This is a genomic window from Paenochrobactrum pullorum (assembly GCF_041929845.1).
In the GTDB taxonomy this organism is placed as follows: Bacteria; Pseudomonadota; Alphaproteobacteria; order Rhizobiales; family Rhizobiaceae; genus Paenochrobactrum; species Paenochrobactrum pullorum.
Genome location: NZ_JBHEEH010000006.1, coordinates 57,182 through 153,805, shown reverse-complemented (window position 1 = coordinate 153,805; position 96,624 = coordinate 57,182). Strand labels below are relative to the sequence as shown.

Annotated in this window: 96 protein-coding genes, 1 tRNA gene, 1 other RNA gene, 1 pseudogene and 1 riboswitch (1 of these 100 running past the window's edge); of the genes and pseudogenes, 59 read left to right on the top strand and 40 right to left on the bottom strand. The window is 49.6% G+C overall.

The window, feature by feature from the left end; translation table 11 throughout:
* Window positions 1-78: 78 nt before the first annotated feature.
* From JNC77_RS11175 to JNC77_RS11160, 4 genes are read right to left on the bottom strand one after another with little or no spacing between them, the layout of a single operon-like run.
* Entirely contained in the window at window positions 79-573 is a 495-nt protein-coding gene (locus JNC77_RS11175) for a hypothetical protein (protein ID WP_374832452.1), read from the bottom strand.
* 15 nt (window positions 574-588) lie between these two features.
* The gene (locus JNC77_RS11170; RefSeq protein WP_374832450.1) at window positions 589-1,398 is read right to left on the bottom strand and encodes an SH3 domain-containing protein; all 810 of its coding nucleotides are present in this window, start codon (window positions 1,396-1,398) and stop codon (window positions 589-591) included.
* A 2-nt stretch (window positions 1,399-1,400) separates the two neighbouring features.
* A complete protein-coding gene (locus JNC77_RS11165; RefSeq protein ID WP_374832448.1) occupies window positions 1,401-3,452 on the bottom strand; it encodes a vWA domain-containing protein in 2,052 nt (683 codons plus the stop codon).
* Window positions 3,449-4,435, bottom strand: coding sequence for a hypothetical protein (locus JNC77_RS11160; RefSeq protein WP_374832446.1), 987 nt, complete (start codon window positions 4,433-4,435; stop codon window positions 3,449-3,451). The genes JNC77_RS11165 and JNC77_RS11160 overlap by 4 nt, the downstream gene beginning before the upstream one ends.
* Window positions 4,436-4,639: 204 nt before the next feature.
* On the opposite strand from JNC77_RS11160, the gene JNC77_RS11155 reads away from it, so the two are divergent.
* The 5 genes from JNC77_RS11155 (at window position 4,640) to JNC77_RS11135 (ending at window position 12,827) form a co-directional block, all read left to right on the top strand.
* Complete coding sequence (locus JNC77_RS11155) at window positions 4,640-5,143, top strand: putative pterin-binding protein (RefSeq protein WP_374832444.1); 504 nt, start codon at window positions 4,640-4,642, stop codon at window positions 5,141-5,143.
* Entirely contained in the window at window positions 5,140-6,945 is a 1,806-nt protein-coding gene (locus JNC77_RS11150) for a sensor histidine kinase (protein ID WP_374832442.1), read from the top strand. Before JNC77_RS11155 ends, JNC77_RS11150 begins: the two co-directional genes overlap by 4 nt.
* The gene (locus JNC77_RS11145; protein WP_374832440.1) at window positions 6,942-7,571 is read left to right on the top strand and encodes a response regulator; all 630 of its coding nucleotides are present in this window, start codon (window positions 6,942-6,944) and stop codon (window positions 7,569-7,571) included. The genes JNC77_RS11150 and JNC77_RS11145 overlap by 4 nt, the downstream gene beginning before the upstream one ends.
* A gap of 364 nt (window positions 7,572-7,935) precedes the next feature.
* Complete coding sequence (locus JNC77_RS11140; protein ID WP_374832438.1) at window positions 7,936-9,192, top strand: FkbM family methyltransferase; 1,257 nt, start codon at window positions 7,936-7,938, stop codon at window positions 9,190-9,192.
* Window positions 9,192-12,827 (top strand): glycosyltransferase, encoded by a 3,636-nt coding sequence (locus tag JNC77_RS11135; RefSeq protein WP_374832436.1) that lies wholly within the window; start codon window positions 9,192-9,194, stop codon window positions 12,825-12,827. Before JNC77_RS11140 ends, JNC77_RS11135 begins: the two co-directional genes overlap by 1 nt.
* Before the next feature lie 38 nt (window positions 12,828-12,865).
* Here the strand turns inward: JNC77_RS11135 and JNC77_RS11130 are convergent, their stop codons facing one another.
* Genes JNC77_RS11130 through JNC77_RS11120 form a run of 3 tightly spaced genes read right to left on the bottom strand, consistent with a single transcriptional unit; the run spans window position 12,866 to window position 14,043 of the window.
* Complete coding sequence (locus tag JNC77_RS11130) at window positions 12,866-13,288, bottom strand: DUF6691 family protein (protein ID WP_374832434.1); 423 nt, start codon at window positions 13,286-13,288, stop codon at window positions 12,866-12,868.
* Window positions 13,289-13,717 (bottom strand): YeeE/YedE family protein, encoded by a 429-nt coding sequence (locus JNC77_RS11125; protein WP_374832432.1) that lies wholly within the window; start codon window positions 13,715-13,717, stop codon window positions 13,289-13,291.
* The gene (locus JNC77_RS11120) at window positions 13,714-14,043 is read right to left on the bottom strand and encodes an ArsR/SmtB family transcription factor (protein ID WP_374832430.1); all 330 of its coding nucleotides are present in this window, start codon (window positions 14,041-14,043) and stop codon (window positions 13,714-13,716) included. The genes JNC77_RS11125 and JNC77_RS11120 overlap by 4 nt, the downstream gene beginning before the upstream one ends.
* Window positions 14,044-14,398: 355 nt before the next feature.
* On the opposite strand from JNC77_RS11120, the gene JNC77_RS11115 reads away from it, so the two are divergent.
* Together JNC77_RS11115 and JNC77_RS11110 are read left to right on the top strand one after the other, a co-directional pair.
* Window positions 14,399-14,869 carry a thioesterase family protein gene (locus JNC77_RS11115; protein ID WP_374832428.1) on the top strand — a complete coding sequence of 157 codons (471 nt, stop codon included), beginning with the start codon at window positions 14,399-14,401 and terminating at the stop codon, window positions 14,867-14,869.
* A 64-nt stretch (window positions 14,870-14,933) separates the two neighbouring features.
* Window positions 14,934-16,112, top strand: coding sequence for a BaiN/RdsA family NAD(P)/FAD-dependent oxidoreductase (locus JNC77_RS11110; RefSeq protein ID WP_374832426.1), 1,179 nt, complete (start codon window positions 14,934-14,936; stop codon window positions 16,110-16,112).
* Window positions 16,113-16,127: 15 nt separating this feature from the next.
* Here JNC77_RS11110 and JNC77_RS11105 read toward each other — a convergent pair whose 3' ends face one another.
* From JNC77_RS11105 to JNC77_RS11095, 3 genes are read right to left on the bottom strand one after another with little or no spacing between them, the layout of a single operon-like run.
* Window positions 16,128-16,622, bottom strand: a complete 495-nt coding sequence (locus JNC77_RS11105; RefSeq protein ID WP_374832424.1) for a peptide deformylase — start codon at window positions 16,620-16,622, stop codon at window positions 16,128-16,130.
* Between the two features lie 4 nt (window positions 16,623-16,626).
* Window positions 16,627-17,268, bottom strand: a complete 642-nt coding sequence (locus JNC77_RS11100; RefSeq protein ID WP_374832422.1) for a class I SAM-dependent methyltransferase — start codon at window positions 17,266-17,268, stop codon at window positions 16,627-16,629.
* An 11-nt stretch (window positions 17,269-17,279) separates the two neighbouring features.
* Entirely contained in the window at window positions 17,280-17,948 is a 669-nt protein-coding gene (locus JNC77_RS11095) for a pseudouridine synthase (RefSeq protein ID WP_374832420.1), read from the bottom strand.
* 224 nt (window positions 17,949-18,172) lie between these two features.
* Between JNC77_RS11095 and JNC77_RS11090 the strand changes: the two genes are divergently transcribed.
* Both JNC77_RS11090 and JNC77_RS11085 read left to right on the top strand, forming a co-directional pair.
* Complete coding sequence (locus JNC77_RS11090; RefSeq protein WP_374832418.1) at window positions 18,173-18,763, top strand: ankyrin repeat domain-containing protein; 591 nt, start codon at window positions 18,173-18,175, stop codon at window positions 18,761-18,763.
* Window positions 18,764-18,866: 103 nt separating this feature from the next.
* The gene (locus tag JNC77_RS11085) at window positions 18,867-19,418 is read left to right on the top strand and encodes an NADPH-dependent FMN reductase (RefSeq protein ID WP_374832416.1); all 552 of its coding nucleotides are present in this window, start codon (window positions 18,867-18,869) and stop codon (window positions 19,416-19,418) included.
* Window positions 19,419-19,485: 67 nt separating this feature from the next.
* On the opposite strand, the gene JNC77_RS11080 is transcribed toward JNC77_RS11085, so the two are convergent.
* The 5 genes from JNC77_RS11080 to JNC77_RS11060 form a co-directional block, all read right to left on the bottom strand.
* Window positions 19,486-20,922, bottom strand: coding sequence for an aspartate aminotransferase family protein (locus tag JNC77_RS11080; protein WP_374832414.1), 1,437 nt, complete (start codon window positions 20,920-20,922; stop codon window positions 19,486-19,488).
* A gap of 11 nt (window positions 20,923-20,933) precedes the next feature.
* Complete coding sequence (locus JNC77_RS11075; protein WP_374832412.1) at window positions 20,934-21,944, bottom strand: NAD-dependent epimerase/dehydratase family protein; 1,011 nt, start codon at window positions 21,942-21,944, stop codon at window positions 20,934-20,936.
* Window position 21,945: 1 nt separating this feature from the next.
* Entirely contained in the window at window positions 21,946-22,377 is a 432-nt protein-coding gene (locus tag JNC77_RS11070) for an EamA family transporter (protein WP_374832410.1), read from the bottom strand.
* A gap of 69 nt (window positions 22,378-22,446) precedes the next feature.
* Window positions 22,447-23,757: an FAD-binding oxidoreductase gene (locus JNC77_RS11065; RefSeq protein ID WP_374832408.1), complete on the bottom strand. Its 1,311-nt coding sequence runs from the start codon at window positions 23,755-23,757 to the stop codon at window positions 22,447-22,449.
* A complete protein-coding gene (locus JNC77_RS11060; protein ID WP_374832406.1) occupies window positions 23,757-25,223 on the bottom strand; it encodes a UbiA family prenyltransferase in 1,467 nt (488 codons plus the stop codon). Before JNC77_RS11060 ends, JNC77_RS11065 begins: the two co-directional genes overlap by 1 nt.
* Window positions 25,224-25,422: 199 nt before the next feature.
* On the opposite strand from JNC77_RS11060, the gene JNC77_RS11055 reads away from it, so the two are divergent.
* A complete protein-coding gene (locus JNC77_RS11055; protein ID WP_374832404.1) occupies window positions 25,423-26,607 on the top strand; it encodes a hypothetical protein in 1,185 nt (394 codons plus the stop codon).
* A gap of 24 nt (window positions 26,608-26,631) precedes the next feature.
* On the opposite strand, the gene JNC77_RS11050 is transcribed toward JNC77_RS11055, so the two are convergent.
* Window positions 26,632-26,721: transfer RNA gene (locus tag JNC77_RS11050), tRNA-Ser, on the bottom strand.
* 331 nt (window positions 26,722-27,052) lie between these two features.
* Here JNC77_RS11050 and rplU point away from each other — a divergent pair.
* The 8 genes from rplU (at window position 27,053) to JNC77_RS11010 (ending at window position 33,431) form a co-directional block, all read left to right on the top strand.
* Entirely contained in the window at window positions 27,053-27,421 is a 369-nt protein-coding gene (gene rplU / locus JNC77_RS11045; RefSeq protein WP_374832402.1) for a 50S ribosomal protein L21, read from the top strand.
* Between the two features lie 24 nt (window positions 27,422-27,445).
* Entirely contained in the window at window positions 27,446-27,715 is a 270-nt protein-coding gene (gene rpmA / locus JNC77_RS11040; RefSeq protein WP_374832400.1) for a 50S ribosomal protein L27, read from the top strand.
* A gap of 123 nt (window positions 27,716-27,838) precedes the next feature.
* Window positions 27,839-28,474, top strand: coding sequence for a GNAT family N-acetyltransferase (locus JNC77_RS11035; RefSeq protein WP_374832398.1), 636 nt, complete (start codon window positions 27,839-27,841; stop codon window positions 28,472-28,474).
* An 83-nt stretch (window positions 28,475-28,557) separates the two neighbouring features.
* On the top strand, window positions 28,558-29,139 hold the full coding sequence (locus JNC77_RS11030) for a GNAT family N-acetyltransferase (protein WP_374832396.1): 582 nt from the start codon (window positions 28,558-28,560) through the stop codon (window positions 29,137-29,139).
* Window positions 29,140-29,229: 90 nt separating this feature from the next.
* Window positions 29,230-30,258, top strand: coding sequence for a GTPase ObgE (gene obgE / locus JNC77_RS11025; RefSeq protein ID WP_374832394.1), 1,029 nt, complete (start codon window positions 29,230-29,232; stop codon window positions 30,256-30,258).
* Between the two features lie 42 nt (window positions 30,259-30,300).
* On the top strand, window positions 30,301-31,449 hold the full coding sequence (gene proB / locus JNC77_RS11020) for a glutamate 5-kinase (protein ID WP_374832392.1): 1,149 nt from the start codon (window positions 30,301-30,303) through the stop codon (window positions 31,447-31,449).
* A gap of 36 nt (window positions 31,450-31,485) precedes the next feature.
* Window positions 31,486-32,769 carry a glutamate-5-semialdehyde dehydrogenase gene (locus JNC77_RS11015; RefSeq protein ID WP_374832390.1) on the top strand — a complete coding sequence of 428 codons (1,284 nt, stop codon included), beginning with the start codon at window positions 31,486-31,488 and terminating at the stop codon, window positions 32,767-32,769.
* Between the two features lie 14 nt (window positions 32,770-32,783).
* Entirely contained in the window at window positions 32,784-33,431 is a 648-nt protein-coding gene (locus tag JNC77_RS11010; RefSeq protein WP_374832388.1) for a nicotinate-nucleotide adenylyltransferase, read from the top strand.
* Window positions 33,432-33,510: 79 nt separating this feature from the next.
* Here JNC77_RS11010 and fsa read toward each other — a convergent pair whose 3' ends face one another.
* Window positions 33,511-34,164 (bottom strand): fructose-6-phosphate aldolase, encoded by a 654-nt coding sequence (gene fsa, locus JNC77_RS11005; protein ID WP_374832386.1) that lies wholly within the window; start codon window positions 34,162-34,164, stop codon window positions 33,511-33,513.
* A gap of 95 nt (window positions 34,165-34,259) precedes the next feature.
* Here fsa and JNC77_RS11000 point away from each other — a divergent pair, with 95 nt between their 5' ends.
* From JNC77_RS11000 to JNC77_RS10970, 7 genes are all read left to right on the top strand, one after another.
* Window positions 34,260-36,443 (top strand): primosomal protein N', encoded by a 2,184-nt coding sequence (locus JNC77_RS11000; protein ID WP_374832478.1) that lies wholly within the window; start codon window positions 34,260-34,262, stop codon window positions 36,441-36,443.
* Between the two features lie 75 nt (window positions 36,444-36,518).
* Window positions 36,519-36,908, top strand: a complete 390-nt coding sequence (locus JNC77_RS10995; RefSeq protein ID WP_374832382.1) for an AGROH133_08824 family phage infection protein — start codon at window positions 36,519-36,521, stop codon at window positions 36,906-36,908.
* Between the two features lie 229 nt (window positions 36,909-37,137).
* Window positions 37,138-37,698, top strand: coding sequence for a F0F1 ATP synthase subunit delta (locus tag JNC77_RS10990; RefSeq protein ID WP_374832380.1), 561 nt, complete (start codon window positions 37,138-37,140; stop codon window positions 37,696-37,698).
* Window positions 37,698-39,227, top strand: a complete 1,530-nt coding sequence (gene atpA, locus JNC77_RS10985; RefSeq protein ID WP_374832378.1) for a F0F1 ATP synthase subunit alpha — start codon at window positions 37,698-37,700, stop codon at window positions 39,225-39,227. The genes JNC77_RS10990 and atpA overlap by 1 nt, the downstream gene beginning before the upstream one ends.
* A 21-nt stretch (window positions 39,228-39,248) precedes the next feature.
* A complete protein-coding gene (locus JNC77_RS10980) occupies window positions 39,249-40,127 on the top strand; it encodes a F0F1 ATP synthase subunit gamma (protein ID WP_374832376.1) in 879 nt (292 codons plus the stop codon).
* A gap of 17 nt (window positions 40,128-40,144) precedes the next feature.
* Complete coding sequence (atpD, locus tag JNC77_RS10975) at window positions 40,145-41,683, top strand: F0F1 ATP synthase subunit beta (protein WP_374832374.1); 1,539 nt, start codon at window positions 40,145-40,147, stop codon at window positions 41,681-41,683.
* 70 nt (window positions 41,684-41,753) lie between these two features.
* Complete coding sequence (locus JNC77_RS10970) at window positions 41,754-42,161, top strand: F0F1 ATP synthase subunit epsilon (protein WP_374832372.1); 408 nt, start codon at window positions 41,754-41,756, stop codon at window positions 42,159-42,161.
* 93 nt (window positions 42,162-42,254) lie between these two features.
* Here JNC77_RS10970 and JNC77_RS10965 read toward each other — a convergent pair whose 3' ends face one another.
* Together JNC77_RS10965 and JNC77_RS10960 are read right to left on the bottom strand one after the other, a co-directional pair.
* Window positions 42,255-42,401, bottom strand: coding sequence for a hypothetical protein (locus JNC77_RS10965; RefSeq protein WP_374832370.1), 147 nt, complete (start codon window positions 42,399-42,401; stop codon window positions 42,255-42,257).
* A gap of 267 nt (window positions 42,402-42,668) precedes the next feature.
* Window positions 42,669-42,977, bottom strand: coding sequence for a hypothetical protein (locus tag JNC77_RS10960; protein WP_374832368.1), 309 nt, complete (start codon window positions 42,975-42,977; stop codon window positions 42,669-42,671).
* 416 nt (window positions 42,978-43,393) lie between these two features.
* Here JNC77_RS10960 and JNC77_RS10955 point away from each other — a divergent pair, with 416 nt between their 5' ends.
* The 8 genes from JNC77_RS10955 (at window position 43,394) to ispG (ending at window position 52,122) form a co-directional block, all read left to right on the top strand.
* Complete coding sequence (locus tag JNC77_RS10955) at window positions 43,394-44,302, top strand: branched-chain amino acid ABC transporter permease (protein WP_374832366.1); 909 nt, start codon at window positions 43,394-43,396, stop codon at window positions 44,300-44,302.
* Between the two features lie 2 nt (window positions 44,303-44,304).
* On the top strand, window positions 44,305-45,681 hold the full coding sequence (gene livM, locus JNC77_RS10950) for a high-affinity branched-chain amino acid ABC transporter permease LivM (RefSeq protein WP_374832364.1): 1,377 nt from the start codon (window positions 44,305-44,307) through the stop codon (window positions 45,679-45,681).
* A 17-nt stretch (window positions 45,682-45,698) separates the two neighbouring features.
* Window positions 45,699-46,958, top strand: coding sequence for an ATP-binding cassette domain-containing protein (locus JNC77_RS10945; RefSeq protein WP_374832476.1), 1,260 nt, complete (start codon window positions 45,699-45,701; stop codon window positions 46,956-46,958).
* Window positions 46,958-47,689, top strand: coding sequence for an ABC transporter ATP-binding protein (locus tag JNC77_RS10940; RefSeq protein WP_374832362.1), 732 nt, complete (start codon window positions 46,958-46,960; stop codon window positions 47,687-47,689). Before JNC77_RS10945 ends, JNC77_RS10940 begins: the two co-directional genes overlap by 1 nt.
* Window positions 47,690-47,701: 12 nt before the next feature.
* A complete protein-coding gene (locus tag JNC77_RS10935) occupies window positions 47,702-48,046 on the top strand; it encodes a DUF6867 family protein (RefSeq protein ID WP_374832360.1) in 345 nt (114 codons plus the stop codon).
* Between the two features lie 111 nt (window positions 48,047-48,157).
* The gene (locus tag JNC77_RS10930) at window positions 48,158-49,285 is read left to right on the top strand and encodes a branched-chain amino acid ABC transporter substrate-binding protein (RefSeq protein WP_374832358.1); all 1,128 of its coding nucleotides are present in this window, start codon (window positions 48,158-48,160) and stop codon (window positions 49,283-49,285) included.
* Window positions 49,286-49,512: 227 nt separating this feature from the next.
* Complete coding sequence (locus JNC77_RS10925; protein WP_374832474.1) at window positions 49,513-50,691, top strand: MFS transporter; 1,179 nt, start codon at window positions 49,513-49,515, stop codon at window positions 50,689-50,691.
* Window positions 50,692-50,847: 156 nt separating this feature from the next.
* Window positions 50,848-52,122: a flavodoxin-dependent (E)-4-hydroxy-3-methylbut-2-enyl-diphosphate synthase gene (gene ispG / locus JNC77_RS10920; RefSeq protein ID WP_374832356.1), complete on the top strand. Its 1,275-nt coding sequence runs from the start codon at window positions 50,848-50,850 to the stop codon at window positions 52,120-52,122.
* A 67-nt stretch (window positions 52,123-52,189) separates the two neighbouring features.
* Here the strand turns inward: ispG and JNC77_RS10915 are convergent, their stop codons facing one another.
* Window positions 52,190-53,110: a polyprenyl synthetase family protein gene (locus JNC77_RS10915; protein WP_374832354.1), complete on the bottom strand. Its 921-nt coding sequence runs from the start codon at window positions 53,108-53,110 to the stop codon at window positions 52,190-52,192.
* A gap of 185 nt (window positions 53,111-53,295) precedes the next feature.
* Here JNC77_RS10915 and mtgA point away from each other — a divergent pair, with 185 nt between their 5' ends.
* Window positions 53,296-54,024: a monofunctional biosynthetic peptidoglycan transglycosylase gene (gene mtgA / locus JNC77_RS10910; protein ID WP_374832352.1), complete on the top strand. Its 729-nt coding sequence runs from the start codon at window positions 53,296-53,298 to the stop codon at window positions 54,022-54,024.
* Between the two features lie 242 nt (window positions 54,025-54,266).
* Entirely contained in the window at window positions 54,267-54,449 is a 183-nt protein-coding gene (gene rpmF, locus JNC77_RS10905) for a 50S ribosomal protein L32 (RefSeq protein WP_374832350.1), read from the top strand.
* A gap of 167 nt (window positions 54,450-54,616) precedes the next feature.
* On the opposite strand, the gene JNC77_RS10900 is transcribed toward rpmF, so the two are convergent.
* Window positions 54,617-55,048, bottom strand: a complete 432-nt coding sequence (locus JNC77_RS10900; protein WP_184222579.1) for a GlcG/HbpS family heme-binding protein — start codon at window positions 55,046-55,048, stop codon at window positions 54,617-54,619.
* A gap of 256 nt (window positions 55,049-55,304) precedes the next feature.
* Between JNC77_RS10900 and JNC77_RS10895 the strand changes: the two genes are divergently transcribed.
* From JNC77_RS10895 to JNC77_RS10875, 5 genes and pseudogenes are all read left to right on the top strand, one after another.
* Entirely contained in the window at window positions 55,305-56,483 is a 1,179-nt protein-coding gene (locus JNC77_RS10895; protein WP_374832472.1) for an acetyl-CoA C-acetyltransferase, read from the top strand.
* 637 nt (window positions 56,484-57,120) lie between these two features.
* Window positions 57,121-59,818: pseudogene (locus JNC77_RS10890) on the top strand (helicase-related protein); the annotation flags it as partial.
* 358 nt (window positions 59,819-60,176) lie between these two features.
* A complete protein-coding gene (locus tag JNC77_RS10885; protein WP_374832348.1) occupies window positions 60,177-60,569 on the top strand; it encodes an Hsp15 family ribosome-associated heat shock protein in 393 nt (130 codons plus the stop codon).
* Window positions 60,570-60,783: 214 nt separating this feature from the next.
* On the top strand, window positions 60,784-61,119 hold the full coding sequence (fdxA, locus tag JNC77_RS10880) for a ferredoxin FdxA (protein WP_374832346.1): 336 nt from the start codon (window positions 60,784-60,786) through the stop codon (window positions 61,117-61,119).
* A gap of 383 nt (window positions 61,120-61,502) precedes the next feature.
* Complete coding sequence (locus tag JNC77_RS10875) at window positions 61,503-62,072, top strand: CarD family transcriptional regulator (protein ID WP_374832344.1); 570 nt, start codon at window positions 61,503-61,505, stop codon at window positions 62,070-62,072.
* A gap of 94 nt (window positions 62,073-62,166) precedes the next feature.
* Here JNC77_RS10875 and cdlP read toward each other — a convergent pair whose 3' ends face one another.
* The 4 genes from cdlP to thiB all read right to left on the bottom strand — a co-directional run bounded on the left by cdlP (window position 62,167) and on the right by thiB (window position 67,374).
* Window positions 62,167-63,639, bottom strand: coding sequence for a cell division protease CdlP (gene cdlP / locus JNC77_RS10870; RefSeq protein WP_374832470.1), 1,473 nt, complete (start codon window positions 63,637-63,639; stop codon window positions 62,167-62,169).
* A gap of 363 nt (window positions 63,640-64,002) precedes the next feature.
* A complete protein-coding gene (locus JNC77_RS10865; RefSeq protein WP_374832342.1) occupies window positions 64,003-64,713 on the bottom strand; it encodes a thiamine ABC transporter ATP-binding protein in 711 nt (236 codons plus the stop codon).
* Window positions 64,713-66,353, bottom strand: a complete 1,641-nt coding sequence (gene thiP / locus JNC77_RS10860; RefSeq protein WP_374832340.1) for a thiamine/thiamine pyrophosphate ABC transporter permease — start codon at window positions 66,351-66,353, stop codon at window positions 64,713-64,715. Before thiP ends, JNC77_RS10865 begins: the two co-directional genes overlap by 1 nt.
* 16 nt (window positions 66,354-66,369) lie before the next feature.
* Window positions 66,370-67,374 carry a thiamine ABC transporter substrate binding subunit gene (gene thiB, locus JNC77_RS10855; RefSeq protein WP_374832338.1) on the bottom strand — a complete coding sequence of 335 codons (1,005 nt, stop codon included), beginning with the start codon at window positions 67,372-67,374 and terminating at the stop codon, window positions 66,370-66,372.
* A gap of 45 nt (window positions 67,375-67,419) precedes the next feature.
* A riboswitch (TPP riboswitch) is annotated at window positions 67,420-67,534 on the bottom strand.
* Between the two features lie 85 nt (window positions 67,535-67,619).
* On the opposite strand from thiB, the gene JNC77_RS10850 reads away from it, so the two are divergent.
* The 3 genes from JNC77_RS10850 to JNC77_RS10840 all read left to right on the top strand — a co-directional run bounded on the left by JNC77_RS10850 (window position 67,620) and on the right by JNC77_RS10840 (window position 70,663).
* Window positions 67,620-68,249, top strand: coding sequence for a thiamine diphosphokinase (locus JNC77_RS10850; protein ID WP_374832336.1), 630 nt, complete (start codon window positions 67,620-67,622; stop codon window positions 68,247-68,249).
* Between the two features lie 118 nt (window positions 68,250-68,367).
* Window positions 68,368-68,652 (top strand): YMGG-like glycine zipper-containing protein, encoded by a 285-nt coding sequence (locus JNC77_RS10845; RefSeq protein ID WP_374832334.1) that lies wholly within the window; start codon window positions 68,368-68,370, stop codon window positions 68,650-68,652.
* A 190-nt stretch (window positions 68,653-68,842) separates the two neighbouring features.
* A complete protein-coding gene (locus tag JNC77_RS10840) occupies window positions 68,843-70,663 on the top strand; it encodes an ABC-F family ATP-binding cassette domain-containing protein (protein WP_374832332.1) in 1,821 nt (606 codons plus the stop codon).
* Between the two features lie 63 nt (window positions 70,664-70,726).
* Here JNC77_RS10840 and JNC77_RS10835 read toward each other — a convergent pair whose 3' ends face one another.
* From JNC77_RS10835 to JNC77_RS10810, 6 genes are all read right to left on the bottom strand, one after another.
* A complete protein-coding gene (locus JNC77_RS10835) occupies window positions 70,727-71,479 on the bottom strand; it encodes a TerC family protein (protein WP_374832330.1) in 753 nt (250 codons plus the stop codon).
* A gap of 178 nt (window positions 71,480-71,657) precedes the next feature.
* Window positions 71,658-72,482, bottom strand: a complete 825-nt coding sequence (locus JNC77_RS10830) for a TIGR00282 family metallophosphoesterase (protein WP_374832328.1) — start codon at window positions 72,480-72,482, stop codon at window positions 71,658-71,660.
* 9 nt (window positions 72,483-72,491) lie between these two features.
* On the bottom strand, window positions 72,492-73,079 hold the full coding sequence (locus tag JNC77_RS10825) for a 5-formyltetrahydrofolate cyclo-ligase (protein WP_374832326.1): 588 nt from the start codon (window positions 73,077-73,079) through the stop codon (window positions 72,492-72,494).
* A 41-nt stretch (window positions 73,080-73,120) separates the two neighbouring features.
* Window positions 73,121-73,279, bottom strand: a non-coding RNA gene (gene ssrS / locus JNC77_RS10820) — 6S RNA.
* Between the two features lie 109 nt (window positions 73,280-73,388).
* Window positions 73,389-73,724, bottom strand: a complete 336-nt coding sequence (locus JNC77_RS10815) for a cell division protein ZapA (protein WP_374832324.1) — start codon at window positions 73,722-73,724, stop codon at window positions 73,389-73,391.
* An 11-nt stretch (window positions 73,725-73,735) separates the two neighbouring features.
* Entirely contained in the window at window positions 73,736-74,008 is a 273-nt protein-coding gene (locus JNC77_RS10810; protein WP_374832322.1) for a DUF4164 domain-containing protein, read from the bottom strand.
* 489 nt (window positions 74,009-74,497) lie between these two features.
* Here JNC77_RS10810 and tkt point away from each other — a divergent pair, with 489 nt between their 5' ends.
* The 4 genes from tkt (at window position 74,498) to JNC77_RS10790 (ending at window position 80,135) form a co-directional block, all read left to right on the top strand.
* A complete protein-coding gene (gene tkt / locus JNC77_RS10805; RefSeq protein WP_374832320.1) occupies window positions 74,498-76,492 on the top strand; it encodes a transketolase in 1,995 nt (664 codons plus the stop codon).
* Between the two features lie 92 nt (window positions 76,493-76,584).
* Window positions 76,585-77,592: a type I glyceraldehyde-3-phosphate dehydrogenase gene (gap, locus tag JNC77_RS10800; RefSeq protein WP_374832318.1), complete on the top strand. Its 1,008-nt coding sequence runs from the start codon at window positions 76,585-76,587 to the stop codon at window positions 77,590-77,592.
* Window positions 77,593-77,661: 69 nt separating this feature from the next.
* Window positions 77,662-78,852, top strand: coding sequence for a phosphoglycerate kinase (locus tag JNC77_RS10795; protein WP_374832316.1), 1,191 nt, complete (start codon window positions 77,662-77,664; stop codon window positions 78,850-78,852).
* Between the two features lie 257 nt (window positions 78,853-79,109).
* A complete protein-coding gene (locus JNC77_RS10790; RefSeq protein WP_374832314.1) occupies window positions 79,110-80,135 on the top strand; it encodes a class I fructose-bisphosphate aldolase in 1,026 nt (341 codons plus the stop codon).
* Between the two features lie 124 nt (window positions 80,136-80,259).
* On the opposite strand, the gene JNC77_RS10785 is transcribed toward JNC77_RS10790, so the two are convergent.
* Together JNC77_RS10785 and JNC77_RS10780 are read right to left on the bottom strand one after the other, a co-directional pair.
* Window positions 80,260-80,952 carry a DUF1013 domain-containing protein gene (locus tag JNC77_RS10785; RefSeq protein WP_374832312.1) on the bottom strand — a complete coding sequence of 231 codons (693 nt, stop codon included), beginning with the start codon at window positions 80,950-80,952 and terminating at the stop codon, window positions 80,260-80,262.
* A gap of 223 nt (window positions 80,953-81,175) precedes the next feature.
* Window positions 81,176-82,180, bottom strand: coding sequence for an NAD(P)H-quinone oxidoreductase (locus JNC77_RS10780; protein WP_374832310.1), 1,005 nt, complete (start codon window positions 82,178-82,180; stop codon window positions 81,176-81,178).
* Window positions 82,181-82,337: 157 nt separating this feature from the next.
* Here JNC77_RS10780 and JNC77_RS10775 point away from each other — a divergent pair, with 157 nt between their 5' ends.
* Window positions 82,338-82,529: a DUF1192 domain-containing protein gene (locus JNC77_RS10775; RefSeq protein WP_374832308.1), complete on the top strand. Its 192-nt coding sequence runs from the start codon at window positions 82,338-82,340 to the stop codon at window positions 82,527-82,529.
* 140 nt (window positions 82,530-82,669) lie between these two features.
* Entirely contained in the window at window positions 82,670-83,905 is a 1,236-nt protein-coding gene (locus tag JNC77_RS10770; RefSeq protein ID WP_374832306.1) for an MFS transporter, read from the top strand.
* A 332-nt stretch (window positions 83,906-84,237) separates the two neighbouring features.
* On the opposite strand, the gene JNC77_RS10765 is transcribed toward JNC77_RS10770, so the two are convergent.
* Entirely contained in the window at window positions 84,238-84,420 is a 183-nt protein-coding gene (locus tag JNC77_RS10765; protein WP_374832304.1) for a DUF465 domain-containing protein, read from the bottom strand.
* 241 nt (window positions 84,421-84,661) lie between these two features.
* Between JNC77_RS10765 and JNC77_RS10760 the strand changes: the two genes are divergently transcribed.
* The 5 genes from JNC77_RS10760 to JNC77_RS10740 all read left to right on the top strand — a co-directional run bounded on the left by JNC77_RS10760 (window position 84,662) and on the right by JNC77_RS10740 (window position 87,819).
* On the top strand, window positions 84,662-84,865 hold the full coding sequence (locus JNC77_RS10760; RefSeq protein WP_374832302.1) for a YdcH family protein: 204 nt from the start codon (window positions 84,662-84,664) through the stop codon (window positions 84,863-84,865).
* Between the two features lie 77 nt (window positions 84,866-84,942).
* Window positions 84,943-85,443, top strand: coding sequence for a 5-(carboxyamino)imidazole ribonucleotide mutase (gene purE, locus JNC77_RS10755; RefSeq protein WP_374832300.1), 501 nt, complete (start codon window positions 84,943-84,945; stop codon window positions 85,441-85,443).
* The gene (locus JNC77_RS10750; RefSeq protein ID WP_374832298.1) at window positions 85,433-86,530 is read left to right on the top strand and encodes a 5-(carboxyamino)imidazole ribonucleotide synthase; all 1,098 of its coding nucleotides are present in this window, start codon (window positions 85,433-85,435) and stop codon (window positions 86,528-86,530) included. The genes purE and JNC77_RS10750 overlap by 11 nt, the downstream gene beginning before the upstream one ends.
* 201 nt (window positions 86,531-86,731) lie before the next feature.
* The gene (gene ykgO, locus JNC77_RS10745) at window positions 86,732-86,857 is read left to right on the top strand and encodes a type B 50S ribosomal protein L36 (RefSeq protein WP_184222528.1); all 126 of its coding nucleotides are present in this window, start codon (window positions 86,732-86,734) and stop codon (window positions 86,855-86,857) included.
* A 248-nt stretch (window positions 86,858-87,105) separates the two neighbouring features.
* The gene (locus JNC77_RS10740) at window positions 87,106-87,819 is read left to right on the top strand and encodes a tetratricopeptide repeat protein (protein WP_374832296.1); all 714 of its coding nucleotides are present in this window, start codon (window positions 87,106-87,108) and stop codon (window positions 87,817-87,819) included.
* Window positions 87,820-87,887: 68 nt separating this feature from the next.
* Here JNC77_RS10740 and pyk read toward each other — a convergent pair whose 3' ends face one another.
* Both pyk and JNC77_RS10730 read right to left on the bottom strand, forming a co-directional pair.
* Window positions 87,888-89,324 (bottom strand): pyruvate kinase, encoded by a 1,437-nt coding sequence (pyk, locus tag JNC77_RS10735; protein WP_374832294.1) that lies wholly within the window; start codon window positions 89,322-89,324, stop codon window positions 87,888-87,890.
* Window positions 89,321-89,782, bottom strand: a complete 462-nt coding sequence (locus JNC77_RS10730) for a DUF1036 domain-containing protein (protein WP_374832292.1) — start codon at window positions 89,780-89,782, stop codon at window positions 89,321-89,323. Before JNC77_RS10730 ends, pyk begins: the two co-directional genes overlap by 4 nt.
* Window positions 89,783-90,059: 277 nt before the next feature.
* Between JNC77_RS10730 and JNC77_RS10725 the strand changes: the two genes are divergently transcribed.
* Window positions 90,060-90,845 (top strand): N-formylglutamate amidohydrolase, encoded by a 786-nt coding sequence (locus JNC77_RS10725; RefSeq protein WP_374832290.1) that lies wholly within the window; start codon window positions 90,060-90,062, stop codon window positions 90,843-90,845.
* Between the two features lie 12 nt (window positions 90,846-90,857).
* Window positions 90,858-91,163: a DUF1244 domain-containing protein gene (locus JNC77_RS10720; RefSeq protein ID WP_374832288.1), complete on the top strand. Its 306-nt coding sequence runs from the start codon at window positions 90,858-90,860 to the stop codon at window positions 91,161-91,163.
* A 69-nt stretch (window positions 91,164-91,232) separates the two neighbouring features.
* Here the strand turns inward: JNC77_RS10720 and JNC77_RS10715 are convergent, their stop codons facing one another.
* Window positions 91,233-93,149 carry a propionyl-CoA synthetase gene (locus JNC77_RS10715; protein ID WP_374832286.1) on the bottom strand — a complete coding sequence of 639 codons (1,917 nt, stop codon included), beginning with the start codon at window positions 93,147-93,149 and terminating at the stop codon, window positions 91,233-91,235.
* Window positions 93,150-93,313: 164 nt separating this feature from the next.
* Between JNC77_RS10715 and JNC77_RS10710 the strand changes: the two genes are divergently transcribed.
* Together JNC77_RS10710 and JNC77_RS10705 are read left to right on the top strand one after the other, a co-directional pair.
* On the top strand, window positions 93,314-93,481 hold the full coding sequence (locus JNC77_RS10710) for a hypothetical protein (RefSeq protein ID WP_374832284.1): 168 nt from the start codon (window positions 93,314-93,316) through the stop codon (window positions 93,479-93,481).
* A 90-nt stretch (window positions 93,482-93,571) separates the two neighbouring features.
* Window positions 93,572-93,832 carry a GapR family DNA-binding domain-containing protein gene (locus tag JNC77_RS10705; RefSeq protein ID WP_184222512.1) on the top strand — a complete coding sequence of 87 codons (261 nt, stop codon included), beginning with the start codon at window positions 93,572-93,574 and terminating at the stop codon, window positions 93,830-93,832.
* 86 nt (window positions 93,833-93,918) lie between these two features.
* On the opposite strand, the gene JNC77_RS10700 is transcribed toward JNC77_RS10705, so the two are convergent.
* The 3 genes from JNC77_RS10700 to JNC77_RS10690 form a co-directional block, all read right to left on the bottom strand.
* The gene (locus JNC77_RS10700) at window positions 93,919-94,356 is read right to left on the bottom strand and encodes a DUF1284 domain-containing protein (protein WP_374832282.1); all 438 of its coding nucleotides are present in this window, start codon (window positions 94,354-94,356) and stop codon (window positions 93,919-93,921) included.
* A 71-nt stretch (window positions 94,357-94,427) separates the two neighbouring features.
* A complete protein-coding gene (locus tag JNC77_RS10695) occupies window positions 94,428-94,979 on the bottom strand; it encodes a biotin transporter BioY (protein ID WP_374832468.1) in 552 nt (183 codons plus the stop codon).
* 380 nt (window positions 94,980-95,359) lie between these two features.
* Complete coding sequence (locus tag JNC77_RS10690) at window positions 95,360-96,028, bottom strand: GntR family transcriptional regulator (RefSeq protein ID WP_374832280.1); 669 nt, start codon at window positions 96,026-96,028, stop codon at window positions 95,360-95,362.
* A 272-nt stretch (window positions 96,029-96,300) separates the two neighbouring features.
* Between JNC77_RS10690 and JNC77_RS10685 the strand changes: the two genes are divergently transcribed.
* Window positions 96,301-96,624, top strand: partial view of a YebC/PmpR family DNA-binding transcriptional regulator gene (locus JNC77_RS10685; RefSeq protein WP_374832278.1) — the beginning only. It continues 426 nt past the right edge of the window; 324 of the gene's 750 nt are visible here — the first part of the coding sequence; the start codon lies at window positions 96,301-96,303; the stop codon falls past the right edge of the window.

Sequence of the window (96,624 nt, the reverse complement as noted above, 5' to 3'; positions counted from 1 at the left end):
TCCTTGGTGGCTTTTAAAAACAACCACACTATCGCACAAAAGCGGATCAGGAGGCCGTCCACCACATCAAGTCCATTCTTACTGTGCGCTGCAATTGATGCTGAGGGTGGCGCCATTCACGACGGGTGCGCCATCCTCGTTGACCAGAACCAGATCGTTGATCGACAGCATTTCGCCGGCGACGACGATGTCAAGCTCTTGTGAATAGATGCGTCCGGCCTTGAGCTGTCGCTCAGGGCTGGCGTAGGGACGATCGACGCCGAGGCCAATGGTCAGTGCATTCGCCGTTGACGACAGTTCGAAGAAGAGCTTCTCGCCGTCTGGCGTCGTTCCGGGACCCCGGAGCTCAATATCGTAGGCTCCATCCTGCTCATAAAAGGCGCATGTTGTCGGCGTCAACTCGTAGCGACCAGCTGTAGTTTCCAGAATACCTGATCCAGCCCCAGTAACGCTCTCTACTGGCGGTGCTTCCGCCTCTGCACTGCACCCTGTAAGCATAAGGCTGCCGCACGAAGCGATCAGGAGAGCGATGCGCGTACGGCGCTTCTTCGTTTTGGGGTTTTGCGTGAACATTTCGCTCTCCAGTGCTTATGGATATGACCAGCCATCGTGCTCGACGCGGAAAATCCGCAACGGAGCGCCGGCTTTGGTGGTGTCGGCGCGCAGGTAGAAAACCGCGCGCTGCTTCTTGCCGAAATTGGTGAAATCGACGTTGATGGTGATCATACCACGCAGCATCGGCTGGTGAGGATCAGGCGTCGGATCTTCTAAGACGACATCGAAGTCCTGAGCGCCGTATAGAGGATGTGCACCAACTTTGCCTGAGGCCAGCCAGGTCACAATCTCGTCGGTAAAGTAGTTTTTGGACACCTTCGGATCGAACGCGCTCGGTAAATTGCCGTTTTCGGACTGGAACTGGCGTTCATAAATCTCACGAACCAGATCCTGCGCCTGAGCAACAGGATCGATGTCTGGTTCGGGTAAGTATGGCTCGGTCGGGTGCTCGACAGACTTTCGCGCCGGAGAGACAAGTAGCGGCTCATTATCGGGCGTGATGTAGCGTTGTGCTACCCAACCAGCCTTGCTCATTTCTTTGTTGCGCATCAGGCACCAACGTGGCGGCAGCGCCTTGATCTGCGCTTGCGTCATCTTCGTATAGTGTGCCGCGGTGTAAAATGGCACGCAGGTGATCTGCTGTAGCCCGCGCTCATAGTCGCTGAAAGCCTCGATCACCGGATAATTGGTGCCCGGTCCCATGCGCGCATTGAGCACGTCCCCGACAGTCACATTGGTGACGCGCCAGGCATCCGGTCCGTGGCCATCGATTTCGGCATGGGCGTGAGATGCGGCCAGACCGAGTGTCATGACAAGCAGTGCGGCCTTAAATGTGTGTGTCATGGTCATTTCACCTCTACGATCGCGCGACCCAGAACCTTGCGGTCGCCGACATTAAGAAACCGGATTTCATAGGTTCCGGCCTGTGCCGGCATTTGCAGTTCCAACGACTTTTCGTCTCCGACCTTGTGCGCCGCAATCCAGCTGAAATCGGCCTGATCGGTGCGGGCAATAGCGATGCGCTGATCTGCGCTTCCGCCTTCCGAGCTCCACGACACGGTGATCGTTTCGCCTATACCCGCCTGCGCCGGTACCTTGAGCCCAGCTCCGTCATCCAGCGGGGCGTTTTCCGCCACCACTTCCAACCGGTGGCTGGCAAGGGTGCGAGCGCCTTCGCGCAGCACATAGCGGATTTCGTAAAGTCCGGTTTCGGCCGGAGTTTTCATATCGGCTGCACTTGCGTCCCGAACCCGGATATAGTCGGCATATTTGCCTTCAGCGGTTCCGGCAGGGACAATGGTGAGATAGTCTTCCGGGTGGACTGAAGTCGACCAGGTGACTTTAATTTTGCTTCCCGCACGGGCGACTTCCGGACCGCTGACTGTCACTTCGGCGGCCACCACTTCCACGGGGGTGGAAGCCATTGTGCGTCCACCTTCTCGCAATACATAACGCACCTCGTAAAAACCGGGCTCGGCAGGTGCCGTCAATTTGTTTTCGGTGACATCGCGCACGCGCTGATAGTTGGTGTATTTTCCTTCTTCAGCTCCGGCAGGGACGATGGTGACATAGTCTTCCAGATGGATCGAAGCTGACCACGTCACCTTGAAGCTTGCACCGGTGGCCACCTCGCTGGACGCGCTGATGCCCATTTCGGCCTCAATGACTTCCACAGGAGCGGAAGCCAATGTGCGCCCACCTTCTCGCAACACATAACGCACCTCGTAAAAGCCGGGATCGGCGGGCGCGATCAATCTGTTTTCAGTGACATTGCGCACGCGCTGATAATTGGTGTATTTTCCTTCTTCAGCTCCGGCAGGGACGATGGTGACATAATCTTCCGGATGGATGGAAGCTGACCACGTCACCTTGAAGCTTGCGCCGGTGATCACCTCTTCGGGGGCAGTGATAGCCATTTCGGCCTCAATGACTTCCACAGGAGCGGAAGCCATTGTGCGCCCACCTTCTCGCAGCACATAACGCACCTCGTAAAAGCCGGGCTCGGCGGGCGCGATCAAACTGTTTTCGGTGACATAGCGCACGCGCTGATAATTGGTATATCTGCCTTCTTCAGCTCCGGCAGGAACGATAGTGACATAGTCTTCCGGATGGATCGAGTCTGACCATGTCACCTTGAAGCTTGAGCCGGTGGTCACCTGTCCTGGAGCTTGGATATCAATTTCCGCTTCCTGCATGGGTTCGTGCGTTGAGTTGGGCTGTTGCTCCACCATTGGCTGCAAATCCATGACCGACTGCACATGCGCCAGCGCTTCTTTCAGCTCAGCAGCATTTTGGGCCGGAACGAAGACGCCACCGGTGTTTTCGGCAATGCAGGCGAGGCTGGCATGAGCCTTGTCCTCAAGATCGAAACCAACGACATGGGTCGTGAACTTCACGCCCTGCCGTGCCAGCTGCTCGGCGACCGCGCAAGGATCGGCCTGACAGGTTTCCAGACCATCAGAAATGAGCACGACCGTGGCGGGGTTGTCACGATAAGATAAGAGTTCTGCGGCGTGCTGGACGGCTGCGGAAATCGGCGTCTTTCCTTTCGGGCGGATGCCGTTCACCGTGCTGATGAAGTTTGCCTTGTCGAGCGCGCCCGGTTTGATCAATGTTTCGATGTCGCGGCAGTCGCCTTCTGAACGATGTCCATAGGCGACCAGACCTAGATTGATGTCGTCGGACCAGCCGGTCACGAGATCGACCATCACGTCGCGTGCGATTTCTATCTTGCTGGTGCCGTTGATCTGGCCCCACATCGAGCCGGAGGCGTCATAAACGATGACCACATCTTCTGCCGCTACGGCGACCGACAGAGGGGGGATGATAGCGGTAGCCGCGATCAGTGCCGTTTTCAAAGCTTTCATCATGGTGTTTCGTTCCGTAAATTGTTTCATGCAGGCTGCACATCACTGTCGCTACGCGGACCGGAAGAACCTGACGCTCCCATGGCGCGCGCCTTCAGCTTGCGGAATTTGCCCGACATCTGCTCCAGCCTTGCGTCCCATTGGGGGTCGGGTTGCTGACCTTCGATGGTTTTGAAAAACACCTGCATCAGGCAGGCGATGGCAAACGGCTCCAGCAATGCCGCCTTAACGCTCCAGGCAAACAAAAGCGCGAACACGAAGCCACCGGCTGCCCACGCGCCAGGCATCACGTAGACTACTAGAGCTGCTGGCGCGAGCATCACCAGAAACACCAGAAAGCTCAGAAGGTAGACAATGATTGCTAGCCAGGCAGCGTTCTTGAGCATGACACGGTAGTTCTGGCCGTAAAGCACGAGCGCTTCTCTGGCCGATCCCCAAGGGTTTGTCGCGCCTGTGCGGATTGCATAGGCGAGAATGATTTCGTCGATGAAACCAACAGCAACCCGCAGGAAGGCGTGCAGGATACCCGAAAGCTGCTGCGCTCCCGGTATGGGCAGGATGGTCAGGATGCCGCGCACCAGCCCGGTGATTGCTCCGATCACACCCTTCACCAGCTGATCGATAGCAAACAGGACACTGGCCTGAGCAAAGCGTTCCTTCACCACGGTTGTCGCATGGCTGATCTGTGACTTGCCATCCGGCATTGGCTTGCCGTCGATTAGTTCCACCAATACCGCGATATGGCCCGCCTTGACGATATAAAGTATATATTCGCGCGCCCAGTACATGATGGCGCCAAACAGGCCAAAGCCTATAACGCCGCCCCATAGCGTTGTGTTTGCCTGAAACCCTTCATCGCCGAAGCCGCCCACGCCATAGCCGATACCGGCGCCGGTCCCCGTCAGCAAAACATAGCCAACCGCAATACCGAAGTAGACTGCTATCCGCAGCACGATGAACGGCATGGTCCGCGCCATCATTGCTAGCGCGCCACCGACTCTAAAATCCCACATGCCTTATCTCGCCTTCTATATAACCTTGCCTTTTACATCCGTTCAGGAAACTTTAGCAGAAGCAAAGCAGGCATGCCCCATCCATTTGGATAGGGACATGTCGGAAAAACTGAGTATAATTAGTCAAAATGTGCCAAAGTGGATAAATATATAAAATAAGTGAGCACAAAAAATTAGGGGCAGCCTGGAGGGAAGCGCGTAGTTTTGCAAGTATTTTTCTTTTCTATTTTGACAGCCGTGTTGTTTTACTTTTCTTCTGAAGTCAGTGGTCAGGATCAGTCAATATTGCCTTCCTCCATACTTGAGGTGAGCGGCGCTATTTCGAAAGGCAATGCGGAAGGGGTCGCACATTTCGACATCGTGGAGCTGCGGACACTTCCTCAAGCGCGGCTCGAAACAACCACCGCTGTCACAGATGGTGTGCACCGCTTTGACGGCGTTTTAATGAGAGATATTTTGGCGCATGTCGGCTCTCACGGCACAGTCGTGACTGCGAGAGCCCTGAATGATTACGCGATTGAATTCGCAGTCGAGGAATTTGACCAGTTCGACATTCTTGTTGCCTATGAGATGGACGGAAAACCGCTGCTGCCGAGCGAGAAGGGGCCGCTATGGATTGTCTACCCACGTGACCAGCATGCCGAGCTGCAGGATATCCGCTTTGATTATCGTTGGGTTTGGCAATTAAAATCGCTGGATATTCGATGAGCAGGCGAGCACGTGCATTGCTGGGCGTCGCGCTGCCTGTCTCGGCCATCGCTATCTTTGTCGTTCTGCTCGCATTCTCTTTGATGCGCCTGTCTGATATCGAGCGCAACATGCGCATTGAGGCCACCCAGAATATGCTTTGGGTGATCTCGCAGGCGCATATTTCAAGCCTGCAGCTGAGCGAGGCCATCGCGGACAACGCTGCCGGAGAGGCTGATCACGCGCAAACAGAGTTGCGCCTGAACATATTCCTCAGCCGGCTAGCCTTACTTGATGATGGCCCGCAACGTCGGCGGATGGAAGCGCTTGGTGCGTTGGCTCCTTTGGATGAGTTGCGGGAAAACCTCGACGAGCTTGGCTCGTTGCTGAAAAGCCCCAGCTCGGCGACAATGCCGCGCATCAGAGCTCTGCTGGATCCTTACAATGCGACGCTCACTGAAGCTGCCAACAAGGCAATGGTGGCCGAATGGGACGATCTTGGCGCGACGCTTGATGTCACGCGCAAGCAGCTGTGGCAAATCATTATCTCCATGATCGGCATATCATTGGCAGGCTCGATGCTTTGCGTTCATTTTCTGCTGGCGATCCGTGATGCAAGGCAACGGACTCGCTTGCTCAACAAGGAAAAGGCGTTTTCCGAACTGCTGATCGGATCCAGCGATGAAGGTATTATCGCTGTCGATATGGATCGACGCTGCACGGTCTGGAACGAGGCTGCCGAACGGCTGTTCCGTGTTGGTGCTGATCGGGCAACAGGTGGTGCGCTGGGAGAATTATCAGGCTTTTTCGCGGTAGACCGGGTCGAGATGGCCATCGGCGAGGCTCTGCAGGGCCAGGCTGTCGCATTGCTCGATCAGCCGTTTTTTCCAGATGATCAGTCTGAGCCGCTCTATGTCGATCTGCGCTGTTTTTCGCTGCGCGATGGTGGCCGCATCATAGGCACGATCCTTCTGATCTCGGACGTCACAGAACGACGAGCAGTCCAGCGTAAAATCGCGGATCATCGCGACTATCTTGAGCAATTGGTGCAAGCGCGTACGCAGGAGCTTGAGGCGGCGCTGGTCAGGGAACGTGCCACCGCTGACCTATACCGCAACTTCGGCACGATGATCTCGCACCAGTTCCGCACTCCACTTGCGCTCGTCGATTCTGCGCTTCAGCGGTTGATCCGCCGGCGCGAACAATTAACGCCGGCAGAGATCACTGAGCGGGGTAGCCAAGCCCGTAGTGCCATCGCACGCCTGGTCAGGCTGGTAGAGAGCACCCTCGACGCGGCGCGGCTTGATGCCGGCCAGATTGAGGTCCGCAGCCAGGCCTGCGATCTCGGCCTTCTTGTTGCGGACATCTGCGCACGGCAGGCTGAGGACATGGGTGGACGCAGGATCACGGTCATGCCGCCGGTTGATGGGTCGCCGATTGCCTATTGCGATCCGGTTCATGCGGAGCACATTTTGACAAACCTTTTGTCCAATGCGGTGAAATATTCTCCGAAGGAGACGTTGATCGGTATCAGTTTTACCGTCGATCAGTCGCTTATTACCTGCATCGTAACGAATACCGGCTCATTGGGCGGAATGTTCGAGCGGGACGTGCTGTTTGATCGCTATTATCGTGGCAGCAATACTGAAGGCTGCCCCGGTATTGGCGTTGGTCTTTACATGGCGAAAGCGCTTGCGCGCTTGCAGGGCGGCGACGTGTGTTTACAGGATTCGGAGACAGGCGTTGTTCGAATGGCGATGTCGCTGCCACGTTCTGCATCCGGTGCTGGTGCGCCCATGATCTTTCGAAAGGTGAGGGTATGATCGCGGAGCCTTTTGTGATCCTTTGCATTGAGGACGAAGTGCAATTGCGGCGTGACATCGTAGACGAACTGGTCGAGGCGGGGTATGATGTCGTCGAAGCCAGTAATGGTAGGCAAGCGCTTGGCGAGCTGGCACGTGTCTGCCCCGATCTGGTTCTTTGCGACATCTCCATGCCCGAACTTGATGGTTATGGCGTGCTTGATGCGCTGCAAGAACGAGGGCCTGACTATGCCGAAATTCCTTTTGTCTTCCTCTCCGCCCTTGCCGATCCAAGGCATATCGTTGATGGCAAGCGTCTTGGTGCAGATGATTACCTCGTGAAGCCAATCGATTATGATCTCTTACTGGCGACCATCGAAGCGCGTCTGCGACAGATCAGACGCATCCGTTCGGCGCGCCCATTACGGTCAGCTGCTCCTAATTTTACAAAATTTTCGGAAGTCTATGGCCTTACACCCGCAGAACTACGGATCACGCAAGCGCTCGCTCAAGGTAGTAAATTGACGCAGATCGCGACTGACCTCGGCGTCTCGCGTTCTACTGTTGCTTTTCACATGCGCAATATATTCCAGAAAACGGAGACCGGCCGGCAGACGGAACTGGTAGCTTTGGTACTCAAGAGATAAGATGATCAATCATATAAATGAGCTCTGGTGTAGTGATCTGCATGAGTTAGTTGAAACGACTTAGTGATATATCTTACTGATGCGCTGCTATATGGTTACCTCTAATGAATGTCGGTATCGGTAGTTGCGTGCCCCCGCAACCAAATCAAAACGGCTCAAGCAATTATGCTTGAGCCGTTTTTGCATTTAACAATACTATTTGAATTCCAGTAAATAACCAAGCGCTTGCTGTTCTCTCGTTAAATCCGTAATCTTGTAAATTGGTTGCTTTGATGAAGTTATTTCAAGCTTCATATAATTCATAAATTCATATGCTACTTTTAACTATAAATTATTTTACGCCTTTTTTTCCGGGTGATTGTATATGCTGATCTCATACGCGCAAAATTTTGAAGATATTATGTTGTGGCGCGCATTTAAAAATATCAAAAAAGGTTTTTACATCGATATCGGTGCGTGGTCACCCACTAAGGATAGCGTAACGCGCTGTTTTTATGATGCAGGATGGCATGGCATCAATATTGAACCTAATCCTTACTACTATCGCGAGCTAAAACTACAACGAAAACGGGATCGCAACCTGAAAATTGCTGTAAGTGATTATGAAGGAACCGCCACGATGTTTTTCGTTGCAGGCAGTGGTCTTTCAACACTCGATCCTGATTTCGTTACAAAATATGAAGCACAGGGTTTTAACATCAAACCACAAAAGGTTGATGTGCTCACATTACCGGCTATTTGGATTGAATATGTTCCAGATCATCAAGAGGTTCATTTTTTAAAGGTTGATGTTGAAGGTTTGGAAAAAGCGATTATTGCTTCGCATGACTGGCAGAAATATCGCCCTTGGATTGTGGTTGTGGAGGCGACTTTGCCACTATCGCAAATTGCTTCCCATCGTGATTGGGAACATGTTCTGCTCTCTAATCAGTATAATTTAGTTTATCAGGATGGACTCAACCGTTTTTATCTGGCGCATGAGCATAGTGATTTAGAGAGGTTTTTTGATTATCCACCAAACGTATTTGATAATTTTATGTTGGCGAGTGAAGCGGCCTACATAAAAAAGAATAATAAGCTGCTGACTGAACAGAAAACTTTAAAAAAGAATTTAAATGCGGTGAATGCAAAGCTGAATGATTTGATACAGACGTTGCAGTTAGAAACAACAAAGAGTGCTAAGCAACAAGACGATTTTGAATCAGCGAAACAACACTATGAAACATTGATTTCAGCAAAAGATGATCAGATTACAGCACTTTATCGCAGCACATCGTGGCGCGTGACCTCTCCAATTCGATGGATACGGTTAAGCATTGATAAGCTGAGTTGGCAGGAATGGAAGCATAATGGGCGTTTTGCTTTACAAAAATGCAGTTTTTTTATTATGCAGCGACCCCAAATTATGCGTATTTTTCGAACATTTTTTGTGCGATTTCCAAAAGTTAAAGACTATCTGTATCGGCTGATCATAGGGCGACCAATGAGCTCGCAATCGACTTTTCGAGCTGAGGATATGCCTGTTGAAAAGCATGAATTGGCATTGGGTGCATTGAATTATCGCGCAAAGTCTATCTATCATGATCTCGTGCGGAGCTCTGGACATAAAGGAGAGCTCTGATGCGTATTGTTTTTGATATGCAGGGATTGCAGACAGAAAGCCGATTTCGCGGTATTGGTCGCTATACGCAATCATTGGTGAAGGCTGTTATACGTCAGAATAAGAGCCATGAGATTATTCTTGTGTTGAATGGCATGTTGATTGACTCAGTTGCGGCTATTCGTGATGCGTTTGAACATTTGTTGCCAGCTGAGAATATTGTCATTTGGCAAGCGCCAGTTCCTGTATCAGCAGGCTTGGCAGAAAATAAAGCCCGCCACGACATAGCCGAATTGTTGCGTGAACGTTTTCTGAAAGATCTTCGGCCGGATATTATTCATATAACCAGTTTGTTTGAAGGCTATATGGATGATGCAGTGTCAACCATTCATGTCTTTGATCAAGATATTCCAGTGAGTGTAATGGTCTATGATCTTATACCGCTTAGTAATCCGGAAGAATATTTAAAAAATAATGCGGCTTATAATCATTATTATTCAAAAAAAATCGAGAATTTAAAACGAGCTGATTTATTGCTGGCAATCTCGGATTTTTCCAAAATTGAAGCAGAGGATTTATTAAAAATTCCAGCTGATAAAATTATCAATATATCTTCTGCCGTTGATCCATGTTTTAAAAAACTGACTTTATCGCAAAGAAAGATCGATGCGCTGCTACAACGCTTGCAGCTCACTAGGCCCTTTATTTTATATGCAGGCGGAACTGATCCGCGCAAAAATCTTCCGCGTTTGATTAAGGCTTATGCTGCACTGCCTGAAGCTTTGAGACAAAAATATATGTTGCTCTTGGCTGGCAAGATGAGTGCGCATGAACGTGTATTGTTGCAAGGACTGGCCAAATCGGCTGGCCTTGAGGCGGGTGAGTTATGTTTTGCCGGCTACGTAAATGATGAAGATTTAATCGCACTTTATAATTTATGCGAATTGTTTGTTTTTCCAAGCTGGCAGGAAGGGTTTGGCTTACCTGCACTGGAAGCAATGCACTGCGGAGCCGCTGTCATTGGTTCTAACACGTCCAGTCTACCGGAAGTGGTTGGTTGGGAAGATGCGTTGTTTGACCCTTTCGATGAGCAGGCGATCTCGAACAAACTTCTACAAGCTTTGACGGATGATGTTTTTCGCACATGTCTGAAGGAAAATGCAGCAAAACGCGCTCAATTATTCTCATGGGATGAGACGGCAAAGCGTTTGATAAAGGCATGGGAAGCGCTCTATGAGTCTCAGGCAGCCCGACAGCGTCATTTTCTTGCTTGGAGCGATCAATATTGTGCGAATAATGAAACCTATCAGAAGCTTATTCACAGATTGAGTGATTATCTGCCGCAGATCAAACAGGATCGCCAGCAAGAGCTGATCAATATAGCGCAGGCGATTGAACTAAACGAAAAACAGGCACAGTATTTTAATCGTGGCGCTGTGCTGGAAGAGACAATTCGCTGGCGATTGGAGGGGCCTTTTGACAGTTCCTATAGTCTTGCGCTGCTCAACCGTGAATTAGCCCGTGCATTAGCAAAATTAGGTCATCAAGTTGCTTTGCACTCAACCGAAGGGGCAGGGGATTTCGCTGCTGATCAAGCATTTTTGCAAGCAAATCCAGATTTGGCACATATGCAAAAACAGGCAGAAAATCTGGATGAATTGTCGGCGGATATAACCAGCCGCAATCTTTATCCGCCGCGTGTCGAGGATATGAAAGGCCGCATTAATCTGCTGCATTCTTATGGTTGGGAGGAGAGCAGTTTTCCTTATCGCTGGACAGAAAAACTAAATGTCAGCTTGCAGGGCATCACGGTCATGTCTGAGCATGTGCGAAAAGTCCTGATCGACAATGGTGTGTCTGTTCCTATTAAAGTTGCAGGGGTTGGTGTCGATCATTGGGAGCGTGTGGTGGCTGATGATCATTATCAGGTGCAAGGCAAGAGGTTTCGCTTTTTGCACGTTTCATCATGCTTTCCGCGCAAAGGTGTTGATGTGATGCTGGAGGCTTATGGAAGGCAGTTTACGCGATCAGATGACGTTACGCTGATCATCAAAACATTTGCCAACCCTCACAATCAGATACATGTTTGGCTTGAACAAATACGTTCGAAATATCCCAATTATCCCGATGTTGTTATTATTGAGGAGGATTTGAGCGACAGTCAGCTGAAAAAACTTTATCAGGATTGTCATGCTCTGGTTGCGCCGAGTCGTGCGGAAGGTTTTGGACTGCCATTGGCCGAGGCAATGCTTTCAGGATTAGCTGTGATTACGACGAGGTGGAGTGGTCAGCTTGATTTTTGCACTGCGCAAAACACCTGGTTGGTTGATTATCAATTTTCGCCGACCGATACGCATTTTGAATTGTTTAATTCAGTTTGGGCTGAGCCGGATGTTGAAGATCTGGCACTAAAAATGCGTGAGGTTTTTGAAGCGCCTCTGAGCGAAATCACTCAACGATGTGCCTGCGCACGTGAACAGCTTTTATCAAAGCATCGTTGGGAAGATGTGGCACAACGTAATGTAGAAGCCGCACGGCAATTCTCACAAGCTCTTCCAGAAAAAGAGATGCGGCTTGGCTGGATTTCGTCATGGAATACACGCTGTGGGATCGCTACTTATTCAGAGCATTTGATCAAATCTCTGGTACAGCCAATCCGTATATTTGCATCTCATGCTCATTCCTCATTAAAAAATGATGAACCGAATGTTTTTCGATGTTGGAACGATAATAATATCGATGATTTTAAGATGATGTATGAAGAGATCATCCGGCAGCGTATCAATGTTATTGTGATACAGTTCAATTATGGTTTCTTTAATTTTATTTATTTTAAAGAATTTTTGAGCCAGCTCCATGATGCCGGTATCGTTGTGGTTGTTGTCATGCATGCGACGCAGAATCCTGATACGGATCCAACCAAAAAGCTTGATCAATTGGTTGAAGAGTTGAAACAATGTGCACGTATTTTAGTTCACAATTGTGATGATCTTAATCGCTTGAAAAAAATTGGTATTTTTGAGAATTCTGTTTTGTTTCCTCATGGAATTCTGGAGTCAAAGATAGAAAAACAAGAGCAAAAAAACGAGAACAGTTTTGTACTAGGCTCTTATGGTTTCTTTTTACCTCATAAAGGCTTGTTAGAGTTGATTGATGTCGTCCGTATTTTAAGAGACAAGGGCATGAATGTGTGTTTGAAAATGCTGAACGCTGAGTATCCAGTACCGCAGTCAGCTAAAATCATAGCGCAGGCCCGAAAGAAAATTGAGACGCTTCAATTACAAAATTATATAAGCATCAATACTGATTTTCTGGATGATGAAAGCAGTATTAAACAACTTTCCCAAACCGATCTTGTCGTTTTTCCTTATCAAAAAACTGCTGAATCTTCGAGCGGAGCGGTTCGCTACGGTATCACATGCGGGACACCTGTTGCAGTCACACCATTGGCTATCTTTAAAGATGTCGCGCCTGCGGTTTTCACATTGCGGGGTATCTCACCGGAGGATATTGCGGCTGGAATTGAAGATTTTATCAGGCTGAGTGTGTCGGAAAAAATTGAGCAGCAACAGCGTGCGCAAAAATGGCGAGATCAACATGCATATCCGGTGTTGGCACAAAAGCTCTATGGCATGTTGCGTGGTCTAAATCGTTAAGATAAACAGAAGCGTGTTTTAAAACACGCTTCTGGCTTTTAACATTGCATTTTGCCACGCATAAAGCGTGCAATCAGAATGCCTGTGATCATCGAGGCGACCAGAATATAAACGTCAGTTTGCATCAGACCCAACGCTGGAATAGAGCCGCCTGGACAAAAACCGCCAATGCCCCAACCAATGCCGAAAATGGCAGAACCTGCAATCAAAGGTCGATCAATCTGCTGCTTTAATGGCAGGTGAAAGCTTTTATCCAGCAAAGGTGCCGGACGTTTCAAAATAAAGAAATAACCAATCGCTGTGATGATCAAAGCGCCTCCCATTACAAATGCCAGCGAGGGATCCCATGTGCCAAAAAAATCAAAGAAATTAAGCACTTTGGCAGGATTGATCATGCCTGAAACGGCAATGCCGCTACCGAAAATCAGACCAATGAATAGAGCTGATAGAATGCGCGACATTTAAAAGCCTCCGAAAACATGGCGAATGGTAAAGACAGTGATGGTTGTGGTCAGCATGAAAGTGAGAGTTGCTGCAATGGAGCGGATGGACAGCCGCGAGATGCCACAAATGCCATGGCCGGATGTGCAACCGGAACCGATTGTGATGCCGAAACCAACAAGCAGACCACTGATAATCAGCCCAAATACCGGAACGTTATTTGTAAAGGCGGGTGTGAAGTCGAAGCAATAAAACAATAATGTTGGTGCGGCGATTGCACCAATAAGAAAAGCAGCACGCCAACCCCAATCAGGGCTGAAAGGTGGCAAAACGCCTGATAAAATACCGCTGATACCGGCAATGCGGCCATGTAGATACATCAGCATACAGGCGGCTAATCCAATCAGCGCACCGCCACCAAGTGATTGAAGCGGGGTAAAGCCGGTCATGATTTTTGTTCTCCGGCCTTACAAAACAGACCATGCATCGTTTGAATGAATGTTTCAATGCGTGGATCAGCGAGCCGGTAGAATACTTGTTTGCCTTCTTTGCGCCCTTCGATAAGACAGGCTTGGCGTAATTCCGCCAATTGTTGCGACAGGCCGGGCTGGCGAATGTTTAGCATGTCTTCCAGTTCGCGTACCGAGCGTTCACCATCGACGAGTGCACAAGTCACTAATAAGCGGTCTGGATTGGAGAGCTTTTTGAGAAAGTTGGAGGCTTCTTTCACATTTTCTTTCATGAAAGCGGCCTGTTTGGAAAGGTCGTACTGCATTATTTGCCCCATGCTACTTTCGGTCGTTTATTGCGCGGAATTTTTAAATAACGCACAAAGTTATCTTCCGGCTCGCTTATGCATTGAGCCATGTCGTTTTTGCTTGTCACAACAGCCACAATAAATTGCACCGAACCGATGTGAAGGCGGTAAAACTGGCGGTTCAAGGAATATGAAAATATCCGCCATAAGGGCAGCTCCTTTAAACTAATTAATCATTAAATAATAATAATTGCAAAAAAATGCAATCGTTTATTTTAAAATATATGTAGTTTGTAAAATCTACCTTAAAAGTGCATCAAGACTGAGATTGAGAAAAGACGAAGAAATAGGGAGCGGATATCCGCGGGCGTAATTGTTATTTACAATGGAAGTGACGGTTCTGCCTGACTGGGTGGATTATAATGGCCATATGGCGGATCATGCATATGGGCTTGTGTTCTCACATGCCGGCAATGCCTATCTTGAGCATCATCATTTGGGTGCGGCCTATTTAAAGGCTGAAAAGGCTACATTCTACACGCTTGAAAACCGGATCGGCTATTTTAAAGAATGCTATCAGGGCGACAAGATCAATGTCAGCGTGCAATTGATCGGCCTTGATAAAAAGCGGGTGCGTTTTCTGCTGGAAATGAAAAACAAAGACAATGAGGTACTGGCTTTGTCCGAGCAGTGGCTGATGCATGTGAGCCAAGCTTCAGGTACACCGAAAGCAATGTCCATGAGCCAAGCGGTTTTTGAGTGCTTCGAGCCAGAATTTGAGCGGCATAAAACCTTGCCCAAACCACGTTGGCTTAACCGCAGAATGGGTTTGCAAAGCAAATAGTGCTTTCTTGTCCGGCAGACATGCTGTAGCGCCTTATCTTTGAATAAGTCGGAGTGGATGTGACGTGAAGTGGTTTGATGTTGTGATTATCGGAGCTGGTGCGGCTGGCATGATGTGCGCTATTGAAGCGGGCAAACGCGGGCGCTCGGTGCTGGTGATTGATCACGCCAAACGTGCTGGCGAGAAGATTCGTATCTCCGGCGGCGGGCGTTGCAACTTCACCAATTTGCATGCAAGCCCGAAGAATTTCATTTCGCAAAACCCGCATTTTTGTAAATCGGCCCTCAGCCGTTATACGCAAAACCATTTCATCGCCATGATGGATCGTCACGCGATTGCTTATCATGAGAAAACACTGGGGCAGCTTTTCTGTGACGGTTCAGCCCAACAAATCATTGATATGCTGCTGGATGAAATGAAACGCTTTTCTGTGCAATTGGCGCTATCGACGAGTGTCGATGTCATCGAAAAAACTGATGCCGGTTTTTTGGTGAAGTTTGACGATGTGCAGATCAATTGCGGTTCGGTTGTGGTGGCAACGGGTGGTAAATCCATCCCCAAAATGGGCGCAACCGGCTTTGGCTATGATGTGGCGCGCCAGTTTGGTTTGCGATTGGTGGAAACGCGTCCCGGCCTTGTGCCTTTGACATTCGAGCCAAATTTGCTGGAGCGCTTGAAACCACTCGCCGGTGTGGCGCTGGATGCGAAAATCACCTGTGGCAAAACCAGCTTTGAAGAGGCGATGCTTTTTACCCATCGTGGTATTAGCGGGCCTTCGGTTTTGCAGATTTCATCTTATTGGCGCGAAGGGGACGAGATCGCCATTTCGATGCTGCCACATTTGGACGTGTTGGCTGTGTTAAAAAAGCAGCGGGCGCAAAATGGCCGTCAGGAATTGCAAACAGCGCTTGCACAGTATTTGCCGAAAAAACTGGCGCAGACGATTGCCGAAGCGCAAGTAAAATTTGCCAAGCTTGCGGATATGCCGGACAAAGAATTCCGCCGTATTGAAGCAGCGATTAATGATTGGCGCATTAAACCGGCAGGGTCGGAAGGCTACCGCACGGCGGAAGTTACCCTTGGCGGTGTGGATACCCGTGATCTGGATTCCAAGACGATGGAAAGCAAAACAGTGAGCGGGCTTTATTTCATCGGCGAAGTAGTTGATGTCACCGGCTGGCTCGGCGGCTATAATTTCCAATGGGCTTGGTCATCGGGCTGGTGCGCGGGGCAGGTTGTATAAAAACCCCTTTAGCTATTATCTGTTCAGCTTTGAATAGCGTTTGATTAGGCGATCACGCTTGAGGCGGGAGAGGCGCTGCAACCAAAAAATGCCGTTGAGCTGATCCACTTCATGCTGATGGCAAACCGCAAGCAGCCCTTCAGCTTCTTCAAACTGTTCTTGGCCCTCTAAGTTCTGATAGCGCAGGCGAATTGTGGCGTGACGTTCCACATCATCCACCATCCCCGTCATGGAAACACTGCCTTCCTGATGACGGATCATGGTTTCAGAAGCTTCGATGATTTCAGGGTTGATATAAAATTTATATTCGGTCTCTGGGGAAATTTCGAGAACGACAACACGGCTTAAAACGCCAATATGCGGCGCGGTGATGCCGATGCCCGGTGCCGCACGCATAGTTTCCAACAGGTCATGGCAAAGCGTTTTTAAAGCCTCGTCAAATTGGGTGACAATTTCAGCTTTTTGTTGCAAGCGAGGGTCGGGAAAGCGGACAATCGGGCGTATGGTCATGGTTCTATTCGGTCTCCTGCTCTTCTGGTGGCAGCAGTTTGGCTTTGACAAAAACATCATATCTGGTGCTTTTGCCTAAAATTTGGTGCGAAAATTTACGGATATTTTGCATCGGTGCAGCACGAAGCGGCCATTTCAGCACAACGCGGTTTTGTGCGTGTTCCAGCGCCACCTGCATTAGTTTTTCAGCATCCGGATCAGTACCGACGATTTCGCGGATTTGGCGCATTTCTTTTTTGACCAAAGCCGTATTGCCGCGCGGTGGGTGCATCGGGTCAACCAGCACCACTTGTGGTTTGAGATCAGGCAAGATTTCGTTGGAATCGCCATGAATGAGCGTCATGCGGGCGATCGTTTCAGCCAGTCGTCCACCTTCATTGGCGGCGCGCTGCATTCCTTCTGCGAGCAGGTGGTGCATCTTTTCCGAGCGTTCAATCAAGGTGACATGCGCGCCCAGTGCGGCAAGCAAAAACGCGTCACGTCCAAGCCCTGCTGTCGCATCGACAATAAAGGGCGTGATATTGCCGGTGAGCCCTGCCGCTTTTGCCAAGGCCTGCCCGCGGCCTTCATTGACGCGAAAGCGGTGGCCGACAGCGCCGCCGACAAAATCCACAATCAGATCATCATTTTCTGTGTTTTTTGACATGGAGCACATCTTTAAAAAGGGCAGGGAGCGCTAAATGTTGCCAGACCGCCATCAGGATGCTGAAAGGTAATTTCTTCTGCATGGAGCATCAGGCGATTGGCGCGGGCCAGTGCTTCGTCGGTTGCATAAAATTCATCGCCCAAAATCACATGGCCGATGGCTTTCATATGTACACGCAATTGATGGGTGCGGCCTGTAAGCGGCGACAATTGCAGCCTTGTTGTATCTGCGCCGCGCGCGAGTACCTGCCAGTGCGATTGCGCCGGTTTGCCATTAACCGCGTCGACATGATGACAAGGTTTGTTATCGGGGTCGATGCAGAGCGGCAGATCAACAAGGCCGCTCTCTTCCTTCACATTGCCCCAAACTTCGGCCACATAGGATTTTTTCGTCGAACGCTCGGCAAATTGGTTGGCAATTAGTGCATGGGCTTTACGATTTAGAGACATCAGCACAATGCCGGATGTGTCTTTATCCAAACGGTGGATCATCAGCGCTTCGGGAAACCGTTTTTGCACCCGCGTTGCCAGACTATCCGACAAGGCCGGATGACGGCCGGGTACCGATAAAAGACCGCTTGGTTTATCCAGCACCAAAAAATCCCGCTCCTGATGCAAGATCGTGAGATAAGGCTCCAATGGCGGATGATAGATCGGGGTTGGCATAGATAAAGCGCTCATGCGCCATGCCCTATCATGTTTTGGTGTCGGGCGAGAAGTCTCATTATCAGGTCTGCGTCTGTTTGTTTGCGTGTCCGTCACAATTAAGCTTTGATAGATTGAATATATTATTTTCTAAAATTGTGGTTTGCGGATGAGGTTTTTGGTTTATGTTTGAATGGAAATCCGGTTTTAAGACGGTTTTTATCGCTTTATCTTTTGTTGTTTTGACAATTGGAGGAGCTATGTCACAATCTAATGATACAAAAATTTTAAAAGCCGCAGCCGATAATGATGTGGTGGCAATCAGCACATTGCTTGAAGCGAGTGTGAAGCCTGATGTTCGTAATGAACAAGGCCAAACTGCATTGCTGGTCGCAACGATTGCCAACAATGTCGAGGCTGCAAAGCTTTTGATTGAAGCCGGTGCCGATGTGAATGCCAAAGACAGTATTCACGACAGTCCCTATCTTTATGCCGGTGCGCGAGGCCATTTGGACATTTTGAAAATGACCCTTGCTCATGGTGCTGATTTGAAAAGTACCAACCGCTATGGTGGTACGGCTTTAATTCCGGCGGCAGAACGCGGCCATGTCGAGACGGTTAAAACTTTGATTGAAGCAGGCGTTGATGTTGATCATGTCAATAATCTGGGCTGGACAGCTTTGCTGGAGGCTGTGATTTTGGGCAATGGCGGGGTAAAACATACCGCAATTGTCAAATTGCTGGTTGATGCCGGAGCTGACACATCCATTACTGATAAAGATGGTGTGAGCGCATTGCAGCATGCCAAGGCACGTGGATATCAGGATATTAACGCGATTTTGGAAAAATAATTTTGCGCCCTGCACAAGTGATGGCATGGTGCATTACATATGCAGAATAATTCTATCGAAAGATCAACAGTCTGAACCATTTAAGGGTATAAGGAGTGCATTGATGTCGAAATTGAATGTCGCTGTCTTGGTTGGAAGCTTGAGAAAAGAATCTTTCAGTCGCCGGGTTGCCAACGGACTTAAACTTGTAGCCCCTGATGATATGGCTTTAACGATTGTGGAAATCGGAGATCTGCCGTTTTATAATCCTGATCTGGAGACAGATACGCCGCCTGCAACATGGACACGCTTCCGTTCTGAAATCGCCAAAGCCGATGCCGTTATTTTGGTAACACCTGAATATAACCGCTCGGTACCGGCAGCCTTGAAAAATGCGCTGGATGTTGGCTCGCGTCCTTATGGAAAAAGCGTCTGGGGTGGCAAGCCTGCGGCCGTAGTCAGCAGCTCGCCCGGTAATATTTCAGGTTTTGGTGCCAATCATCATCTGCGCCAATCGCTGGTTTTCTTGGATATGCCAACCTTGCAGCAGCCGGAAGCCTATCTGGCGCAGGTTGATAAGCTGTTGGATGAAAAGACTGGTTTTGTAGAGGATACCGCCAAATTCATGGGGATATTCATGGCAAAATTCGACCAATTCGCCCGCAAGAATATTTGACATTATTTTGCTTGCAGCAGGATTAAAAAAAGCCGGCTAAAACCGGCTTTTATGTTTTTGTTATTATTTATTTGATCTGTGCAGTGATGAAATCTTTAACGATTTTCACGATGCCACGTCCCAAGACTTCATCCAGCGCGGCAATAAATTCGTCAACATGCTGGCGCTTGCAGATCAGTGGCGGCTCCAAGCGGATGACATTACGGTTATATTCGGTGAAAGCCACCAGAACGCCGTGATCACGCAAAAGATGCGCGCCAATAAAGCCCGGCAGTGAGCCTTTAAGCTTGTCATCCAGCATGGAAAGCAGTGGGCGCAACACCATCGGCATGGTTTGGGAAAAGTCATGGAACTCAAGCCCGACCATCATGCCTTTGCCGCGCACATCTTTGAGAAGGGCAGGGTAACGCTGTTGCAGTTCTTGCAACTTCTCCAGCAGATAGTCACCGCTTTCCGCCGCATTATCAATCAGATGCTCATCATAGAGAATGTTGAGCGCTTCAATGGAAGTGACGCAAGCTTCACCAATACCGCCGAATGTTGCCATGGCATGGATCATTGCGGTTTTTGGTGTGCCATAAGCTTTCATATAAATATCGCGGCGTGCAATCATGGCAGCCATTGCAGTTTTTCCGCCGCCCAATGATTTCGCCAAGGCGGTTACATCCGGTATCACACCATAATGTTCAAACGCATAGAACTTGCCGGTACGTCCCAGACCGCACTGCACTTCATCGGCAACCCAGATCACGCCATATTGATCACAGAGTGCACGCAATTTCTGCCAATATTCAGGCTCAGCCTGAATGATGCCACCGCCGCCTTGAACGGTTTCCAAAACAATGACACCGACTTTGGGATCGGATTTAAAGAGGTTTTCAACCGCTTCAATATCGCCGAAAGGAATTTTGACCGTATTGTCGACAAGCTCAAATTCACCGCGATAAAGCGCACCATCGGTGATGGAAAGAACACCTTTGGTTTTGCCGTGGAATGAGTTTTCCGCATAGACAATTTTAGGCCGGTTGGGGCCTGCGGCACGCTCTGCGACCTTAATCGCTGCTTCCATGGCTTCCGAACCGGAAGAGCCTAAGAAAACCATATCGAGATCGCCCGGCGAACAAGCGGCAATGTCATAGGCTAAAGCGGTGGCATATTGCGACATGAAAGCGATGGCGATTTCATGGCGTTGCTCTTCCTGAAACTGGCGGCGGGCTTGCAAAATGCGCGGGTGGTTATGACCAAAAGCGAGAGACCCGAAACCGCCGAAAAAGTCGAGAATTTTACGACCGTTTTGATCGTAATAATACATGCCTTCAGCACGTTCGATTTTAATTTTATGGAAGCCCAAAAGCTTCATAAAATGGAGCTGCCCCGGATTGAGATGCGCCGTGAACAGTTCTGTCATCTGCGCAATGCCCATATCTTTGGCTTGCTCGACACTTAGTAAATCCGGCTTTGGTGTATAATTTTGTTTGGCCGATCCGGCGATATCATTCGTCATGGTAAAAATCCTTATGCGGCCTTTAATGGTGCATGATCATGGGGCTGTTTGCCGGACAATTTATTGCGGTATTCGCTATAGGCTACGATCAGCATATCTTCATCGCGATATTGCGGCACCCAGCCAAGCTCACGCTCACCTTTAGAAACATCAAGCACGCACATTTCATCTGCAATCAGATATTGCTCCGGATCCATCAGTGGTTTGTTGAGCCAGTCGAGGAAATCCAGTGTGCGTTTTACCGCCCATGCCGGTGTCGGCAGCAAAATGGATTTTGAGCCCGCATGTTTGACGAGATCGCCCAGCAATTTGCGTACAGGCGGCGGATTAAGCGAGCCCAAATTATAAACCTCATTGGGAACGCCCGCTTTGTAAGCTGCATATGCCGCACTGGCGCAATCAAAAACGGAAATAAATTGATATGGGTTCTTACCCGAACCAATCATCGGAACCGGTAAATTATAATCAATCAGTTTGAAGAGTTTTTCCAAAATGCCGAGACGTCCTGGTCCGATAATGAGGCGTGGGCGGAAAAGCGTAATATTCATGCCCTTCGTGCGCCAATCGGCCGCCAGTTCTTCGGTCTTGAGTTTTGACCAACCATATTCACCTAGCGGCGCGACAGGATGTTCTTCCGTTTGCGGCCAGGAATAGGTGTGGCCATAGACCATGTCGGTGGTGAAATGAACCAGACGGGTAGCACCCGCTTCGGCCATAGCTTTAATGATATTTTCCGTGCCGAAATAATTGACCGGAAAGAAAAAATCATGACGTTTGGCGCGTATCTGCAAGGGCGAGAGCATTTTTGCCGACAGATTATAAATCATGTCGTCAGGTCGGATATTCAGCCGCGCAATAGCCTCTGGCTCGGTCACATCTGTATGAATGAACTGAGCCTGATTATAATGCGGCAGATCGCTTTTCACGATATCAGCGACGATAACTTCATATCCGTCTGCGAGTAAAAGCGGTGCAAGATAACGTCCGACGAAGCCGTCGCCACCAAAAATTATATGTCTCATTTTAAACTCCGCTCGTCATATTTTTAGAATTTTGCAATGTCGCGGCTGTGTGAGCGCTGTTACCACTGCCGCTTTGTGCAATCAGAATGGTGCCGATGCAGATGAAAATAATGCCGGCAATTTTCAGTGTGCCCAGCTCTTCGTTAAACAGCCACCAAGCAAGCAAGGCCACCATGACATAAGCGAGGCTCAAAAACGGATAGGCAAAGGATAAATCGACCTTTGAGAGCACATAAAGATGCGATGCCATTGAAATGACAAAGGTAACAAGACCTGCAAAAACCCATGGATTAAAGACGATCTGAAAAACCCGTTGAATGAGTGTTTCAGCTGAAAAATTGATGGAACCAAGTGAAATCATGCCGTATTTGAGCAGTAATTGCGCTGCCGCATTGGTCATGACCGTAAAAAGAATGAACGGTATATATTTCATGCTACCCCCGAATTACTTATTCTGCCCCAGCCGTGCTTATTCACTTTGTACGGCTAAAGCCGCCATTGTTTAACTTTGTACGGCTAAAGCCGTACGGGACCAAAAATCAGAGCAGAAAGCCGGATCCCGCAAAGTTTCCAGTGTTTGCCATTGCTCAAAGCCTTGTTTAAAGCATGCGGCACTCATGTGATGGTCTTTATATGGATTAACACGACCGCCGAAATCCATCGTGATTGCGTCCAGACGATCCAATAATTGCAGTGTTTTCAGCCCCTTATTGGGGAAGTCCAGTGTCAATGTAAAGCCCGCCCGCGGGAATGATAAAATGCCGGGTGAGGCAATAGATCCGAAACGCTTCAGTACGGTCAGAAAGGACGCCTGACCTGCTTCACCGGCAGCTTGCAATAAAGCGGCAATCGCTGAACGCGCTGTTTCAAACGGGATCACACTTTGATGCTGAAACAAACCGGCGTGTCCATAAAGACGGTTCCAGTATTTTACGCCGTCGAGCGGATAGAAAAAACTGTCCATATCAGTCAGATGCGGGGTGGTCTTACTGCTTTTGGCTTTGAAATAAGCATAGTTAAACGCTTTCAGGCTGAAGCGGTTGAGCATGGAAAACGGCATTTCAAATGGCACGGATGGTAAAAATCCGCGCGGCTTTACTTTGAAGTTTCCATTGTCAGCATGATTGCCGGTTATCAAAACTCCGCGTCCGGCTTTGTCGCCGCTTGCCAGTTGGTCAAGCCACGCCACAGCATATTCATTTTCGGCATCATTGGCTTCTGCAATATCAAAATAATGATCCAGATTTTTAAACGGCTGAATCTTTTCAATAACATCAAGCGAGCCGATTTTCATCAGCCGGATACGGGCAGAAACGATGATACCAGTGAGCCCCATGCCGCCAATGGTTGCACGAAAGAGAGCGTCATTTTCACTGCTAGAACAAACATAAGTCTGACCATCGGAGCGCAACAGTCGGAAGCTTTCTACATGACAGCCGAATGTGCCACGCAAGTGATGATTTTTGCCATGTACATCATTGGCGATGGCACCACCGAGGGTGACAAATTTTGTTCCTGGTGTAACGGCCAAGAAATAACCGGAGGGCGCTGCAGTGGCGATAATCTCTTCCAGCGTTATGCCGCTTTCAGCCTCAAAAACCCCGCTATCGGTATCAAAGCTGATAAGCTTGGCATGATTGCACATGGCAATCAGCAAGCCATCATCATTATGACAGCTATCGCCATAAGAACGGCCATTGCCGAATGCCAATAATTTTGGCTTGTCTTCAATGGGCAGATTTAATGCCTCAAAGGGTAAAGAATCGCGCTTTTTGCGATCAATACGTCCAAAACTATCCAATGTCGGGCGCATCAATGTATCCCCGCAATGATGAAGCAGAGCATCCCGATAGATATTACCAGCTGACTGCGCCAATCTGTTGCCAGAAAGACAACCGGATCTTCATCCATCTCTCCGCGATGTGCCAAAATCCAAATACGCAAATTGAGATAAAGCACGATAGGCCCTAATGGCCACAACATCCATGGATAGTCATAGCGGGTCAAAATCTGATCATTATTGATATAAAGTGCTAACACCAAGGCGGCAGTGAAGGCAGAAGCCACACCGCTTTGTCCGACAATATCGCGGTCTTCCGGACAATAGCCACGTCCGGCAAGTTTATTTTTGATCATTAAGGTTGAATTTGCAAGCTCGACATAACGCTTCACCAAGGCCAGCGACAGGAAGAAAAACATGGAAAAAGCCATCAGCCAAAACGACTGTTCAATTCCGGCTGCGGCCATGCCGCCCAGAAGGCGCAGGCTGTAAAGTCCGGCGAGGCATAAAACATCGACCAGCATTTTACGTTTGATAAATAAGGAATAGGCGAAAGTCGTTACAATATAAATGCCGAGAACTAAACTAAATTCCAACGGCAATGTCAGACAGATAAGCGCTGAAACAAGTAGGAGACTTACAGACGTTGCCAGGCCGAAAGGTATTGAAACCATGCCGCTTGCCAGAGGGCGGTTACGCTTTTTCAAATGCTGGCGGTCTGATGGCAGATCAATCAGATCATTGACAATATAAATCGCGGACGCAGCGGTGGAATAAGCAAAAAATGCAGCAATGCTTGCCATGAAAATGGCACCATTGAGAAATTCATGGGCAAGAATGACAGGGACAAAAACCAAAATGTTTTTCAGCCATTGATGCACCCGGATCATTTTCAGGAAAATGATTGGGGTCGGTGCCGGCGCTGCAAATAGTTGTGTCATATGTTTTTTTTGATATTTTGCGGCAGATCTGTCTGGTGCAACAATAATTGCTTGATTGGCAACAGCAAAAACAGCCAGATCATCACGGCTATTTCCTGCATAATCAAAGCCTTTGTCACCATAGAGTTCGCGTAAAAGCGAGGCTTTGCGATGTGAAGACAGGTTGCGGTTTATATCGGTTGCAAAAACTTTATCAAAAATACCCAAATGTTCAGCAACAGCATCGGCAAATTTTTGTGCCGAAGCCGTGGCCAGTATAATTTTTTGCCCGTCGGCATGACAATTTTTCAAAAAATTCAAAAAATCCTGACGATAAGGCAGATGGGTTGCGTCGATGGTGACACGTGCTGCAATGGCGGTTTTTAAGTAGGCTTTCCCTTTCAGGAGCCAAAAAGGTACGATAAAAATATAAAGTATATTTTTGCCGAAAAGTACAAACAGACTTTCCCAGAGAAGATCGGAAGCAATCAAAGTGCCATCCAGATCAACCGCCAAAGGAATGCCTTTTTTCAAAGATTGGCATTCTAACACATCAATGTCCCCAACATGAAGTGTCAAATCCTTTACAGGCTTCCTGGAGATATATCCAGACCAAAGGTGAGCTTTATAGCGCTCTGTTGTCTGTGGCGACTGATTAAAAAAATCAGACATAAGAGCTTGATGGGATATTTGATATTCATTAAGGCTTAATTCTACTGGTAAAAATTCTATAATTGTTGGAGAAGCTTAAATAAGAACAGTTTAGGGCTACCTGTTAATGATTATAAAGAAAAGGCCGATTGATAGAATTCTGTCACCGCTGGTAGCTGTGTGGTCGGCTGAACGCATACATAAGCTATCAAAAATTGCGGGTTTCTTGGCAATCTTGGCTGCGATGGCGACTACCGTGATTTATTCGCTGACCAAGCCGGATAATAATTGGGATATGATCCCCTATATTGCAGCCGCGCTCAATGATCGGTACTCTGATCCTGTTGCATTACACACAGAAACATGGCGTCAGGTTATTGATGTGACGTCGGAATATGAGCTGTATGCGCTTAAATATGGCGATCATTATCGACGTGCGCAGTGGGAAAGCCCTGAGAATTTTGCATCACAATTACCGATGTATCATGTCAAAACCGGTTATGTACAACTTTTGCGGTTCATCGAACCCTATACCGGTTTGGTAAAGGGCGGGCATTTGATCAGTCTTGCGGCGGCACTTTTGTCGGGTGTGATTATTATCGCGCTTCTTACCTATTATAATGCACTGCAAGCTGGGTTGTTGATCGCGCCGGCACTGTTGATCGCAGGGTATGGGCCGATGACCGCGGCCGTGTTTCCCGATATTGTTCTGGCAGCACTTTCCTTTGCGGCGATTGCCGCATTTTTGCGTAAGCGGGATTGGCTCGCGGCCAGTTTACTTGTAGCGGCCTTTATGATCAGGCCGGATAATATTATAATGACTTTCGCACTGCTGATTGCAGCTGTTTTATTCGGCTGGCGTAAACTGCCACTCCTGATTGCCTTTGTGGTTTCTGTGATTGCTGGTCTTTATATTTCGAAGTCCGCAGGCCATATCGGCTGGTGGGCGCATCTCTATTTTACTTGCATTGAAATTCAACCATCACTCACCGGTTTTAAACCCGATTTTTCCGTTGTGCTTCTCATCAAGGCCTATATTCGCGGTATTTTGCTTGCACTTTATCTGGAAAGTTGGCCGTCAATTCTTTTGGTGTCGCTGGTTGCATGGGCTGCAATGGCAAAAGCCGGTGTTAAAACAACTATCCCTCGATTGAACGGTGTCGCTTTTGCGATGGTGATCGGAATTTTGGGCAAGTTTGTCTATTTTCCGATGCCTTATGATCGCTTTTTCTTCAATATGATCGTTATTCTGGTGTTGGTGCTATCTCTTGGATGGGCAAATAATGCAAACCTGAAATTTCTAAAAGAATAGAGATTGGAAAATACGGAATATAACTGGCGGAGAGAGAGGGATTTGAACCCCCGATGGAGTTGCCCCCATGCCGCATTTCGAGTGCGGTGCTTTCAACCACTCAGCCATCTCTCCGCAATTCAAGCCTCTTTGGTGCTTGAAATACACGTTTGTTCAGCCTTGAATGCTTTCAACTTCGTGTGGCTCGCTAAATAGCGGGGAACGACACATTAGACAAGACCTATTTTGCATTGAAAACGGGAATTTTCTTGACTCTCGTGCAAAATACAACCTATATGCAGCTAACTTGGGCGCAACTCCTATTGCGCCTATTGTTTTGTTTGGGGGAAATCAGGCTTTTACGATTCTGATCGCACCCAGATTAATCTTTAAATGTCACGACTGACAAAAAGACAACCCATGTGGAAACACATGAGAGTTGGTCCGAACACCGAAAGGCAAAAAAATGTTCGCAGTCATTAAAACTGGTGGTAAGCAGTATCGCGTTGCTGCCAATGATCTGATCAAGATCGAAAAAGTTGCTGGCGAAGCCGGTGACACAGTAGAATTCACAGAAATCTTGATGGTTGGCTCCACCATTGGTGCACCAACTGTTGAAGGTGCAACTGTCACTGCAGAAGTTGTTGAACAGGGTCGCGCACGCAAGGTTATTGCGTTTAAGAAGCGTCGTCGTCAGAACTCGAAGCGTACACGCGGTCATCGTCAGGAACAGACTACAATTCGTATTTCTGAAATCCTCACCGGTGGTGCAAAGCCAGCTAAAGCTAAAGCAGCGCCTAAAAAGGCAGCAGCTAAAGCAGAAGCAGCTGAATAAGTAACGGATTAAAGGAGAACTCCCATGGCACACAAAAAAGCTGGCGGTTCGTCGCGTAACGGTCGCGATTCAGAATCCAAACGCCTTGGCCTGAAAAAATTCGGTGGCGAGCAGGTTGTTCCAGGCAACATCATTGCACGTCAACGTGGCACTAAATGGCACCCAGGTGTAAACGTCGGTATGGGCAAAGATCATACCCTCTTTGCACTGGTAAACGGTTCCGTGTCTTTCCGCGCGAAAGCCAACGGTCGTGTTTTCGTATCGGTTGACCCGATTGCGGAAGCTGCTGAGTAAGCCGGTACGCTCAAATATAAGCACCGGCGTCCCATCGGACCCGGTGTAAAGGCAAGCTGCCAATAGATCGAAAAGGGAAGATGGGACACCATCTTCCCTTTTTTGTTTTTGGAGCTTGAAAAAATGGTCGCTGAACCCCCTTTAGAAGAAGAATGTTTATCTGCTGCATGTCTGGATTATGCCGATAATGAAATGACGGACTTCCCTGGCCTGGAATGTCCGACGCTGATTACTGAACGGCTGCTGTTGAGAACTCCGCATGATGAAGATGTGGATGCCATTGCCCATCTCGCCAATAATCCGCGTATTGCTGAAATGCTTACCCGTATGCCGCATCCATATGATGTGGCGGCGGCGCAAGACTTTATAAAACGCGTGCGATCTGGCGAAATGGGCAATTGTATCTATGCGATTACCCAAATGGAAACCGGTATATTTATGGGGAGCTGCGGCATCCATCCTTCCAAACATGGAGAAGGGCTGGAGATCGGCTATTGGCTTGGTGAACCATATTGGGGACATGGTTATGCGACAGAAGCAGCGCAAGCGCTGATTGATCTGGCTTTTCGTGCCACTAATATTGACGAGCTTTATATTACTTGCCGTACCATCAATGAAGGTTCACGCAATGTTATCCGTAAATCCGGCTTTTCGTTTTTGATGTATGGCACCGACGATTCTTTATACAGCGGCACTGTTGATGTGGAGCGTTACAGCCTGCATCGCGATCGCTGGATCGAGATGCGGCATCAGGCATAAAAGATAAGTTTAAGTGGTGTGACGGCTTTGGCTTTCACACCACCCAAGCTAATAAATTTATTGATATTAGGACAGTCGGAAACATGTCAGACGATAAGAAAACAACAGATGCAGCCGCATTGCAGGCACGGCGCGACCGGATCATAGTGCGTGTTTTAACCCCCAATGATGTGCATGCCTATAAGGCGATGCGTCTTTATGCTTTGAAAAATTCTGCTTTAACTTTTGGTTCCAGTTTTGATCAAGAAAGCACTTATGGTGACGATGTTTTCGCGCATCGTATTCGCCATGAAGGTGGCAATGCTGTTTTTGGTGCCTTTGATGGCGACACTTTGCTTGGAGCCGCTGGTGTATTCGTGCATGAGCGTTGGTCGGAAAAGCACCGTGGCACATTGTGGGGTGTTTATGTTATGCCGCAGGCACGTGGTTTAGGCCTTGGTCGATTGCTGGTGGAGCATGTCATCCGATATGCTGAAAAGCATGTGGTGGTGCTGGATGCCAAAGTGGTGGCCAGCAACGACTATGCACGACGGATTTATTATGATTTGGGCTTTGAAAAATACGGGCTGGAAAAGAAGTCATTTTGCATAGAAGGTCAGTTTCAGGATCAGGAATTGATTTTTATTGACTTCAGCAGTGCGGAATGGCGCTCAAAAGACAATTAAATGGCAGTTTGCAGCATGGAATGCATGCTGCATATTTGCACAGACGCGGTTTTGCTGTAATTGCCAGAGCCGACAGAAGAGGTATACCAGATGAAATTTCTTGATCAGGCTAAAATTTACATTCGTTCCGGTAGCGGCGGCGCTGGCTCGGTATCCTTTCGCCGTGAGAAATTTCTGGAATTCGGCGGTCCGGACGGCGGTGATGGCGGTCGCGGCGGTGATGTCTGGGCCGAAGTCGTTGATGGCCTCAACACGCTGATCGATTATCGTTATATGCAGCATTTCCGCGCTAAAACCGGTATGCATGGTATGGGGCGTAACATGACCGGCGGTAAGGGTGATGATGTCATTCTTAAAGTGCCGGTCGGCACCCAGATTTTCGAAGAAGATAACGAAACTCTCATTTGCGATCTGACTGAAATTGGTCAGCGTTATCGCCTTGCAAAAGGCGGTAATGGTGGTTTTGGTAATTTGCATTTCAAAACCTCGACCAATCAGGCACCACGCCGCGCTAATCCTGGTCAGGATGGCTTGGAGCGCACCATTTGGTTGCGTTTGAAACTGATTGCGGATGCCGGTCTTGTTGGTCTGCCAAATGCCGGTAAATCGACATTTTTGGCAAGCGTAACCGCAGCCAAGCCTAAAATTGCTGATTACCCGTTCACTACATTGCATCCGAACTTGGGCGTCGCCCGCGTAGATGCGCGTGAATTTGTAATTGCTGATATTCCGGGTTTAATTGAAGGTGCCAGCGAAGGCATTGGCCTTGGCGATCGCTTTTTAGGTCATGTTGAGCGTACTCGTGTTTTGCTGCATCTGGTTTCAGCACAAGAAGAAGATGTCGCAAAAGCCTACACCACCATCCGCAACGAGCTGGAGGCTTATGGCGGTGGTTTGGATGAGAAGCTGGAAATTGTAGCGCTTTCGCAGATCGATACGCTTGATCCCGAAACACGCAAACAAAAGGCCGCTGAGCTGCAAAAGGTGTGTGGCAAGGTGCCGATGCAGATTTCTGCTGTCAGCCGTGATGGTATTGAAGGTGTCTTGCGTCAATTAATCAGCATTGTCGAAACCAGCCGCAAGGCTGAAAAAGGCACTGTCGAAGACGACGATCTATAAAACCAAAAAACATATAAGAGCCAAAAAAAATAAGAGATTGACATGGGCGGGAATGGCGAGAAGGGTTTGGCGGCTCTCAATCAATATAAGCGGATTGTTGTAAAAATCGGCTCTGCTTTATTGGTTGATCGTACAACCGGTTTGAAGCGGGATTGGCTGGATAGTCTGGGGCAGGATATCGCCGCTTTATCTGCCCAAGGGGTTGAAGTTCTGGTGGTCTCTTCCGGTGCGATTGCACTGGGGCGCACCATTTTGAAACTGCCCAAAAAGGCGCTGAAACTGGAAGAAAGTCAGGCGGCTGCGGCTGCCGGTCAGATCGCTCTCGCCAAGGCCTATGCCGATGTGCTGGGTGCGCATGATATTCAGGCGGGTCAGGTTCTTCTCACTCTTTCTGATACGGAAGAACGCCGCCGCTATTTGAATGCGCGCGCCACTATCGAGACCCTGCTGAAGCTGAAGGCAATTCCGATCATCAACGAAAATGATACGGTTGCCACCAGTGAAATCCGCTATGGCGACAATGATCGCTTGGCGGCACGCGTTGCAACCATGATTGGTGCGGATCTTCTGATCCTGCTTTCCGATATTGATGGTCTTTATTCGGCGCCTCCCCATAAAGACCCGAATGCGGAATTTTTGCCGCTCATTGAAAATATTACACCTGAAATTGAAGCAATGGCAGGGGCTGCTGCTTCTGAATTATCACGTGGCGGCATGAAGACGAAGCTCGATGCCGGCAAGATTGCCAATGCTGCCGGTACGGCGATGATTATTACCTCCGGCGCACGGCTTAATCCGCTGGCGGCAATTGATCGCGGTGAACGTGCAAGCCTGTTCAAGCCATCTTTGCAGCCGGTCAATGCCTGGAAAACGTGGATTTCCGGCAATCTGGAACCGGCAGGCCGCCTTTATGTGGATGCTGGCGCTGCGACAGCACTTAAAAAGGGTAAGTCCTTGTTGCCCGCTGGTGTCACCCGTGTGGAAGGTCAGTTCCAGCGCGGTGATACGGTTGCGGTGATGAATGATGGCGGCATTGAAATTGCCCGCGGTCTGATTGCCTATGATGTGCATGATGCGCTTTTGGTGGCAGGGCATAAAAGTGATGAGATCAGCGCGTTGTTGGGCTATGATGGCCGTGCAGCGATGGTGCATCGTAATGATCTGGTCATGCGTGGGAGCAAATCTGCCTGAGTTGAGAAAAGGCAGACAAAAAAAAGGGCTATGGGTATGCTTGATAAAGTCGGGGCTGATATGACAGTTGCACAAGTGATGGCAGAGATTGGAAAGCGCGCGCGCGCTGCAGCCGCTCCGTTGGCAATCGCTCCGGCAGAGCAGAAAAACAAAGCTCTTTTGGCCATGGCCGATGCGATCATTGCACAAAGTGCCGATATTTTAGCTGCCAACAAAATTGATGTCGCCAATGCAGAAAGCGCCGGTACTGCCGCTTCTTTTATTGATCGTCTGAAACTTGATGAAGGCCGCTTGAACGGCATTGCCGATGCCATTCGTGCTATCGCTGATTTGAAAGATCCGGTCGGTGATGTGATTGCCGCTTGGGATCGCCCGAACGGTTTGAATATCGAGCGCGTACGCACACCGCTTGGTGTGATCGGTGTGATTTATGAAAGCCGCCCGAATGTCACCGCCGATGCAGGGGCTTTGTGCCTCAAAGCCGGTAATGCTGTCGTGTTGCGCGGTGGTTCGGATTCAGCCCATTCATCGCGCGGTATTCATGCAGCCCTTGTGAGCGGCTTGGAAAGCGCCGGTTTGCCGGGAGATGCCATTCAAATTGTGCCGACCACAGATCGTGCGGCCGTTGGCGAAATGCTGAAAGGCTTGAACGGCAATATTGATGTGATCGTGCCGCGTGGTGGTAAAAGCTTGGTCGAGCGCGTGCAAAATGAAGCGCGCGTGCCGGTTTTTGCGCATCTTGAAGGCATCTGCCATGTCTATATTGATGCGTCTGCCGAGCTTGATATGGCGGTCAATGTCGTGGTGAACGCCAAAATGCGCCGCACTGGTATTTGTGGTGCAGCTGAAACGCTGCTGGTAGATCGTAAAGTGGCAGATACCCATCTGGTGCCGATCTTGGAAGCCTTGAGCGCCAAGGGTTGTGAAATTCGCGGTGATGCCGATGTGGTCGCCCGTTTTGCAAGTGCCAAATCTGCAAATGACGCCGATTGGTCAACTGAATATCTGGATGCGATCCTTTCAGTTAAACTCGTTGATGGTGTGGGCGATGCCATCCGTCATATCGGGCAATATTCCTCCCATCATACTGAAGCGATTATTGCTCAGGACGAGCAAGCGGTTGAGCGTTTCTTCAATGAAATTGATTCGGCCATTCTTGTGCATAATGCCTCGACACAATTTGCCGATGGCGGTGAGTTCGGCATGGGCGGCGAAATCGGCATCGCCACCGGCAAGATGCATGCGCGCGGGCCGGTTGGTGTCGAGCAGCTCACCTCGTTTAAATATCGCGTCCACGGCACCGGTCAGACGCGGGCTTAAGGGCTAAGTTCCTGATGGTGAGCGTCTCCCGTTTTTCCACGCTGAAAGAGCTTTATCCTGATGTGAGCATGTGTGACTTGCGCATGCCGCATGTGGAAAAGGGTATGAGCGTGGGATTATTCGGCGGCTCGTTCAATCCGCCCCATGCCGGACATTTACTAGTGGCGGAAACGGCACTGCGCCGCTTGAAACTCGACCAGCTCTGGTGGATGGTGACACCCGGCAGCCCGCTTAAAGATGCGCGTGATTTGGTACCGTTAAAAGATCGATTGAATGCCAGCCGCCAATTGGCGCGTGATCCGCGCATTAAAATCACTGCATTGGAAGCTGCATATAAAGTGCGCTTCACCGCCGACACTTTGGCCATCATTAAAGCGGCCAATCCGGATGTGAACTTTGTCTGGATCATGGGGGCAGATAATCTGGCGCAGTTTCACCGCTGGGATCGCTGGCGCCAGATTGCTGACCAATTTCCGATTGCCGTGATTGATCGCCCCAATGCCAGCCTCACACCGCTGACATCCCGGATGGCACAAACTTATGCGCCTTACCGGTTGAATGAGCGCGACGCAGCAAGCCTTGCCAAACGTCCGGCACCCGCATGGGTGTTTTTACACGGGCCCCGTTCCAGGCTTTCATCGACCGCGTTGCGTAACCTATAAAAATACCGGCACAGTTTGCCTGCGCCGGTTTTTTTATTTTCATCGCTTAGAAGTTAAGCAATCGACTTAAGCAATTGGCTTACGCAATCGATTGGCCGGTTTTTGCCCAGTCAGCCAGGAATGCTTCCAAGCCTTTGTCGGTCAGCGGATGCTTGACCAGTGCTTTCAGGGTTGCCGGTGGTGCAGTGACGACGTCAGCGCCGATGAGAGCTGCTTCTTTAACGTGGTTTACGGTGCGAACAGATGCCGCCAAAATCTGGGTTTTGAAATCATAATTGTCGAAGATCGAACGGATTTCAGCAATCAGTTCCATGCCGTTGAGGCCGATATCATCAATACGGCCGATGAACGGAGAAACATAAGTTGCACCGGCTTTTGCAGCCAGAAGCGCCTGATTGGCGGAGAAGCAAAGGGTGACGTTGGTCTGGTGACCATCAGATGTCAGCGCCTTACAAGCTTTCAAACCATCAAGGGTAAGCGGCAGTTTGATGCAGATATTGTCTGCGATCTTGGCAATAACAGCCGCTTCTTTCATGATGGTTGCATAGTCGGTTGCTGCAACTTCAGCGGAAACCGGACCATCAACAATGCTGCAAATTTCTTTGGTGACTTCAAGAATATCGCGGCCTGATTTAAGAATCAGCGACGGGTTGGTTGTAACACCGTCCACCAGACCTAAATCATTCAGTTCACGGATATCATTGACGTCTGCGGTATCTACGAAGAATTTCATAACGGGTTTCCTTCATCCGGATGGGTGCTTTTATAAGCATATTGCGCAAAGGTGGCTTTTCTTTAACGCAAAGCCGCGCCAAGGTCACGCTCATGATGCAAGATTCGTTTTTTTCTCAACGCATTGTGCCTGTATTGGTGCCTTTGCCGTCTGAACGGCCTTATTCTTATTTGGTTCCCGATGGAATGTCGGTGCAGCCGGGCTCTGTCGTGCGCGTGCCGCTGGGGCCAAGATTGGTGCCGGGCATTGTCGTTGACGGTGAGGTGGACAAAGTTGATCCGAAAAAACTGAAAAGCATATCGGAAGTTTTTGATTGCCCGCTCATTCATCCCGACATCATCAAATTCATGCTATGGGCAGCCGATTATACGCTGTCCCCACCGGGAATGGTAGCGCGGATGATTTTGCGGGTGCCGACAGCTTTTGATCCGGAGCCACCGATTGCAGGTTTACGATATATTGGCGGTGAACCGGAGCGTTTGACCTCGGCACGCTCAAGGGTATTGGAACATGCCAGCAATGGCTTGGCATGGACACGGACCGGCCTTGCGCATGTGGCCGGTGTTTCCGCAACGGTGATTGACGGCTTGAAGGCACAAGGGCTGTTTGAGGATGTCTTTATTCCATCTCCTCCGGTTGTTGCGCCACCCGATACTAATTTTGCCCGCGCATCGCTCTCCGAAGATCAACGCGATGCGGCCGACCGCTTGGTGGAAGCGGTGGACGCCAAGCGCTTTTCGGTGTCGCTCATTGATGGTGTGACGGGTTCGGGTAAAACGGAAGTTTACTTTGAAGCGGTGGCGCGTGCGCTGGAGCAGGGACGTCAAGTGCTGATCCTGTTGCCGGAAATTGCGCTGACACAGCAGTTCTTGGATCGCTTCCATGACCGATTCGGCTCAAAGCCTGCCGAGTGGCACTCAGACCTTGCACCACGCAGTCGTGAACGTGTTTGGCGCCAAGTGGCGGAAGGCACGGTGAAGATTGTCGCTGGTGCGCGTTCTGCGTTGTTTTTGCCGTTTCAGGATTTAGGCCTTATCGTTGTCGATGAAGAACATGATCCGGCTTACAAACAAGAAGATCGTGTTTTCTATAATGCGCGCGATATGGCTGTGGTGCGCGGGCATATTGGCGGCTTTCCGGTGGTGCTGGCTTCTGCGACGCCGTCGATTGAAAGTCAGGTTAACGCCGATCAGGGGCGTTACGCCCGAATCAAACTCTATAGCCGCTATGCCGATGCGGCTCTGCCGACACTCAAAACCATCGATATGCGGCGCTCACCGCCGCCACCGGGACGCTTTTTGTCGCCTGCTTTGACCGAAGTGATGGGTAAAACCATCGAGCGCGGCGAACAGGCGCTGCTTTTCCTCAATCGTCGTGGTTATGCGCCTCTGACATTATGTCGCGTCTGCGGTCACCGCTTTCAATGTCCGAGCTGCTCGAGCTGGCTGGTCGAGCATCGCTTCCGCGGTCAATTGATGTGCCACCAATGCGGCTATCATGAACCAGTGCCGGAAGCTTGCCCTGAATGCGGCACGCTTGATCATCTGGTTGCCTGTGGCCCTGGTGTGGAACGTATTGCCGAAGAGGCGGAGGCGCTGTTTCCGAAGGCGCGAATCATAGTGCTTTCGTCTGATATGGCAGGTGGCGTGAAACGTTTGCGTTTGGAGCTGGAAGCGATTTCCAAAGGTGAGGCCGATATTGTTATCGGTACACAATTGGTGGCTAAAGGTCATAACTTCCCCAATATGACGCTTGTGGGCGTAGTGGATGCGGATTTGGGGCTTGCCAATGGCGATCCGCGTGCGGCTGAGCGCACCTTCCAATTGCTCAATCAGGTGACGGGACGTGCGGGGCGAACGGGCAAGAAAAGCCTAGGACTTTTACAGACTTATCAGCCGGAACACCCCGTGATGCAAGCGATCATCAGCGGTGATACGCAAGCTTTTTACGAGCGCGAGATTGATGAGCGCGAGCGCAATGGCTTGCCGCCATTCGGCCGTCTGGCTGCATTGATTGTATCGGGTGAAAACCGCGTTGAGGCAGAGAATCACGCGCGCGCTTTAAGGCGTGCGGCACCGCCATCTTCTGAATTGTCCGTGATGGGGCCGGCAGAAGCGCCCTTAGCCTTTGTACGCGGGCGTTATCGTTATCGTTTGTTGATTCACGGCAGCAAACGCGCAGACATTCAGGCATTTATGAGGGTATTGCTGGAAAGAGCGCCAAAGATTAAAGGAAATTTACGGGTGCAGGTGGATATTGACCCGCAGAGTTTTTTGTAAACTATCGGGCAAACTTTTAGCATCTTTTTGATGCTACTTTATGCTTATTGAGAAAAGTCGCACAGGGATATCAAAATGGAATTCTATCTGCCGTCAAGTAACGGGGAATGGCTGGCATGGCTAAGTGCCGTCATAACCTCATTATTCGGGCTGGTGATGTTTTTTGCACCTGCATTCACGCTGAAATTGCTGCGTCTGGATTTGGCGGGTGGCCGTAAAGAAGGATTGGCAACGATCCGGTCGACGATGGCCGGGTTTTATTTGGGGCTTGGGCTTGGATGTTTAATCTTTGCACAGCCGTTTTTATGGCTTGTAATCGGCGCTGCTTGGGGCTTTACATTGTTCGGTCGTTTTATTTCAATTATGTCGGATAAAACCGGTTCAATCTATAATTGGAGTTTTGCGATTCTTGAGTTTTTCTTGGCTGCCGGACCGCTGCTTTTTGCCTTCGGTTTGGTGCAATAATGGGTGTTTGAGCCATATGCGCTGCAAAATATACCAAAATTGCTGCCAAGGTTATATAAAAGTGGGGGATTCGCGTGTTGCGAGTCCCGCTGGTCTATGCTAGACGGCATTCAAAATTCAGTGCGGCTACTTATGTAGTCAAGGGTTTCTCCGGAAACATTCAATCAGATCGTAATTTGGCAAAACAAAAAGCCGAAATTATGATTGCAACGTAGAGAGCTGGTATTTCGTGACAGAAACGTCTTCGCTCATTTCAGGTGTCGCTCAGCGTTATGCAGGATCGTTATTCGATTTGGCACTCGACACCAATTCCGTTGCCGCTGTGGAAAAAGATCTTGGTCGCTTTGAAGCACTTCTGGAAGGAAGTGAAGATCTGCGCCGTTTGATTAACAGTCCGGTATTTACCTCTGAAGATCAGCTGCGCGCTATTTCCAATGTCGCCGATAAGGCAGGCATCAAGGGGCTGGTCGGAAATTTGTTGCGTGTTGTGGCACGTAACCGTCGTTTATTCGTGATGCCGGGCATTATTGCAGCATTCCGCAATATTGCTGCCGAGCATCGCGGTGAAGTTTCTGCTGATGTTGTGTCTGCTTACGAGCTGACCACCGCACAGAAAAATGAATTGAAGGCAACGCTGAAGAGTGTTGCCGGCAAGGACGTGGCAATCAATGTCACTGTCGATCCGTCGATCCTCGGCGGGCTTATCGTCAAGATGGGTTCGCGCCAGATTGACACTTCTCTTCGCACTAAACTTTCTTCTCTCAAGCTTGCACTGAAAGAGGTCGGCTGATGGACATCCGCGCCGCGGAAATTTCCGCAATCCTGAAAGAGCAAATCAAGAACTTTGGCAAGGAGGCTGAGGTCTCCGAAGTCGGTCAAGTTCTGTCCGTCGGTGACGGTATTGCACGCGTCTACGGTCTGGACAATGTTCAGGCCGGTGAAATGGTCGAATTCCCTGGTGGCATTCGCGGCATGGCGCTCAACCTTGAAAGCGACAATGTCGGTGTTGTTATCTTCGGCTCCGACCGTGACATCAAGGAAGGCGATACTGTTAAGCGTACGGGCGCGATCGTTGACGTACCGGTTGGTCCGGGTCTTCTTGGTCGTGTTGTTGACGCTCTTGGTAACCCAATTGATGGTAAAGGTCCGATTGTTGCGACCGAGCGCCGTCGTGTAGACGTTAAAGCTCCCGGCATCATCCCGCGCAAATCGGTGCATGAGCCAATGTCAACCGGTTTGAAAGCCATTGACGCTTTGATCCCTGTTGGTCGTGGTCAGCGCGAGCTGGTCATTGGTGACCGTCAGACAGGTAAAACCGCGATCATTCTCGACAGCTTTCTCAACCAGAAGGCGATCCATGATAATGGTCCGGAAAAAGATAAACTGTTCTGCATTTATGTAGCTGTTGGCCAGAAGCGTTCAACTGTTGCGCAGTTTGTTAAAGTTCTCGAAGAGCGTGGCGCACTGGAATATTCAGTTGTGATCGCTGCAACGGCTTCTGATGCTGCTCCGATGCAGTTCCTTGCACCATTTGCAGGTTGCGCGATCGGTGAATATTTCCGTGATAATGGCATGCACGCACTGATCGGTTATGACGATCTGTCCAAGCAGGCTGTTGCTTATCGTCAGATGTCCTTGTTGCTGCGTCGTCCTCCGGGCCGTGAAGCATATCCAGGTGACGTTTTCTACCTTCACTCCCGTTTGCTCGAACGTGCTGCAAAGCTCAATGACGAACTCGGTGGCGGTTCCTTGACTGCTCTGCCAATTATTGAAACGCAGGGTAATGACGTTTCTGCATTTATTCCGACCAACGTGATTTCGATTACTGACGGTCAGATTTTCTTGGAAACCGATCTGTTCTATCAGGGGATTCGTCCTGCTGTTAACGTTGGTCTCTCCGTTTCCCGTGTTGGTTCTGCGGCTCAGATCAAAGCGATGAAGCAGGTTGCCGGTTCCATTAAAGGTGAGCTTGCCCAGTATCGTGAAATGGCAGCATTCGCCCAGTTCGGTTCCGATCTTGATGCTGCAACACAGCGTCTTCTGAACCGTGGTGCACGCCTGACCGAACTTCTGAAGCAGCCGCAGTTCTCGCCGCTGAAAACAGAAGAACAAGTTGCAGTGATTTATGCCGGTGTTAACGGTTATCTCGATGCAATCGCTGTTAATCAGGTTGGCAAATTCGAACAGGGTCTTCTGTCCTCACTGCGCACCGAGCACAAAGATGTGCTTGAAGCGATCCGTGATGAGAAAGCTCTTACCGATGACATCAAGGCAAGGCTCAAGGCAGCGGTTGACGCTTACGCCAAGTCCTTTGCCTGAACTTTGTGACGGGATGAACGGATGCCTTCACTAAAGGATCTGAGAAACCGTATCGCCTCGGTCAAGGCGACGCAGAAAATTACCAAAGCGATGCAAATGGTCGCTGCGGCTAAACTGCGCCGTGCCCAAGAAGCAGCGGAAGCAGCCCGCCCTTACTCGCAGCGTATGAGTGCCGTTCTGGCAAACATCGCAGCCAATGTAAGCGGTGATGATGCTCCGCAGCTGATGACCGGTACCGGAAAGGACGACGTGCATTTGCTCGTCGTCGCTACGGCAGAACGAGGCCTTTGCGGTGGCTTTAACTCACAGATTGCGCGTCTTGCGCGTGATCATGCAAGAAAGCTCCTTAGCCAGGGCAAAACGGTCAAGATTTTGACAGTCGGTAAAAAAGGCGCGGATATTCTGCGTCGTGAATTTGCTGATCTTATCCTTGACCATGTCAATCTGCGCGAAGTCAAACAGCTTGCATTCATCCATGCGGATGAGATTGGCCACAAGGTCATCAAGCTGTTTGAAGAAGGTGCATTTGACGTTTGCACACTGTTCTATTCTGAATTCAAGTCGGTCATCTCTCAGGTGCCAACTGCATTGCAACTCATTCCGGCCTCCGCGCCGCAGAGCAGCGAAGCAGCCGGTTCCGATGGCGCGATCTATGAATATGAACCTGATCCTGCGGCTATCCTCAGCACGCTGATCCCGCGTAATATTTCGGTCCAGATTTTCCGTGCATTGCTGGAAAATGTGGCGGGCGAAATGGGCGCGAAGATGAGTGCAATGGATAACGCGACGCGTAATGCCGGTGATATGATCAACAAATTGTCGATCACATATAACCGTCAGCGTCAGGCCCAGATCACTAAGGAACTGATCGAAATCATTTCGGGCGCGGAAGCGCTCTAATCGGAAGGTAAGGATCGATGGCTAAAGCAGCGACCCCGAAAACTACCGCCGCAGCAAAGGCGGCGCCGGAAGATAAGGCGGCCAAGGCTCCGGCTAAGGCTTCTGCCAAGTCTACCGCAACGAAAGCAGCGGCTAAAGGTGCTGTCGGACGTATCAAGCAGGTGATTGGTGCGGTTGTTGACGTTCAGTTTGAAGATGGTCAGCTGCCGCTGATCCTCAACGCGCTGGAAACAGACAATCTCGGTGCCCGTCTTGTGCTTGAAGTTGCACAGCACTTGGGTGAAAATACTGTTCGTACCATTGCTATGGACTCGACCGAAGGTCTCGTGCGTGGACAGGAAGTAACCGATACTGGCGCACCTATCATGGTTCCAGTTGGTGAAGAAACACTCGGCCGTATCATGAATGTGATCGGTGAGCCTGTGGACGAAGCTGGTCCGATCAAGACTGCTGCACGTCGTGCAATTCACCAGGAAGCACCTGCTTATATCGAACAGTCGACAGAATCTGAGATTCTCGTCACCGGTATTAAGGTTGTTGACCTGTTGGCCCCATATGCCAAGGGCGGTAAGATCGGCCTCTTCGGCGGTGCGGGCGTTGGTAAAACCGTTCTCATCATGGAACTGATCAATAACGTGGCGAAAGCGCACGGCGGTTACTCTGTATTCGCAGGTGTTGGTGAGCGTACCCGTGAAGGTAACGACCTTTACCACGAAATGATCGAATCCGGGGTTAATAAACTTGGCGGGGGTGAAGGTTCTAAAGCTGCACTCGTTTACGGTCAAATGAACGAACCACCGGGTGCCCGTGCACGTGTTGCTCTCTCCGGTTTGACAATTGCGGAAAACTTCCGTGATGAAGGTCAGGACGTTCTGTTCTTCGTGGACAACATCTTCCGCTTCACACAGGCTGGTTCCGAAGTGTCGGCGCTGTTGGGTCGTATTCCTTCTGCTGTTGGTTATCAGCCAACACTTGCAACTGACATGGGTCAGATGCAGGAACGTATTACGACAACAACAAAGGGCTCGATTACATCTGTTCAGGCAATTTACGTTCCTGCGGATGACTTGACCGACCCTGCGCCTGCGACATCCTTTGCGCACTTGGATGCGACGACCGTTCTTAACCGTTCGATCGCTGAAAAGGGTATTTATCCGGCTGTTGACCCGCTTGACTCAACATCGCGTATGCTTGACCCAATGATTGTTGGTGAAGAGCATTATGATGTTGCCCGTCAGGTACAGTCCATCCTGCAGCGCTATAAGTCACTTCAGGACATCATCGCCATTCTTGGTATGGATGAATTGTCAGAAGACGATAAGCTGACCGTTGCGCGCGCTCGTAAGATCGAACGCTTCCTCAGCCAGCCATTCTTCGTGGCTGAAATCTTCACCGGTTCTCCAGGTAAGCTGGTTGATCTGGCTGACACCATCAAGGGCTTTAAAGGTCTTTGCGCAGGTGATTACGATCACCTTCCAGAACCTGCTTTCTACATGGTCGGCTCTATTGAAGAAGCGATCGAAAAAGCAGAGCGTATGGCAGCAGAAGCAGCCTAATAAGTTGAAGTCCCGGCAGGTATTCTCCTGCTGGGATTTACAGTCTGTTTAGCAATCTGAGTGAGAACCCATGTCTGTAGCTTTCCAATTCGAACTGGTGTCGCCTGAGCGACTTCTGCTTTCGACGCAAGTAACGGAAGTCGTCATTCCGGGCAGCGAAGGCTATTTGACCGCGCTTGCCGGACATTCGCCCCTGATGACAACAATCATGCCGGGCATCGTCAGTGTTAAAACTGCAGATGGCAAAACTGATTCTTACGTTGTTTATGGTGGTTTTGCTGATATTTCGCCAAATGGCTGTTCTATCCTGGCAGAATCGGCAACCCATATTGACGAATTGGATCGTTCCGATTTGCAGCGTCGTATCGATGAAGCGCGTGACTCTTTAGAAAATAGTGACAATCATGAACATCGTACCAAGCTGGAAGCATTCTTGCACCAGTTGATGACTTTGCAGGGCTCAGTTCTGCCCGCATAAACTTGTTTCATGGCTGGAATATAAAAAACGGGCGAAAGCCCGTTTTTTATTGTCTACAATAGAAATATATATGCAGTTAAATTGCATAACCGGTCAGTTTTGCTCGACCGAAACACCATTTTCATTAATTTTGAGTTCGACGCCGGATGGCTTGGTTTCTTGTTTATATGCATAAACACTAAAACCAATAATCACGACGATCAGCGCGCCAAGTAGCAAGTAAAGCGTATTGCGGTTCATATATTACTCCCGAGATAACGAGCCAATCAAGCAAAAGCGATTTTCAATTTGCCGAAATTGTAAGGGCCGGCTAAATACCCAAGCCATGATATGTGAGATAAAATTGAGCAAATACAAAATAAAAAGGAGGGTGAGCTCTCTAGAGGGGGGGGGAAGAGGCTCACCCTCGCTTTTGACCGATGAACATTTAAGTCATGGCAAATGTTCATCGGCTGTTTTTGGCAATAGATGGCTCTCAATGTTGCCTAAAAGAACAATGCTACATCTCTATTTGCGGGCGATGAGGCCAACAAGCAGACTGATACCAGCAACAACGGCGAGCGTTGCAATCGGATTTTCCCGCGCGGTTTCTTTTACGATACGAGCTTGCTCAGACACTTTATCGGCTGCCTGTGCGCCACGCTCACGCACAACATCATAGAACTCTGATGCTGTGTCTTCAGCAGTGCTGGCAAGACTTGAGCCTTTCTTCGACAGGGATTTACTCAAAGCAGCGATTTCTTTGCGCATTTCTGCAACTTGCGCTTCCAGTGCATCGCGTAGTTCTGCTGCGGTTTTATCCGTTGATGATGCCATGTCTAACTCCTTAAAACCATAATTTACGCACCGCATTAAACTTCAAAGTTTTTCTAATGCTGTGTGGTAAGAACGAACGAATTTGATGTTGGTTCCGTTGCAGATAAGAAATTTTTTCACAAATTATAAACCGCCGACTCAAATAGGTTATTTCTTGGGAGAAAATGGTCGTTTTGAAATGCGTTGCATAGGGAGATAATTACAATTATTACGTGTAAATTTTAACTCAAAAAATCTTTATTATCAGTATTTTAATTGATTTTTACTGGTTCGTTACATCTCTATTAGCCGAATGTCTGATATGAAAATCGCTTGCATTCCGTAATACAGCGTTTAGTTTTGGTTTTTAGGGATAACAACCAAGCCGTTTAGGGCATAATTATAACGTCCCGCATAAAATAATGGGTGGCTCTTCGATGGAATATTTCCTTCAGCAAGTGATCAATGGGCTAGCGCTCGGTTCGATCTACGGCCTGATCGCCATCGGCTATACGATGGTTTATGGCATCATCGGCATGATTAACTTTGCTCATGGTGATGTCTTTATGCTTGGCGCATTTATGGCGCTGATTGTTTTTTTAATTATCACGACATTTATCGGTGCTTTACCTGTGGCTTTGGCATTGCTGATCATGATGATCGTGGCGATGTTGCTGACAGGTCTTTGGAGCTGGGCAATTGAGCGTGTGGCTTACCGGCCATTGCGCGGATCTTTCCGTTTGGCACCGTTGATTACCGCAATCGGTATGTCGATTGCTTTGTCCAACTTTGTGCAGGTCACACAGGGGCCGCGCAACAAACCGATCCCGAACCTCATCAATGATTCATATTCCCTGTTTGGTAGTAATGTGACGATTTCGCTGAAACAGATCGTGGTCGTTGTTGTAACGGCAATTCTGCTGGCAGCTTTCTGGTATGTGGTTAACCGTACATCGCTTGGCCGCGCGCAACGTGCCTGTGAGCAGGATCGTAAAATGGCGGCACTGCTCGGCATCAATGTTGACCGTGTGATTTCGCTGACCTTTGTGATGGGTGCAATGCTGGCGGCAGTTGCCGGTACGCTCTACCTGACATTCTACGGTGTTATTTCTTTTGCTGATGGTTTTACACCAGGGGTCAAGGCATTCACCGCGGCGGTTCTTGGCGGTATCGGTTCGCTCCCTGGCGCGGTTGTGGGAGGTTTGCTCATCGGCCTGATTGAAGCGCTTTGGTCGGCATATTTCTCGATTGATTATAAAGACGTCGCGGCATTCTCCATTCTTGCCATCGTACTGATCTTTATGCCGTCCGGTATTCTCGGTCGTCCAGAAGTCGAAAAGGTGTAATCATGGCGCTCAAATCGTCTTCACAGGCTGACTCCGTATTCGGTAAAGCAATTCGCGAAGGGATCATAGCCGGTCTGCTGGCTTTGGGACTCTTTGTACTGATTGTCGGTTTCAAGACCGATCAAAACATTAACAACCAATTAATACTGACCACACGCTGGCCGCAGCTTTTCATAATTGTGGCGATTGCGGCAGTCGGGCGCTTTCTGTTCAAGGCATTTCTTGAGCCGTGGCTGGATAAGCGCAAAATGGCAAAAGCAGCAAAGCCTGTTAAGGCAGAAAGCCAGTCTTTTTTCGGTAAACATATTGCCCAGATCGGCATTGCAATTCTGCTTATCTATCCCGTGTTTATCGTCAATGTTTTTGGTATGCAGGGATCATTGAAATGGGTCGATAATTTTGGCGTCCAGATTCTGATCTATGTAATGTTGGCATGGGGGCTTAATATTGTTGTCGGGCTGGCAGGCTTGCTCGATCTCGGTTATGTCGCTTTCTATGCCGTTGGCGCTTACTCTTATGCATTGATTTCAAGCTATTGGGGTTTGTCCTTCTGGATTTTGCTGCCCATGGCCGGTATTTTTGCAGCACTTTGGGGCGTTATCTTAGGCTTTCCGGTGCTGCGTCTGCGGGGTGACTATCTTGCGATCGTGACACTGGCATTTGGTGAAATTATCCGCCTTGTCTTGATCAACTGGACGGATGTCACTAAGGGAACATTCGGCGTCTCGGGTATCGCCAAGGCTACTTTCTTCGGCATTCCGTTTAATGCAACACCCAATGGTTTTGCGGCAACTTTCGGCCTGTCTTTCTCGGCGGCACATTATAAAATCTTCCTTTATTATGTGATCCTGTTTTTGGCTCTGCTGACGGCATGGGTTACCATCAGAATGCGTCGGATGCCGGTTGGCCGTGCGTGGGAAGCATTGCGCGAGGATGAGATTGCCTGCCGTTCATTGGGGATCAATACCACCACGACAAAGCTTACCGCTTTTGCAACGGGTGCTATGTTTGGCGGTTTTGCGGGCTCGTTCTTTGCTGCACGTCAGGGTTTTGTTAGTCCGGAATCCTTTGTTTTCCTCGAATCTGCCGTCATTCTGGCGATCGTGGTTCTGGGCGGTATGGGCTCACTCATGGGCATTGCTGTGGCAGCCATCGTAATGATTGGCGGTACGGAAATCCTGCGTGACATGACCTTCCTCAAAGCTATTTTCGGGCCAAACTTTACGCCGGAACTCTATCGTATGCTGATTTTCGGTCTGGCGATGGTGGTGATGATGGTTTGGAAACCGCGTGGTTTTGTCGGAAAACGAGAGCCAAGTGCATTTCTGCATAGTAAAAAAATGGTGTCAGGTGCCTTTACCAAGGAAGGGCATGGCTAATGGATAAAGCACATATGATGTCCGCCAATATGACCGGAGATGATATTCTCAAGGTAGAACATTTATCCATGCGCTTTGGCGGACTGGTTGCAATCAATGACCTGTCTTTTAATGTCAAGCGTGGTGAAATTACTGCAATTATCGGCCCCAATGGTGCCGGTAAAACCACCGTGTTCAACTGCATTACCGGTTTTTATAAACCAACCGGCGGTATGTTGACGATGACGCGAAAATCCGGCGAACAGTTTTTGCTGGAACGGTTGCCTGATTTTAAAATCACGCAGAAAGCGCATGTGGCACGAACATTCCAGAATATTCGCCTGTTTACCGGCCTGACAGTTTTGGAAAATTTGCTGGTCGCACAGCATAATAAGCTGATGACTTCATCCGGTTATACAATTCTCGGCCTATTGGGATTGCCGGCTTACAAGCGTGCCGCCAAGGAATCGATTGAAAAAGCCAGCCGTTGGCTTGAAAAAATCAATTTGATTGAGCGTGCTGATGATCCGGCCGGGGATCTGCCTTATGGTGATCAGCGGCGCTTGGAAATTGCCCGCGCCATGTGCACCGAACCGGAAATGCTTTGTCTGGATGAGCCGGCAGCTGGTCTTAATCCGCGTGAGTCGGCGCAGCTCAACAAGCTGTTGTTGGATATTAAAAATGAAACCGGCACCTCTATTTTGCTCATCGAGCACGATATGTCGGTGGTTATGGAAATCTCCGACCATGTCATCGTGCTGGAATATGGCACCAAAATCTCTGACGGCACACCGGAATTTGTCCGTGATGATCCGAAAGTGATTGCGGCCTATCTGGGTGTTGATGATGATGAAGTGGCGGAGCTGATTGAAGATGCTCCTGCCAGCGGTAATGCAGCTGATTTTGTGACTGTCGCTTTGGCTAAGGAAGCTTTGGCTGAACAGGGTGATCATGCCGCTGAAGAAAAGCTTGCGTCAAGCTTTATGCCTAAAGGCGCGCTTCAGGCACCACGCGGCGATGCACCGGATAATTTGACCCTGATTAAAGGTGTCGGTGCGGTGAACGAAGAAAAACTGAACAAGCACGGCATTTTCCACTTTGATCAGATTGCAGCTTGGGATGAAGCCGATATTGCCGAATTTGATGCTTTTCTCGCCTTCGGTGGCCGGATTGAGCGTGAAGATTGGGTGGGGCAGGCAAAGTTGCTGACTGCCGGACAGGATACGGAGTTTTCAAAGCGGGTTGAGGCAGGAAATGTCCCTACCAGTCATAAAACTCAGACTGAAGGGGATGAATGATGCAGGATAAAAATCCGCTTCTGGTGATCGATAAGGTTGAAACTTATTACGGCAATATTTGTGCGCTTAAGGGCATTGATATGGTTGTGAATGACGGGGAAATTGTCACCCTCATTGGTGCCAATGGTGCCGGTAAGTCGACCTTGATGATGACGATTTTTGGTATGCCGCGTGCGCGTACAGGGCGTGTTATTTTTGACGGACAGGATATTACCAATACGCCGCCGCATCTGATTGCGCATCTTCGTATTGCGCAGTCACCTGAAGGCAGACGCATTTTCCCGCGTATGACGGTTTATGAAAATCTGCAAATGGGGGCGAGCCTCGATAATCAGCGCTTCTTTGAAGAAGATGTTGCATTGATGTTTGATCTCTTTCCCCGTTTGAAAGAGCGTATGCATCAACGTGGCGGCACGCTTTCAGGCGGTGAACAGCAAATGCTTGCTATCGCCCGTGCATTGATGGCGCGTCCGCGTTTGCTGTTGCTGGATGAACCTTCATTGGGCTTGGCACCATTGATCGTTAAGCAGATCTTTGAAGCCATTAAAGAGCTCAACCGCTCGCGCGGTTTGACTGTATTTTTAGTGGAGCAGAATGCGTTTGGTGCGTTGAAACTGGCCGATCGTGGCTATGTGATGGTCAATGGTTCCATCACGATGAGCGGTTCCGGCGTAGATTTACTGGCAAATCCGGAAGTGCGGGCTGCCTATCTCGAAGGCGGAAGGCATTAAGGGAGCAAAATCATGCAGGGAATTCTTTACGAAGAACCATCAATCTGGCTGTTTATCCTGATCACCTGCCTGCTTGGCGGTTGGGCTGCGTGGATGACAGGGCGCGCATGCGCGCAGACTTGGCGTCCTTATACTACATTGCTGTGTTATCTGATCCCGCTCGGAGTGGCCGTGCGCTTCATCCATCACGCCTTATTCGAAGGTACTATGCTTTCATTGCATTATTATCTGGTAGATACGATTATATTGATCATAATTGGTTCTATCGGGTTCAGATATACCAGAGTTAATCAGATGGTCAGCCAATATAGCTGGCTGTATGAAAAGGCATCAATGTTGTCGTGGAGGGCTAAATAGTCACTGATCCAGCTAAACCGGCCGTTTAATATAAGCATAATTTAAAAATAGCATTATACGGAAATGACGGGTTTATTCCGTCGGGGAATTGAAAATAAAGGGAGTGAGAAGTTGAAAAAAACATTATTTACTGGTGTTGCTCTTTCCGCATTGCTGGCAGTAAGCGGCGGTGCCTGGGCTGATGTTTTGGTGGGTGTCGGCGCACCGATGACGGGTCCGAACGCCACCTATGGCGCGCAGATTTTGAAGGGCGCAGAGGCTGCGATTGCTGAAATCAACGCCAATGGCGGTATGAATGGCGAGCAAATCAAAATTGTTATTGGCGATGACGTTTCCGACCCTAAACAGGGGATTTCGGTTGCGAATAAATTTGCCGGTGACGGTGTTCAGTTTGTGATCGGCCCCTATAATTCAGGCGTCGCCATTCCGGCAGCTGATGTTTATGCCGAAAACGGTATTTTGATGATCAGCCCGGGTGCGACCAACCCAGCTTATACCGAAAAAGGCCTGTGGAACGTGTTCCGTACCTGTGGCCGTGATGACCAGCAAGGTATTGTTGCCGGTGAATATATTGCGAAACATTTCAAAGATAAGAAAATCGCAGTCGTTCACGACAAAACACCTTATGGTCAGGGTCTGGCTGATGCCACCAAGAAGAAGTTTAACGAACTTGGTGTGAAAGAAGTTCTTTATGAAGGCGTCAATGTTGGCGAAAAAGACTTCTCGGCGCTGATCACCAAAGCAAAAGCTGCTGGTGTTGAAGCTATCTATTGGGGTGGTGTCCACACTGAAGGTGGTTTGCTTATCCGACAGCTGGCCGAAAACAACCTGAAGGTTCCGGTCATTTCCGGTGATGCGATCGTGAATAATGAATTGGCATCAATCGCCGGTGACGCTGTGATCGGCACACTCAATACCTTTGGTCCTGATCCGCGTGTGGATCCTGCCAATAAGGAACTGGTTGAGAAGTTCCGTGCGGCAGGTTTCGAGCCTGAAGCTTACACCATCTACTCTTATGCCGCGGCACAGGCGATTGCAGCAGCAGCTGCTGCTGCAGGCAGCAATGACCCGCAGCAGGTAGCTGCAGCACTGAAAGAAAAGGGACCTTTCCCGACAGCACTTGGTGCGCTTTCTTTTGATGCCAAAGGTGATGCTGAATTGCCGGGTTACGTCATGTATGAATGGAAGAAAAATGCTGATGGCAATTATGTCTACGAACAGCAGGTTCTGGCCGAATAATATTTGACCGCAATCTTAATAAATGCCCCCGCTGTTTGTCATCCAATAGCGGGGGCATTTTTGTTCCAACTTGTCTGTCGAACTAGCCACGTTGGGTATCTGTCGCAATTTTGTGATGAGCTATTATTTTGACATATCTACATGTTTTTGAAACAAGAGCGATGACGAACTGTATTTTCATGCTTTAAACCAACGCGGCGTACGCTTCCTTGACAAATTTTTTTAATATAGCGGTGCTGCAACAGCGCTTTAAAGTATCTTTTCCGCCTGCACGTTTTGCTGTAGCGCTTCTGTTTTTAATGAATGGCTATATTTTTGGCAGCTGGGCACCCAGAATTCCGGAATTTGCTGCGCGTTTAGGTTTTGATAGTGCGCAAATGGGGCTGATGATCCTAATTTTCGGCATCGGCTCAGTATTGTTTATGCCATTATCCGGTGCATTGTGCGCGCGTTTCGGCTCGGCCAGTATCGTTAAAATATCGGCAGTTGCAGTCGTGCCCGTGTTGTTTTTGATCAGTCTGGTGCAGCATGAAATTGTGGCAGTGATTGTGCTTTTCTATTTTGGCGGATTTATCGCTACAATGGACGTGGCGATGAATACCAATGCGGTGGCGATGGAAAAATCATTGCGCCGCGCGGTCATGTCTTCATGTCATGCTTTTTGGAGCCTAGGCGGTTTGCTTGGAGCTGGAACAGCCGGTTATCTTATGACCAATATCGGCTCTATTGCTCATGGGGCAGTTGTTTCTGTGGTGGCCGGTATTTTAATTGTGTTGGCTTGGCCCAATATTCTGGAAGACAAAATTAGCGAGGCCAGTGAACGTGTGAAGTTGAGTTTGCCCAAACAACCATTGCCGTGGCTGATTGGACTGCTGGCATTGTTTTCGATGATACCGGAAGGGGCGATCATGGATTGGGGCAGTTATTATCTGCGCCAAGATTATGGTGCCTCGGTAGAAACGGCCAGTTTTGCTTTTGCCGCCTTTTCCCTCACAATGGCATTGATGCGCTTTGCCGGTGATAGTGTGCGCGATCGTTTTGGGGCAGTGAAAACATTGCGGGTCTGCACGCTGGTGGCAATCACTGGATTATTGATGGCAGCTTTTGCGCCGACACCCTGGCTGGCTATTGCAGGTTTTGCAGTTTGCGGCATCGGCATTTCCAATATGGCGCCGATCATCTTTTCAATGGCCGGCAATGTGCCGGGGGTGGTGCCAAGCGTCAGCCTGTCGATTGCCACCAGCCTTGGTTACTCCGGTACATTAGTGGCCCCATCGCTGATTGGCTGGATTGCAAAGTTTCATGGCTTTGCGCTGGTCTTCGCCTGTTTGCCGGTTTTACTGCTTGTGGTGTTGACCTTTTCAAGGTTGGCGCGTTTTGCTGACCATAATCATGATGGCCAGTAAGAAAAGCCAATAAAATTTTGCATGATTGGCGCGACAAGGGGCGACATGCGACTTGTAAGGGACTATATAAAGCCATAAATTTATGGCACTTGATATTTGTGATCATCAACGCGCAGCCATCGAGTAGTTTAAAAAATCCTGGATGAATTGAATAAAATGGCCTCCGAACAAATCAGCTATTTTTCGCACCCTTTTGCCCGTCGCACGTCAGTTGGCGTGGATGTTGGCGGTGTGATGGTGGGCGGCGGCGCGCCTGTGGTGGTGCAGTCGATGACCAATACGGACACGGCTGATATTGATGGCACTGTGGCGCAGGTTGCAGCCCTTCATCATGCAGGTTCTGAACTGGTGCGCATTACCGTTGATCGTGACGAGTCGGCAGCGGCTGTGCCTAAAATTCGCGAACGTCTTGAGCGTCTGGGTCTTGATGTGCCGCTGGTGGGTGATTTCCATTATATCGGCCATAAATTGCTGGCTGATCATCCGGCCTGTGCCGAGGCTTTGGCGAAATATCGTATCAATCCGGGCAATGTTGGCTTCAAAGATAAAAAAGACAAGCAGTTTGCCGATATTGTCGAAATGGCAATTCGCTACAACAAGCCGGTGCGTATCGGTGTCAATTGGGGTTCGCTTGATCAGGAATTGTTGACCACTTTAATGGATCGCAATCAGGCGGAAGGTGCGCCACTCACTGCTCAGCAAGTGATGCGTGAAGCGATTGTGCAATCTGCGCTGATCTCTGCTGATCTGGCGGAAGAAATTGGTCTGCCGCGCGATAAAATCATCCTGTCTGCCAAAGTCAGTCAGGTGCAGGATTTGATCGCGGTTTATACAGAACTAGCACGTCGCTCCAATCATGCGCTGCATCTGGGACTGACCGAAGCGGGCATGGGTACCAAGGGCGTGGTCGCATCATCTGCTTCAATGGGGATCTTGTTGCAGCAGGGAATCGGCGACACAATCCGCATTTCGCTGACGCCGGAACCGGGCGGCGACCGTACCCGTGAAGTGCAGGTCTCGCAGGAATTGTTGCAAACGATGGGTTTCCGGCAGTTCATTCCTATTGTTGCAGCATGCCCTGGTTGCGGCCGCACCACTTCGACTGTGTTTCAGGAATTGGCGCAGACCATTCAGGACGATATTCGTAAAAACATGCCGATCTGGCGTGAGAAATATCCAGGCGTCGAGGCGCTTTCTGTGGCAGTGATGGGTTGCATCGTCAATGGACCGGGCGAATCGAAACATGCCGATATCGGCATTTCACTGCCGGGTACCGGTGAAACGCCATCTGCGCCGGTTTTTGTCGATGGTAAAAAAGTAACCACTTTGCGTGGGACCGCCATTGCTGAAGATTTCCAGAAAATGGTAGCTGAATATATCGAAAATCGGTTTGGTCTGGGTGCTAAAGAACCAATGGAAATTGAGGCTTGAAGCTTAAATTGACTTATAAAAAAGCCGGTGTTTTAAATAAACATCGGCCTTTTTATTTGTTAAGTGTTTAGCTTTGTCGATGCGCGATAAAATGGGCGGCTTGCTTTAAAATCCCGGCCTTCTCGCCAAAAGGTTCCAGCAGTTCTTCAGCTTGCGCTACCAAACCCGCCAATTGCTTGCGTGTCCAGTCAATACCATGAAGCGCCACTAATGTGGCTTTCCCGGCATCCGCATCTTTGCCAGCGGCTTTGCCAAGATGCGCTGCATCCGATGTCACATCCAGCAGGTCATCAGCAAGCTGGAAGGCAAGACCGATAGCTGAGCCAAATTCTGCCAAACGCTCGCGTTCCTGTGTGGTTGCACCACCAATAATAGCACCGCTTTCACAGGCAAAACGAATGAGCGCGCCGGTTTTCATCGCCTGCAAGGTGATAATCCCAGCCTCATCCGGACTTTGTTCTTCCGCCATTAAATCAAGGGCTTGGCCGCCTGCCATGCCGCCGGGGCCGGCAGCACGTGCAAGGCTTAACACCAGCTCCAGCCGAGTGGCGGCATCCAGTTCGGTTTCTTTGCTGGCAATAATGTCAAAAGCATAGGTGAGCAGACTGTCACCGGCCAAAATCGCTGCGGCTTCATCAAAAGCTTTATGAAGGGTCGGTTGACCACGGCGCAGATCATCATCGTCCATTGCCGGCAGATCATCATGCACGAGCGAATAGCAATGGATGCTTTCAAGTGCAGCAGCAACGCGCAATGCTGCTTCTTCATTGGCACCAAAAAGGGCGGCGGTTTCCATCACCAGAAACGGGCGCAGGCGTTTGCCGCCATTCAAAACGCCGTAGCGCATGGCTGCCATCAGCCGTTCCGGACGGGCAATTTCGCCCGCTCTTAATCGCTCATCCAATAGCGATTGCAAAATGGTTTCAACCTGTATGGCACGGGCTGCAAGAGCGGCGGTGAAATCGGGGGAGAGACTGTTCTTATCCATGGGAGGAGCGTTTACCAGACTATCGCAAGGGGTCAACTATGGGAGCTTGAAGATTATATGAAATCAGTATCATAAACATGCCCCGATAAACATTGTTTATCATTTGTTAACTTTTCGGCAGATGGGTTCATTCTGCTTAGTAAATAGTTTATGGCTTGTCGGACAAGAAGAACAGGCTGAGTTTAGTGGAAAAAGACATTCATCAAAACAAAGACGACGGTGATGACATCGCTAAGCCTGCCGGTAAAGCTGGCCTGCGTCTTGTTTTCAAGATTGGTTTATTTCTGCTTATATTGCCGCTGCTGTTGCTTGGCATATATAAACTGCCTTTTGTACATCCGGTTTCCACGCTGATGCTTAAAGATCAGGTGTTGCTTCAAACAATGGAGCGGCAATGGATCGATATTGATGATATTTCGCCCCATCTGGTCAATGCTGTGATGATGTCTGAAGATGGCCAATTTTGCAGCCATAGCGGAGTGGACTGGCGTCAGATGTCGCTGGTGGTAAAAGATGCCTTCAGCGGTCAACCGGCGCGTGGCGCTTCGACGATCACAATGCAAACGGCAAAGAATCTCTTTCTTTGGAATGGTCGTTCTTATTTCAGAAAAGCGCTGGAACTGCCCTTGTCGATGGCAATGGATATGATGCTGTCCAAAAAGCGCATTATGGAAATTTACTTGAATATTGCTGAATGGGGGCCAGGTATTTACGGAATCGAAGCGGCATCGCAGCATTATTTCAAACGTTCGGCGTCTAAATTGACCTTACAGCAAGCTTCGCTTTTGGCTGTTACTTTGCCAAACCCAGCGGTGCGCAATCCGGCAAAACCAAGCCGCGGCATGGTCAGAACTGCCAATATCATACAGAATCGGGCAAAAAAAGCCGGGCCTTATGTCACCTGTGTTCGTTGATATTTATTAAGCTTAGTTTGTAAGCCTGCGCTGATAAGTTTAATTGACCTTTGTCAAATGCTGTGTAGAAGCACTGATAAGCAAGAGTTAGAACAGTGATGATGCAAAAAAAATGCGAATTTGACTGGTCAAACGCTGCCAGAACGTGTATAGGCTCGTCACTTTCCGGAATCTTGTCCGATGTGACAGGCTCCTTTGGAGTCGGGCCGGACTATTATTGACCGATCATTGGAGCAGAATCCATGGCTGTACCTAAACGAAAAACTTCCCCGTCGAAGCGCGGTATGCGTCGTTCGGCTGATGCCCTGAAGGCGCCTACCTATGTTGAAGACAAAAACTCAGGTGAATTGCGCCGTCCGCATCATATCGATCTGAAAAGCGGTATGTATCGCGGTCGTCAGGTTCTGACACCGAAGGAAGCTTAAGCTTCTTCAATAGTCTGCGCTTTGTGCATAGATTATTGTTTGTGAATTAAAAACACCGTGTGAATTTCGCACGGTGTTTTTATTTGTTTTGAAGATTTAAAACATGCACATAAAAAAGCCTCCGTGTGGTTTCCCGCACGGAGGCTTTTTATTGTCAGTAATGCTATTTAGTTGGCAACAGCGGTGAAGCCTGCGGCTTCAATACCGGCAATTGCTGCCAATTCGTCATTGTCAGACGTGTCACCGGTAATGCCGACTGCGCCGAGAATTTCATTCTCTGCATTTTTGATCAAAACGCCGCCCGGAACCGCAACAATTTTGCCGCCGGATACATTGGAAAGGCCTTCGAGGAAGTGCGGGCGATCTTTCGCCTGATCGTTGAGCCAGCGTGAACCTTTGCCGACAGCCAATGCACCATAAGCTTTGCCGGAAGCAATGGCAAAGCGCAGGTTTGATGAGCCGTCCTGACGCTGGAAGGCGGTTACATAGCCGCCAGCATCCAATACAACAACGGAAAGCGGCTGCATGCCGGCTTCTTTAGCGCGTTCCAATGCACCGTTGATCATCTGGTTAGCTTTGGCGAGGGTCAGTTTTGACATGAAAAACTCCTGTGATTTTCTGCAACCAATCTAGCGGCCTTGGCAGAGGATTGCACGTTATAAGCATAAGCCTACGGGAAAAACACTTAATCTGTAGCGTGAAGGATCATCTTATTTTGAGCCTAATTTGCCGGATTGCTGCCAAGGTGCGTCTGTTTTGTTGTTTATCAGATATTTTGTGATTACTGTGTGCGCAATGAGAGGAATTGCAGCGAGAAAAGCCTGCAAATTGGGAGCTTAAAATCAAATGCCTGCCATGAATGATGTGATTGTGATTGTTGGTGCGGCACGCACACCGGTTGGAAGTTTCAACGGTGCTTTTGCCAATGTGCCGGCGCATGAACTGGGAGCTACTGCGATTGCTGCGGCTTTGCAGCGTGCAGGTGTTGCGCCGCAAGAAGTCGATGAAGTGGTATTCGGTCAGGTTTTAACCGCAGGTGAGGGACAAAATCCGGCACGTCAAGCGGCCAAGCTTGCAGGCTGCCCGAATGAAACCACAGCCTTCAGCCTCAATCAGCTTTGTGGTTCAGGTCTTCGTGCGGTTGCAGTTGGTATGCAGCAGATTTTAAGCGGTGATGCCGATATTATCGTCGCTGGTGGTCAGGAATCCATGTCGATGGCACCGCATTGCGCACATTTGCGCGGCGGGGTCAAAATGGGTGATTTCAAAATGATCGACACCATGATGAAAGACGGTCTGACGGACGCTTTCTATGGTTATCCAATGGGCACAACCGCTGAAAATATTGCCACCCAATGGCAGCTTAGCCGTGAGACACAGGATCAGTTTGCGGTTGATTCTCAAAACAAAGCCGAAGACGCACAAAAATCCGGCCGCTTTAAAGATGAAATCGTACCGGTGGTGGTTAAAACCCGCAAAGGCGACATTATTGTCAGTGAAGATGAATATATCCGCCATGGTGCAACACTGGATGCGATGGCAAAACTTCGCCCTGCTTTCGATAAGGTTGGCACTGTTACAGCCGGTAATGCTTCCGGCATTAATGATGGTGCGGCGGCTTTAGTGCTGATGCGTGCAGGTGAGGCAGAAAAGCGTCAGGTGAAGCCACTGGCGCGAATCGTTTCCTGGGCAACCGCAGGTGTTGATCCGTCGATTATGGGGACAGGGCCTATTCCTGCTTCGCAGAAAGCCTTGCAAAAAGCAGGCTGGACAGTGGATGATCTTGATCTGGTGGAGGCCAATGAAGCCTTTGCCGCTCAATCTTGTGCTGTGGTACGTGATCTGAAGCTTGATCCGGCGATTGTGAATGTGAATGGCGGGGCGATAGCAATCGGCCATCCGATTGGCGCATCGGGTGCGCGCGTGCTGACAACTTTACTTTATGCCATGCAGCAGCGTGATGCAAAACGTGGCCTTGCCACTTTGTGTATCGGTGGCGGTATGGGTGTAGCGCTTTGTGTCGAGCGTGATTAAGCGGCACTTAACGGTGACTGTATTGCAGTGTAAAAGTTAATAAAAGCAGCGCTGAAAACAATAAAAGACAGAGCTTGTGCGAGCTCTGCCTTGTTATTTATGGGCTGTTACGGTTCATACCCACCAGATAGAGCGTGTACAAAATAAGAACGTGCATTAAGTGTCGATTCGTCGCCGATTCGTTCCGGCTTTGAACCAAAGCTTAACAAAAGTGCTGAAATTCAAACATTTACGCTCAAAGATTGCCTTGTAAAATTGGCACATGAGGCATGCATATTTGCTGTGTCTGAAAAGACAAAAATAATCCGTATGCAAAGGTTAATATCTGCCAATGGAATCAGTTGGATTTTCATCCACCATCAAGGGTGGTTTACGCGGCATTTCTGGCGCTGGTAGAGGCTTCAACCGATTTGACTAGATGTAGAGGTGAACAAAAAGAGAAAGTTGCGAGGTCGACGATTCGTCGCCGATTCGTTCGAGAGTCGTTCCATTCGTTAAAATTGCCATTGTAATCAGCAAAACGCACGCTATTGTGCGGCTTGTCATTATTTATAGCGGTATTCCAGTGACCGGGAATCAGTGCTATCGCTGACAACGAAATTCAAGACGATATACTGAGGCTTTAACCGCTAACCTTATGAACCATCAACCAACCCAAGATATGCCTTTAGTGCTGAGCGGCCGCAATGTGACGGCTGTACTGGGGCCGACCAATACCGGTAAAACGCATTTGGCGATCGAGCGTATGCTGGCGCATAGTAGCGGTATGATTGGTTTACCGCTGCGTTTGCTGGCGCGTGAGGTTTACACACGGGTGGTCGAGCGGGTAGGGGCGGCCAATGTTGCGCTCATTACCGGTGAAGAAAAAATCATTCCTACCGGAGCGCGTTATTCTGTTTGCACGGTGGAAGCCTTGCCGCGCTACACCAATGTGGCCTTTGTGGCTATTGATGAAGTGCAGCTGGCAGGTGATCTCACCCGTGGCCATATTTTCACCGACCGTATTTTACATTTGCGCGGGCGGGATGAAACGCTGCTGCTGGGTGCGGCGACCATGCGTGGTATTTTGGAAAAAATGCTGCGCGGTATCAATGTCATCACCCGTCCGCGCTTGTCGCATCTGGCTTATGCCGGTTCCAAGAAAATCACCCGCCTGCCGCGTCGCTCGGCCATTGTCGCTTTTGCAGCTGACGAGGTATATGCGATTGCCGAACTGATCCGCCGCCAGCGCGGCGGTGCTGCGGTGGTTATGGGTGCGCTTAGCCCGCGAACCCGCAATGCACAGGTCGAGCTTTATCAATCAGGCGATGTCGACTTTCTGGTGGCAACCGATGCTATCGGTATGGGGCTTAATCTTGATGTTGATCATGTAGCATTCGCGCAGAACAAAAAGTTTGACGGTTATCAGTTTCGTGATCTGACACCGTCGGAAATCGGACAGATTGCCGGTCGCGCCGGACGTCATTTGCGTGACGGTACTTTTGGCGTGACGGGACAGGTTGATCCGTTCGACAATGAAATGGTGGAACGGGTCGAATCACATAATTTCGATCCCGTGAAGCTGATGCAATGGCGCACAGCCAAGTTCGACTTTTCATCGATCACAGCTTTGCGTAATTCTTTGGACAAACCTGCACCGATTGAAGGACTTGTCCGTGCATTACCGGCAGTGGATGCGCAAGCATTGGACCATCTGTCGCGTGATGAAGAAATTAGCCGGTTGGCAACGACACCAAAACGTATAGAAATGTTATGGGATTGTTGTGCTTTGCCGGACTATCGCAAGATCGCGCCGGCACAGCATGCTGAAATTATTGCGTCGATCTATCAGGATCTCGTACGCCGGGGGAGCGTCGATGAAGATTATATGAGCGAACAATTGCGCCGTGCGGATAATGTTGATGGTGAAATCGACACTATTTCGCATAGAATAGCGCAGATAAGAACCTGGACTTTTGTGTCGCATCGGCCGGGATGGCTGGCAGATCCGACACACTGGCAGGAAAAGACGCGCGAAATTGAGGACAGATTGTCCGACGCGCTCCATGAGAGGTTGACGAAACGCTTTGTAGACCGCAGGACAAGCGTGCTTATGAGGCGCCTGAGAGAGAATGCCATGCTTGAAGCTGAAATCAGCCCGTCCGGTGATGTGATTGTTGAAGGTCATAATGTCGGACATTTGGAAGGATTCCGTTTCACTGCCGATACGCAAGCCGAAGGTTCGGATGCGAAGGCAGTGAGAGCGGCTGCACAAAAGGCGCTTGCCGCCGAGTTTGAAAAGCGGGCAGAGCGATTTGCTGCCGCGCCCAACGGTGATTTTGCACTGGGGTCAGACGGTGTGCTGCGTTATGTCGGTGCGGCTATTGCCACACTGGTAGCCGGTGAAAATGTAATGAAGCCACGTGCGGTGCTGTTGGCTGACGAGCAGCTGACAGGTCCGGCACGCGATAAGGTCGCCGCCCGTATTGATCGCTTTGTTGCCCACCATATTGAAACCGTGCTGAAACCATTGACCGATCTGGCAGAGGCGGATGCCCTGACCGGCATGACCCGTGGTCTTGCTTTCCAGCTCGTTGAAAATTTAGGCATTTTGCAACGCCGTGATGTGATTGAAGAAGTACGTGGCCTGGATCAGGATTCCCGTGCCGCCCTTCGCCGTCTTGGTGTGCGCTTTGGTGCCTATCACGTCTTTATGCCAGCTTTGCTGAAGCCGGCACCGGCAGGTCTCATCACATTGTTGTGGAGCCTGCAAAATGACGGGCGCGATAAAAACGGTTACGGCGAAGTCGTCAATGTGATGGCTGCTGGTCGTACATCGGCTGTTGTCGATCCGGAATTTGATCCGGTTTTCTATCGACTGGCCGGTTACCGTGTGCTTGGTCGTCGTGCTGTGCGCATCGACATTCTGGAGCGTTTGGCGGATCTGATCCGTCCGGCTTTGGCATGGCGTCCGGGCATTGGCGAGCGTCCGGAAGGCGCTTATGACGGCAGCAAGTTCCTTGTTACCGCAGCAATGATGTCCATTTTGGGCGCAACCGCTGATGACATGGAAGAAATTCTGAAAAGCCTTGGCTATCGTCATGAAGCAACCACCGATGTGGCCGTTGCAGCGAAATTTGCCGAGCTTGATGCTTTTGCAGCCAAAGCTGTCGAGAGTGCCAAGCCTAAAGTGCCTGATGCAGAACCGGTTCCGGCACCAGTGGTACAGCAAGATGTTGCAGAGGTTGCAGAGGCTGATGATGCCGCAGAAACCGTTGTTGAGGCTGTTGCAGAAGAGGCCAAGCCTGTTCTCCTGTGGCGTCAGGGCCGCTTTGAAAACCGCAACCGGAATGATAATCGCGGCAATCAGCGCGGCAATCATAGCGGTGGTGGCCGTCAGAACAATCAGCGCACTAATGCTGAAGGTGCAGAAGGCGAAAAAAGCGAACGTCGCAATTTCCGCGGGCCTAAGCGTAAGCCATCTGGCGACAATGCAGCCCAAAATCATGCCGGTGAAGGTGAAAACCGCAAACACCATCGTGACGATCAGCGCAAATCCGGTGCGCCCCATAAGAGTGGTCCGAAGCGCGGTGGCCAGCACAATAAGCATGAAAGCAATCAGCGTTTTGAACGTCAGGAACGTGTTGTGAAGCTTGATCCTGATTCGCCATTTGCAAAATTGGCAGCGCTGAAGGAACAGCTGAAGAAGTAACCATGGGTACAGCATCAGAAAAGCAGCGGATCGATAAATGGCTGTTTTTCGCGCGCGTGGTGAAATCAAGATCGCTGGCGGCAAAGCTTGCCGCCGGTGGTCACGTCAGAGTCAACGGACAAAAGATTGATCAAGCGTCATATGGCGTGAAACTCGGTGATGATCTGACCATTACGTTAGAGCGTAAAATTCTGATTTATAAAGTTTTATTGTTGGGTGAACGGCGAGGGCCTGCATCGGACGCACAGCTGCTTTATCAGGATAACTCGCCCGCGATGCCGGACAAAGATGAAATGGCCAATATCAAACCTGGCTTGCGGGATGCCGGATCAGGTCGCCCGACCAAGCGTGAGCGTCGTTTAACGGATAAATTGCGTCAAGTTTTTTCCGATTAACAAAATTCTGATTTTTGCAGTGCAAATATATTTTTGCGAATTTTATTACTTTTAGTTGAAAATACCAAGACTGCGGCAAAATCTGCAATCTGTGTGCCATTTTAGTTTTGCCCTGCGGTGAACCGTCACTATTGGGCGTTTCTAGGCTTGTCATACGGCTTCAAAATCGTTACCTGACTGCTCAACGAATGCCTTTTCTGACTGGAGTTTGACTATGACCTACGTTGTCACTGACAATTGTATCCGTTGTAAATACACGGATTGTGTAGAGGTCTGTCCTGTTGATTGCTTTTATGAAGGTGAAAATATGCTCGTCATTAATCCTGACGAGTGTATTGATTGCGGCGTTTGCGAGCCTGAATGTCCGGCGGAGGCAATCAGCCCCGATACAGAGCCCGGCCTTGATAAGTGGCTGGAACTGAATGCTGAATATGCTGTCAAATGGCCGAATATCACTGTGAAGAAAGATGAACTGCCTGAGGCCAAAGAGATGGACGGCGTTTCTGACAAGTTGCAGTATTTCTCAGCTGAACCAGGCTCTGGTGATTAAGCGATAAAATTATCTGATAAAATGGATCTGGCTGAAGGAAACTTGCTTCGGCCAGCACGATTTTGTCAAATTCTTGCTTCTGTATCTATTTTATGGTATGGTGCCGCCAAAATGTCGGTCTCTGGACGTTAAGTCGCTACGTTTATGCGCTAATCTTTGATAGGATATATTCATTTACCGGATAAAATGACCCGGAGCGGTTAATCACGTTGATTGCAAACTGCTCATCATTAAGCCGGTCGATGAATTATGCTTAGCAGTGATTTTCAGAAAGTAAACTGACAATTTTATGCCTGCAAGTGCTTTTTTAAGGCACGGGCTAAAAAAGAATATCGCGTGTTAACCGGCGGAAGCGCCGGGCACAACAGGGAGTATGGAAGCGTATGTCATCCCAGCAGAAGAAGTCCCCAGCTCGTCAGGGTTTCAAGACCGGTGAATCGATTGTTTATCCCTCTCATGGTGTCGGTCAGATCGTCGCCATTGAAGAACAAGAAGTTGCCGGCCACAAGTTAGAACTTTTTGTAATTGATTTCGAAAAAGATAAAATGCGCCTGAAGGTTCCTGTAGCCAAGGCTCTGACTATCGGTATGCGCAAGCTTTCGGAAACTGATTATGTCGAACGTGCTTTGAAAGTTGTTCAGGGGCGTGCGCGTATCAAACGTACAATGTGGTCACGTCGTGCGCAGGAATATGATGCAAAGATCAATTCCGGCGATCTGATTTTTATCTCCGAAGTTGTCCGTGATCTTTTTCGCGCTGATAACCAGCCGGAACAGTCTTATTCAGAACGCCAGCTTTATGAAGCAGCGCTTGATCGTATGGCTCGTGAAATTGCAGCTGTTAACAAATTGTCGGAAACCGAAGCAGTTCGTCTGATTGAAGTTAATCTGGCAAAAGGTCCAAAACGTGGCGCCAAAGGCGAGGCTGAAGACGAAGAAGTTGAAGCAGCATAATTTTTTAAGCTGTTATTTTGAAAAAAAGCCCGGGTTTTTGATCCCGGGTTTTTTTATGTCTGGATTTATCGCTTTTACTCTGATCTGGGCTCTACTACTCTGAAATGAGTTTAACGCGGTCTCCTGCTGATACAGTTGCACCGATTGGCAGCGCATTGATGAGGCGGAAGAGATCAAGTTTTTTGTCTGTGCCATACATGCGCTCGGACAGACTGGCGACAGTTTCTCCTGCTTTGACTGTGACCACACGGATGCGCAGTGGCTTCAATGCGTCTTTCTGGGCGGCTGTGAGCATTTTGAAGGACTGGGTGATGCTTTGTGAGGCAGGCATTAAAGCATTGCTGCCACGCGGCGCTGCGGTCAGGAAACGATAGACCTTGTCGCCTGCTCCAATCACCACAATATCAAACTCCCAGCGATCCGCACTGGCACGCGCGGTTGCGGCCGGCCAACCATTGATGGTGATCGGGCGGATGGTTTTTTCATCCAATCCTGTCACCCATCCAGAAGAAATATAATCGGTGAGCGACATGCCGGATGGCAAATTGGCGCCATCAAAACGGATCGCTACTTCACCCGGACCACTCGCCATGACGGCGGTAGCCGAATTGTCGATGCTGAAACCGGCTGGTGCTGTGAAGGTCAGGCCGAGTTTCGGGTGGATAAAGACCCGTTCGCGCACATAGCCTTCGCTTGGGGTGTCGCCATAAAGCAGGCCGTCAATGCCGTTGAGGAATGAATCGCGGTCGGTGGTGCCGACACCTGGTGCACCAACGCGCCGCGCATGTCCCATTGCAAGCTCAATACGTTGCGGGGTTGCCGGATGGCTGGCCAGAAAGTCGAGGCTGGCATCGGTCGCACCGGAAATGGAGCGGAAGCTTGAATAGGCTTCCATGGATTGCAGGAAGCGTGGAGAAGCAAACGGATCATAGCCTGCTTCACCGATCATGCGGATGCCGATCGAATCTGCCTGCAATTCCTGATTGCGCGAGAATTGCGCAAGTTTCAGCTTGCCGCGAATGAGTGCTTCACGTCCTGCTGCTTCATTATGCAACACTTCGGTGGCGACACGGCTGGCAATCGCAGTTTCGGCTTCTTTTTCCTGACGCAAAATACCATGATTGGCGGTGACATGTCCCATTTCATGGGCAATGACGGCTGCGACTTCGGAGGAGTCGTTGGCAAGAGCCAACAGACCGCGTGTCACGTATAAAAATCCACCCGGCAATGCGAAGGCATTGATATTCGGACTATCAAGAATTGTGATGCGGTAGGTCTGATCGGGCTTATCGGAAACAGTGGTTAGTTTACCGACGATTTTAGCGACCATACGCTCTAACCTGGCATCTTTATATTCACCACCATAGGTGGCCAGAATACGCGGATGCTGCTGTGCACCAAGTTGTGCCAAACGGTCATTACGGGTCACATTGGCAACAGTTACCGGATTGTCAGACGGGCGCAGACTATCAGAATCACTGAAATCAAGAGTCTGGCAGGCACTCAAAAAAGACAGACCTGCCAACCCTAAAACGGACACATACCGTCGCAGACCGCGCTTATGCATCGCAGCCGGAACATGACTAATTAGTGTGAGGCTCAATTTCGCATCATTGGATGAAGTCGAGCGGAGAGGGCGGAGAGGTTTTATCTTAATCCTCGCTTTGATTCCGGATCTGTTCTTATTATCTTTAGCCAAAAAAACGAATAGTCTTTTTTGCTTCTGCTAGCTTGTGACGAAAACGCTTCTGGCTGACTTAAGTTGCATGAATAATGTTTTTTCTATGTCGACTTCATAGAGTTCGGCAGCTTTGATGCGAATAATTTGTTGCCAATTTAATTATTTAAAGTGCCGGTGTCCAGTGGAGCTGCGGTTCAACTATCGTTAATAATTTGTCAGATTCGATTATGTGATCACTACTTAACGCGGTCAGGTCAATTGGTTGCCCATATAATGCTGCAAAGCTTGCGGACCCAAGCTTGAAAGGAGGTCCTCCGCTTCGCCCGTCGCACTGATTTGGCCCGCTTCAACGAAGACCAGCCATGTTTTTAAACGCAATGCATCTTCCGGCGTATGGGTGACCATCAAAATGTTCATGGCATTTTCTTGTTGCAGTTCATCAATCAGATCAAGCATTTGATGGCGCAGTGCTGGCCCCAAAGAGGCAAAGGCTTCATCAAGCAATAAAACCGGTTTTTGCCGCACCAAAGCACGGGCAATGGCGACACGCTGACGTTCACCGCCTGATAATGCTTCTGGTTTGCGATGTTCTTTGCCGCTCAAACCAACGCGGGCAATCGCGTCTTGGACTGCTTGATGATCGGCTTGGACAAGTTTCAAATTACCGGAGCGGCCAAGGCCGACATTTTGCGTCACATCCAGATGGGCAAAGAGATTATTATCCTGAAACACCATTGAAACAGGACGCTCGGACGGTAGCAGATCACTCATATCCTGACCATTAATGATCACTTTGCCGCTCAGTGGTGTTTCAAAGCCGGCAATGATGTTGAGCAAAGTTGATTTGCCCGAACCGCTGGGGCCGATGATGGATGTAATGCGGTTTGCAGGCAGCTTTGTGTCAAAGCGCATCTGCATTTCACCATAGTTAAAGTGCACATCATCAATGATAATCGACATTAATCGGCTTTCTGATAGGGGCGGGCTTTGGCGGCGCGGTCGGCAATCATCATCAACAACAGACATAAGCTACCTAAGATAAGAGCAAGTCCCGCCGCATCAAGTGTTCGATAACTGCCCATCCGCTGTAGCAGCAAATAGGGCAGAGTGGTGAGCGCATCACTGCCAAAAAGTGCAATTGTGCCCAGATCACCCAAAGATAAGGCAAAGGCAAAAGCAAAGGCAATGATGGCAGGCTGGCGCATCACCGGCCAGTCGATCAGGCGCAAACGGCTGATGCCGGAAATATCAAGCTGCGCGCATAATCGGTTATGACTGGCGGCTGCATTGTCCCATGCGGGGCGAATGAAGCGTACGGCAAAAGGCATAGCCATAGCTGCATTAACAATGATGACCATTGCAGCAGCAAAGGAAAACGGATTGCCGAAATTACGCAGTAGAATAAACCAGCCTGCACCTAAAATAATTGGTGGCACGACCAATATTAAACTTGAACCTGTTTCCAGTGCGCTTTGATAAAAGCGTGTGGTGGCAGGCGGTTTGCTATTGCGTGATAGGCTGGCGCTATATTCACGCGCAATCACCAAGGCGAAAGAGAGAGAAACCGACAGGCAGGCGGAAGAAGCGCCAAGCCAGAGACTGGTGAAGATTGCATTCCAAACCGCAGCTTCGCTTAACAGGCGTGAAAAATCCGCCATGAATGATGATGCCACAATGCCGATCACAGGGCTGGCAATAAACAAAAATCCGGTCAGAATGACTGTGTAGTTGAAGAAGCGCTCTGTTTTTTTCACATTGTCATAGCGCTTAGTGGTTATTTTCAGCGAAAAGCCTTCCTCGCTTGGGTGACCAAAAAAGCGCAAAATGACGAGCACGGTGAGTGTCAAAATAAGCTGCATCAGCGTGAGCGCTACAGCGCGGTTCAGATCAAAATCGAAATGCAGTGCCTGATAGATCGCCACTTCCAAGGTGGTGGCACGAGGGCCCCCGCCAAGGGTCAAAACGGTGGTGAAAGACGTAATGCACAGCATGAAAATCAAACCGGCAATACCGGAAAGGTTGCGCCGGATCACTGGCCATTCGATCAGCCGGAACCTTGAAAAGTTACCCATGCCCAATTGCGCCGATAGTTTCCAATAATCGGCAGGAATGGTTTCCAGATTGGCCAGAATAAGCCGTACCGCCAGCGGCATATTGAAAAACACATGTGCCAGCAAAATGCCGGTGAGGCCGTAAATATTGGGCACAAAAGAACTGCCACTTAAATCTGCCAGATAAGCAATGAAGCCATTGCGTCCATAAATGGCGGTAATGCCTAAAATGGCAACCAGTGAAGGCAGCACCAAGGGCAGGGCAAAGAGCCGCAAAATTAATGCGCGTCCATAAAAATTTTCTGATGCATGTAATGCGCGCGCCAAGGGAATAGCGACAGCCACCGATAACAGGCTGGAAAGCAGTGCTTGCAACAGTGTGAAGCGGGTGATGCGCCAGACATAGGCATCAAAAACCGAGAAGAGCGAACCTTCGCCAAAGGCTTGCCATCCAAGCGAAAAGAGTGCGCCGCCTGCGAGCAAGCACAAAAAGGCGAGAGCCAAACTCCCGCCTAATGGTTTTATGATTGATGCTGAATATGCACGCACGCACTCTATTCCGGTTTTACTTGCTGGAAGCGTTTAGCCATTCGTTGATCCATTCCTTACGGTTGGCGGCGACATCTTCAGACGAAATCTGCAAAGTTTTAACAGGCTTCACCAAAGCATCAAAGGCCGGATCAAGCGGCTTGGAGGTTTTGGCGACCGGAAACATCCAATTGGTTTCCGGAATGGCGTCCTGAAAGCCCGGCTCGAGCATGAAAGCCAAAAACTGTTTGGCGAGCGGGTTTTTCTCGCCCCTACTGGTCATGCCAGCCACTTCAACCTGCAGATAATGGCCTTCTTCAAAACCAAGAGCCTGATAGCGGTCGGTTTTGTCGGTAATCACATGATAGGCAGGCGAGGTGGTATAAGAAAGCACCATTGGTGCTTCACCTTTGGTGAACAGGCCGTAAGCTTCCGACCAGCCCGGTGTGACGGTGAGAATGCGTTTTTGCAACTGCTCCCATTTGGCGGCTGCTTCATCGCCGTAAACAGCTTTCATCCATAACAACATACCAAGGCCAGGTGTCGAGGTGCGCGGATCTTGCAGCACGATTTTTTGTGATGCATCGCCTTCAACCAGCTCTTTCAGGCTTTTGGGCGGATTTTCCATCTTTTCGCTGTCATAAACGACGGCGAAATAGCTGTAATCATAGGGGACGAAAACATCATCCTTAAAACCGCCCGGCACATTGATAGAGGTGAGATCAATGCCGCTAGGGGCAAAGAGGCCGGATTTATGGGCATCGGCAATGAGGTTATTGTCGAGGCCGAGCACGATGTCGGCTCCGGTTTTAGCACCCTCCAGCTTCAGGCGGTTGAGTAACGCCACACCATCAGCAGCTGCCACAAATTTAACTTCGCAATGGCAAATTGCTTCAAAGTTTTCTTTGACAATCGGCCCCGGTCCCCATTTGGCGGTGAAGCTGTCATAGGTATAGACAGTGAGGGTATCTTTTGCCTGTGCCGCATGCGCTACGCTCAGCATGATGACAGCAGACGAGGCGAGTAAAGACAACAGCCGCATTATGCGTCTCCTTAAGGTATCAGGTTCAAAAGGATTATGCGTCGGACATTGACAGCATCTAATCCCTCCGCCGGTACAAACCGGATCAGGTTCAGCGGGTTGGCCGATTGATTGCGGCCTCTCAGCCTGATGAAAACAGCAGGCACCCCGTTAGAGCAGCTTTATCTTAAGCATTTCGACGACTTATCGCAAGCCATCCCTAAAGGAGCTTTTCGGGGCGTGATGCGCATGTTATGAGCGATTTCATGAGCACATTTGTCATTCTTCTCGGCGGCGATCTGACCGTCACGGATCGTTTGCGCCGCCAAGTTGAGGGCGCACGGTTTTTAGCCGCTGATGGTGGTATGCGCCATGCGCTTCGTTTGGGTGTGGTTCCAGAATTATGGCTTGGGGATTTTGACTCAACCGATCCGGATTTGCTGGAGGTTTTTGCCGAAGTGCCGCGGCAAACCTTTCCGGTTGCCAAAGATATGACCGATGGCGAATTGGCGCTTAATAAAGCTTATCAATTGGGCGCAACGCGGGTGATTCTATGTGGTGCATTCGGTGGTGATCGTACCGATCACACGCTTTTGCATCTGACTATGGCAACAAGATACGCGCTTGAAGGGCGTCAGATTTTGTTATCCAGTGGTTTTGAAGAAGCATATCCGCTGGTGCCGGGCAATTATCAATATGACCTGCCTGAGGCTTCCGTTTTCAGTATTTTAAGCTTTTCACAGCTCGAAGGGCTGACGATTGAACAAGCAGAATGGCCTTTGGATAAAATTACTTTGCCTTTAGGTTCGTCTTTGACAGTTTCTAATGTTGTTCATGGAACTCTTCATGTTTCTTTGCGTTTAGGACATGCGGTACTTATCGCAAGACCGTTATGAAAAGGCTTGACGAACAACGCCTAATATAATGTAAGCTAATGATAGCAGGACTACCTGCAAGCGCCGAATTGGGGACGCAAGGTCGGTGGTTTTCAACATTCAAAGGGAGATTTCTTCCATGAAATCACGTCTTACTATGATCGCAGTCGCAGGATTGCTCGCATTCTCAACAGCAGCTTGCACAACCAATGAACAGCGTACGGCTGGTTATGGCGTTGGTGGTGCAGCTCTTGGTGCGTTGGCAGGCGGCGCAATTGGCGGTAATGGCCGCGGTGCGCTGACAGGTGCTGCTATTGGCGCAGTTGCCGGTACATTGGTTGGTGCATCCACAACCCGCAATGGTGTGCAATATTGTAAATACCGCGACCCATATGGCCGCGTTTATGAAGCTCCTTGCCAATAATAATAGAACCATTGAGGTTCATTTATTTGCAAGCCTGGCTTGAAAATATGAGAAACAGGTCGGATTTTCCGGCCTGTTTTTTTGTGTGCTGACAAGACGTCATTTGACACAAAGCTCTTTCTCGACGACAAGCAGTGCAATTGACCTTTGATTTTAAAAAATACACCTGAACGAGAAGTAATCATTATCCATGGCACCACCACCACTTCTTCGCCTTGACCAGATTAAACTGACTTTTGGCGGAACACCGCTGCTTGAAGATGCTGGCTTGTCGGTCAGTGAAGGTGAGCGCATTGCGCTGGTCGGGCGCAATGGATCGGGTAAATCTACACTTTTGAAAATCGCCGCCGGCATGGTTGAGCCTACCAGTGGCGAAGTTTACAAACATCCGGGCGCAACTGTGCGTTATTTGGCGCAGTCTCCCGATATGGATGGCTTTGCCAATGTGCGCGCTTATGTGGAAGCAGGCTTGGGGCCGACCGATGATCCGCATCGTGTCACCTATCTGCTGGAACATCTGGGGCTGACAGGTGAAGAAACGCCGCAGCAATTATCGGGTGGTGAAGCACGTCGTGCAGCTTTGGCGCGGGTGATTGCGCCGCAGCCTGATGTATTGCTTTTGGATGAGCCGACCAACCATCTTGACCTCAATACGATTGAATGGTTGGAAGATGAGCTGCGCCAGATCCGTTCGGCGATTGTGCTGATTTCCCATGACCGTCGTTTCTTGGAAAATGTCAGCCGCTCGACCATTTGGCTTGATCGTGGTGTCACACGCCGCATCGAACAAGGCTTTGCCCATTTTGAAGAATGGCGCGATAAAGTCTTGGAAGAAGAAGAGCGCGACCTGCATAAGCTTGGCCGCCAGATTGTGCGTGAAGAACATTGGCTGCGCTATGGTGTGACGGCACGGCGTAAACGCAATATGCGTCGCCTTGGCGAATTGCATTCGATGCGCGCGGAGTTCCGCAATCATCGCAAAGCGCAAGGAACGGCTGTGTTGGCGGCAAGTGACAGCAAAGAATCCGGCAAATTGGTGATTGAAGCCAAAGGCCTAAATAAAGCTTATGGCGAACGTGTGTTGGTGAAAGATTTCTCCACCCGCGTGCAGCGTGGTGATCGTATCGGTCTGGTGGGGCCAAACGGTGCCGGCAAAACTACATTGCTTTCGATGCTGACCGGCCAATTGGCGCCCGATTCAGGCACATTGCGCTTGGGCGTTAATCTGGAAATGGCAGAGCTTGATCAAAAGCGTGAAAGCCTCAATCTCGATGATACATTGGCGCATTATCTTACCGATGGTCGTGGCGAGAGCCTGATCGTCAATGGTGAGCAGCGCCATGTGGTTTCATATATGAAAGACTTCTTGTTCCAGCCGGAGCAGGCACGCACACCTATCCGTGAATTATCCGGTGGCGAACGCGCACGTTTGATGCTGGCACGGGTTTTGTCGCGCCCTGCCAATTTGCTTATTCTTGATGAGCCGACCAACGATCTGGACATGGAAACGCTTGATCTGTTGCAGGAACTGGTTTCAGCCTTCAACGGCACTGTTATTCTGGTCAGCCACGATCGTGATTTTCTTGATCGCACCGTTTCATCGGTGATTGCGCCGGAAGGCGACGGGCGCTGGTTGGAATATGCCGGTGGCTATGCCGATATGATGGCGCAGCGCAAAGAGCTGGCGCTTGCCAAACGTCAGGTGGCAAAGGCTGCATCTGCGGCTGCGAGTGGTGATGGGGCAGCTGCTCAGGCACCAAAGCGCGATGAAAAGCGCAAGCTTTCTTATAAGCAGAAATTTGCGCTCGAAACGCTGCCCGGCAAGATTGACGCTTTGTCCAAAGAGATTGAGGTGCTGGAAGCCAAAATGGCTGATCCGCAGCTTTATGCAAAAAACCCTGATCTTTTTGCCAAGGTTGCAGCCGAACTGGAAAAAAAGCGCAGCGAAAGCGATGCTTTTGAAGAGGAATGGCTTGAACTGGAAATGCTGCGCGAAGAGATTGAAGGCTAACCTAAAGCTTTGAAATAATGATATTAAAAAAGCCGCTCTTATAAGCGGCCTTTTTATTGCGTGTTACTGCTCGCCTGATTGTTTGCGTCTGCGGCGCGCCAGCATATTGAGTGCTTCCACCAAGGCGGAGAAGCCCATTGCGGCATAGATATAGCCTTTCGGCACATGATAGCCGAAGCCATCGGCAATCAATGTCATACCGATCATCAGCAAGAAGCCCAGCGCCAGCATGACGATTGTCGGATTGGCGGCAATGAATTTTGATAGCGGGTCTGCCGCCAGCATCATCACGGTGACCGCGGCCAGAACTGCAATTACCATAATAGCAATTTCATCGGTCATACCGACAGCGGTGATGATGGAATCAACCGAAAACACCAGATCAAGCAGCAGGATCTGTACGATTGCTGCACCCATTGTCATGGTGACAGCACCTGAGACTGCGGCGTCTTTTTGTCCGTCGGGATCAACCGTGTGGTGAATTTCTTTGGTTGCTTTCCAAACAAGGAACAAGCCACCAGCCACCAGAATAATGTCGCGCCATGAAAAGCCGTTACCGAATATTTCAAAGACTGGCTCGGTCATTTGAACAATAATGGAAATGGTGAACAGCAAGAGCAGGCGTAAAATCAGCGCAGCTGAAATGCCGATGCGCCGCGCTTTGGATTGCAATTCTTGCGGTAGTTTATTGGTGAGAATGGAAATAAAAATAAGATTGTCGATACCGAGTACGACCTCCATGACAACCAATGTAATCAGTGCAGCCCAGCCTGCCGGACTGGACAAGAAGGATAAATGTTCCGCAATAAATTCCATATAGGTGCTTTCTCCGGTTTCCGGAGCAATCTTTGCGGAAAAAAACGGACTCCCGTCATCAACTGCGTCGGAAAGAAAAATAATTCAGATGCAGAAAAACTGTCTGGCGGATGATATCGCACCAGACAGTAACCCCAAACACAAAAATTAGGATGGTATTTAAAAATTACAAGCGGCTTTAAGCCCAAAAAGACGGGATTGTTTGCTGTAAATGCGCACCGATACGTAATGGTTCGATTTTTTCGGCCAAACCGGTACGGTCGGAAATTTCAATGCCGACGCCGCAAATGGTGGCAGGGCCCGAAGCCACTTCAAAACGTCCCTTTGGTACCTTGGAAAGAAACCGATTGAGCGGTTCTTCCTTGTCCATACCAAGGGATGAATCATAGTCCCCGCACATGCCCGCATCGGACATATAGGCGGTGCCGTTACGCAGGATTTGATAATCAGCAGTTGGCACATGGGTATGGGTGCCGACAACAGCGCTGGCGCGACCATCAACAAAATGGCCGAAACATTGTTTTTCGCTGGTGGCTTCGGCGTGGAAATCAAAAAACACCACATCGGCTTGTTCGCCAAGCGGGCAAGCTTCGAGAATTTTTTCTGCGGCTAAAAACGGATCATCCAGATCAGGGTGCATGAAGACGCGCCCCATAATATTGGAGACCAGCACGCGCGCCCCGTTCTTGGCCATATAAACGCCGGAGCCGTGACCGGCCGTGCCTTTAGGAAAATTGGCAGGGCGCAGGAATTGTTGTTCACGGCGTGAAAATTCTAATGCCTCGCGTTGATCCCAGACGTGGTTACCTGTAGTTACCACATCCGCACCGGCGCGGATCGTATCATTGAAGATTTCTTCTGTTATGCCGAAACCGCCAGCAGCATTTTCGCCGTTGACGATAACGAAATCCAATTTCAGGTCGGAAACCAGTTCCGGCAGCTTTTGATAAACTGCCGTGCGTCCTGTCCGACCCACCATGTCACCCAAAAATAGCAATCTCATAAGATGTCTTTAATAACGGGTTTGAAAAAAACGCAAGCCATTCTCGGTCACGATTTTTTCAAGCGGCACATCATGTGGCTCATCGGGCACGGATTCCAGTTCCTGACAGGCAAAAGCCAGACCGATCAGTTGCGGAAAATGATCGCTCTTATGAAGATTTGCGATATAGCGGTCATAATAGCCAGCGCCATAGCCAATCCGGTGGCCGCGTTTGTCGAAACCGGCAAGCGGGATCAGCATCATATCGGGGCGTATCGTTGGTGCATTTTCATCCGGTGCCATCGTGCCGAAGCCGCAAGGGACAAGCGCTTGTTCTTCTTGCCATAGCCGGAAGCAAATATTGCTTTTATCAAGAATGACGGGCAGACAAATGAGCGCGCCTTGCTGACGTAAATTTTTCAGAAGAGGGCGCGGATCGATCTCGGAACGGATCGGCCAGAAGCCGGAAATCACTTGCCCGCTTTTGATGTTTAAATCAGCGGCATAATTTTCAGAAATTTTTTGTGCTGCTTTTTCTCTGAAATCCGGCGTGAGTGCATCGCGTTTGGCGAGGCTCAAATTGCGCAAAACTTGTTTTTCAGTGAGAGAGCTTGGCACACTATACATCCGTTGACAGATGGAACGGCAGAAAAAATAAGTGGCGACCGCGACGACCGATGGAAGTGTTTGATCCCGGGTGCCTACAAAGTAGGTGGGTGCCATATGCGAAAGCCCACGAGCCTTCACAGGGACAGCTCCCTAAGAGATCAGTAAGGCCCCGGGGATGCTGTTACCCCTGTCGCGAAGCGCAGTACGCCAATACAGAATATAATCTTTTTGGCTTTAAATTACCAGTGCCTGATACACTTAAATATTTAATTTTATTGATGATCTGAATGGGTAGGGATTAAGTCATTCGATTAGGCTTCATGAGCCGGGGCGCGGGGCAATCCGGCTGGCCAATTGCTCGATCCGTTGCGCCATGTCGTTAAGAACATGAGTGAGTGTCGCATCATTGCGATTGGCTTGCGAAGATACTTCTTCCAGCGCTTTGACGCGTTTTTGCATCTCGTTCAACTCGTCCATCACCATGATGCCGGCCATGACGGTGAGGCGCACATCGCCAATTTCGCCAAATGAAGATTTCAAATGGCCGACATATTGATCAAAACGCTCAGCCAGTCCGGTCAGGTGTTGTTCCTGTCCTTCGTCGCAGGCCATGCGGTATAATTTGCCATCAATCGTAACAGTAACGGTTGCCATAATGCTCTCCCTTAGCGATCCAACACAGCGCGAATGGTTTCCATCGCTGTGACCAGCCGGCGGGATACTTCACGATTAGCGGTTTCAAGACGCTCGGCGCGTGCTTCGGAGCTGTCCAGTTCCTGTGCCAACCTGCTGCGGTCGGCATTCATACGCTGTACCTCTTCCTCAGCTTCGGCAAAATCCCCTTCTTTATCAAGACGGAGATCAACAGCCTGCTCCAGCCCGTTCAGCGCCTTTTCAAGTCGCTCCAAAGCCTGTGTAAGGGTGGTTTCTCGCGTCATTATCAACCTTTCCAGTATATGCTCCGAACGATCAGAAAGATATTTAAGAACATTGAGCAAACATATTAACCACTGAATGCCGGTGGCAATACGGTTAAACATTAAGAGGAACGGCTGATTATTTTTTAATATCCATCCGTCCAATCGTTCAAAATCAACAATGAGCTGGCTAAACGATAAAAAAATCGGTTCGAATCGCGCCTGCAATTGCGATTTATTTGTCTGACTGTAATAATCAGCGGGCTGATAAGCAACAAATCACGGCAATAAGGCGGCATTCATACACTGGAATCAGCGGTAAATTGATGCAGAGACTATCAAAAAACCATAGTTTTAGCCCCTCATCCACCGTTCAATCGATTAGGTGATGCCGGTTTATCGTTTGAAAGTGTATCGTTTTATTGACTCCCAAGGTGCAGGTGCTATGTGTCCGATGCCTTCAAATTTCGCCACAAGCGCTGAACGTTTCATGGAAAGACAGCAGAGACCATGACCAATTCCGACAAACAAAACCAGTTGGCCAACGCAATCCGCTTCCTCTCAATGGATGCAGTGGAAAAAGCAAATTCCGGCCATCCAGGCTTGCCAATGGGTGCCGCTGATATTGCCACCACCCTTTACACCCGTTTTTTATCACATGACCCGCAGAACCCGCATTGGCCGGATCGTGACCGTTTCGTGCTTTCCGCTGGTCACGGCTCAATGCTGCTTTATTCGGTTTTGTATCTCTCTGGTTATGAAGATATCAGCATCGACGAGATCAAGAAATTCCGTCAGATTGGTGCCCGCACTGCCGGTCATCCGGAATATGGTTATGCCGCTGGTATAGAAACCACGACCGGCCCGTTGGGTCAGGGCATTGCCAATGGTGTTGGTATGGCGCTTTCCGAGCGTATTCTGAACGCTCAATTTGGTGACAGTATTGTTGATCACTACACCTATGTGCTGGTTGGGGACGGCTGCCTGATGGAAGGTATCAGCCAGGAAGCTATCGCTTTGGCGGGCCATCTTGAGCTCAGCAAACTGATCGTTTTCTGGGATGACAACAACATCACCATCGACGGCGCTGTTTCGCTCTCCGATAAAACTGATCAGGTTGCCCGTTTTCAGGCATCAGGCTGGAACACAATTTCTGTCGACGGTCATGATCAGGATGCGATTGCCAAAGCGATCGAACAGGCTAAAACATCGCCAAAGCCAACCTTCATCGCTTGTAAGACCGTGATTGGTTTTGGTTCACCAAACAAAGCCGGTACCAACAAGGTTCATGGCTCACCTTTGGGCGCAGAAGAAATTGCTGCAACCCGCAAAGCATTGGGCTGGACTGCTGAACCATTTACCGTTCCGGCAGAAGTTTTGGATGCCTGGCGTTTGGCAGGTCTCAATGCTGCCAAAAAGCGTTTGGAATGGGAAAAGCGTTTCGCGGCTCTTGATGCCGATAAACGCGCCGAATTCGAGCGCCGTCAGCGCGGTGAATTGCCGATTGGTTTTGATCAGGCCATCATCGATTACAAGAAGAAGCTCTCCGTCGACAAGCCAAAGGTTGCCACCCGTAAATCTTCGGAAATGGCGCTGGAAGTCATCAACGGTATCGTGCCTGAAACCATCGGCGGCTCTGCCGACCTCACTGGTTCCAACAATACCAAAACCAGCCAGACCAATGCAGTAACACCAGAAAACTATGATGGTCGTTTTGTCCATTACGGTATTCGTGAACATGGTATGGCGGCTGCGATGAACGGTATGGCGCTGCATGGCGGCCTCATTCCTTACTCCGGCACCTTCATGTGTTTCTCGGATTATTGCCGTCCGGCCATGCGTTTGTCCTCGCTGATGGGCATTCGCGTTATCTATGTCATGACCCATGACTCGATCGGTCTTGGCGAAGATGGCCCAACCCACCAGCCGGTTGAACATCTGGCAGTGCTGCGCGCTATTCCGAACCATCTGGTATTCCGTCCGGCCGATGCTGTGGAAGCCGCAGAATGCTGGCAGTTGGCGCTTGAATCCCAGAAAACACCTTCGACATTGGCTCTGACCCGTCAGAACTTGCCGACCGTGCGCACCACCCACACCGATGAAAACTTAAGCGGTTATGGCGCTTACGAATTGGCCGGCACTGATCAGGATGCTCAGGTCACTCTGTTTGCAACCGGTTCGGAAGTTGAAATTGCAATGAAAGCCAAAGCGATGCTGGATGAGAAAAACATCCCTGCACGCGTTGTATCGGTTCCTTGCTTCGAACTGTTTGAACAGCAAAGCGACTCCTACAAGGCATCGGTTCTGGGCAATGCACCGGTTAAGATTGCTATTGAAGCAGCTCTGTCACTTGGCTGGGAACGCTTCATTGGTGAAAACGGTGTCTTTATCGGCATGAAGGGCTTTGGTGCTTCTGCTCCGATTGAAGACCTTTACAAGCATTTTGGCATTACTGCTGAAGCCGCTGTGGAAGCCGCTGAAGCCAAGCTGAAAACCGCTGCATAAAACAGCGAAGTGATTGATTGCGGGGTGGTTTTCAAACAACCCCGCAAGACACGCAGATTTTTAATCAACCCACCCGGAAGATGAGAGATAAAATGGCAGTTCGCGTCGCAATTAATGGTTTTGGTCGTATTGGCCGTAATGTCCTTCGTGCCATCGTTGAATCAGGCCGCACCGACATTCAGGTCGTTGCGATCAATGATTTGGGCCCAGTTGAAACCAATGCGCATTTGTTGCGCTATGACAGTGTTCATGGCCGTTTTCCGGCTAAAGTCACTGTTGATGGTGATACAATTGATGTGGGCTATGGTCCGATCAAAGTTCATGCGGTTCGCAACCCTGCCGAACTGCCTTGGAAAGAAGAAGGCGTTGATATCGCGCTGGAATGCACCGGCATTTTCGCAACACGCGATAAAGCCGCAGCGCATCTGGAAGCCGGCGCCAAGCGCGTTATCGTTTCCGCACCAGCCGACAATGCCGATCTGACTGTTGTTTATGGCGTGAACCATGACAAGCTGACCAAAGATCATCTGGTTGTTTCCAACGCTTCCTGCACCACCAACTGCTTGTCGCCAGTGGCACAGGTTCTGGATGCAACTGTTGGTATTGACCACGGCTTCATGACCACCATTCACTCCTATACCGGTGATCAGCCAACCCTCGACACCATGCACAAAGACCTCTACCGTGCACGTGCGGCAGCTTTATCGATGATCCCGACTTCAACCGGTGCAGCTAAAGCCGTTGGTCTGGTTCTGCCGGAGCTGAAAGGCAAACTGGACGGTGTTGCAATCCGTGTACCAACGCCAAATGTATCTGTCGTTGATCTGACTTTCGTTGCCAAGCGTGCAACCACTGTTGAAGAAATCAACAATGCAATCCGTGAAGCTGCCAATGGCCGTCTGAAAGGCATTTTAGGCTACACTGATGAACCGTTGGTATCAACCGACTTCAATCATGATCCGCATTCATCCGTATTCCACATGGACCAGACCAAAGTGATCGATGGCACCATGGTGCGCATCCTGACCTGGTACGACAACGAATGGGGCTTCTCAAACCGCATGAGCGACACTGCTGTTGCGATGGCTAAGTTCCTCTAAGATAAAATCAACGCCCCTTTTGAATGAAAGGGGCGTTTTTCATTAGTTTTAAAGACAGAGAGAAAACCGATGACTTTCCGCACTCTCGACAATGTTGATGTTCAGTCCAAACGGGTTCTGGTACGCGTTGATCTCAACGTGCCTGTTGCCGACGGTCAGGTCAGCGATGCCACCCGCATCGAGCGCATTTTGCCAACCATTCAGGAACTGCATAAAAAAGGTGCCAAAACCATTTTGCTGGCGCATTTCGGTCGTCCGAAAGGTGAGGCAGTTGCAGAATTTTCACTGAAAGTTGTGGTTAGCGCATTGCATAAAGCACTGGGCTTGAAAGTCGCTTTTGCGGAAGATTGCATTGGTGAAAAGGCAAGCAACGCTGTTAACGTCATGAATGACGGTGATGTTTTGCTGCTTGAAAACACCCGTTTTCACAAAGGCGAAGAAAAGAACGATGTGGAATTTGCCAAGGCGCTTGCCGCAAATGGCGATATCTATATCAATGATGCTTTTTCAGCAGCGCACCGCGCCCATGCATCCACCGAAGGTTTGGCGCATATCCTGCCGAGTTTTGCCGGTCGCGCTATGCAGGGCGAATTGGAAGCACTGGAAAAAGGTCTCGGCGCACCGGTGCGTCCGGTTGTGGCCATTGTTGGCGGAGCAAAAGTTTCCACCAAGCTTGATTTGCTTTCCAACCTAATTGAAAAGGTAGATGCGCTGGTGATCGGTGGTGGTATGGCCAACACATTCCTTGCCGCTCTTGGCCACGATGTTGGCAAATCTTTGTGCGAGCATGATCTGGCCGATACAGCGCGCGCCATTATGGCAAAGGCTGAAACAAGCAAATGCGCGATAGTGCTACCGGTTGATGCAGTCGTCGCATGGCATTTTGCAGCCGATGCGCCGCATCAGACCTATGGCGTGGATGCGATCCCTTCAGACGGTATGATGCTGGATGTGGGCGCGCAGTCGGTTGAGCGTATTGCGTCCGTTATTGATGATGCCTCTACCCTGATCTGGAATGGTCCGCTCGGTGCGTTTGAATTGCATCCGTTTGATGCTGCAACTGTTGCGATTGCCCGCCATGTGGCAGAGCGCTCCCGTCAGGGCAAGTTGGTATCCGTTGGTGGCGGCGGTGATACTGTTGCAGCCTTGAACCATGCCAAGGTTGCCGATGATTTCACTTATATCTCTACTGCAGGCGGTGCTTTTCTTGAATGGATGGAAGGCAAACCTTTGCCGGGTGTGGATGCACTGAAAGCATAGTCAGTTTTCAGACAAGTTTAGAAGACAGGCCCCGCCGGATTTTTCGGTGGGGTTTTTTTATTTTATGCTCGCTTTACAATCCGGATGGAATTAGCCTGTGGATCAAATCTGTTGCAGTTTAACGATTATTAAAAAAACTTGTTCAAACTAAATCGATTGAAATTATTTCAATCGTTTCAAATAGTTGGCGGGCATTTGTTTTATCTGCCAGTTCTGCTATCGGCAAACCAAGCTAACTTTTACAGGAGTTTTTGGGTATGACCGAACGTCTTGAAGATATTGCAATTGCCATGGTGGCAAGTGGTAAGGGCATTCTTGCGGCCGACGAAAGCTCCGGCACAATCAAGAAACGCTTCGATTCCATCAATGTAACATCAACGGAAGATGCACGTCGCGATTACCGCGAAATGCTGTTCCGCGCTGATGATGCGATGAAGAACCATATCTCCGGCGTTATCCTTTATGACGAAACCCTGCGTCAGAAAGCTAAAGACGGCACACCATTGGTCGATATCATGCGTAATGCAGGCAGCATTCCTGGTATTAAAGTGGATATGGGTGCCAAACCATTGGCAGGTTTTGAAGGTGAAACCATCACCGAAGGTCTGGATGGTCTACGCGAACGTTTGACCGAATATTATGCACTGGGTGCACGGTTTGCCAAATGGCGTGCTGTTATCTCGATTTCTTCTGCGCTGCCAACTTATGGCGCGATCAAGCAGAACGCACAAGCTTTGGCTCGCTATGCAGCGCTTTGTCAGGAAGCTGGCATTGTTCCAATCGTAGAGCCTGAAATTCTGATGGACGGCGTTCCAGGTGATCATTCCATCGACCGCAACTATGAAGTGACCGATGCAGTTCTCAAATCTGTTTTCAATGAACTCTATGATGCACGTGTGAAGCTCGAAGGTATGATCCTCAAGCCAAACATGGTCATTGATGGTAAAAATGCCCGTAAGGCATCAGTTGCTGAAATCGCAGAAAAGACTGTTCGTTGCCTGAAGGCCAATGTGCCATCTGCTGTTCCGGGTATTGCATTCCTCTCCGGCGGTCAGTCAGATGTTGAAGCAACCGCAAACCTCAATGCGATGAATGCAGGCTTTGATATGCCTTGGAACCTGACCTTCTCTTATGGCCGTGCATTGCAGGCTGCAGCTCTGAAAGCTTGGGGCGGTCAGGCTGAAAATGTTGCTGCTGGTCAGAAAGCCTTTGCACATCGTGCCCGCATGAATGGCCTGGCTGCTGAAGGTAAGTGGAGCGAAGCTCTCGAAAATGCCGGCTGATAAGCCTGAATTAAAAAACCCCGCTTCAAGCGGGGTTTTTTTGTATCTTTTTTTGAAATGAAGTGACGTGAGGCATTAAAAAAAGCCGGAACATTTAAAATGTTCCGGCTTTTTAAAAAATCAATTAAATTTCTTCTTCTTCATCATCTGATGCAGAGCCTTTAAGCGAAGAAAGCTTAGCGAATACTTTTTCAGCATCCAGCTCTTCTTCTTCAGCAGCTCCACCATGATATTGTGCATTTTCAGTGGCAGTTGCTGGCATCAATGTCGGATCAATCGCTGCATCAGCCGGACGGTTGCGGGCTGCACGATCAACTTCAATATCCAGATCAATCTGGGAGCAGAGGCCGAGTGTAACCGGATCCATTGGTGTCAGGTTGGCTGAGTTCCAGTGGGTGCGGTTGCGAATCTGTTCGATGGTGGATTTCGTGGTGCCGAGAAGGCGGGAAATCTGCGCATCTTTTAGTTCAGGATGATTGCGAACCAGCCAAAGAATGGAGTTCGGGCGATCCTGACGCTTTGACAAAGGTGTATAGCGGGCACCTTTGCGCTTTGGCTCAGGTACACGTACTTTAGGTTCCGACAATTTCAGACGGTGGTTGATATCTTTTTCACCGAGTGCAATTTCTTCGCGCGATAGCTGGCCAGTGATGACTGGATCCAGACCTTTGATGCCCTGCGAAGCCTCGCCATCTGCAATGGCTTTGACTTCAAGCGGGTGCAAACGACAGAAGTTTGCTATCTGGTCAAAAGACAGCGCTGTATTGTCGACAAGCCAGACGGCCGTTGCTTTCGGCATAAGAAGCTGGGTGGCCATTAGATATAATCCTCTTGTTCGTCCGCTCCGGTAGCGCGGGACGTGGGCAAAAACCACAATTTCCGGGAAATTCAAATCCTATATATATGTTTATTTGCAAGTCGGCAAGAAAACCCTTGCATCAAGTGACATTGTTTATCTTCAACTTTGGTGATGAGATACGGCAGTTTTTCATTTAAATCCAAGAAAGCGGGCTTATTTTGACGAAAAACTGCCGTGTTTATCAAAGAATTTTCAAAACGATTTTGCCAATATGGTTACCGTCTTCCATGCGCTTATGGGCAAGATGAGCATCTGCAAGTGTAAAACTTTGATCCATAACCGGTGCGACTAGCCGTTTTTCAAGCAGTGGCCAGACTTCAGCTTCCAGTGCCGCGGCAATGTTTGCTTTAAATTCTACCGAGCGCGCGCGCAAAGTAGAGCCGGTATGGGTCAGGCGTTTGGTCATTAACCGAGCAAAATTGGCGGTGGATTTGGCACCATTGAGAAAGGCGATTTGCACAATGTGGCCGTCCATAGCGGCAGCCTGATAATTGCGGTCGACATAATCGCCGCCAACCATATCGAGAATCACATCCGCACCTTTGCTCTTGGTAGCGATTTTGACGGCCTCGACAAAATCTTGCGTTTTGTAATTGATGGCAATGTCTGCGCCAAGTCTCATGCAGGCTTCGCATTTGTCATCTGATCCCGCCGTGGCAATAACGAAAGCGCCGAAAGCTTTTGCCAGTTGAATAGCTGTAGTGCCGATACCGGAGGTGCCGCCATGCACCAAAAAGACTTCGCCACCCTTTAAATTGCCGCGTTCAAAGACATTGTGCCAGACGGTGAAAAAAGTTTCGGGAATACAGGCCGCTTCTTCATAGCTGAAACCTTGCGGCACCGGCAAAGCGTTGCTTTCATGCACCACCGCATATTCAGCATAACCGCCACCAGCCAGAAGCGCGCAGACTTTATCGCCGATCTGATAGCGGCTAGTTTGCGCACCCAAAGCCACCACTTTACCGGCAATTTCAAGGCCGGGAATATCGGAGGCACTTTCGGGCGGGGCGTATTGGCCAAGACGTTGTAACACGTCAGGACGATTAACGCCGGCCGCATGCACGTGTACCAGAATTTCTCCCTCTTTCGGCTCAGAAATGTCGCGGGTTATCAGGCTCAAAACATCAGGGCTACCTGCTTCTTTAATTTCAATTGCCTGCATTTTCGAAGGGTATGACGGATGCATTTTGATCTCCTGATTGCTTTAAAATAACCGGGGCAATTTTAGGGGTGCTAAATCGGCTTATTGAGGTATGATAAGTATTTGTGTGCTGGCTTTTAAGGGGTCGTGAAAGACAGCTACAGCCTGTTGGGTGACGGATATTGACTTGGAGGAGTATACCATGTCCGGCTTTCTGGAAGAAACCATCGAGCTTCATCATAGATACAGTATCGGCGATGATCTCTCGGAGCTATCTGTTTCGGATATTGAGCAACTGATCGAGCAGCTTCATCAGGAAATTGACCGCCTGCGGGAGGAACACGGCCTACGGGGCAGCAGCCGCGAACAAGCGGAAGCATTGTTTCGTTATTAATCCAATCAATGTGAATCAGAATAAAAATAAATGCGCATCTCGCAGTAAATAAATATTTTTGACTGGCAAAATCACCATAATTGATGGTGATTTTGCCATAACTTCAAATCAAATAACGACTGAAAATTAGGAATATTCTTTTGCGCATTTATGTTCAGGTTTTGGCTCTGTTATTTGGTACAGCTTTTTTGCTGATGGGTTCGGGATTGCACGGGCTTTTGTTGCCGCTTCGTGGTGGTGCTGAAGGGTTTTCGGTGACATCGCTGGGGCTGCTTGGAACTACATGGGCGGGCGGTTTTGTGGCTGGCTGTTTATTCGCGCCACGTTTGGTGCGCCGTGTCGGCCATGTGCGCGCCTTTGGTACTTTTGCAGCGTCGGCTGCGATCATCGCGCTTTTATCCGGCATTTATGTTGATGTTACAACATGGATAGCTTTGCGCACATTTACGGGTTTTTCGATGGCAGGCGCTTTCATGGTGATCGAAAGCTGGCTGAATGAACGCGCCAGCAATGAAAGCAGAGGTAAGATTTTTGGTCTTTATATGATGGTCAACTACGGGGCGACCGTGACCGGACAAATGTTGGTTTCTGCCGGTGATATCCGCTCCGATCATCTCTTTATGTTTGCCGGTATTTTCTTTTGTCTGTCGCTCATTCCGATTGCGATTTCCACTGCCAGCAGCCCTAAACCGCTAACTGAAGTGCAGCTTGATCTCAAAGCCTTGTTCCGCAATTCACCGGCGTCTTTTGTCGGTTGTATTTTGGTGGGCATCGCCAATGGGGCATGGGGCACATTGGGCGCGGTTTATGGTGCAAAATCCGGTATCACCAATGTACAGATTGCCTTGATGGTGTCGGCAACCATTGCCGCCGGCGCATTGATGCAGATCCCCGTCGGGCGCATTTCAGATTTGATTGACCGGCGCTATGTGTTGGCCGGAACGGCAACCCTTGCCGCAATGGTAGGTTTGCTGACATTTTTGTTGAGCCCGCACAGCAGTTCAATGATTATTATTTCTGCGGCTTGTTATGGCGCACTGGCTTATACGCTTTATCCGGTGGCGGTGGCTCATGCCAATGATCATGCGACATCGGAAAATTTTGTCAAAATATCCAGTGGTTTATTGTTGCTCTATGGTTTTGGTACCATGCTGGGGCCCTTGCTTGCGGCAACGGCGATGGATTATTTATGGCCCTCCGCACTCTTTGCCATCACTGCCGTATCGCATATTTCTATTGCGGTTTATGTGTTGTTTCGCTCACGTGTGCGCAAATCTGTGCCACGTCAGGAAAAAGATCAGTTCTCGACCATTTCACCGGAACGCAGTGCAACACCTGAAGCCTTTAAGCTTGATCCGCGTGCAGAAGCAGAGTGAGATTTTGAGGGCAGGTTGTTGATTGTAACGATCACAACCTGCCCCAACCGAACCGGAGACAAACCGACCGGTTCCGTATGCACCCCTGTTAAATCTGACAGGAAAATGACAGTGATAGTTTCAGCATACCAGCTGTCAATTTTGACAGGTTGCAAAGAAAAAAATTTTAAAAAGGAAGAAGTGCTAATCTGGCTGCACGCTTTGTGCGAAAGGTGATCTTTTACCACCGATCACAAAGCGTCCAGCCTGTTAGCCGTGAACATCAGACTTGCTTATATGGATCAGTCATTGCTGATCCTGGTCTGTTAAATGTCCCGCGTCTGATTCAATATTTAGTGTTGTGTGACTTGTTGTTTAATTTTTTCAATCTGCTCTTTAAGCAGTAGTTTTTTTCGTTTCAGGTCGGTTAAGAGAAGATTATCGATAGCCGGTGATGCCATCGCAGTGGAAATTTCCTGTTCGAGAGTACCGTGCTTCTTTTCCAGCGTGGCAAGATGGGACTCGATAGCCATCATCAATTCTCCTTGGTTGTTTCCTTCAAGTGTCTTGAGCTGCGTTTCAAGCAGCTTTTATGACAAGACAATGACAGTGTGACATGAATGAGGCGGTCTGTCGAATTGATAGTAGTAGCATTTTCTAACTGCAATATTTGTGCTAAAGGCATGGCGCAAACCATCAAACAGCTTTTAAGCGTCCAAAATCGATTTTTGAACGAAACGCTGTTGCATATCAACGCATTGTAAAATGGGGCACTGTATGTCCGATCAAAATCAAGCCGAAATCAGACTGGCACTGGCACGGCTGAAACAAGACCATGAAGATTTTGATGTCGCAATTAATGCTATGATAGCAACCGGAAGTGACATGTTGCGCATCCAGCGAATGAAAAAGAAAAAACTTGCCATTAAAGATAAACAGCATGAACTGGAAAGTCAGATCATTCCTGACATTATCGCTTAAAAAACCTCTTGTCCTGAGACCCGTGTTCTGACCGTTTCAAACGGCAAGGGCACTTTTTTATTTTATAGGGAAAACCAATGACCTCTGCTCCGCGTTTCGATGTTGCCGTCATCATGGGAAGTCAGTCCGATTGGGAAACAATGCGCCATGCCGCAGAAACTCTGGCAGCACTCGGCATTGGTTTCGATGCGCGCATCATCTCGGCACATCGCACCCCAGAGCGGATGATGGAATTCGCCAAAGGCGCGAAAACCGAAGGTTTTAAAGTGATTATTGCCGGTGCCGGTGGTGCAGCGCATCTGCCGGGTATGACCGCTTCACTCACACCGCTGCCGGTGTTTGGTGTACCGGTTCAGTCCAAAGCGCTGTCGGGTCAGGATTCATTGCTTTCCATCGTGCAGATGCCGGCCGGTATTCCTGTCGGCACCATGGCGATCGGTCGCGCTGGTGCGGTCAATGCCGCATTGCTGGCAGCAGCCGTGCTTGCACTGCATGATGAAGAATTGGCAACCCGTCTTGATGCATGGCGTGAAAACCAGAGCGCAAGTGTTGCTGCACGTCCAAGCGATGAGGCATAAAATGTTGAAAGCAGGATCAACAATCGGCATTATCGGCGGTGGCCAGCTTGGCCGCATGTTGGCGATTGCCGCCGCACGTTTAAGCTTCCGCACTATCATTCTGGAGCCACAGGCTGATTGTCCGGCCGCTCAAACCGCCAATCGTCAGATTGTTGCAGCCTATGATGACAAGACAGCGCTGGCTGAGTTGGTGGAGGCTTGTGATGTTATCACCTATGAATTTGAAAATGTCTCCATCGAGGCAGTGCAGGAACTGGCTGAAAAAATCGGCGTTTATCCGCCACCTGCCGCTTTGGAAATTTCGCAGGATCGTTTTACTGAAAAGCAGTTCTTGAATGAATCCGGCATTGCCACCGCTCCTTGGCGCTTGGTCGATGATGCCGAGATGCTGGTTTCAGCTTTGGCTGCTCTTGGCGGTCAAGGTATCTTAAAAACCCGTCGTTTTGGTTATGACGGCAAGGGGCAGGTGCGCTTGACACCTGAAAACAGCAATAGTGCCGACAAAGTCGATGCAGCACTTAACGAAATCGCCCATGCACCGGCGATTCTCGAAGGACTGATGAGCTTTGAGCGCGAGATTTCGGTGATTGCCGCGCGTGGCCGTAATGGCGAAGTGGCGCTTTTTGATATTGCTGAAAATGTGCACAAAAACGGCATTTTGGATACCTCCACTGTTCCGGCCAATATCAGTGCTAAGACAGCATATGAGGCTCAAATTGCTGCCGAAAAACTGCTGCATGCGCTGGATTATGTCGGTGTGCTGGGCTTGGAATTTTTCGTGATGCCTGACGGCACATTGGTGGCTAATGAATTTGCGCCGCGTGTGCATAATTCCGGCCATTGGACTGAAGCTGCCAACCCTGTTTCACAGTTTGAGCAGCATATTCGTGCCGTTGCCGGATTGCCGCTTGGAGACAGCACTCGCCACTCCGATTGCCGGATGGTCAATCTGATTGGTGATGATGTTTTGCAGGTGGAAGCGATTCTTACCGAGCCTCATGCGATGCTGCATTTATATGGAAAAGCAGAGGCGCGTGCAGGCCGAAAAATGGGCCATGTGACCTATGTCAGCCCTAAGAAAGGCTGATTTTATAGCTCTTTATTGCAAAAGGGGCAGTTTCTTATGAAGGATTTCAGGATTCTTGCCCCTTGGGAGTTGACATTTTGGCCGATATTTGTGTATTTCGGCCAACCCAATGGATAGCTTGTCTGTCCGTTTTAGTAATTGGCGCCTCGGGCGCCTGTTTTTATGACGCCCGGTGACGGGCCAACCCGACCGGTGATTGACATGAAGATCAAGAATTCGCTCAAAGCGCTCAAAGCTCGTCATCGCGACTGCAAGCTTATCCGCCGTAAAGGCCGCGTTTACATCATTAATAAGACTGCTCCGCGTTTTAAAGCACGTCAGGGCTAATTTTGCACCCCGTGTCAAAACGGGTTTCAGCACTCCGGCAGCGGAGAGCGCAAGTTAGAATGATCGCTGAAATATAGACTTCTTTTTTAGAAATCTATGGCAGCCTTATCGAAATAGAATGAGAGCATTTTAATCTGACAACGGATTAAAATGCTCTCATTTTTTATGCCTGATGATAAAATTTTTTATAAAACTTGCGGCTTGAAAATTTGACTTGTGCAGAGGGGCTCTATGGCTAAAATTACCTCATGTTGAATTTTTGCTCCTATGCGCATGCGCAATCCTGTTTTGTTAAAAATTTACTGGCACTGGTATGTGCCGGTACTGTGTCGCTTGCTGTATCTGTCGCAGCCGCGCAGGATGCGTTGCAACCAATGCCGGAGCTGCTTCCAAAGCCATTGGAGCACAGTGAAGGTAAAGCTGTTTCAGAAGAACCTAAGGCAGAGGTTAAAGACGTTGCAGAGGCCGTCAAGCTGACACCAGCGGAGCGGCTGGACAAGCTATTTGCCGAGCTTTTGAAAACGTCCAATGAAGTGAAGGCCAGACGTATTGCAGCGCAAATCTCCGGTATTTGGGCGCAGTCCGGCAGTGCGACTGTCGATTTGCTGCTCGGCTGGTCTTATGAGGCGATGCAACAGAAGAAATATGCAGTTGCGATTGATTTTCTGGATGAGGCGGTAGCGCTGGCTCCTGACAACGCAGAAAGCTGGAATCGTCGCGCCGCATTGCATGTGCTCAATAATGAATTTAACCGCGCCATCTATGACATCAACCGCGTTTTAGAGCTTGAGCCACGCCATTTTGGTGCCTTGGCAGGACTTGCAGGTATTCTGCAGGAGAAAGGCCAGAAGGCGAGCGCTTTGAAGGTTTATGAGCGTATTTTGACGCTTTATCCGATGATGCGTGAAGCGCAACAGCAAGTGCAGCTGCTAACCGAAGAATTGAGCGATATTCACACATGAGGCTCAATTAAAGCCAACAAAAAAAGCGGCATTTTTGATGCCGCTTTTTTTATGCGCTGTAGCTTTGATTATGTGCCGCTGCTGCCGTCAGTGCCGATATAGGCAATACGCAGCATATTGGTGGAACCTGGTGTGCCAAGAGGAACACCTGCCGTGATGATGATGCGATCGCCGCCTTTACCGAAGTTTTCACGATAGGTGATGTCGCAGGCGCGATTGACCATATCGTCAAGGTCTTTGGCATCTTCCGTGACCACGCAGTGCAGACCCCAGACAAGCGAAAGGCGGCGTGCGGTTTCAACAACCGGCGAAACGGAAATGATTCTGTTTCTCGGGCGTTCGCGGGCTGCACGCAAACCGGTGGTACCGGATGCGGTATAGGTGACGATGGCCGAGAGATTGAGTGTTTCGGCAATCTGACGGGCAGCCAGCGAGATTGCATCCGCACCGGTTGGTTCCGGCAGCGCGCGCTGGGCGTCGATGATGACCGGATAGGTCGGATCTTGCTCAACCTGTTCGGCAATACGGTTCATGGTGGCAACAGCTTCAACCGGATAAGCGCCCGATGCTGATTCTGCCGACAGCATGATGGCATCAGCACCTTCAAACACGGCAGTTGCGACGTCGGAAACTTCCGCACGTGTAGGCACGGGCGCGGTAATCATTGATTCCAGCATCTGTGTGGCAACGACAACCGGTTTGCCGGCGCGGCGTGCTTTACGGGTGATCTGTTTTTGAATGCCCGGCACGCTTTCAAGTGGCATTTCCACACCGAGATCGCCGCGAGCGACCATCAAAGCGTCGGACATTTCGATGATTTCATCGAGACGGGTTACAGCCTGCGGCTTTTCGATCTTCGACATCAGGCCGACGCGGCCGCGTGCGATTTTGCGCACTTCCGCCAAATCTTCTGGACGCTGGATGAAGGAGAGGGCAACCCAGTCAATTTCTTCTTTGAGAACCGCATCAAGATCGCTGCGGTCTTTTTCGGTCAGAGCGCCGACACCCAAAGTGGTATCCGGCAGGCTCACGCCTTTGCGGTCAGAAATATTGGTGCCGGAAATAACTTTACACTGGATGGAGGTGCCATCGCATTTTTCAGCAACCAGATGCAGCTTGCCGTCGTCGATCAGCAGGCGATGACCCGGCTGCACGGCTTCCAGAATTTCAGGATGTGGCAGGAATACGCGGGTCGTATCCCCCGGCTCTTCCTTGTTGTCCAAGGTGAAGGTCTGTCCGGCTTGAAGCTCGACTCTACCCTCAAGAAATTTGCCGACGCGGAGCTTTGGCCCCTGCAAGTCAGCCAGAATACCAATTGGGCGACCGACTCGTTTTTCAACATTACGGATGCGTTTTACCAATGTGCGCATGAGGTCATGACTGGCATGGCTCATATTAATACGAAAGACGTCGGCTCCGGCTTCAAAAAGCTGGGCGATGGTTGCTTCTTCCGATGATACCGGGCCAAGGGTTGCGAGAATCTTGACCTTACGATTACGCTTCATGGATTGGGTGTTCCTGTTACTGTCGGAGTTTCAGGCGGTGTCTCATCAGTCAGCTGGACCATCCAGCTCGATTGTTCGCCTGTGTCATATTCTTGGAAGCCTGCGCGCTGGAACCCGCGTGAGAGACATTCTTCCACGCCGTTGATACGGAATTCTTTTTCAGCCACGCACATATTCACTTTGCCATCCCAGCGACCGCCACCTTCTGCATCTTCTGCATAAAGATAGTAATATCTTGATGACAAAGGCCCTTCGATCAATGTTTTGCAGCTGGAAGCATTAACGTGCCACCAGCCTTCTGTGACCCAACCGCTTTTTGCACGATAGCCGATCGAAACGCCGACCAGATTTTGCGTTGCATTGCAAACGCGGAAATCAGCGCGTGCTTCAACGCCCATCAGCGCCGTTGCCATGAGGCCGGTGCCTGCAAATAAAGCTAAATAATGTGAAAGTCGCATTCAACGAAACCTTTCAGCGCGCAATTGACTGGTTGCTACGCTTGGAAAATTCATCTTTTGATGCTCTCTTTTCGGCAGTTTCGCATGGGATGTCAACGTGCACAACCAAAGACTTAATAGGGGCAAGCAAACAGATCATTGCGTTCATATTATAGCCATGTCACAGAATAAATCGATTAGATTTAACTTTTATGCGAGCTATGCGGTCATAACAAGACAATTTTTCAACTATCTGTATGATCAAAATAAAATTGGATAAAAGAAAGCCGGAATTTTTATGTCTTTTGCATCTTTTGAACTGATTGACGGTAATAAAAAATCAGGGATCGTACTGACCGCAGATCATGCCAGCCGTGCTTTGCCGGAGCGCTATGGCAGTTTGGGGCTGGATGCTGCACAATTTGACCGCCACATTGCTTATGATATCGGTGTCGCGGATTTGACCCGAAAATTGGCGGCAAAGCTTGATGCACCTGCTGTGCTTGGCGGTTTTTCGCGGCTGTTGATTGATCCGAACCGCGGTGAGGATGATCCGACATTGATCATGCAATTGTCGGATGGAGCGGTGATACCGGGCAATTACCCGATGGATGCGCAGGAGCGAGAAAAACGGCTCAACGCGTTTTATCGTCCCTATCATGATCAGGTTTCAGGCTTGGTGGATGAGGTGCGTGAGCAAAGCGGACGCGCACCTTTTATTGTTTCCATTCATTCTTATACGCCGGTTTGGCGCGGTAAAGCGCGACCATGGCATTGCGGTTTACTCTGGGATAAAGATGACAGGGCATTGCGCCCATTATTGGAAATGCTGCGTGCCGAGCATTTGCTGATTACCGGTGACAATGAGCCTTATGATGGTGCTTTACGCAATGATGCGATGTTCAAACATGCGACATCAAAAGGTTATCCGCATATTCTGATTGAGGTGCGGCAGGATTTGATTGCCGATAGTGCGGGCACGGATCAATGGGTGGCGCGTCTGGCACCGATGTTGACTGCGATCAATCAGCGGCCTGAGATGCAGGAAATTCAGTTTTTCGGATCGCGTACCGATCCGGTTTGACAGGAGGTAGGTATGTCGAAAATCAATGAACAGACACAAGTTGAATTGGAAGCGGCAGCGTTTCGCCGGTTGGTTGAGCATTTGCGTGAAAATACCGATGTACAAAATATCGACATGATGAATTTGGCCGGTTTTTGCCGCAATTGTTTGGCGAACTGGTATAAGGATGCGGCTGAAGAAAAAAATATCAGTTTAAGCAAAGACGAAGCGCGCGAAATTATTTACGGCATGCCGTTTGAGGAATGGAAGAGCCGCTATCAAGTGGAAGCGACCGACGCGCAAAAACAAGCATTTGCTGCAAAAAATCACGATCATTAAGACCGGATTGATGCTTGTCAAAAAAAGCCGCCCGCACCAAAGCAGACGGCTTTTTTATTGTTGAAGTCATCAGGCGGCTTGGCAGGCATTGCCGATTTTACGTCCGCGTAAAACCTCGCCGATTTCGTCAAGGATTGCCGGATCATCAATAGTACCGGGCATTTTCCACGGTTCACCATCGGCAATTTTCTGGATGGTGGAGCGCAGGATTTTACCGGACCGGGTTTTCGGCAGACGCTTGATGACAAGTGCCAAGCGGAAGGAAGCAACGGGACCGATTTCACTGCGCACACGCTCGATGCATTCTGCCTCGATAACACTTTCCGGCCTGTCGACATTGGCTTTCAATACTAAAAAACCGCAAGGTACCTGACCTTTTAATGTGTCGGCAATGCCGAGGACTGCACATTCTGCCACATCGGGGTGGCCTGAGATGATTTCTTCCATTGAGCCGGTGGAAAGACGATGGCCCGCTACATTGATGATGTCGTCGGTACGGCTCATGATATAGACATAGTTATCTTCATCCATATAGCCGGCATCCGAGGTTTTATAATAGCCTTCAAACTCGTCGAGATAGGATTTGCGGAAGCGTTCTTCTGCATTCCAAAGTGTAACCAGACAACCGGGAGGCAGCGGAAGTTTGATCAGCACATTGCCCAGTTCCCCGCGTTTGACCTCATGGCCTTCATCATCCACCACGCGAATGTCATAACCCGGCATGCCCACGGTGGGAGAGCCGTATTTGGTCGGCATTTTACCAAGCCCCAAAGGATTGGCGGCAATGGCCCAGCCGGTTTCGGTCTGCCACCAGTGGTCAATCACCGGCACATTGAGAATGTTTTCTGCCCATTTGACCGTGTCGGGGTCAGCGCGTTCGCCAGCCAAAAACATACATTCCAGCTTGGAAAGATCATATTTTTGGGTGAGTAATCCTTCCGGATCTTCTTTTTTGATGGCGCGCAGGGCTGTGGGAGCTGTGAACATGATGCGGACATTATATTCGGAAATCACTCGCCAGAATGCGCCTGCATCAGGGGTACCGACCGGTTTTCCCTCATAGATGACAGTAGTCGCGCCAATGAAAAGCGGAGCGTAGATAATATAAGAATGACCGACAACCCAGCCGACATCAGAAGCAACCCAGAAAACATCGCCCGGCTTGATGCTGTAAACCGCACCGACAGACCATGTAAGTGCCACCATATGGCCGCCGTGATCGCGCACCACGCCTTTGGGCTCACCGGTGGTGCCGGATGTATAGAGGATATAAAGCCCGTCCGTTGCCAGTACCGGCACGCATGGCACATGACGACCACGGGCAGCATCAACGGCTTGTTTATAATCGATATCGCGGCCTTCCACCGGAATATGCGCCTTTTCAGGGCGTTGCAAAATAATGCAATGCTGAACCTTGTGGCGGCTCATCTCAATCGCTTTATCGAGCATGTCCTGATAGGCAACAACACGGCCAGGCTCGACACCGCAAGAGGCGGCAATAATCATTTTGGGAGCAGCATCATCAATGCGTGTCGCCAGCTCGTGCGCCGCAAAACCACCAAAAACAACCGAATGAATGGCACCGATTCGCGCGCAAGCCATCATCGAAACAGCGGCTTCTGGGATCATCGGCAGATAGATGAGCACGCGGTCACCTTTGACAATGCCGTTATCCTGCATCACCGCGGCGAGAGCTTCCACCTCTTCCAATAGTTGCGTATAAGTAATTTTACGCTTTTGGTTGGTGACAGGGCTGTCATAGATAATGGCGGTTTGATTGCCGCGGCCTTGTTCGACATGGCGGTCGATAGCGTTATAGCAAGTGTTGGTTTCGCCACCGATAAACCAGCGCCCGTAAACGCCTTGATCGGCATCAAACACCTTGTCGTAAGGTTTGAACCAATGCACATTTTGTGCAGCCTCATGCCAAAACTGTTCCGGATTTTTCTGCCAGATGGAATAAATATCCCTGTATTGCGATGCCATTCTGTTCCTCCCAAAACAGTCTGAGTTAGCGATCTTAGGCACATCTCGCTAGGCGCGTCCATAAAACTTAAGATCAATTTAGCGTTTTGCGGATAAGGATTGTTTTCTTATCCCTGTCTTCCGTGGGCGAGGGGTAAAGAATTAAATGTTTTAAGGGGACGCGGATGTCCAAAATATTGCCTGCTTTGCTGATCATTGTCATGATCTTGCATATTTTCAGGCCATTGGGTTTGCCGGGATTGCGCCGCCGCAGTGATTTTTGGAAAATCGCGGTGATTGCACTCGGCACAATGGCTTTGATAATGGGCATCCAGTTGCGTGGATACCCTTGACCATTGTGCCCCTGTCAGGCATCGAAAAGCAAAATATTCATGCTGCGAGTCGCAGTCAGTTACCTGTTTTAATAAATTGGAGTATCTCCTGTGGATGACATCACAACTGAAACCGCACAAACGGTAGCCGTCGGTCAACTGCGTTCTTTCATCGAGCGTATCGAACGTCTGGAAGAAGAAAAGAAAACCATCGGGGACGATATCAAAGAAGTTTATGCCGAGCTGAAAGGTTCGGGCTTTGATAGCAAAGCTGTTCGCACCATTATTCGCCTACGCAAAAAAGAAGAGCATGAGCGTCAGGAAGAAGAAGCGATGATCCAGCTTTATATGGATGCGCTCGGTATGGGTTAAGTTATTTATCCGGCTTTGATGGGCGGATGGATAAGTATTAAAACGGTTGGTTGCGGGATGCTGTAACCAACCGTTTTTTTATGGGTTTAAATTATGTCGATGCATTGCACTTTGACATGTTGGTAAGCAGATTCTTGCGCGATGTCGGTGCAGAGATCTGACCATTCGCAGCCTTTGCAAGCATTGCGGATTGTGTTCTCGCGAAACGCATCACGCAGCTTTTGCAATAATTGCCGGTTGAGAATAAATTTGCTGCCTTGTTGCAGGCGCACGCCCAGCAGTGCGCTGATATCTTCCAGTGCTGCCTGATCGCGGAAGGTGACGCTTTGATTGTGACAATGGCAGTTGCTCTCACATAAAAGTGGCGCGCAAATATCATCGGGGCCATTGACCAGTGTGATGACCGTGCCGCGACTGAGTTGTTCGGCAATCTGGTCATAATTTTCGACAAAAAAGGGCGTATAGCCTTTGCCGATATAGGTCAGCATGCAAAGCAAATGGTGGCCGCGCAGATGAATAGTCATGAAACCGTATAATCTGTAACCCTATCCGGTTCACGAACCGGATAGGGTTTATTTTAAATCAATTCAGCAGGTTAACGGCTTGCTGCTTTTAAAATGGCAGCACCCAATGCCGATTTAATCACAGCGCCGACCAAAAATGGTGTTGCACCAAAGGCAATGGCTTTTTCCATGCCGATAAGTGAGGAGAGCCAGAGCGTGCCCATGACAAGGCAAAGTGCATTGGCGGCAAGGAATGAAGCGAAGGCAAAGCCAACGTGCTTCCCATTCCAGCCGCGTTCGGCAAGATAACCGGTGAGGGCAGCGATAATCGGGAGGGATACCAGATAGCCGGCAGTCGGGCCTGCAAAAGCCATGATGCCACCCGAACCGCCTGCCAGAACCGGCATGCCCACCATGGCTTCACCGAGCCATGCGAGTACGGTGAGGGCGCCTAATCGCCAGCCGTAAAGCGCACCAATCAATGGTACAACCAAGGTTTGCAAGGTGATCGGAACCGGAATCATCGGCACTTCGACCTGCGAGGTGAGTGCGAGGATAAATGTACCGAACAGAACGGCGGCAACACGTACAGGCAGCGAGCGGCTATCAAGGTTTAAGGGGCTGAAACCTGAATGCGCATGCATCTCGATTTGGGACATAATCACTCCATAGATAAATTATAGATAAAATCTAATTTTGATCTATATATCTGTTATGAATTTTTACAAGAAAGCAAGTCTGCACTCTATGATTAAGCGAGAAAAACAACAAATATGATTATAAATTGTTGTTATTATTGATTATAATTTTAATCATGTCTATGTGGTGATTAGTGAAAAATATAGCTTTAATTTAATTTTTATAGATAGTTCTTAAAATCATATGCATTGAAATGGCTGTTTCGGTGTTGGTCAACAGGTGAGAAAAGCCCAAAGCAGCATATCAATCCGCTTGATCGTGATGCGGCTCTCAGCTGAAGTGGCTTTAAAAAATGAAAGACTGTTATGGTAAAAGTGGCTGGAATTTAACCAATAATGGAGAAGCCGTCGCGGATTTTTCCGGAGGCGGTTCTGACTGGTCGGTGGCCGATCCATTGCACGTGACGGGCGAGGATAAGGCAGGCGCTGTCAGTGTCGCCCTTGCGCAAGGCGTCAAGAATGGCACGATGGTCATGGTCAGTGCGCACTTCCCATTCGCTGCGCCATGTGGAAAACAAGAAGCGGGCGCTGGCAGAATGCAGATCATCAATCGCTGAGAGCAGGCGCGGCATGCCGCATGGTTCAATAATCAGACGATGAAAACGTCGGTTTGCTGCTTCCCATTCGCGGATATTGGCGCAATTGTCACCTTCGGATGTCGCTTGTTCGGCGGCTTCCAAAATGGCACGGGTCATGTGCGGCGCAGCATGGCGCAGGGCCAGAACTTCCAATGCAGCACGCATTTCTGCCACTTCACGCACTTCGTTGATATCAAAAGAGGCAACGCGAACACCGCGGCGCGGCTCGGAAATCGCGAGCCCTTGCGCTTCCAGACGGCGAAAAGCTTCACGCACCGGCACATGGCTGGTTTGAAACTCTTCCGCAATGTGGTCTTGCCGCAGTTTTGTGCCCGGTTCCAGTGTGCCATCGATAATACGGTCGGCAAGGATACGGCTGATTTTGACGGCAATAGTTTCGTTGGCTTCGCTTTTCATGTAATTATAGATAATCAATAATGACTGATGTGTCTATGTTTTTGTATTTTTTTTGCGCGCAAAATCAGCAATATACAGTTTCGCAACGCTTGTGGCTCAGGGGGTGGACTGGACGTAGAGCGCAAGTTTCCGTATAAGGCCGCATTCCCGTCCGGATAAGGATGGCTGGCTTGCGGTTACGGCGCAATAAAAGGCGCTGCAAATAGCTTGATTTTCAAAAGCCGCCATCGCTTTTGTCCGCACGTTATTTAAAGAACCTATACAGGGGTGTCATGGCTGGTCATTCGCAGTTTAAAAATATTATGCATCGCAAGGGTCGTCAGGACGCTATGCGCTCAAAAGTTTTTTCGAAGCTCGGTAGAGAAATCACCGTTGCTGCAAAACAGGGTTTGCCTGATCCGACCATGAATGCGCGCTTGCGTCTGGCGATCCAGAACGCGAAAGCGCAATCCATGCCGAAAGACAATATTGAACGCGCCATTAAAAAGGCTGCGGGCAATGATGGCGAGAACTATGATGAAGTACGCTACGAAGGTCGTGGTCCGGGCGGTGTATCGGTTATCGTTGAAGCGCTGACCGACAACCGCAACCGCACC

Bases quoted from the DNA above. Each gene is read 5' to 3' on its own strand.
- JNC77_RS11175 (WP_374832452.1), bottom strand. From the start codon at position 573: ATGTTCACGCAAAACCCCAAAACGAAGAAGCGCCGTACGCGCATCGCT.
- JNC77_RS11170 (WP_374832450.1), bottom strand. From the start codon at position 1,398: ATGACACACACATTTAAGGCCGCACTGCTTGTCATGACACTCGGTCTG.
- JNC77_RS11165 (WP_374832448.1), bottom strand. From the start codon at position 3,452: ATGAAACAATTTACGGAACGAAACACCATGATGAAAGCTTTGAAAACG.
- JNC77_RS11160 (WP_374832446.1), bottom strand. From the start codon at position 4,435: ATGTGGGATTTTAGAGTCGGTGGCGCGCTAGCAATGATGGCGCGGACC.
- JNC77_RS11150 (WP_374832442.1), top strand. From the start codon at position 5,140: ATGAGCAGGCGAGCACGTGCATTGCTGGGCGTCGCGCTGCCTGTCTCG.
- JNC77_RS11145 (WP_374832440.1), top strand. From the start codon at position 6,942: ATGATCGCGGAGCCTTTTGTGATCCTTTGCATTGAGGACGAAGTGCAA.
- JNC77_RS11140 (WP_374832438.1), top strand. From the start codon at position 7,936: ATGCTGATCTCATACGCGCAAAATTTTGAAGATATTATGTTGTGGCGC.
- JNC77_RS11135 (WP_374832436.1), top strand. From the start codon at position 9,192: ATGCGTATTGTTTTTGATATGCAGGGATTGCAGACAGAAAGCCGATTT.
- JNC77_RS11130 (WP_374832434.1), bottom strand. From the start codon at position 13,288: ATGTCGCGCATTCTATCAGCTCTATTCATTGGTCTGATTTTCGGTAGC.
- JNC77_RS11125 (WP_374832432.1), bottom strand. From the start codon at position 13,717: ATGACCGGCTTTACCCCGCTTCAATCACTTGGTGGCGGTGCGCTGATT.
- JNC77_RS11120 (WP_374832430.1), bottom strand. From the start codon at position 14,043: ATGCAGTACGACCTTTCCAAACAGGCCGCTTTCATGAAAGAAAATGTG.
- JNC77_RS11105 (WP_374832424.1), bottom strand. From the start codon at position 16,622: ATGACCATACGCCCGATTGTCCGCTTTCCCGACCCTCGCTTGCAACAA.
- JNC77_RS11100 (WP_374832422.1), bottom strand. From the start codon at position 17,268: ATGTCAAAAAACACAGAAAATGATGATCTGATTGTGGATTTTGTCGGC.
- JNC77_RS11095 (WP_374832420.1), bottom strand. From the start codon at position 17,948: ATGAGCGCTTTATCTATGCCAACCCCGATCTATCATCCGCCATTGGAG.
- JNC77_RS11090 (WP_374832418.1), top strand. From the start codon at position 18,173: ATGTCACAATCTAATGATACAAAAATTTTAAAAGCCGCAGCCGATAAT.
- JNC77_RS11085 (WP_374832416.1), top strand. From the start codon at position 18,867: ATGTCGAAATTGAATGTCGCTGTCTTGGTTGGAAGCTTGAGAAAAGAA.
- JNC77_RS11080 (WP_374832414.1), bottom strand. From the start codon at position 20,922: ATGACGAATGATATCGCCGGATCGGCCAAACAAAATTATACACCAAAG.
- JNC77_RS11075 (WP_374832412.1), bottom strand. From the start codon at position 21,944: ATGAGACATATAATTTTTGGTGGCGACGGCTTCGTCGGACGTTATCTT.
- JNC77_RS11070 (WP_374832410.1), bottom strand. From the start codon at position 22,377: ATGAAATATATACCGTTCATTCTTTTTACGGTCATGACCAATGCGGCA.
- JNC77_RS11065 (WP_374832408.1), bottom strand. From the start codon at position 23,757: ATGCGCCCGACATTGGATAGTTTTGGACGTATTGATCGCAAAAAGCGC.
- JNC77_RS11055 (WP_374832404.1), top strand. From the start codon at position 25,423: ATGATTATAAAGAAAAGGCCGATTGATAGAATTCTGTCACCGCTGGTA.
- rplU (WP_374832402.1), top strand. From the start codon at position 27,053: ATGTTCGCAGTCATTAAAACTGGTGGTAAGCAGTATCGCGTTGCTGCC.
- rpmA (WP_374832400.1), top strand. From the start codon at position 27,446: ATGGCACACAAAAAAGCTGGCGGTTCGTCGCGTAACGGTCGCGATTCA.
- JNC77_RS11035 (WP_374832398.1), top strand. From the start codon at position 27,839: ATGGTCGCTGAACCCCCTTTAGAAGAAGAATGTTTATCTGCTGCATGT.
- JNC77_RS11030 (WP_374832396.1), top strand. From the start codon at position 28,558: ATGTCAGACGATAAGAAAACAACAGATGCAGCCGCATTGCAGGCACGG.
- obgE (WP_374832394.1), top strand. From the start codon at position 29,230: ATGAAATTTCTTGATCAGGCTAAAATTTACATTCGTTCCGGTAGCGGC.
- proB (WP_374832392.1), top strand. From the start codon at position 30,301: ATGGGCGGGAATGGCGAGAAGGGTTTGGCGGCTCTCAATCAATATAAG.
- JNC77_RS11015 (WP_374832390.1), top strand. From the start codon at position 31,486: ATGCTTGATAAAGTCGGGGCTGATATGACAGTTGCACAAGTGATGGCA.
- JNC77_RS11010 (WP_374832388.1), top strand. From the start codon at position 32,784: ATGGTGAGCGTCTCCCGTTTTTCCACGCTGAAAGAGCTTTATCCTGAT.
- fsa (WP_374832386.1), bottom strand. From the start codon at position 34,164: ATGAAATTCTTCGTAGATACCGCAGACGTCAATGATATCCGTGAACTG.
- JNC77_RS11000 (WP_374832478.1), top strand. From the start codon at position 34,260: ATGCAAGATTCGTTTTTTTCTCAACGCATTGTGCCTGTATTGGTGCCT.
- JNC77_RS10995 (WP_374832382.1), top strand. From the start codon at position 36,519: ATGGAATTCTATCTGCCGTCAAGTAACGGGGAATGGCTGGCATGGCTA.
- atpA (WP_374832378.1), top strand. From the start codon at position 37,698: ATGGACATCCGCGCCGCGGAAATTTCCGCAATCCTGAAAGAGCAAATC.
- JNC77_RS10980 (WP_374832376.1), top strand. From the start codon at position 39,249: ATGCCTTCACTAAAGGATCTGAGAAACCGTATCGCCTCGGTCAAGGCG.
- atpD (WP_374832374.1), top strand. From the start codon at position 40,145: ATGGCTAAAGCAGCGACCCCGAAAACTACCGCCGCAGCAAAGGCGGCG.
- JNC77_RS10970 (WP_374832372.1), top strand. From the start codon at position 41,754: ATGTCTGTAGCTTTCCAATTCGAACTGGTGTCGCCTGAGCGACTTCTG.
- JNC77_RS10965 (WP_374832370.1), bottom strand. From the start codon at position 42,401: ATGAACCGCAATACGCTTTACTTGCTACTTGGCGCGCTGATCGTCGTG.
- JNC77_RS10960 (WP_374832368.1), bottom strand. From the start codon at position 42,977: ATGGCATCATCAACGGATAAAACCGCAGCAGAACTACGCGATGCACTG.
- JNC77_RS10955 (WP_374832366.1), top strand. From the start codon at position 43,394: ATGGAATATTTCCTTCAGCAAGTGATCAATGGGCTAGCGCTCGGTTCG.
- livM (WP_374832364.1), top strand. From the start codon at position 44,305: ATGGCGCTCAAATCGTCTTCACAGGCTGACTCCGTATTCGGTAAAGCA.
- JNC77_RS10945 (WP_374832476.1), top strand. From the start codon at position 45,699: ATGTCCGCCAATATGACCGGAGATGATATTCTCAAGGTAGAACATTTA.
- JNC77_RS10940 (WP_374832362.1), top strand. From the start codon at position 46,958: ATGCAGGATAAAAATCCGCTTCTGGTGATCGATAAGGTTGAAACTTAT.
- JNC77_RS10935 (WP_374832360.1), top strand. From the start codon at position 47,702: ATGCAGGGAATTCTTTACGAAGAACCATCAATCTGGCTGTTTATCCTG.
- ispG (WP_374832356.1), top strand. From the start codon at position 50,848: ATGGCCTCCGAACAAATCAGCTATTTTTCGCACCCTTTTGCCCGTCGC.
- JNC77_RS10915 (WP_374832354.1), bottom strand. From the start codon at position 53,110: ATGGATAAGAACAGTCTCTCCCCCGATTTCACCGCCGCTCTTGCAGCC.
- rpmF (WP_374832350.1), top strand. From the start codon at position 54,267: ATGGCTGTACCTAAACGAAAAACTTCCCCGTCGAAGCGCGGTATGCGT.
- JNC77_RS10900 (WP_184222579.1), bottom strand. From the start codon at position 55,048: ATGTCAAAACTGACCCTCGCCAAAGCTAACCAGATGATCAACGGTGCA.
- JNC77_RS10895 (WP_374832472.1), top strand. From the start codon at position 55,305: ATGAATGATGTGATTGTGATTGTTGGTGCGGCACGCACACCGGTTGGA.
- JNC77_RS10885 (WP_374832348.1), top strand. From the start codon at position 60,177: ATGGGTACAGCATCAGAAAAGCAGCGGATCGATAAATGGCTGTTTTTC.
- fdxA (WP_374832346.1), top strand. From the start codon at position 60,784: ATGACCTACGTTGTCACTGACAATTGTATCCGTTGTAAATACACGGAT.
- JNC77_RS10875 (WP_374832344.1), top strand. From the start codon at position 61,503: ATGTCATCCCAGCAGAAGAAGTCCCCAGCTCGTCAGGGTTTCAAGACC.
- cdlP (WP_374832470.1), bottom strand. From the start codon at position 63,639: ATGCATAAGCGCGGTCTGCGACGGTATGTGTCCGTTTTAGGGTTGGCA.
- JNC77_RS10865 (WP_374832342.1), bottom strand. From the start codon at position 64,713: ATGTCGATTATCATTGATGATGTGCACTTTAACTATGGTGAAATGCAG.
- thiB (WP_374832338.1), bottom strand. From the start codon at position 67,374: ATGCGGCTGTTGTCTTTACTCGCCTCGTCTGCTGTCATCATGCTGAGC.
- JNC77_RS10850 (WP_374832336.1), top strand. From the start codon at position 67,620: ATGAGCACATTTGTCATTCTTCTCGGCGGCGATCTGACCGTCACGGAT.
- JNC77_RS10845 (WP_374832334.1), top strand. From the start codon at position 68,368: ATGAAATCACGTCTTACTATGATCGCAGTCGCAGGATTGCTCGCATTC.
- JNC77_RS10840 (WP_374832332.1), top strand. From the start codon at position 68,843: ATGGCACCACCACCACTTCTTCGCCTTGACCAGATTAAACTGACTTTT.
- JNC77_RS10835 (WP_374832330.1), bottom strand. From the start codon at position 71,479: ATGGAATTTATTGCGGAACATTTATCCTTCTTGTCCAGTCCGGCAGGC.
- JNC77_RS10830 (WP_374832328.1), bottom strand. From the start codon at position 72,482: ATGAGATTGCTATTTTTGGGTGACATGGTGGGTCGGACAGGACGCACG.
- JNC77_RS10815 (WP_374832324.1), bottom strand. From the start codon at position 73,724: ATGGCAACCGTTACTGTTACGATTGATGGCAAATTATACCGCATGGCC.
- JNC77_RS10810 (WP_374832322.1), bottom strand. From the start codon at position 74,008: ATGACGCGAGAAACCACCCTTACACAGGCTTTGGAGCGACTTGAAAAG.
- tkt (WP_374832320.1), top strand. From the start codon at position 74,498: ATGACCAATTCCGACAAACAAAACCAGTTGGCCAACGCAATCCGCTTC.
- gap (WP_374832318.1), top strand. From the start codon at position 76,585: ATGGCAGTTCGCGTCGCAATTAATGGTTTTGGTCGTATTGGCCGTAAT.
- JNC77_RS10795 (WP_374832316.1), top strand. From the start codon at position 77,662: ATGACTTTCCGCACTCTCGACAATGTTGATGTTCAGTCCAAACGGGTT.
- JNC77_RS10790 (WP_374832314.1), top strand. From the start codon at position 79,110: ATGACCGAACGTCTTGAAGATATTGCAATTGCCATGGTGGCAAGTGGT.
- JNC77_RS10785 (WP_374832312.1), bottom strand. From the start codon at position 80,952: ATGGCCACCCAGCTTCTTATGCCGAAAGCAACGGCCGTCTGGCTTGTC.
- JNC77_RS10780 (WP_374832310.1), bottom strand. From the start codon at position 82,180: ATGCATCCGTCATACCCTTCGAAAATGCAGGCAATTGAAATTAAAGAA.
- JNC77_RS10775 (WP_374832308.1), top strand. From the start codon at position 82,338: ATGTCCGGCTTTCTGGAAGAAACCATCGAGCTTCATCATAGATACAGT.
- JNC77_RS10765 (WP_374832304.1), bottom strand. From the start codon at position 84,420: ATGATGGCTATCGAGTCCCATCTTGCCACGCTGGAAAAGAAGCACGGT.
- JNC77_RS10760 (WP_374832302.1), top strand. From the start codon at position 84,662: ATGTCCGATCAAAATCAAGCCGAAATCAGACTGGCACTGGCACGGCTG.
- purE (WP_374832300.1), top strand. From the start codon at position 84,943: ATGACCTCTGCTCCGCGTTTCGATGTTGCCGTCATCATGGGAAGTCAG.
- JNC77_RS10750 (WP_374832298.1), top strand. From the start codon at position 85,433: ATGAGGCATAAAATGTTGAAAGCAGGATCAACAATCGGCATTATCGGC.
- ykgO (WP_184222528.1), top strand. From the start codon at position 86,732: ATGAAGATCAAGAATTCGCTCAAAGCGCTCAAAGCTCGTCATCGCGAC.
- JNC77_RS10740 (WP_374832296.1), top strand. From the start codon at position 87,106: ATGTTGAATTTTTGCTCCTATGCGCATGCGCAATCCTGTTTTGTTAAA.
- pyk (WP_374832294.1), bottom strand. From the start codon at position 89,324: ATGAAGCGTAATCGTAAGGTCAAGATTCTCGCAACCCTTGGCCCGGTA.
- JNC77_RS10730 (WP_374832292.1), bottom strand. From the start codon at position 89,782: ATGCGACTTTCACATTATTTAGCTTTATTTGCAGGCACCGGCCTCATG.
- JNC77_RS10725 (WP_374832290.1), top strand. From the start codon at position 90,060: ATGTCTTTTGCATCTTTTGAACTGATTGACGGTAATAAAAAATCAGGG.
- JNC77_RS10720 (WP_374832288.1), top strand. From the start codon at position 90,858: ATGTCGAAAATCAATGAACAGACACAAGTTGAATTGGAAGCGGCAGCG.
- JNC77_RS10715 (WP_374832286.1), bottom strand. From the start codon at position 93,149: ATGGCATCGCAATACAGGGATATTTATTCCATCTGGCAGAAAAATCCG.
- JNC77_RS10710 (WP_374832284.1), top strand. From the start codon at position 93,314: ATGTCCAAAATATTGCCTGCTTTGCTGATCATTGTCATGATCTTGCAT.
- JNC77_RS10700 (WP_374832282.1), bottom strand. From the start codon at position 94,356: ATGACTATTCATCTGCGCGGCCACCATTTGCTTTGCATGCTGACCTAT.
- JNC77_RS10695 (WP_374832468.1), bottom strand. From the start codon at position 94,979: ATGCATGCGCATTCAGGTTTCAGCCCCTTAAACCTTGATAGCCGCTCG.
- JNC77_RS10690 (WP_374832280.1), bottom strand. From the start codon at position 96,028: ATGAAAAGCGAAGCCAACGAAACTATTGCCGTCAAAATCAGCCGTATC.